This window comes from Cellvibrio fibrivorans, from assembly GCF_031457055.1.
In the GTDB taxonomy this organism is placed as follows: Bacteria; Pseudomonadota; Gammaproteobacteria; order Pseudomonadales; family Cellvibrionaceae; genus Cellvibrio; species Cellvibrio fibrivorans.
The window spans coordinates 346,030-461,372 of record NZ_JAVDVX010000005.1 but is presented as its reverse complement, the minus strand read 5'-3'; the positions used below and the strand labels follow the sequence as shown (position 1 = coordinate 461,372).

Sequence of the window (115,343 nt, the reverse complement as noted above, 5' to 3'; positions counted from 1 at the left end):
GTAGGAGCCGCATCGACCAAACCATTCAGCGCCACTGAGCTTGCTGCCGAGGAGGATGCCAGACTGCTGACAGCAGCTGTATCAGTTGGCATTTCATCCGCCAAGGGATCAACCAGCACCGCTGGGGGAATTGGCCCCAGACTATAGGGGGTGTAGCGGCCAATCAAAATCGCATCCGCTTTATAGCGCAGTGAGGCAGTCTTGATTTTTTCGATATCGAGCGCCCAGAGATCATCGGCCGTAATCGAGAGGCTATCTTCTAAATCCAGCTTGGGAAAACTGAGCGGTAAACCGCGATACTGCGCTTGCAATTGCATCGCCTGCAGATCAGTTACTTCGGGCACCAAGCGCAGACCGGTTGGATCTTTCACGACCAACCAGACCAATACTTTCGGGCGGGTTGCGGGCCAGAGCGGCAACTGCGAATCGCGCAACAGCTTTTCAATCGCCTGGGGTTCGTAGTTCAACTGCAATCCTACGGCCGGGAATGTTTTGCCATCGACAGTGATTTTTTCCGATGAAGATTTATAAGTGAAGCCGAACAGGTAATTCTGTGCACCGGGTTGGGCGGCTTTTATGGCGGGGTGATCCAGTGCGCTGCGCTGGCCGGATACACGCACAACAACTTCACCGAAAGTCGCACGGGCGGCAGCATTTCGCTCGTTCTCAGACTGGGTTTTGACCAGCGTATCGGCGCGATAAATATCGACTTTTTGTCCAGCGGATGCTGCGCTTGCAAGCGCAACAATCAAGGAAGAAACCAGCAGACGTAGATGCAGGAAACGCAACAGGAATTACCTCTAAATGCAGTCAGCAACAAGCAGGGAGGCTGCATTGTAACAGGCTTAAACAAGCATGCGGCAGACCCAATTGAGGAAGCATTCACCAAAAATGTCTGATTCCAATAGCCACCGGCCCAGTGAGATTAGAATAACTTGCTCAGCCGCAGTGCTTTGGCCTGCAAGCGCCGCCATAAGCTGTTAGAATGGCGGCCTTTTTTTGAACCAGTCCAACTGCCAGAGCTGTGAGCCCTTTCCTATGAGCCAAAACCAAACCCCTACCACATCCCTTAGCTACAAAGATGCAGGCGTTGATATTGAAGCTGGCGATGCGCTGGTCGAGCGTATCAAAAGCGTCGCCAAACGCACCCGTCGCCCCGAGGTAATGGCCGGTTTGGGCGGTTTTGCAGCACTTTGTGAAATCCCCGAAGGCTATCGCCAACCGGTATTGGTATCTGGCACCGACGGTGTAGGAACCAAACTGCGTCTGGCAATGAATCTGCAAAAGCACGACACCATAGGTATCGATCTGGTGGCAATGTGCGTTAACGATTTGGTGGTCACCGGCGCTGAGCCGCTGTTCTTCCTCGATTACTACGCCACTGGAAAACTCAATGTGGATGTCGCTGCCGCCGTAGTATCCGGCATCGGCGATGGCTGCGAATTGTCCGGCTGTTCATTGGTTGGCGGCGAAACCGCAGAAATGCCCGGCATGTACGAAGGCGAAGACTACGACCTCGCCGGTTTCTGTGTTGGTGTCGTTGAGAAATCCGAAATTATCGATGGCAGCAAAGTGCAGGCAGGCGACGCTTTGATCGCCCTCACCTCCAGCGGCCCTCACTCCAATGGCTATTCGTTGATCCGCAAAATTATCGATGTCACCAAGGCCGACCTGAATCAGGATTGCGGCGGCAAACCACTAGCCAATGCGCTGATGGAGCCAACTCGTATCTACGTTAAATCGGTGCTAAAGCTGATCAAAGAATCGCAAGTCAACGCCATGGCACACATCACCGGCGGCGGCCTGACCGAAAATATCCCACGCGTATTGCCGGACGATTGCAAAGCAGTCATCGACACCAAAAGCTGGGCATTTCCGCCCGTATTCCAATGGTTGCAACGCGGCGGCAATGTGGATATCCGCGAAATGTACCGCACCTTTAACTGCGGTGTAGGCATGGTGATTGCGGTTCCGGCGAGTGAGAAAGATAACGCACTGAACATTCTGCGCGCTGCGGGTGAAAACGCCTTTGTGATTGGTTCAATTGCCAAAGCCACTGGCGACGAACACCAAGTTGAACTGCAAGGCCTCTGATACGCATGTCATCTACTGAAGTAAAAACCTTGCGGGTTGTTGTCCTTATCTCCGGTAGCGGTAGCAACCTGCAAGCCTTGATCGATGGTGTCGCCAATGGCGACCTCCCCATCGAAATAGCCGCCGTAATCAGCAATCGCCCTGACGTTTTGGGGTTGACCCGCGCGACCAACGCGGGCATACCAACAGCAGTACTGGATCATAAAGGTTTTGCCAGCCGCGAGGCTTTTGATCAGGAATTGATGCGCACCATTGATGCTTACAACCCTGGCTTAGTCGTACTCGCTGGGTTCATGCGCATCCTAACAGCCGAATTTACCCAGCATTATCTGGGCAGAATGATCAACATTCACCCCTCGCTGCTACCCAAGTTTCAGGGGCTACACACACATCAGCGCGCTATTGATGCCGGTGAAAGCCACCACGGTGTTACCGTACATTTTGTCACTGCAGAATTGGATGGCGGCCCGGCAATTGTGCAAGCGTTGGTGCCTGTATTGGCTAGCGATGATGCCAGCCTGCTTGCCAAACGTGTGCAACGCCAGGAACATGTGATTTATCCATTGGCAGTAAAATGGTTCGCGCAAGGCGATTTGAAAATGCAGGACGGCAAAGCTGAATTAAAAGGTGAACTTTTGCCTGCTTGCGGTTATCAAATTGAGGCCAATGAGCCCTAAAAGGAACGTCCATGTTAAGCCTTCGCGTCAGCGTCTTTTTTATCCTTGCCTTGTTTACATCTTTAGCAAGCGCAGCAAATGCCCCCAAGACATTTGACAATCAGTACAAAGCCAAACTCTACGGATTTAATATCACCGTCAATAACCGCTTAACCAAAACCGCAGAAAACCAATACGATCTATTATTCAAAGCCGAGTCATTTATCGGCAGCATAACTGAACAGAGCAAGATGCAATGGAACCCGGCGCAGCAAACCGTCAGCCCGCTCCACTATAGTTATGCGAGGCGCGGCTTAAGCAAAGACCGCACGGCCGAATTATCGTTTGATTGGAAAAACAAAAGCGTCACTAACAACGTGCAGAAAACAAGTTGGCAAATGGATATCGCACAAAAAGTGCAAGACAAATTGAGTTACCAAATCCAAATGCAGCAGGATTTACTCAATGGCCAGAAAAACTTTACTTACCAAATTGCCGATGGCGGCCGCCTGAAAGAATATAAATTCATGACCGTTGGTGAAGAAATGTTGGACACGCCTTTAGGGAAAGTGAACACCATTAAAGTAAAACGCAGTCGCGAAAATGACGAGCGTGTGACTTACGCCTGGCTTGCAAAAGATTGGAATTATCTGCTGGTACGATTACAGCAAGAAGAAAAAGGAGAAGCCTATACAATTTATATTCATAAGGCGACCCTGGATGGCAAGGCCATCGAAAAATTTTAATCTCGTAACAGTTAGACTGTATTAATTTGATTTATTTAATTCTATTCAACTAAACCTATTCACTCAAATCAAAAGGCTCTTTATGAACATCTCTGAAAATTGCGTTGCCAGCTTTCACTACACACTGACTGATGGCACTGGCAAAGTGCTCGATTCTTCCGAGGGCCACGAGCCACTGTCATACCTTCACGGTGCTGGCAATATTATTCCCGGCCTGGAAGATGCGTTGGTAGGCAAAGTAGTCGGCGACAAACTAAATGTATCTGTAAATGCTGCAGAAGCTTACGGCTTGCGCGATGACAGCCTGGTGCAAGAATTGCCATCAAACATGTTCTCCGGTATCGATAACATCGAAGTCGGTATGGAATTCCACGCTGAAACTGAACAAGGTTTGCAGGTTGTTACTGTCACCAAAGTAGAAGGCGACCAAGTCACTATCGACGGCAACCACCCGTTGGCCGGTGTTGACCTGACCTTTGATGTGGAAATTACCGAAGTACGCGCAGCGACCGAAGAAGAATTGAATCACGGTCACGCTCACGGTGCCGGTGGCCATCACCACCACTAAGCCTAGTGATGAAATAAAAAAGGCTCCCCCTGTGTTTCACTTCAGAGGGAGCCTTTTTTATAGCTATAGCAACAACACTTTTGTTACGAATTATTTTAATTCCACTTTTTGCTCACCGCAGCGACTGCATTTATAGATAGTCACCAGCTTGCCCTGTTTTACATCAAACTGTTTTTCCTTTACCACTTCCCACTTATGAAAACCGCTGCGGCATAAGGTTTTGCCTTTGTGTTTGTCAAAAGGGCTTGGCTTTTTAAATTTGATTACATCACCCATAACCTAGCGCACTCGCTTATTAAACATACGCAGCCGCCGCCGCACCAGACGCCCAAGCCCACTGAAAATTAAAACCGCCCAAATGGCCTGTCACATCAACAACTTCACCGATAAAAAATAACCCCGGCTGCGTTTTTGCCTCCATGGTTTTGGAGGAAAGATGATGGGTATCCACTCCGCCCAAGGTAACCTCAGCCGTGCGATAACCTTCCGTTCCGGCAGGCATGATTTTCCATTCGTGGAATTGTGCTGCAATGAGCTGCAACTCCGCATGCGTATATTGATTGATCGGGCGATTGCCATTCCACTGCGCACCCCAGTAATCACATAAGCACTGAGCAATATTTTTGGTGAGCAACTCACCCACCATAGTCGTAAGCAAAACCTTGGGGCGCACTTTTTGCTGTTCAGTTAAAAAATCAAATAAATGCAAATGAGGTAACAAATTTATTTCCAACTCTTTACCCGGCTGCCAATAGGACGATATCTGCAACATGGCGGGACCACTAAACCCGCGATGGGTAAAGAGCATAGCTTCCGAAAAACTCACCTGCCCGCTTGCGGTTTCGCAACTCACACTGACATCGAGCGCATTACCAACGCAGGGCGAAAATACTGCGAGCTGCGCAGGTGAAAGCGTAAAAGGAACCAAACCTGCAGTGCGCGGCTTTAACGGCAAACCAAATTGTTCCGCCAATTCATAACCCGCACCCGTCGCCCCCATAGTGGGAATCGAAAGACCACCCGTCGCCACCACCAGAGATTCGCAATAAATCGTACCCTGCGAGGTTTTGACTTTATAGCGCATCGGCAAATCGCTTTCGGGCAATGACGCAACCTGCTCAATATCGCAAAGCGTGTAGATATCAGCACCCGCTTGTGCGCACTCATCAAGCAGCATCGACAAAATATCTTGCGCTTTATTATCGCAAAATAATTGCCCGAGCTTTTTTTCGTGATAGGGAATGTGATGTTTTTGCACCAGCGCGATGAAATCCCACTGGGTGTAACGCGCGAGCGCTGATTTGCAAAAGTGGGCATTGTCCGAGAGATAGTTTTTCGGCAGCACTTCCATATTGGTGAAGTTGCAGCGGCCGCCACCGGACATCAGAATTTTTTTGCCGACTTTATTGGCATGGTCGATAACGACCACCGCGCGGCCACGTGCACCCGCCATAGCAGCACACATTAAACCAGCCGCACCGGCACCAACAATTAATACCTGTGTTTGGGAAGGGAGAGCCATAACTATGGACACTGCAGAGCTGGTGCGCGGCACCAGCAGAAAATTACGTGTACGGCATTAGGTGCGCGGCAAAGTCACGCCGCGCTGCCCTTGATATTTTCCACCGCGATCTTTGTACGATGTTTCGCAAATCTCATCGGATTCAAAAAACAACATTTGCGCAACACCTTCATTGGCATAAATTTTTGCAGGCAGTGGTGTAGTGTTGGAGAACTCCAGTGTCACATGCCCCTCCCACTCCGGCTCCAGCGGCGTTACGTTAACGATAATCCCGCAGCGCGCGTAAGTGGATTTCCCCAAACATACAGTCAAAATACTGCGCGGGATACGGAAGTATTCAACTGTACGGGCAAGTGCAAAAGAGTTGGGCGGAATAATGCAGACATCGCTTTTGATATCGACAAAACTTTTTTCATCAAAGTTTTTAGGATCGACAACGGTGGAGTGAACATTAGTAAAAATTTTAAATTCATCCGCGCAGCGAACATCGTAACCGTAGCTGGATGTACCGTAAGACACTATGCGCTGACCGGCAGCATCATAACGAACCTGACCGGGCTCAAAAGGTTCGATCATGCCGTGCTCTTCAGCCATTCGGCGCATCCATTTATCGGATTTGATGCTCATAGTTGCTCCACTGCTAAATAGTTAAACGGCGCGCATCATAGCCTTTTTCAGGGTAGAAAAACACCGGCCTACCGGTTAGGAAATATCACCGGATAACCTATTGGCTGGCACATCCACCAAGGTAAATGCCATAGAAGAAGGCCGTTTTAACTGCGGTGATTCATCCACCGCCAGCTGATTGATAATTGCACAATCACTGGTGTCATCACCCGCGCATTCATTTGCCATATCAACCAAGGTATCGCGCATGGCGTGGAGCGCAATCAACTGCTGATCGATCTGGATTATTTTCTCATCCACTTGTACTTTTACCTGGCTGCAACGACGCCGTGGGTTCGCGTAAAGCGCCAATAGTTCGCGGCATTCATCCAGACTAAATCCCACCGCGCGCGCGCGCTGCAAAAAGCGCAATTGCTCCACATCTCTCAATGTGTAAATCCGGTAATCATTTCCCTCTTGTCGCATGGGCACCACCAAGCCTATCTCCTCGTAATAACGGATAGTTTTATTGGGTAGGCCGCAAGCTTGGGCCGCTTGGCTGATATTCATTTCATTGCCTCCGCGCAAGTTTTTATCTATTCCAATCACTTTAAACATTTCCCCAACTGTAATGTCAATGAAATCTTGCCACTTCAGCTATAACCACACGTAACCCGTTACACTTTTTTTGCTACTTTTTGACACAAAAATACAAATTTAAACGCCACTTTTATATCAACCTTCTATATAATGGGTGAACTAATACACACTTCTGGTTTAATTATTTTTATATAAATCATTGCCTTAGCAATGCTTCTTGACAAAATAATTTAATAAACCAGAATAACTGAACAAGATTTATCCGGGTCCAACGACGGGTTTTACCTTAAAGGACGATTTATGGAATATCTCGATATCAACCATCCTGAATGGCAAAGAATGTGGGATGAGTTGTCCAGCTACCGCTTAAATGGCGGCGACCCCCTCTGTATCCATGAAGGGCACTGCTGGGAATATATGGGGTCCACCCTCGATCACCATCATTTGCGCCATGCCTGTCACCCGCTGACCAATAAAGTGGAGTACATGTATATAGAACGCGCTGGTGCAGCATTGCGTTGGGCTTAATGCGCACATCGCCACAATAAAAAACCCGGCTGCCTGCCATCATTTTTTGCGTTCCTGCAATAAATTTTATACTAGTGTCACACTCCCCCTTTAAGCTGCATCCTGCTTTGATAATTCCTACCACTTTCGCGTTAAAAGTATGCTAATGTGCTGCGTTTTTACGACGCGCACCGACTAACAATTCATCACAACTCATTACAATAACAACTCAATAGAATAACAATGAAACGCTTCGTCCTGTTTGTAGGTATTGGTGGCATATCCACCCTGATCCAGTTTTTATTGCTGATCTTGTTTGTCGAAAGCCGTTTATTGCCAGAGGTTGTTGCTTCTGCTGCGGGATATGTGCTCTCGTCATTCTTTAACTACTGGGCGAACTACCACTACACGTTCAAGAGCTCTAGCAGTCACGCGCAGACATTTCCCAAGTATGCGCTGGCGGTTGCTATTGGCTTATCAACCAATACCTTGTTGTTTGCAGCGTTTTTATGGTTGTTCAATAACTATCTCGCCCTGCCTTGGGTCGAGCATTATTTGGCTGCGCAATTTCTGGCTACGGGAATCACCGTGGTGTTGAATTTTGCGGTGCATAAATTCTGGATCTACAGGAATCATTAAAATGACAACGTCCATTCCATCGCTTGCGGTTGTTATTCCCTGTTACAACGAAGAAGAGATGTTGCCCAAGACACTGGCGACCATGTTGAACCTACGCGACTCAATGATCGCCAAAGGTAAAATTAACCAGGAATCCAAAATTTATTTGGTTGACGATGGCAGCAAAGATAAAACCTGGAAAATTCTCGCCGAAGAAGCGGCAAAAAATTCTGCGCTAGTTGCGATAAAGCTCTCACGTAATAAAGGCCACCAAAATGCGCTCTATGCGGGCCTGTGCACTACCACTGAAGATATTACGGTCAGTATCGATGCTGACCTGCAAGATGACCCACAAAATATTGAAGCCATGGTGGATGAATATCTAAAAGGTAACGATGTAGTTTACGGCGTGCGCTCAGCACGCCACACAGATACTTTCTTCAAACGCTTTACCGCCGAGGGCTATTATCATTTGATGAAAAAAATGGGCGTTGATCTGGTGTTTAACCACGCCGATTTCCGTCTACTCTCGCGCCGCGCATTGGAATCACTAAAAGAATACGATGAGTCCAATTTGTTTTTGCGCGGCATAGTGCGCGAAGTGGGTTATCCCTCATCAGTAGTTGAGTATGAGCGTCAGGCGCGTGAAGCGGGTGAAAGCAAATATCCGCTGAAAAAAATGCTGTCGTTTGCATGGAAAGGTATTACTGCATTTTCCACTGCACCACTGCGTATGATCACCGTGCTAGGTCTGCTTTCAGGTTTTGCCTCTTTTAGCTTGATTGCCTGGGTTCTGGTAGTGCGGCTATTTACTGACAATGCCGCACCCGGCTGGGCATCAGTACTCTTGCCATTGCTATTCATCGGCAGTGTGCAATTAATTTGCCTTGGAATTATTGGCGAGTACTTATCAAAAATTTATGAGGAAGTAAAAAGAAGGCCTAAATTTCATATTAGCGACATTGTTGGACGAAAGGATCAATAAGCAAACGCCCATTTAGAAAAAACAGGTATGTATATAAAAATGAACGACACGACCACTACTGCTGACGATGAACCAAGGGGATCTACAACAACTAGCGCCAGCGATCAGGAGCATGCACTCACGCAAAGTGCGATAACCTTTGTCGATATGGTGCCGTTGGAGTTATGCGATAGTCGCCGTACTAATTCCCGTTTATTACAGAGCTATTTAATTTTGGCCATAGTCGCCAATTTCACATTGCTCTTTCTCAAGGGCTACAGCCAGGATTTAGGTTATTGGCAAGATTGGGTGCGGCAATTATCAACCACCGGTTACGATGGTTTTAATGGTAACTACCCTCCATTCTATATCCACTGGCTATATCTCGTTGGGCAGATTTACAACTCCACAGGCATACCGCTTGAGCATAATGATTTATTAAAGTTTCTTACCCAGCTACCTGTCGTGGTTTTCCATGGGTTATTGATCATTTTAATTCAGAGCCAATTACGCAGATTCAATGCCACATACCAATTCACTCATATTATTTTGCTACTAACGGCAATCAACCCAGCCATATTAGTAAATGGCCCTATTTGGGGGCAAGTCGATTTAATACCGGCCACGATGGTATTCGGTGCGTTTTTACTGGCCACCTACCGACAATACACCTACCTTTCTATTCCTGTTTTTGTGTTGGCGCTGTTAACAAAGTTCCAAATGATTGCTTTCGCGCCGGTATTTGCATTTCTATTTTTCCGCAACATCGGTAAAAACCTGATAGGCGTTCTTATTGCTATCGCCGTTGGTGCACTGGTATTTATGCCATCGATACTTGCTGGGCATTTTTTACAATCGGTTAACCAAGCGTACATAGATACTCTAGGTCAATATCCAATGACCACATTCAATGCCGCTAATATTTGGATTTTGCTAACAGGTAATGTTGCCCCAGATAACATCATTTTATTTGGTGTCGCAGCTGATTCAGCCTTGGCCAAAGTATTTACTGCCAAGTATTTTGGGATGCTGTTATTTTCCTTGACCGCACTGGGCATTTTCTTCCACGGCATTCACTTTCTCATCAAAAATGAAACCATGATCAACGCGCGCCAACTCCTATCACAAGCACTCTTTTCTGCCACCATTTGTGCATTGGCTTTTTTCGCGTTACTGCCTGCCATGCATGAGCGTTACTTGTTTCCAGCCGTCATTATGGCGATCACTTTCAGCGCTATAGCTCAACAAAAATTGATTTACCCCATAGTAATCAGCCTATTATGCAGCCTGAACATGTTGATCATTTTAGAAATCAACGGTTCAGATATCTGGCATGGGCTTGCTTGGGGTACTATGGTGTTGCTGGTTTTAGCCATTATTGATTTGGCTAGCGCCGGGCGAATCATTAGTTGGCTAACAAACTTACTGAAATTTGCGACCAAAATTCCCGCAATATCCGTGTGGTGTTTTATTGTGGCTACGTCAGGAATGGCAGGCTATTTTTTTGACCGCTACCAAATTCACTCGCTCGCACTCACCGACAAACAAACTTTTCTGACAACTCTCCCCCTTGTCTACGCCAAGCAAGATCACGGCACTATGGCATTAAACCGCAGTTACGATGGCAACTATTTGTCGATAGCTAATCGCCGCTACGCGCAAGGAATAGGCACACACGCGAGTTCTGAGATCCAATACCAGTTGCCACCAGATGCCGTCGAGTTTAGTTTTATAGCCGCTTTGGATGATGAAGTAGGTACAGCTGATGTGCAATTTTCCGTGTGGGGCGATGATAAGTTACTATGGGAATCTGCACCTGTTTTAGGTTATGAGCGCGACATTCCCACTATTAATCTCGACGTGCGTGGTGTTCAAAAATTAACACTGAAAGTGGCTCCAATGAAAGATGACAAATGGGATCATGCCAACTGGGTCAACACAGTTATATCTATTGCCCCAACAGCGGCCCCTGAAGAAAAAACACCAACAATTCACTGACCCAAATCGATACAGGTGCACGCTTATGCGAGAGCGAATCCTAATAATCATCCCAGCCTACAATGAAGAAAAAAATATTCGCAAGGTTGTTCAATCCTTGCAGGATACTAACTCTGGTTATGAGTGCCTGGTAATCAATGACGGTTCAAAAGATAACACCCAGCGTGAGGCTGAGGCCAACGGGCTAGCAACCGTTATCGAATTACCTTCCAATCTTGGAATTGGTGGTGCAGTGCAGACCGGTTTCAAATACGCGCTCTACCAAAACTATGACTACGCCATTCAATTTGATGGCGATGGGCAGCACCTCGCCAGCGAAATACCGAAAATTTTATCGCCACTCCAACACAACGATTATGATGTCTGTATAGGCTCGCGCTTTATTGAAAAGACCTTGGGTTTTCAATCCACTTTCATGCGCCGTATTGGCATTCGTATTTTTGAAATAATGAACATACTACTGATCAAAAAAAGAATTACCGATAGCACTTCCGGTTTTCGTGCTTACAACAAGCAGGCCATTGCATTTCTTGCAAATAATTATCCAACTGATTATCCCGAGCCCGAAACGGTCATCTTATTAGGCAAAAACGATTTCCGTATCCGCGAGGTCTCTGTTGAAATGGTCGAACGCCAAGGCGGCGAATCATCCATTTCCGGCCTGAAATCAGCACACTATATGATCAAAGTAATATTGGCCATGCTGATGACATCACAACGACAAAAAATTCGCAGGATCTCGTTATGATTGAGGATACATTGAAACTTCTGCTTGACAATCGTATTCAGGTTTTTTCCATTATTGGCAGCCTGATGTTATTTCTATTTATTTTGCGCTTGGTCAAACGTAGAAAACTTAAGGAAGAATACTCACTACTGTGGCTGGGTTTTGGGTTTGTTTTTATCGTCTTATCCATTTTTAAACCTATGCTGGAAATAGTTGCCAGCGCGGTTGGTATATTGTATGCCCCCGCCGCGTTGCTATTGATGCTGGTGATTTCAGTCTTTTTTATATTGATCCAGTTTTCAATCGTTATTTCAAAGCTAGCGGAAGGTAACAAAAACTTAATTCAGGAAGTCGGCATACTCAAGGCAGAACTTAAAAAATTAAAGTCATTGATTAAGGATAAAGAATAAAATGAAATCGCTGCTAGTACGAACTCTAAAATCAAAGACGCTTTACATCTTGATTTTAGCTGTTGGCCTATTGATTTTTCTTCTACAAAGCATACAACCCGTCTTCTCAAATTTTATCCTGACGACCCCCTCAGGAAATATACAGACTATAGCAACCCCAGGCTTTATGCAGTCCAATGAAAGTGGGGTATACCGTCTAAGCGGCACACTCACAATGGGCAAATACACCAGCACTTTATTACGCTTTATTCCTGACGATGAGATTTATACATTAACAATCAATCAACACCCGATTGATCTAAGTATGATCCCAGCGCACGAACGCAAAGATTACAGCAAAGGGTTTACCTACGAACTTAAAGACTATTTACATCAGGGCGACAACCAAATTGAAATCCTTTATATGGATCAAGGCGGTCTGATGGGTATAGTTATCAGTGCCGAAAGTAATGGGCATATCAAACGTATTGTCTATTTATTGTTTACCACAGTGGCACTTTTGCTAGCACTCAAAATCACCAACGCTTGCCGCTTATCTACCCCGGTTAAAGTACTTTTTATTGGTGCTTTATTAATTCGCCTGGTTTATTTTTCGGTTACCACCGCTGATATCCGCGAACACGATTTGGGTGATCATATTGGCTACACTGAATACCTATCCCAAAACTGGATGCCTCCACCCGTTGACTATGCAGTTGGCGGTGCATTTTTTCATCCACCTCTGTACTACTACACAGGCGCTATTGTTTATAAAGCAACCCAACTGGTGGAACCCAGCAATAAAGTTATTCTATTTCGCATACAGCAGGTATTAGTACTGATTTACTCGATGGGATTTGTATTGTTTGGTTTGATGATTTTGCAGGAGCTGCTGAACTTATATCGCAAATCACCTGCACAACCGGAATACCCAACACCGGAAATCATATTAGGCCCTCAGAGATCTACGGAATCTACGGAATCTACGGAATCTACGGAATCTACGGAATCTACGGAATCTACGGAATCTACGGAATCTACGGAATCTCAGCCTGGCTTATTCAAGCGCTTGTGCAAGTCATTTAAAGATGAGAGTGTGCTTTGGGTAATTGGGGCACTTTTTGCATTTTGGCCGGTGGCGATTATCCATTCGGTGCGGATCGGCAATGATCCGCTGCTTTATTTCCTTTTCACTGCAAGTCTCTACTACATCATCCGCTGGTACAGACACGATCAAAAACGCGACTTAATGATCGCAAGCCTCGTAGGTGCAGCAGCTATTTTGACCAAAGCCAACGGTGAAATTTTAGTGGCTGTACTCGGTGTTATTGGCCTTTATAAGATGGTATCCACTAAACAGTGGGCGACTTATTTTAAAATGGCGATTGCACCCTGTTTCATCATGTTACTCGCTGTTGCAATCACCGTTGGTCCAGGGTTAATTTTGAAAATGCAGGGAAAGCGCGACAAGTTGTACATCGATAACATCGATGGCCTCTCGCAAGCCAACCTGGTGGGCAATACCGCAGCAAATTATTTCTGGTTTGATGCGAAAATTTTTATTACTGAACCTTTCACTGACCCCTACGATGATCGCATGGGGCGTCAATTTTTCTGGAACTATCTGGGTAAAACCGGATTATTTGGCGAGTTTAAATATCCCGCGCTGTTAAATGTGAATACAGCTGTTATATGCAGTTTTCTGGCGGTTTTGATGTTTCTTTATCTGTTGTTTGGCCTCTATCGTATGACCAGAGAAGACTTCAAGCGGATGGCGCCAGTGCTACTATCCGGATTTTTCCTCTGGGCTGGCGTCACCTATATGCGCATGACATTTCCAGCAAATATCGACTTTAGATACATAGTGCCAATCATCCTCACCTTTTGCGCACTCTATGGCGTCAGTATTTTGCGCTTTCAACAACAGGGAGCCACCCGCTTAGCCAATATAGGGTTGACGATGTCGGCTTTATTTTCACTCTCAGCGCTGATATTTATTTGGGGAATTTACCTTAACAGTTAATATAGGCATCCTTGAAGGGTGCCTTTCTATTACGCTAGGAGCAGTCAGCGTGTTAGCAGTACAATTTGTCAGGTTTTTAGTCGTGGGGTTGGTGAATACCTTATTTGGCTATTCCATATATGCCCTGCTCATCTACTTAGGCCTGAGCTATACCTACGCCTTGTTGTTCGCCACCATCCTGGGAGTGCTGTTTAACTTTCACACGATTGGCAGGTTGGTGTTTCAATCAAGAGATAAACATCTGATTGGCAAATTTTTTGCTGTTTATGCAATAACCTTTTGCCTAAACCTGTTATTGATCAAATTGATGATCAAGTACGGACTCAGTGCTTATCTTTCTGGTGCATTAGCATTGGTTCCCACAACAGTCCTTTCGTTTTTGCTTAATAAATTTTTTGTGTTTAAAGGAAAACAGCATGAAACTCATTAGTGTGGTTACCCCCTGTTACAATGAAGAAGACAATGTGCAGGAGTGCGTGAAGCTTATTCAAAGCGTGTTTTCACACTATGATAATTACACCTACGAACATATTTTTATCGACAATGCCTCGACAGATAAAACACTGGATATTTTGCGAGATATCGCCAGTACCGATAAACATGTCAAAGTCATCGCCAACAGCAGAAATTTTGGTCATATTCGCTCTCCCTATCACGGTCTTCTGCAAGCCCATGGAGATGCAGTGATTTTGTTTGTGGCCGATTTACAAGACCCTGCAAGCTTGATACCCGAGTTTATAAAAAAATGGGAAGAAGGTTTCCAAACCGTTGTCGGCACCAAACGATCAAGCGAAGAATCATCAGTGATGTTTACCATTCGCAAACTCTATTACAAAACAGTAAACCGGCTATCCAATATTGACCTCATCGATAACTTCACCGGATTTGGTCTGTACGATAAAGAAGTGATCGATCACCTGCGTAGTATAAATGACCCCTACCCTTACTTCCGTGGATTGATTGCCGAGATAGGCCTGCGTATTCATCAAATCCCTTACGACCAACCCGTTCGTGTTCGCGGTATTACCAAAAACAATTTTTTCACCTTATACGATATTGGCATGCTGGGAATAATTTCTCATTCACAAGTGCCATTGCGAATTGCGACCATGGCAGGATTTTTACTCTCCTTTATCAGTATTTTTATTGCCGCCATTTATTTCTTATTGAAACTGATTTTTTGGAATTCATTTAGTCTCGGTATGGCACCTGTGGTAATTGGTATTTTCTTTTTTGCTTCGGTTCAATTATTTTTTGTGGGTATTTTGGGTGAATACCTCGGCTCTATTCATATCTACAGCAAAAGAAGACCATTAGTGATCGAAAAAGAGCGAATTAATTTTTAACCCAATACCAACTGACAAACCCATAACCCCAGAGATAAAGCGGATTCCGACGATGGCGGTAGTAACTCTCTCTAACCACAAGCAGTTTGCAGCAACTGCCGAGACCAGTTTGCTCGACGCAGCAAAAGCCCAAGGGTTAGTACTTGAACACAGCTGTCGCAATGGCCGCTGCGGTGCGTGCAAGGCGAAGGTAATTAACGGCGAAACGCAGATTTTAAAAGCCGAGGAAAGCCTGGACGAAAATGAGATGAATGCAGGTTTTATTTTAACCTGCTGTAGAACCGCAGTGAATGATATCGAATTGGATATAGAGGACTTGGGGCTACTAGCCAGTATAAAAATCCAAACGCTGCCCTGCAAAATTGATCAGCTCAATTTGCTCGCACCCGATGTAATGCAAATATTTCTGCGTCTTCCACCAACCAACCAATTCAATTATTTGCCCGGCCAATATATCGATGTGATTGCCAAGAGTGGCGTGCGTCGTAGTTACTCTATTGCCAACGCTTTGCGCGCCGACAGCAAACTGGAATTGCATGTACGTGCCGTAACCCACGGGCAAATGAGTCAATATTGGTTTAATGAAGCTAAAACCAATGATTTATTGCGCTTGGAGGGCCCCCATGGCACATTCTGTTTTCACCCGAAACCAGAAAAAAATATTGTTTTTTTAGCTACTGGAACAGGTATAGCTCCCATAAAAAGCATTTTGGAAGAATTCTCCAATAACGCTGAATTGGTGCAGAAAAAAAATATTTATATTTACTGGGGCGGCAGAATTCTGGCAGATCTGTATTGGCAGCCCGATTTTGCCAACCTAAATATTGCGTTTCGCCCGACACTTAGCCGGGCATCAAACGATTGGGACGGGAGACATGGCTATGTACAAGATGCAGTCATTGCTGATGTTATAGATCTGCATGATTCCGTTGTGTATGCCTGTGGCTCCGATACCATGATTCACACCGCTAAAAAGCTGCTCGTCACTCAAGGGCTGAACCCAAACAATTTTTATTCTGACGCTTTCGTCAGTTCATAAGCACAAATTAAGGAGAGAGGATTAATGAAAGCCGTTATTCTCGCTGGTGGCTTAGGCACCCGTTTAAGTGAAGAGACAGTCACCCGCCCAAAACCTATGGTGGAAATAGGTGGCAAACCTATCCTCTGGCATATTATGAAAATGTACTCGGCCCACGGCATAAATGATTTTATTATTTGCTGTGGCTACAAGGGCTATGTCATTAAAGAATATTTCGCGAATTATTTTCTGCATATGTCAGACATTACGTTTGATATGAGCGAAAACAAAATGCACGTTCATCATCAGCGCGCCGAACCTTGGAAAATCACCTTGATCGATACGGGTGATAACTCCATGACCGGTGGTCGTTTAAAAAGAGTCTATGATCACATCAAAGATGAATCTGCATTTTGTTTTACCTACGGAGATGGTGTTAGCGACATCAATATATCCAAAACCATTGATTTCCATTTAACCCATGGCAAACTCGCCACCCTTTCCGCGACTTTTCCGCCAGGTCGCTTCGGCGCACTGGATATAGAAAATAATTGTGTAAAAAGCTTCAAAGAAAAGCCCAAAGGCGACGGAGCTATGATCAATGGCGGTTTTTTTGTATTGTCGCCCAAAGTGGTTGGTCTGATCGAGAACGACCAGACCATATGGGAGCAACATCCGTTGATGAAATTGGCTGAAGACGGTGAATTGATGGCTTATAAACACGAAGGTTTTTGGCAGCCAATGGATACACTGCGGGATAAAACTTACCTTGAAGAATTGTGGGCAAGTGGTAAAGCGCCCTGGAAAAATTGGGAGTAAATGTGAAAGCTCAGGTTGATGCAGCCTTTTGGCAAGGTAAGCGCGTATTTTTAACAGGCCATACGGGCTTTAAAGGTAGTTGGCTCAGCTTATGGCTTGCGCACATGGGCGCGGTAGTTAAGGGTTATTCTCTCTCGCCACCGACCACACCTGCGCTCTTTGATGTTGCAAAAGTCGATCAGGTGATTGTATCGGAGATAGGTGATATCCGTGACCTCGATCGTCTTACCAAGAGCATGACAGAATTTAATCCAGATATTGTTGTTCACATGGCGGCGCAAGCACTGGTACGTTTGTCTTATAGCGAACCACTGGCCACTTATTCCACCAATGTGATGGGTACCTTGCACGTACTGGAAGCCGCACGCCTGTGTCCATCATTGCGCGCAATTGTGAATGTCACTACGGATAAGTGTTATGAAAATCGCGAGTGGGAATGGGGTTATCGCGAACACGAGCCTATGGGGGGACACGACCCCTACAGCAACAGTAAAGGCTGCGCTGAATTAGTTACCTCTGCTTATCGCAATTCTTTTTTTAACAAACCCGACAGCCCTGCATTGGGCTCAGCGCGTGCAGGCAACGTTATTGGCGGTGGAGATTGGGCTACAGATCGCTTGATTCCCGATATCCTACGCGCATTTGAAAAAGAAGAGCCAGTGGTGATTCGCAATCCACAGGCAACACGCCCTTGGCAACATGTGCTGGAACCTCTGAGTGGGTATCTGGTGTTGGCACAGGCGCTCTATCAACACGGGCAGCAACATGCAGAGGGTTGGAATTTTGGCCCACGCGATGAAGACGTTGAACCGGTTGAGTGGATTCTCGACCAAATGGTAAGCAGCTGGGGCAATGGTGCCAGCTGGCAATTGGATGCGGGCGACCACCCTCATGAAGCAAAATATCTCAAGCTTGATATTTCCAAAGCTCGCACCCATTTGCATTGGTCACCTAGCTGGCGCCTGCACCAAACACTAGACAAAATTATTGCCTGGCAGCGCGCATGGCTTGCTAATCAAGATATGCGTGCCTATAGCATTAACGAGATCAAACAATACATGGCCGCTATGCGTGCCGATTAATTTTTTATCGGTTTAAATATTGAAAAGGCAACACAATGACTCCTGAAATTCTACGTCAAGAAATCGCTAAGTTGGTTCAACAATTTGCAGAACAAACTACTGCCCCGAAAGCGTTTGTACCCGGTGAAAGTGCTATTCCCCCCTCGGGTAAAGTCGTGGGTGCACGTGAAATGCAATTGATGGTTGAGGCTTCACTCGACTGCTGGTTAACCACTGGCAGATTCAATACAGAATTTGAAAAAAAACTGGCTGAATTTTTAGGTGTTAAATATTTACTCTCGGTTAACTCAGGCTCATCCGCCAATCTGGTTGCCTTCAGTACCCTAACCTCTCCCAAGCTTGGCGCACGCGCAATTAAAAAAGGCGATGAAGTGATCGGCGTTGCGGCCGGTTTCCCCACTACCGTAAACCCCATTATTCAATTTGGTGCTATCCCTGTATTTGTCGATGTAGACGCGGCCACACATAATATTAATGCTGATTTAATTGAAGCGGCTATTACGCCAAAAACCAAAGCGATTATGCTAGCCCACACGCTGGGAAATCCGTTTAACCTCACCAAAGTAAAAGCAATTTGCGAAAAATATAACCTGTGGTTGGTAGAAGATTGTTGCGATGCACTGGGTGCAAAATACGATGGAAAACTGGTCGGCACCTTTGGTGATATTGCCACCCTGAGTTTTTATCCCGCACACCATATCACTATGGGTGAAGGCGGCGCCGTATTTACCAACAACCCACAATTGAAAATGATCGCCGAATCTTTCCGCGATTGGGGACGCGATTGCTATTGCGCACCGGGTTGCGACAACACGTGCGGCAATCGTTTTGGTCAACAGTTTGGCAGCCTGCCCGTGGGTTATGACCACAAATACGTTTATGCACACGTCGGATACAACTTAAAAATCACCGATATGCAAGCTGCTTGCGGTTTAGCGCAGTTGGAACGCGCGCAGGAGTTTATTGATGCACGCAAACGCAACTACGACTTATTAAAAGCGCGATTGAGCAACCTTGCTGATTTTATCGATATTGCCCAACCAACGCCCAATAGCGAACCCTCCTGGTTTGGTTTCCCTATAACACTGAAAGAAAGTGCAGGCGTTAATCGTGTTGATTTTGTAAAATTTTTAGATCAAAACAAAATCGGTACACGTTTGTTATTTGCGGGTAATTTAACCCGCCAACCGTATTTTGAAGGGGTTGAGCATCGTGTGGTCGGTGATTTAACGGTTACTGACAACACCATGAATAACACGCTTTGGCTAGGTATTTATCCTGCGTTGGGTACAGAACATTTCGATTATGTCGCCGAAAAAATGGAAGAATTTTTTGGTTTGAATTTTTAACTGCTCATGAATCAGGACTCTACTAATCACACACTCACTAGCTATCAACCCGGTGTAGCACTGGATGATTTGCAGTTGATTGTTACGCAAACGCCAACCGAGGTATGGGCGGCGTTGCGCAATCAACGTATTTTTATTACCGGCGGCACCGGCTTTGTGGGTTGTTGGTTATTGGAGGCGCTGCTATGGGCAAACGCACAACTGGATTTAAATCTCCACCTGAGTGTTCTCAGCAGAGATCCCGCTGCGTTTACTATCAAGGCTCCGCATTTAGCGACGCATAAGATAGTAACTCTGATTCAAGGTGACGTCACCGCGCTAGATAAAATCCATGAACCCTTTGATAGTGTGATTCATGCGGCTACTGATGTAGTAAAAACCGGTGACAATCCTATCGCTACGTTCGACAACATCGTACAAGGCACGCGGGCAACCTTGGCGCTTGCACAGCGCGCAGGCGCAAGACGTTATTTATTGACCAGCTCGGGCGCAGTTTATGGTCGCCAACCGACAGCAATATCTCATATCGCGGAAAATTATTCCGGCGCCCCTGACTCACTCGATATTAATAATGCCTATGGACAGGGTAAGCGTGTCTCCGAATGGCTCGCCCACAATTTTGCTCAGCAGTACAATATCCAGGTAAAAGTTGCGCGCTGCTTTGCGTTGCTAGGCCCTTACCTGCCACTGGATGCACATTTTGCAGCGGGGAATTTTATTCGCGATGGACTCGACAATCGCACAATTGCAATCAATGGTGATGGCACCAGTAGCCGCTCTTATTTATACGCAGCGGATATGACCGTGTGGCTATTAACCATGTTGATCAATGGTCGTTCCCAACAAAATTATAATCTGGGTTCTGCACAGGCTATCTCTATCAAAACCTTGGCTGAAACCATATCCGATATTATTTACGGTGAAAATAGAGTCACCATTGCCCAGCAACCTGTCACCAACGGTCCAATCCAGCAATACGTGCCCGACGTGAGCAAAGCACACCAGGAATTGGAGCTGGCACAATACACCGATTTGCTTTCTGCCATTCACAAAACAATTGCTTGGGAAAAGCGCAGGCGCTTATCAGCCGCGCATAATCACTAGCCCTTTATTCGAGACGGACGTAGCGCATGACTGCATTTGCCCCCCACCAATTACGACAAACCGTATTAAGAATGGCCTATTCCGGCTCGACCGTGCATATCGGCTGCGCATTTTCGATTATCGAAATTATGTCGGTACTCTATCGCAATCATTTACGCTATCCCGGAGATAATCCAGCGGCAGCACTGCGTGATTATTTAGTATTGAGTAAGGGCCACGGCGTTATGGCACAGTACGCCTGCCTTTATGAAAAGAATTGGTTGACGACTACCGACATCGAAAACTATTTTAAAGATGGCTCAAAGCTCAAAGGATTATCCGATGCTCACGTTCTTGGCTGTGAAGTCACTTCAGGCTCCTTGGGACACGGCTTATCCGTAGGTGTCGGGATGGCACTCGCCGCCAAATTAAATAAAAGCGATCAATACTGCTACGCTATTGTTGGCGATGGTGAAATGAATGAAGGCACCATGTGGGAAGCTATTTTATTCGCCAAACAACAAGCACTGGATAATTTAATTGTTATCGTCGATGAAAACGGTTTTCAGGCAATGGGCAAAACCCATGAGGTGTTAGGCTTGGGCAGCCTGAAAGATAAATTTATCGCATTTGGTTTTGATGCAATTGCCGTAGATGGTCATGATGAAACCGCGCTGGACAACGCCTTGATCGAATTAAAAAACAATAAAAATGACAACCCCAAAGCCATCATCGCCCGCACTGTAAAAGGTAAAGGTGTTTCGTTTATGGAAAACGAAAACAGCTGGCATTACACGCGTTTAACCCAAGACACTTTTGATCTGGCCATGGCCGAATTGGAGCCAGCAGTATGAGATCCGTATTTTCCAAAGCTATTCTTGCCGCAGCCCAGGCAGATTCCAAAGTGCTGCTATTAACTGGCGATCACGGGTATGCATTGTTCGATGAATTTCGTAAATGTTTACCGGCGCAATTTATTAATGCCGGCATTGCCGAACAAAATATGGTTGGCGTTGCTGCAGGCCTTGCCAAAGCGGGCTTTAAACCCATTGTGTACGGGTTGAGTGCATTTGTACCCATCCGCGTGCTTGAACAAATTAAAATGGATGTGTGCTACGAAAATTTACCCGTCGTCTTTATGGGTGACGGTGCTGGCCTTGTCTATAGCAGCCTGGGTAGCAGCCATCAATCGACGGAAGATATTGCTGTGTTGCGCTGCATTCCAAATATCAGCATTTTATCGCCTTGCGATGTTTATGAAATGCAATATGCCATGGATCAAGCATTGCGTTTTGAATCGCCATTTTACGTACGTATGGGAAAATCCGATATTGGCCAAGTACATCAAGGACCAGTTTCCGTACCTGTTGGCGATTTGGTACCTGTACGTACAGGCACCCAAAACAATATTGTTTTTTTAGCGACGGGTTCAATGGTAAAGACTGCAGTTGCTCTGGCGGAAACAATAGACGCGGCCGTATGGAGCGCACCTGGACTAAAACCAATTAATAAGAATCAAGTCAATAATATTGCCCTGCACACCAAAACTCTGGTGACAATTGAAGAGCATTCAATTATGGGGGGCTTGGGTAGCCTTGTTGCGGAAATAGTCAGTGAAACAGGTAATACGCGGGTTGTCCGTATGGGAGTGCAAGATCGGTTCTCACAAAAGTGTGGCAGCTACGATTATTTGCTTAAAGAGCATGGCATTGATGTAGCGGCTTTATTACCACAACTCTCATCAATACTAGCCACAGATTAATTAAATTACCTATTTATTACTAAAGATCTGCTGTAAGCACTTACGGTCGAAGACTTATTATCTAAAACTTCTACCTAAGGTACCCAGGGTAATACCAATTCATAGGGGAACGGAGTTTGTATTTTTTTAAACTCAAGGAACAAGGCTTATTAAGCCTATTGCTATTGGCCTATGTTGTCGTGCGCAGTTTTTATTTGGATGCTGTACCACGTTGGGATGCCGCCACCTATTGGGGCGGTATTGCCAGCGCAATTGAAGCCACTAAAACTATTGGTAATATGGCTGAATTACCACGCGTTATCCTCGACACCTATAACGTGTTTGGCCATTCCGCGATGGGCTATGTTGGCTTATTGGTATTAGGACAACTACTTGATTACCCCAATCTGTTTACGCTTAACTTCACCCATCTTTTGTTGGCTACTTTTTCGGTATTCTGCACATTTAAAATTTTTCGCTGGTTTTTACCAAGCGCGCAACATTTACCGGAAGTATTATTGGCCACCGCAATTTTTGCACTGGACCCCCTATTTTTTGCCACATCCATTTTTATCAATACTGATTTTCCAGTATTAGTTTTTTTTACTGCCGCACTGGCTGCATTACTTTATGGTCACTACGGCTGGTTTGCGATTGCCAGTCTGTTTATGATTTTCTCCAAAGCGACAGGAGTACTATTCTGGATTTCATTAGCCGGTGGCATAGGGCTTTATAGCTTGATTGTCCTGTGCCGGGAAAATCGTGCAGGTCGCCTGCCAAGTTTGGGGCATCTACTTCCGCCTACAGGAATTTTAGCGGTAAAACACCACCTCCCTTTATCAACTATTTTTTACCGAATATTTTGTATTTTCCTACCTGGTGTTGGTTTTAAACTCTATTCAATTGCCAAACAGGGAGCCATGTGGTCAGCGAGCAACGGGATTAAATTTGATTCGCAAGGCTGGAATTGTTTTGGTTTCAATACGCGTGTGATGTCCAATCGAGCAGGTGAAATATTTATTCTCAATTTTCACTGGGTATTGGTGCTTGTTGTATTGTTTGCACTTTTGATCGGTTACGGTCGCTATATCGAGCGAGGTCGAAAAAAAACAAGCGCAACAATAGAAACCGCATCGATAGATTCAAATACTGAGTACAGCCAATCGGTTATCACTGAGCCCAATAGTAGTAATGCAGAAGCCACGGCAGCTCCAGCAGAAAATAATCGCTGGTGGGGCATGCTACCCGTGCTTATGTGTTTCCTCATCTTTGTTGTCTTTAACCTCACATACATCACCTACATTATTCCGCGCTACGTAGTGTACGGTGGTTTTTTCCTGATTATTTTTGCGCTCCTATCACTACAATTCGCAGCTAAGTCACGCAAAACACGCTGCATTTTACTCGCCATAGTATTTACTTTATTTACACTCCAAACTTTTCGCACAATTGATCCGCTCTCGAAATGGGTATTTGGATCAACCGCGTTTAGCGAACACCGTATTTTACAAATTGATAGTGCTGGAGAAGCCCAGGGAAATGGTTTTGTTTACAATGCGGAATTTGCACTGGAAGACAAATTGCTCAACCGCATGCAAAAAGCCATTCCCATCAAACCGGATACCACGATCATTACCTGGAATAAAGACAGCGGTTACGCCTGGTTTACCCGTGGTGATACTTTTGTGAATGCGGACTCACTGGAGCGCACCATAGATAAACGCAATAGTTTTGGCTATAACATTATCGAAATTAGCGATCTACACCGCGCAATAGCACCACCCCATGCGATTTATATTTATATGTCCTGGCTTGCGCAATTTTCTAATGAAGAAAAGGAGCTGGCGCATCTACGCCAGTTTTATGAAGTGTCAGCAGCGGAAGATGTAGGTTTCCAAGGTTATAGCCTGCGGCTTTATCGTTTAACACGGCTCAGTCAATAAACTTTTGAGTCCTTCTTTTAGATACATCTCGCTTAACAGAGTGAGATATATTTTTAAACCGTTATTATTTTTTATTCAATCAACCGTGCTTCACGCGCGGCGATACCCGTATGCATCCACTTGCCCTGCTTCCAACGCCAGCGTTTTATAAGCGCACGGATACATTCATCAAGCACAGCCGCAATCAATAACCCATACAAACCCAAGCCGAAAGGTATCGCGAGGATATACGCGAGAGGAACGGAAAATAACCAGATAACACCAATACTGGAAATAGACGTAAATGCAGCGTCTCCTGCGCAACGCAGGGCACTACCGATGGTAATATTGACCGTACGCCATGGTTCAGCGAGAAAACTTAATACAAAAGCCCATAACCCAATTGTGATAACTTCAGGGTCATCACTGAACAATTGCAATATTGGTTTATTAAATAGCAGCCAGGTCAATGCCAGTGCGGTGGTACCAATCAGTGAAAGCTTTAATGTTTGTTTAAGTTGTTTATCCACCAAATCAAATTCTTGTCGGCCTACACGCTGCGCGATAATTGCCTCAGTCGCCATACCCAGGGCGATAGAAATCATCAGGCAAAATAAAAAGGTATTGTATGCATAGACTTTGACTTTTAACGCAAGATCACCTACTTCAGCGGCGATCCAGTTAAGCGCAATCATGTAGGCTTGAAATGACATAGGTTCGAGAATAGAAGGCGCAGCAATCATTACTACCGGTGTAATTAACACACCAAAGTTTTTTATACCTTCGCGCAACGGAATATGAATGCGCAATTTTAAATGAACAACCAATGCAACAAATGTGAGGCTCATACCTGCTGCAATCACGCTCGCAATAGCAACACCTTGCACACCTGTCGGGGGTATTCCCATAAAGCCATAGACTGCAACTGAACAACCAATAATATTGCTGACAAATAAAATTATATTGCTATAGGTATTCCATTGGGGCTCACCGTAAATATTTAAAACAGTTTGGTAAATAACGCGGCAACCCCAGAGCGCCACCATCCAGCCAATGATCGATAAATATGTCCGTGCATGTTGTTCAACGTCTGCACTTAATGACATTGCCGATGCGACCCAAGGGCCACCGTGATTTACAGTCAGCGCAGCAATTAATGCCAATACCATCACAAACACTGCATAAGCGGCGATCGTGGCATTGCCGCGCGCATAATCATTTGCACCTATGCGCTGGCTCGCAATACTCGCGCCGGCAAATGCGCTGACTATTAAAAACGCGTTGGCGACAAATACCAGGGGGGTGATTGCACCTACCGCAGCGGCAGCACTATCGGAAATACGACTGAGGAAATACATATCCACCAGCGGGATGGTATAGGTCACTGCCTGATCGATAAACATCGGACGGCTCATGCCCCAAATACCTTTATCCAGGACCCGGCTTTGGGGTACCTGTCTATGTGCAGATTTCATAATGAGTTTCTATTATGTGACTGTATTGTTAAAAACACAGAGGCAGATTTCCGCCTCCGTAAAACAAGCTGGATGGATGGGAAATCAAGCAGCCTCACGCAATACAACAGCGGGAGGTGTTGTCACTACATGGCGACAGCATATATAGCCTAGCGCAGACACGAACACGGCACCGCTAAGAGGGGATATTAGCCAAAAAATATAGTGTGGCTGTATCGCCGTTTCCAACACAAATTTTTGCAAACTAATCAAAAGTAGTTCGGTTCCAACAATGGCAATCAGCCCCGCCAGAAAACCGAGAATGGCAAACTCGGCGCAGATACTCCCCACAATTAATTGGCGTGGACTGCCCATTGCACGCAACAAACCTGCCTGCTGTTTGCGCGCGGCGATACTGCCCATTACCGCCGCCAGCAATACCAGGCAACCGCCCATCAAGGTCAACCACAGCACTAATAAAACACCATCGCTGACTTGGTCGATGATACTGCGGATCTGCTCGATTATCCGGTCAAGCTCCATCACCAGAATGGTTGGATGATCTAGCAACAGCTGATTGATAAACGATTTTTGTTGTGTCGGCAAATAGATACTGGTGATAAATGTAGGTGAGTATGTGTCCAATGAACCCGGTTCAAAAATAAAAAAGAAATTTGGGCGCATACTACGCCAATCAAGGCTGCGGAAACTCGCGACTTCCGCATCCAGCAATAAACCACCAAATGAAAATTGCAGTTTATCGCCAATTTTTAACCCGATTTCTTTTGCGGTATTCACCTCAACTGACACACCCGGTAAATTCGCAGCACTGCGCTGCCACTTATCCCACCAAAATCCTTCGAGGATTTTATTATCTGCCGCCAGGGTTTCAGCCCAAGTTACATTTAATTCACGGCGCAACGCATTGGCAAGCGAGCGCTGCTCTTCCGTTGTCTCAACACCATTAATGTGCGTTAAGCGCGCACGCATCATCGGGTAAAGCGGTTCTGGCCTAACCTTATTTTTTTCCAGCAATGCTTGCACTTGTGATAATTCAGCAGGCGGAATGTTCACTAAAAAATGGTTGGGTGCATCATCCGGCACCTGTACTTTCCATTCTTCAATCAGCGATGTGCGCACAATGGTCATCGTAAACAACAACATAATTGCAATTGAAAATACCAAAATTTGTATCAGACTTTGGCCGCGTTGGCGCTGCAAATTGGCAAAGGCCAAACGCCAAAAACCACCGAGACGCAATACCATTTTTTTGCTCAAGGCCAGTAAGCCATATGCAGCAATAATGGTAACCATAATAACGGTAAGTAGCGCACCGCTGATACTCAATGCCAATTCAAGATCGCGGCTAAATAAAATCACCAGGGTCAATACCGCAAACAACGCCAAAGCGGCTTGCATCCACACCTGAGGCATATTCACGGCCAATTCACGGCGCAGGATTTTTAGTGGCGGTACAGCTGGCAAATACCAAAGTGCGGGCAAGGCAAAAAATACCAGGCACATCAGGCCGCTAAAAAAACTCATCCCATAGGGATAAAAGCTCGCAGCGCCTAAACGGATTTGATACACCTGCTGCAAACTTGTCGCCACAGTGCGTTGCAATAAGTCACCAAAAACCAACCCAATCAGCGAAGCAATTATTCCCAATAACAATAATTGAGAAAAATACAGCGTGCGAATTTGTACGGCACCTGCACCAAGACTTTTCATCAATGCAACTTGATCAGTATGGCGCGCGGAAAATTGGCGTGCGGTAATCGCAATCGCCACTCCGGCCAACAACACGGCAATTACAGCTGATAACAACAAAAATTGACGGCTGGTCTTTAAGGTGCGCCCCACCCGCTCTTGCGCCGAATCTATATCGATCAAGCGCTGGTGTTTATTAAGCAGCGGTTTAAGTTGATCAACAAATGCTTTCAGTTGGCCAATATTGTCCGATGCAATTAACCATTGATAATCCACACGGCTCCCGGGTTGCACCACCTGGGTTTTTTCCAGATCGGCAATATTCATAATCAGGCGCGCGCCAGTCATGCTAAACGGATTGGCGCTGTCAGGTTCACGAATCAATACCTGTGTGACTTTTAATTCGTATTCACCGACAGCCACTTTGTCGCCCAGTTGAATTTTTAATAGCGGCAACAAACGTGAATCGACCCAGGCTTCGCCGGGTGCAGGAATTGTTTTAGCGATTTCGATATCGGCAAGATTCATCGCGAACGGTACACGGCTGATTTCAAATTGCCCGCGCAAAGGATAACCCGAGTCCACTGCCTTCACTGAAGCAAGGTGCATTTCATCGCCGGCAAATACCATAGAGGAAAACAGCGCAGCCTGCGTTTGTTGAATATTGTCTTTTGCTGCGGCAGCAGGCCAATCGGGATTGTGTGGCTGCGAACCGCGCACAATGTAATCTGCACCGAGCACGCTATTGCTCTCACTGATTAGCGTCGATTCAAGACGATTGGTAAAAATGGAAATTCCGCTCAGCACTGCAACTGCTAATAGCAGTGAAAAACCCAATAGTTTTAATTCGCCACTGCGCCAATTTCGCCTCAATAAGTTAAATGCCAGCATCATCGCAATTACTCCCGACCTGAGACTATAGAGCCCGCTGCCAACTCAATCCGGCGATTGCACAACTGCGCCAGACGCTCTTCGTGCGTGATTAAAATTAGCGTTGTGCCCTGCGCGCGGTTTAATTCAAACAGCAATTCAATGATGCGCGCACCGGTAGTACTATCGAGATTGCCAGTAGGCTCATCGGCAAATAAGACTTTAGGTTCACTGGCAAATGCACGCGCGATCGCAACCCGCTGTTGCTCACCGCCGGACAATTGTTGGGGATAATGATGCAAGCGCTGGGCTAATCCCACGCGCTCTAAAAATTCGCGCGCTTTGCTGCCCGCTGCTTTGTCGCCGCGTAGTTCCAATGGCAACATCACATTCTCGTGAGCGCTGAGACCAGGCAAGAGTTGGAATGATTGAAAAATAAATCCTACATTGCCGGCGCGAACTTTTGCACGCCCCTCCTCGTCTAACTGTGACAGGTTATGCCCATTCAGAATCACCTCTCCATTACTGGGCACATCCAAACCGGCGAGGATACCTAACAGCGTGGATTTACCCGATCCCGATGCGCCTGTAATCGCAAGTGACTCTCCAGCCATCACACTGATGGAAATGGGGTGGAGGATCGTTAAATTTCCCTCTTGCGTACTAACTTGTTTGGTGACTGAATTCGCTTGAACCATAGCAACAGCAGACATAATTGAGTAACCTTTAATGAAGCAAAAAACCTTTATTAAACACGAATACCTCCATTCTATTGGCATAGGATTTTGATAACCATGTACAAACTGAAGATTTACCTGTTTTTACTCCTGACAATTGTCACCAGTCTTGTCTATGCACAAAACCCAACAGCTACCACAAAGATATTGGTGATGGGCGATAGCTTAAGTGCAGGGTATGGCATAGATGTAGAGCAAGGATGGGTAAGTCTGCTTGAGGAAGAACTAACGAAAAATCATGCAGTACAGATCATTAACGCCAGCGTTAGCGGTGAAACCAGTTCCGGTGGCAATACACGCCTGCCAGCATTACTCGCCGAACATAACCCGGATATTGTGATTCTGGAGCTAGGCGGTAACGATGGTCTGCGCGGCCAACCGTTGAAATTACTAGAGAAAAATTTACAATCAATGATTGATGCCAGCAAAAAAAATGAGGCGAAAGTATTACTGGCAGGCATGCAGATTCCACCCAACTATGGCGCGCGCTACAGCAATCAATTTAAAGAGCTTTACCCTAAACTTGCTAAACAAAATCAGCTGGGATTAATTCCTTTTTTACTGGAGGGGATCGGCGGGAATGACACATTAGTGCAGCGCGATGGAATTCATCCTACTGCCGAAGCCCAACCGCTTATCGTAAAAAATGTGTTGCCAGAACTGGAAAAGCTATTGCCCTGAATGCAAGAACCGGCAGCGCTACTGCGCTGCCAACTCCAAATAGTCTACCAGCAATTGCACTGTAGTATTCCCCCGAAATTCGTTGATATCCAACTTATAAGCCACGCGCACTTTTTTCGCTTGTGAATTAGGCCAACACGTTGGATCTATATTAAAGGCAATGGCATCCACTAGTTGCTGCCCATGTGCGTCATGCGCCAGGGTCATTTTTAGATGCTTTTCACCCACCAATTTTTGCTGCACTAAAAAAAATTCGCCATCAAATACCGGCTCGGGGAAATGTTGCCCCCAGGGCCCTGCTTCGCGCAATTGAGTGGCAATATGCAACGAAAAGTCCTGCGCGGCCAACGCACCATCACTCACCACAACCGCTTGTAAATCATCTGTCGTTAGCTGACGGCGAACCTCTTCATCAAACGCCTGCGCAAATGCAGGAAAATTAGCACGCATTAAGCTCATGCCCGCCGCCATGGCGTGACCACCAAATTTTTGCAGCAATTCCGGATGGCGTGCAGCAACCGCATCTAATGCATCGCGAATATGGAAACCCGGAACCGAACGCGCGGAACCTTTGATCTCACCCTCACCTACATCGGCAAACACAATCGTAGGGCGATGATATTTATCTTTAATACGTGAAGCCAAAATACCTATCACGCCCTGATGCCAGGTTTCATCAAATAAACATAAACCCCAAGGCAAACTCTCTGCGTCCGCTTGTAAGGTTTTTTGCAGCATAGTCATGGCTTCTTGTTGCATACCCGTTTCAATGGCTTTGCGATCGCGATTTAATTCATCGAGCTGCGCTGCCATTTCACGCGCGAGATTTTCGCTCTCGCACATTAAACATTGGATACCAAGCGACATATCATCCAACCGCCCCGCTGCATTTAAGCGCGGCCCCAACGCAAAACCAAAATCACTGGCCACTAATTTATTGGCTTGTTTGCCTGATACTTCCAGCATCGCTTTAATTCCCGGACGGCAAACACCTGCGCGAATACGCTGCAAACCCTGCGCAACCAAAATACGGTTGTTGTAATCCAATGGCACTACGTCGGCAACTGTGCCCAGTGCTACCAAATCCAAAAAGCTCGCCATATTAGGTTCGGTTATTCCGCTCTCTGCAAACCAACCCATTTGGCGCAGCTCGGCACGCAGCGCGTTCATCACATAAAAAATAACACCGACGCCGGCAAGATTTTTACTCGGAAATTCACAGCCTGGCTGGTTGGGGTTAACAATGGCGTCCGCTTCCGGCAATTCGCTACCGGGCAAATGGTGATCAGTTACAATCACCGCTATACCTAACTCGCGCGCGGCAAGTACACCGTCAATACTGGAGATTCCGTTATCAACGGTGATGATCACATCCGGTTGCTGCGCAGCTGCCACAGCAACAATTTCCGGTGTTAAACCATAACCGTATTCAAAACGATTGGGCACCAAAAAATCAACATTGTGCAAACCCATTGCGCGCAATGCCAACACTGCAAGCGCACTGCTGGTTGCGCCATCCGCATCAAAATCGCCGACAATAATAATTTTCGCCTGCGCAACCACAGCATCCGCCAATAGGCTTACTGCCTCAGCCAAGCCTTTAAAATTAGGTTTATGGAGATTCGCAAGTTGATATTGCAACTCCCGCTCATGCTGCACGCCGCGCGCACTGTAAATGCGCTGCAGGAGCGGATGAATAGCCGTTTGGAATTCAACAGGCTGGACGGAATCACGACGGCGAATAGTTTTTTGCATAATTTACTTTCGAATGGAATAACAATAACAACAGAAATAAAAACGCCGCAAGGATAAATCCATGCGGCGTTTAATCAACACAAGGTGTATGAGTTACTTGCGCACATTCGCCGCAACGAACTGCTGTACCTTTGCCAGATCTTGTGGCAATACGGTGTAACGCTCTTCGCGCTCAAACAAATCCTGCATATGGTGTGGCAATACCGGATCTGTATCCTGCCCTGCTTTACGCACGGCTTCCGGAAATTTTGCCGGATGCGCAGTGGCGAGAATGACCATTGGAATATCCTGACGGCGGCGAGTTTTACGCGCAGCATCAACACCGATTGCGGTATGCGGATCGAGCAGATATTCCGTGCGGTCAAACACCGAGCGAATCACATCAATCGTGACTTCATCGCTCACACCATGGCTGGTAAACAATTCGCGGGCGCGCGCCAAAGCAGATTCTTTCAGGGTCATGCTGCCGGATTTAAAATCTTCCATCAGCTGGCGAATCGCATTGCCGTCGCGGTCATACAAATCAAACAACATACGCTCAAAATTGCTCGACACCATAATGTCCATACTCGGTGACAAGGTGTGTTGCAACTGGTTTTTGCTGTGATCATTACTGCTGATACAGCGATGCAAAATATCGTTGCTGTTAGTAGCAATCACTAATTGATCAATCGGCAAGCCCATTTGTTTGGCAAGATAACCTGCAAAAATATCACCGAAGTTACCTGTGGGAACAGAGAAAGCAATTGGACGATGCGGTGCACCCAGTGCAAGACCGGCATAAAAGTAATACACGATTTGCGCCATGATACGCGCCCAGTTAATCGAGTTTACTGCAACCAACTGGCGGCCTTCCGGTAAGAAGGATTGATCACCGAAGCTGGCTTTCACCATATTCTGGCAATCATCGAAATTACCTTCCAATGCAATATTAAATACATTCGGTGCAAGCACTGTGGTCATCTGGCGGCGCTGAACATTCGACACACGATTGTTCGGGTGCATAATAAAAATATCGATGTTATCGCAGCGACGGCAACCTTCGATGGCAGCAGAGCCGGTATCACCAGAGGTTGCGCCCATCACAACGACTTTTTGGTTCCGTTTTTTCAACAAGTGATCAAGTAAGTGACCTAAAAATTGCAGTGCGAAATCTTTAAACGCGAGCGTCGGGCCCTGGAATAATTCCAGAATCCATTCGTTGTGGCCGGTTTGCACCAACGGCGCAATCGCATCGTGACGGAAAGTCGCGTAGGCATCCGCAATAATTTTTTTGAAATCTTCATCGCTAATTGCGCCAGCGATAAAAGGTTTCATCACATTAAACGCGAGCTCTTGATAAGACAATCCTGCCCAGGAGGCAATTTCTTCTTTAGTAAATTTCGGCAAGGTTTCGGGCACATACAAACCGCCATCGGGTGCGAGACCGGTGAGTACTACTTCTTCAAAACTGAGTGCAGGCGCTTGGCCGCGGGTGCTGATGTATTTCACGATGCAAACCTTTAAAAAATTATTTCAATGCTTCAACACGGATGCGCTGAACAGAACCGGTGATTGAATCCAGCGCTTCAATACTGCGAATGGCAGCGGTGAGTTTTTTGTCTTGCACTTGATTGGTCAACAAAATCAGCGGTACTGTTGATTCGCCATCTTTGGCTTCTTTTTGAATCATCGCTTCAATACTAATACCGGAATCACTCAGGATAGTGGCGATTTTTGACAGCACACCCGGCTTGTCTTGCGCAGACATCCGTAGATAGTTAGCCGTTTCCACATCTTCAATGGGCAGGATTGGCTGCGCAGAAACAAAATCTGCACCGAAGCCTAAATAAGGAACACGATGCTCAGGTGATGCAGTCAGCGTACGCGCCACGTCAACGATATCGCCCACAATAGATGAACCCGTCGGTTCTGCACCGGCGCCAGCGCCGTAATACATAGTTGCGCCTACAGCATCGCCTTTCACCAACACGGCGTTCATCACACCATCAACATTGGCGATCAAACGCTTCTCAGGGATCAAAGTTGGATGAACGCGCAGTTCGATACCTTTATCGGTGCGACGTGCGATGCCCAGGTTTTTGATGCGATAACCGAGCTCTTCTGCGTAAACCACATCTTCTGCAGCAATTTTGGTGATACCTTCGGTAAAAACTTTATCGAACTCCAGAGGGATGCCAAATGCGAGCGAGGCGAGAATCACCAACTTATGCGCTGCATCTATCCCCTCAACATCAAAAGTAGGATCAGCCTCTGCATAACCCAAGGCTTGGGCTTCAGCTAATACATCGGCAAAGGAGCGGCCCTTATCGCGCATTTCAGTAAGAATAAAATTGCCGGTTCCATTGATAATACCGGCAAGCCATTCAATCTTGTTCGCTGCCAAACCTTCACGGATCGCCTTGATAATCGGGATACCACCAGCGACTGCAGCCTCAAATGCAACAGTGACACCCTTGGCTTTTGCCGCTGCAAAAATTTCATTGCCATGATGCGCAATTAGCGCCTTGTTAGCCGTAATAATGTGTTTGCCATTTTCAATGGCTTTGAGAATAAGGTCTTTCGCAACAGTAGTACCGCCCATCACCTCAACCAGAACATCCACGTTCGGATTGTTAGCAACATCGAACACATCGCGGGTTACGTTGTACCTTGAAGTATCGCAATTGGGGTTGTCACGACGCGCACCAATTTGCACGATGGAAATATTGCAACCGGCGCGGGCATCAATCAGCGCCTTATTGCGCGAAAGGATATTAACTGTACCGCTGCCCACGGTGCCCAGACCGCAGATACCTATTCTTACCGGATTCAAGGTGGATTCCTCGTCAAATTTAAGTGTGTTTTACGCCAATACTAAAAAAGACGGCCACCATACTCATGGTGGCCGTCAGTGTCAATTGTGCTCTGGAATCACCGCTGGATAAGTCAATCCATGTGAGCCGGTGCGCCCGGAAAGCTTATATTCCGAGAGTTTTTGCCAAATCTTCCGGCGGCAAATATCCTGGCATCAATTTGCCATCCGGCAGGAACAATGCCGGAGTGCCATTCACTCCTAATTGACCGCCCAACTGGAATTGGGCAGCAACCGGGTTATCGCAAGTCGCATTAGGCACAGCTTGGTCAGACTTAAGCTTGGTCATGGCATCTTGCTTGTCTTTTGCGCACCAGGTAGAAATCAACTTATCAGCCGATGGACTGGGAATACCGGCGCGGGGATAAGCAAGGTAGCGAATCTCAATACCCAAATCGTTGTAGCCAGGCTTTTGTTGCCCACCTTCGTTATAGGTGTGCATTTGGCTGTGCAATTTACGGCAATAACCGCAATCGATATCGGTGAAGACATAAACAACAGCCTTAGCCTTCCCCTTTGGCTTGAAGTTAATGCTGTTTTTACTGTCGAGGCTAGCCAGCGCCTTTTTGCGCTCCTCAATAACGTAAGGGTCTTCGATCTTGGCGAAGCCAGTGCTATCGATACCAAAAATTTCGCCGGCAATAAATTTATCGCCTTCCGGGGTTACATACAGAACTGGGCCGCCGGGAACCTGAACCTGATAAAGACCTTTGATCATGGAAGGGCGTGGCTGGCCAAAATTAATGTCCGGGCGTGCCTTGTGCAAATTTTCCAAAATCGTTTCTTCTACGGTTTTACGCTTGAGCAATTCACCTTGCGCCGCAGCATAGGGAGCAGCCATGAAGGCAGCCAAAGAGAAGCCCGCTGCAGCCATAAAGCCAAGCGTTTTTAATGTTTTTATCATAGTCATATCTCTTACAGGTTTATAAATTGTTGGTCGTTTTAGTTGGTAACTATTTCGTGGGTTATCACTGCTAGCCGCGCGGATGATGCTGTGCGTGCTGTTGTTTCATCCGCAGCTTGGCCACGTGGGTATAAATTTGCGTCGTCGATAAATCGCTGTGTCCGAGCAGCAACTGTACCACACGTAAATCAGCACCGTGATTCAATAAATGGGTCGCAAACGCGTGGCGCAATGTATGCGGCGACAACTCTTTTTTGATCCCCGCCACCATCGCCCAGTGCTTGATCCGATACCAGAATGTCTGGCGGGTCATAGGTTGGGCACGTGCACTCGGAAATACTACTTCATCCGGCATATTATTCAGCAACACAGGTCGCGCTTCACGCAAATAACGCACTAACCATACTGCAGCCTCTTCCCCCATTGGGATCAAACGCTCCTTACTGCCCTTGCCCATCACCCGTACCACATTCTGACGCAGGTTAATTTGCGGCATAGTCAATTCAACCAATTCAGTGACGCGCAAGCCGCAGGCATAAAGCACTTCCAGCATGGTGCGATCGCGCAAACCTATAGGATCAGACAAATCAGGTGCCGCAAGCAGGGCTTCGACATCAGTTTCGCTTAAAGATTTCGGTAACGGACGAGATAATTTTGGATTATCGACCAGGGCAACCGGATTTTCACTGATACGGTTCTCGCGTAGGAGGTAGCGATAAAATCCCCGCACACACGAGAGAAAGCGTGCCGATGTGCGGCTCGATAGCTTTTTCTGCAGACGCACATTCAAATATTCCTGTATTAGCGCTAAATCAGCACTTATCAACTGCTGCCCCTGTTGATTTAACCAGAGAGCAAACTGTGCGAGATCACGCCTGTAGGACTCCTGGGTATTGTCGCTCAAGCCTTTCTCCATCCAGATGGCATCCAGATATTCAGCAATCAGCTGCATATCTGCAGGGACCGGCGTTAACTCCAACAGCTTGGTAACAACCATAATTCCAACCTGAAATAAAAAAACCGACTGTAGCGACTCCACCCCGGCAAGGCAATCAGAAAGCAGAGGCGTATAAAAGCAAAAAGCCGAAGCGGTTTCCCACTTCGGCTTTTTGTAAATCGATACGGATATCGACTTAATCTTATACCAGCTTCTCTTTAATACGAGCAGCCTTACCAGTAAGGTCACGCAGGTAGTAAAGTTTGGCTTGACGCACATCACCACGACGCTTCAGGGTTACGCTGTCGATCATCGGGCTGTGAGTTTGGAAAGTACGCTCTACGCCTACACCGTGAGAAATTTTACGCACAGTGAATGCAGAGTTAAGACCACGATTACGGATGGCAATTACAACACCTTCGTAAGCCTGTACACGCTCGCGATCACCTTCTTTTACTTTCACGTTTACAACAACAGTGTCGCCTGGTGAAAATTCGGTGAGGTTTGCTTTCAGTTGTTCGTTTTCCAACGCCTGAATAATTGGGTTGCTCATTGATATTCTCCTAAGAGTCTATAGCTTCACAGCTAGAGTTTGTCGTATCAAGGTCACGACGATATTCCGTCAACAGCTTTTGCTGCTCCTCGGTTAAATTTATTGCGTGCAATAAATCAGGCCTTCTCAGCCACGTTCGCCCTAACGCTTGTTTCAAGCGCCAGCGCCGAATCAGTTCGTGATTACCGGATACCAATACCTCCGGCACACGCATTCCTTCAAATTCTTCCGGACGGGTGTAATGAGGACAATCCAATAAACCATCCGTAAATGAATCCTGCTCTGCCGAAAGCGCATGCCCAAGGGCACCCGGAATCAGCCGTGTTACTGCGTCAATCAGCACCATTGCTGGCAACTCACCGCCACTTAACACGTAATCACCGATGGACCATTCCTCATCGATAACAGTTTGTATCAATCGCTCGTCGATACCTTCGTAACGACCCGCCACCAACACCATATTGCTGTAGCTCGCCAACTCAACAACACCAGATTGATCCAGCGTGCGCCCTTGGGGTGAAAGATAGATAACTTTTGCATCATCACCCGCCCAGGTTTTTGCGGCAGCTATAGCATCGCGCAGTGGCTGTACCATCATCACCATTCCGGGACCACCGCCAAATGGCCGGTCATCTACCGTTGAATGACGATCATAGGCAAAATTCCGTGGAGTTACTGTTTTTAACTCCACCAAACCTTGCTTGATCGCGCGGCTGGTTATCCCAAAACCGGCAATCGCGTTAAACATGTCAGGAAAAATGGAAACAACCGCAATTTTAAGCAATTGACGATTACCCCTCTCGCCTCACAGCGTTTACGCCAAAAAATTGAGTTTTAAAAAACTAAAACTCGGGATCCCAATCGACCAGCATTTCGCCAGCATCAAGATCAACAGCCAACACAAACTGCTCGGGCACATAGGGTATCAAGCGTTCACGCTGGTCAATACTCTGTGCATCTGCAGCGACAACCAACACATCATTTGCGCCGGTTTCCATTAATTTGGAAATCACTCCAAGACGCTGACGCCCACCACCAAATTGAGTGAACACCGCCAAGCCCTCAAGCTGGCTCCAGTAGTATTCGCCATCATCCAATTCCGGCAGGAGTTCGCGCTCTACAGCAATATCAGCAGCAGTGTATTGAGCAGCCAAATCGCGGTCATCAACTCCGATGATGTGTGCAACAAAAGCATCGCCGTGGGGACGAGCTTCGTCTATCTCAATTTGCTTGACACCATGTTTAGTTTTTAAAAACCAGGGATGGTACTCAAACAAATTTTCTTGCGGCTCGGTGTAAGAGTGGACTTTCACCCAACCCTTTACACCATAAACAGCGGTAATTCGCCCGACATTAACTAAATTGGATTCCGCAGACATCAGGCGCCTTTACTGTTTTCGCAGACAATTAAGCTGCTTTTTTGCTTTCTTTAACCAGTTGCTCAACGCGCTCAGACAACTGTGCACCTTGGCCAACCCAGTGTTGCAGACGGTCAGCATCAACACGCAGACGCTCTTCTTGACCACGAGCAACTGGATTGAAGAAACCGATACGCTCGATGAAGCGGCCATTACGCGCGCTGCGGCTGTTGGTTACGGTCAGATGATAGAACGGGCGCTTTTTAGAGCCACCACGTGACAGACGAATAGTTACCATTGAGGTCTTCTTCCTGTATTTACTTATGGGGGAAAGACAAGCCTTCCCGGTTAAAATCGACTTTCAAGTTTAAAAAATCGTTAGTCGCACAATAAGCTGTGCGAAAGGCGCGGCATTTTAAGGGAAAGATTGGCCTTTGTATAGGCCAATGACTCATTAAGCGGGATAACCTCACCCCCGTACCTATGGGGTGAGGCATTTTTTACCACAATATCTAGTCACACATGTCCGCAAAACGATTGGTAAAGGTGAGGTCTATCGCCTGCGCAAACCCCGGCAAACTCAGATGCTCCCGATCCACTTTGATCAGGGCCTCATCAATCAAGCCTTCACCAAAATGGTAAATGGTGGCGAAATTACCCTGCAACGCAGCGAGATCATAGGTAGATGCAGCCGTGCGTACTTGTTCACGTTTATCTTTGTATCGAGCAAATATCGCATCACCATAGCGGCGCGCCAACATGGATTCCACCACATGGGGAGCAAAAATACTGGCAGTCGCATTGTTTCCACCAAAGCCTTTGGAATTGAGGAAGGCAACATCCAGCGGTTGCTTGCATAGCTCATCTTTTGTAGATATCTGCAGGCGATCAGCAAACACATCATCTGCAACCTTACTGATGGTTTTAATCCCGGGAATAAGGCCGTATTTAAAAATACCCAGGCTTGCGATTAACTGCTCACCACTTGCGGCCGATAACGAATGCCCTACATAGGCTTTTACCGCCGATACGGGCCAACCACTGATATTAAATACCTGCGCAATCTGGTCAAAAATTTGCGATTCAGTCACCCGGTTTTGCGGGGTGCTGGAACCGTGCGCCTGTATCATTGAGCGCTGCTGAATCGACTCATCACCCAGAATGGCGCGCGCCGATGCAACCGCTTTCGCCATAGTGATGTAATTGCCAGGGCCAGGAGCGGAGATAGACTTTTTAAATCCATCAGCATTGATAAACACATCCCCCACCGCACCGTGCACATCTGCACCCAATTCGATCGCTAAAGCATCATCCATAAGGACAACATACTGACTGGCCTCCGCCATGGTAAAACCAGCATTCTCACCAAAAGGACGGCTGGTACGCCGAGGATCAGCCTCATCCGTGCCATCCAGCTTTTTTAGCTTCTCTTCGCTTGCAAGCGCGCCCATAGTTGCATAGCCATCGATAATTTCCGGCACTATCGGTGCCTCTGCGCAACCGACAACTGCCACACGGCATTTACCGGTGGCGATATCATCTGCCGCCGCCTGCAAGTTATAGAGAAATGACGCACATGCACCGGTAATCGCCCCTGTCTGGCCAACACTTCCGAGTATGTACGCATTAACAAAATCCGCAGGCATAGTATTCAAGCCCAACGGACACTGTTTGGCGCTAACACGACCACCTTTCAAACGCGACTGCAAAAGACCACCAAAGCCATTTTCATCCATCTGGCTCATCACGTTACTAGCATAAACACCGATTTGATCCGGCTTTACTGAGTTCATTACTACCTGCCACTCCAACCCGGTGGACTGAATAGCATCGGAAGCACCAATGACCGCCAACTGCAAAGCACGCGGATGATAGTGAGAGTTGTAAAGTGCGCCTGGATTAAAACCACGCGGCAGCTGTCCGGCCGATTTTACTGGCAAGTCGCGATAGCTATCGAACTTGACCTCAAGACCCGACGAGGCGGTCACGCGGACACGATCATCATCAATAGCCTCCACTTGCCAATTTACAGGGACAGGTTCGGGTAAATCGCGCTTGCGCATTTCCACGACCAAGGGCGATTCACCTGCACCAAGCGTCGCCGATTTCTGCCAGTGGGCAGCATCGACATCGAAAAACGTTTTATCAATACGACGTATCAAAGTGCCATCCAATACTTGCGCGCCAAAACGGTTTTCGATGCCCGCCAGATCAAGGGCCTTACCTTCGGTATCGCGGTAGGCATCGTCCACAAAACTGACCAATCCCATCATGACGGCCAACCCGGCGATAGTCTCCTGGCGATCCTTTGGCTGCAGGCTCTCAATCACCATACGGCGATAGGCATGATGGCCAGAGCTGCGGCCAGCCGCATTAAACCCACCAAAACCCACAATCACGGGTAAACGCGCAAAAGACATACCTCACTCCCACTATCGTAAAGACGACAAAATTTACGGAAGTTTAGGAGCATTCACCCTGCCTGTCGTTGTTGATTTGGTCATTCTTAATGGTAAATTAGCCACAAAACCTCAATCTGGTCAAAGCGATCAACCAATGAGCAAAAACCCTCCAATCCGCATTCACTTCCTGCTCTGTGAACGCATGCTCGCCACCAGTAGCACCCTGCCTATGGAAATGCTGCTTGCCGCCGAAAGCGCAGTGCGCAGCATGCTGCCCAGCGACCAACAGCGCCCCCTGGATATCAAAACCATAAGCCTAAGCAGCACTCCCATCGCTACCCGAACCGGACTGCTGTGGCAGCCAGACCTCACTATTGCCAGCAAACCGGCCAGCGATTTGATTTACATCCCTGGTTTATGGCGCAATCCCCGCCCGGTTGTACAGCAACATCGCACAACACTGGAATGGTTGCGCGAGCAGTATCAAAACGGCGCCATTATCAGTGCCGTTGGAACTGGGGTTTGTTTTCTGGCAGAAGCAGGATTGCTGGATGGCAAAGCGGCAACAACTCACTGGCATTACTTCGACCAGTTTCAAAAAGACTACGCTGCCGTACATCTTAAGCGGCAATATTTCATTACCCAAGCGGGCAACCTGTATTGCGCCGCGAGCGTCAATTCACTCGCCGATTTAACCGTGCACTTTATCCAGCGTTTTTTTGGCAAAACGATTGCAAACCACGTGGAGCGACACTTCTCTCACGAGATTCGCCAGGCATATGAAACAAGTGGATTTTTCGAGGCGCAAGAAAATCGGCATCCAGATGAAGACATAACCCAGATACAAATTTGGCTGCAGGATAATTACCAGCGCGATATTTTGTTCCCTCAAGTTGCTGCTCGATTCAGCATGAGCGTGCGCACACTCAATCGCCGCTTCAAAAATGCATTGGGGCAAACACCACTGGATTACTTACAGGAAATTCGCATCAACATTGCAAAAGATTTATTAAAAACCAGCAACTTATCAATCAGCGAAATCGCCGACAAAGTCGGCTATCAAGACACAGGTTATTTTACTGCACTGTTTAAGAGAACATTAGCCACAACACCGAATGCTTATCGCGATACTGTGCGCGCAAAATTATTCAGTACGTAAATGTTTCAGAAGAAAAATAAAAAATAACCCCGATACGGCTGGTATCGGAGTTATTGTTAGACACTATACCCGTTAGTATTATGCCGCATCGGCACTCGCTGGAACAACTGTCAGTTTTTCTGCAGTTTGCACACCAATAGGAATTGTGCGCGGCTTCATGGATTCAGGAATAACGCGCTGCAAATCGATATGCAGCAATCCATTTTCATAATTCGCCGATTTCACTTGCACATGATCAGCTAATTGAAAACGACGCTCAAAACTGCGCGCAGCTATACCTTGATGCAAGTATGTACGCTGCTGATCATCCGCGGCTTTATCAGCAGATACCGTAAGATTATTCTGATTCACTTCAAGAGTTAATTCAGATTGATCAAACCCGGCAACGGCCATAGTAATTCGGTACTTATCTTCACCCGTCAGTTCGATATTGTAGGGTGGATAACTGGGCTGATTCTGTTCTGCACGAGAGAGGCTATCCAATAGATTAGCCATACGATCGAAACCAATAGCAGAACGATACAGCGGAGTAAAATCAAAATTACGCATATTCAATATCCTCATTTGAGCAATATAAAGTATCGACTTATCCAAGCGATCAAGTCATTAAAGGGTTATGTGATCCTCTACCGAGCCATCACACAAATGAGATAGGGATGTACAAAACTATTTCAAGAGGATATTAAAAAATTATTTGTTAAATATGGCAGTAAATGCCTGTTGTATATGAGGGTATTCAAATTTAAATCCGGCCGATAGTGCTGCTGTAGGCACAACTCTTTGGCTAGATAACAACAATGCATCAGCCATTTCACCGAACAATAGACGCAAGACGAACTCCGGCATCGGCAACAACGCAGGACGATGCAAACATTGGGCAAGCAAAGCAGTGAACTGTCGATTGGTCACTGACTCGGGAGCCACCGCGTTGATTGCACCTGAGACACACTCGTGCTGCAGCAAAAAAATCATCAACCGCAACAAATCATGGCGATGAATCCAGGGCATGTAATGCTCCCCTGCTCCCATTCGCCCACCCAAACCCAAACGAAAAGCAGGCAGCATTTGCTTGAGCGCACCACCGTCACATTCCAGCACTATCCCAATACGAATCCTGCAAACTCGCACACCAAAGGTTTCAAACCGCCGCGCAGCTGCCTCCCAATCGCTACATAGGTGCGCCGCAAAATCATTACCCGCATGCTCCAGCTCATCAACCAACCGATCACCGCAGTTTCCATAAAAACCTACCGCGCTCGCGCTTAGCAAAATCTTGGGGAACCGGCCAATACGGACAAAAAAATCGAACAGGTTATTGGTAAAATCTACGCGGCTCGTCCTGAATTTTTGTTTGGATTTATTGCTCCAACGAGCGGACGCCAAAGACTCACCAGCGAGATTTATCAATGCTGTAAAATCGATTGATGCCAACTCGTCCAGACTTCCGACAATGTTGACTCTCTCACCCAGCAACTTACGCGCAGCTATAGGGTTACGGCTGAGCACCCAAAGCTGGTACCCCTGCCCAAGCAAGTAATCACAAAGATGGCGACCGACAAATCCTGTGCCACCGGTAATCAAAATACTGCCTGACTTGACCGAATCACTTGTCACAATAAATGCTCCACAAAAAAGCCGATACAAATCAATTGGCTACCAGAATCTCATCGATTTAAATCCAGTTAATGCATTTACTCCACACTAGCGTAAACAGATCAAAGGCCAATGATTTTTCACAAAAAATTTAACGCTTATGGCCACTAATGCCATTAACAACTAACAAGAGATCGAAATGTTATTAAGAAATTTTAATAAAAAACTTGCTATTCAGCAGGAGATAATCAATATAGATAAGGAGGGTCGGGATTGTTCGCGGAACTCAGTGCGGAATCCCAGCCCCCCTAACATAAACGTTAAGGAGCTATATGATGAAACCTGCTGTCGACGTTGTATATCGTGATTTTGACTCATCTGCTGCACTAAACGAAATTATCACCAAGAAGCTCGAAAAGCTCAGTCGCTACACTGACCAAATCGTTCATTCCCGAGTTGTTCTTGATACACCCCACCACCACAAACACAAAGGTAAACAATTCCGCGCCTCTATCGAGCTGGATATCGTTGGCCACCCCTTAGCAATCACCCAAAATGATGAATCAATTCATGTCGCCGTTCGCGATGCATTCTCAAGCGCAGAGCGCAAAGTTAAACAGCTGGTAGCTCGTCAACGCAACACGCGTTAAACCTCAGGCTAAAGCGCCTAAAGATTTCATTTCCCACAAATGAAGAAGCCGGGGGTCATTACTGATCCCGGCTCCTGTTTACTTTTTGAATCGAATCGCTTTACTAGCCGGCAACACCCAGCTTGGCTGACTTTTTGCTGATCAAATGATTCAAATTGGCCAGTGATTGCATGTGGCTATAAATCAATTCCAAACCGTCTTTTTTGAATAAATCCAAGGCTTCTGCATCACCCAAGGCTTTCAGTTTTTCGCGTTTGACTACATAAAAGCCCATCAAATTCATATTCGATTCTTCGCGGCCTTTAAAGGTGATATTCGCCTGCATAGGTTCGAGCAAATTTAACTCATGCAAACGCTTGCAGAAAACCTTGGTCATTTCAGCGCGGTATTGGTAATCCTTAAGGAACTCTACCACTTCTTTTAAATGTGGTGACTGCTCGCCATTTTCTTCAAACAAGCGACGACCTTTACTGCCATCTTTCAATACGGTTTTACTATCGGCGTCAATACACAGAGCCATGGTATCCGCATCCTTATCGCCGCCCAATACAAATGGGTAGCGGCGGATAAATGCAGGGATATAACGTGAAGTGAACTGGAAGTTTTCATCCAACGACAGGTTTTCACCCTCTTTCAGCCCCATAATCGCCAAAGGAATATACTCACCTTCGTTCGCTGTTGCTGAAAATACAATCGGAAATTCACTCGCTGCAAATGGGATTTCTGTCGCCAGAAGAGGGGCAGAAATCATATGCGCTACAAATGAGTAATTATCAACCTGCACAGACCAGTTGCGATGAATATCGGATGACAATGGTTGAATATTGTCATAAATCATGAGTTGTTTTGCCACGAGGATACCTCTATTTATTGTCTCGGCTTGGGATGAAAAATCAGGAATGAAAATAAAATAGGGGCGCATGGTAGCACTTTCACAAGCGCCTGCCACTAGCAGGCTATTAATTGCCCTTACGGTGGGCCTAAATGGCAGAAACAAAAAAGCCCGCTGACAAAGCGGGCTTTTAAGCTGTTGAATCTTATGTAAAAATGGTCGGAACGGCGGGATTTGAACCCACGACCCCTACACCCCCAGTATAGTGCGCTACCTGACTGCGCTACGCTCCGACATTTTTCTAACGGATGCAAAATACAAATCCCGCATCGCGAAGGACCGGCATAATACCTTAATTTATTGCCAATGCAATCAGAGAATTAAGAATTAATACCACTGCTCAATAAGCAAACAACCACTTGAAAAAGTGGTTGTTTAGTCAGCAAAACTTATTTAATTTTCAGAAGATCAAGCAGATGCTCCAAGTCATCAATCATGCGCACAACTAATTGATTTAACTGACCCGACTCGGACGGAGTGCTCTCGCTTGACATCTGCAGACGCGCACCACCAATGGTAAAACCTTGATCGTAAAGCAGACTGCGAATTTGACGGATGGTTAATACATCCTGACGCTGATAATAACGGCGATTCCCCCTGCGCTTGACTGGCTTCAACTGGGGGAACTCCTGCTCCCAATAGCGCAGCACATGTGGCTTTACCGCACACAATTCACTGACTTCACCAATTGTGAAATATCGCTTACCGGGGATTACGGGAAGTTCGTCGTTATGACTCGGTTCCAACATAAGCTTCTACTCGTGCCTTAAGTTTTTGTCCTGGGCGGAAAGTGACCACTCGCCGGGCACTGATAGGAATTTCTTCGCCCGTCTTTGGGTTTCTACCCGGACGCTGGCTTTTATCGCGCAACTCAAAATTGCCGAAGCCAGAAAGTTTGACCTGCTCGTTATTTTCCAAAGCATGGCGGATCTCTTCAAAAAAGAGTTCCACCAATTCTTTGGCTTCCCGTTTATTGAGTCCGAGATCTTCATAAAGTTTCTCGGCCAAATCTGCTTTGGTCAGAGCACCGTCCGACATAGTTATTATTCCCTATCTGAGGGTAGCGGAAAAATTCACCCCCAGATACTGAACAATCGAGTCAATGGAGGCGTTGATCTCATCTTCATTAAGAGTGCGTGAAGGATGCTGAAAGGTCAACCCCATTGCAACACTTTTTCTATGTGGATCAATACCTTTGCCCATATATACGTCAAATACCTTTAAGTCGATAAGGTGTTCGCCTGCCTGCCCCTTGACCGCCGTCAAGAGTTTGTCAGCCGCCAAATCGCGATCAACCAAAAGTGCCAAATCACGGCGCACCTCAGGAAATTTGGACAAAGAAATAAACGCAGGAATCTGCGCTTTTAGCAGCGAACTGAGACGTACTTCAAACAAGTAAACGGATTGCGGAATATCCAACTGCTGCTGCAAGCTCGGATGCAATGCACCTATAACGCCCTGCCACTCGCCATCGCGATAAATCTCGGCCGTCTGACCCGGGTGCAACGCGTTATGCGATCCCGCTTTAGCTGTAAATGCTGATTCATCGCCGGTTAACGCCAGCAGAGATTCCAAATCGCCTTTGAGGTCGAAGAAATCCACAACCTCAGCAACATTTGCCCAGGACTCAGGTGCACGACTACCGTAGATAAGTCCAGCTAGCATGGCTTCTTGCTTAAGACCATCAGCCGAAGGGACAAAACGTAAACCCGATTCGAACAAGCGCACGCGGTTCTGCTGGCGATTAAGGTTATTGCGCAACACGCTGACCAAACCGGGCATAAGACTGGTACGCATGGCCGCCATATCGGCACTGATCGGATTGCGCAGCACAACAGGCGACACTTCCGGATCAAACAACGCAGAGAGTTTTGGCTCGATAAAGCTGTAGGTAATCGCTTCCTGGTATCCACGCGCGATCAATTGATTGCGCAATGCAGGCAAACTCATTTTCGCTTCGGGGTGCGGCTCTATATCTAAAGGCGCAGCAAGGCTTCTTGTTGGCAAGCGGTTGTAGCCGTATACGCGCGCCAGCTCTTCTAACAAATCTGCTTCGATGGAAATATCAAAGCGGTAACTTGGGACCGCAAATACCCAACCTTCGGCGTTTTGCGACAACAGGGAAAGACCTAATCGGGCAAGAATATCGACCACTTCGCCATCGGCCATTTCCAAACTCAAGCCGCTAAGAATACGGGCCTTGCGCAAGCTAACCTGGCGCTCTTGTGGCAAATGCTCGTTAGTGACATGCACTACTGGCCCGGCTTCACCGCCAACAATTTCCAGCAGCAATGCGGTTGCGCGCTCGATAGCATCCAGCTGCAAGCTGTAATCCACGCCGCGCTCAAAACGATGCGATGAATCCGTATGCAAACCATAAGAGCGGGCGCGACCGGCAATCGCCAGCGGATTGAAGAATGCACTTTCCAGGAAAATATCGCGCGTAGCTTCACTTACCGCACTTTCCTTACCGCCCATAATGCCCGCAACCGCCAAGACTTTTTGCTGGTCGGCGATCACCATGGTGTCGGCATTGAGTTTGATCTCTTGCCCATCCAGCAACTGGACAGATTCACCCTGCTGCGCCAGACGCACATGAATTGCACTACTGAGTTTGGACAAATCAAACGCATGCATGGGCTGGCCTAATTCGAGCAGCACGTAGTTAGTAACATCTACTACCGCATCAATACTGCGCAAACCTGAACGGACTAATTTATCCTGCAACCATGCGGGACTTGGGCGAGTGATATCTATATTGCGAATCACGCGACCTACGTAGCGGCTACACGCAGCACCAGCTTCCAGACACACAGGGAAACTGTCATCAATACTCGCGGCAACAGGAGCAATAGCTGGCGCCTTGACCGGAGCACGATTCAACACCCCTACTTCGCGCGCAATGCCTTTTACACTCAGGCAGTCGCTGCGATTCGGAGTCAAATCGACTTCGATCAACTTGTCATCAAGATTCAAATACTCACGCAGATTCACACCCACTGGAGCATCGGCAGATAACTCCCACAAACCAGTGTCATCATCACCCGCTTTAAGCTCGGTTTGGCCGCAGAGCATGCCAAAGGATTCAACACCGCGCAGCTTCGCTTTTTTAATCTGCCACTTTTCTTCTGTTTGAGAGGCACCCGGTAATTGCGCACCTATAGTGGCAAAAGGGATTTTGATCCCAACGCGTGCATTAGCTGCACCGCATACGACTTGACTCAGGCCATCGGGCAAACCGGCAACCTGACAAACACGCAGCTTGTCAGCGTCTGGATGCTGTTCGCAGCCAACAATTTCACCCACAATTACGCCGGTAAAATCGCCTGCGACACACTCAACCGCATCCACTTCCAAACCAGCCATGGTCAGCTGGGCAACTAATTCATCGGTACCTATGGCTGGATTAACCCACTCGCGCAGCCAGGATTCACTGATTTTCATATTTCATTCATTCCGTTAAAACTGTTTCAAGAAGCGCAAATCGTTCTCAAAGAACAAACGCAGGTCGTTCACGCCATAACGCAACATCGCCAAACGCTCTACGCCCATGCCGAATGCAAAACCGGTGTAAGTCTCGGGATCAACACCGCTGGACTTGAACACTTCCGGATGCACCATGCCGCACCCACCCACTTCCAACCAACCGGTGTTTTTGCACATACGGCAACCTTTGCCACGGCATTGGGTACATTGGATATCCATCTCGGCCGATGGCTCGGTAAACGGGAAATATGACGGGCGGAAACGCACGGGGACATCGGCCTCGAAGAATGCTTTCAGGAATTGATCCATGGTGCCTTTAAGATCGGCAAAACTGATATTTTTATCGACCACCAACCCCTCGACCTGATGGAACATCGGCGAGTGAGTTACGTCTGAATCGCAGCGATAAACGCGGCCAGGGCAGATAACCCGAATCGGTGGCTGCTTGTTTTCCATAGTGCGCACTTGCACTGGTGATGTGTGGGTGCGCAATACGTGGGTATCATCCACGTAGAAGGTATCGTGCATCGCCCGTGCAGGGTGATGGGAGGGAATATTGAGCGCTTCGAAGTTGTGGTAGTCATCTTCGATTTCAGGACCCACTTCGACGCTATAACCGACCGCCGCAAAGATCTCTTCGATGCGCTGCAATGTACGGGTTACTGGATGCAAACCACCGGTGTGCTGACCGCGACCAGGCAAGGTTACATCAACTACTTCACTGGCGAGCTTGGCATTGATCGCGGCCTGCTCTAACAATTCTTTGCGCGCATTGAGTGAGTCTTGCACGGCATCTTTGGCCTTATTGATTTCAGCACCAGCAGCAGGACGCTCCTCCGCCGATAATTTACCCAGCGTTTTCATCAACGCGGTGATGCTGCCATTTTTGCCTAAATAATTCACACGCACTGCATCGAGCGCAGTCAGATCTTGAGCATCGGCAACGAGTTTGAGCGCTTCTTGGGTAAGCGCAGCGAGATTTTCCATCTGCTTTTCCAGTTTGAATAGGTCAACTATGAGTAGGACTAGATTAGAGTTTTCAAGCGCATAACTTCGCCGGAAAGAGACCGCTCCTGTGCATCCATGCACCCGCGGTATACCGTTCATCCTGAACATAAAAAAAGGGAAGAACCCTAAAGCTCTCCCCTTTCATCGCGTTCACAAAAGCCCTTGCGGGCTTCAGGTTGTTGGACGATTAAGCAGCCAGAGCTGATTTAGCCTTCGCAACAACAGCAGCAAATGCCGCTTTGTCGTACACAGCCAGATCAGCCAGTACACGACGGTCGAGAACGATGCTCGCCTTTTTCAAGCCAGCAATCAATTGGCTGTAAGACAAGCCTTCAGCGCGAGATTGGGCATTGATACGAGTAATCCACAGAGCACGGAAATTACGCTTTTTAACGCGACGATCGCGGTAAGCATATTGACCAGCTTTGATAACCGCTTGCTTGGCAACACGGAATGTACGCGAACGTGCACCGTAGTAACCTTTAGCAGCTTTTAATACTTTCTTGTGACGACGACGCGCCTCTACACCACGCTTAACACGGGCCATATTTCTATCCTCTCAAAATTCGCAATTAGCGCTGATTAATTAGCACGGAACAAACGTTTCACGCGTGGTACGTCAACAGCATCAACGATGCTGGTGCCGCGCAGTTGGCGCTTACGTTTGGTGGTCATTTTGGTCAGGATGTGGCTCTTGTTAGCGTGTTTGAACTTGTAACCTGCGCCAGTCTTTTTGAAGCGCTTTGACGCGCCACTGTGTACTTTAGCTTTAGTTGCCATGTGATAAAACTCCACACATTTAGGTAAATAATATTAATAATCAAGGCAGCTAAAAGCCCGACTATTTTCTCTTTTTGGGGGCGATGACCATAGTGAGCTGCTTACCTTCCATCTTGGCAGCCTGCTCAACGGTACCCATCTCAGCAAGGTCGGTCTCGATGCGCTGCATCATTTCCATCCCCAGCTCCTGGTGGGCGAGCTCGCGGCCACGGAACTTTAACGTTACCTTGGCCTTATCCCCATGCTCCAGGAAGCGCATCAGAGCCTTTAACTTGACCTGATAATCTGCTTCCTCCGTCCCTGGGCGAAACTTCATTTCCTTCACCAGCTGCTGCTTTTGTTTCTTTTTAGCAGCGGCTTTGGTTTTCTTGATTTCAAACAGATGCTTGCCGTAATCCATAATCTTGCAGACTATTGGATCGCTATCAGCAACGATCTCCACCAGGTCAAGAGTAGCGGCTTGCGCCTGAGCCAGTGCATCGCTCAGTGCGACTATGCCGACCTGCTCACCCTCTGCGTTGATTAAACGAACCTGCTTGGCTTCGATCTGATCGTTGATCCGCGCTTTCTTAGAATTGCCTTTGGCCGCGGGAGCGTTATCTCGTTTGATAGTTGTATCTCCAATAAATTAATAAGAACAAATCTTTTTTCGCTTTAGCTGTCATTTAGTCAAAAAACTTTCTTTTAAACAGAAATATTTCGACCTCGACGCGCTATATCGGCGGTCAAGTGCGCGATGAAAGCTTCCAGATTCATTACACCCAAATCTTGTCCGTCCCTTGTGCGAATCGCAAGTGATTGATTTTCAACTTCTTTATCGCCAATGACGAGCAGGTAGGGTACCCGCTGAATTGTGTGCTCGCGGATTTTAAAGCCGATCTTCTCGTTTCTCAAGTCCGGAATTACACGAATGCCTTTTTCGCGCAGGGTTTTTTCCACTAATTTGACGTAATCAGCCTGGTTATCGGTGATATTCATGACCGCAACCTGGGCTGGCGCCAACCACACCGGGAAAGACCCTTCGTAATGTTCGATCAGGATTCCGAGGAACCTTTCGAAGGAGCCGAGGATAGCACGATGCAGCATCACCGGACGCTTGCGCACATTATCTTCAGCGACATATTCCGCATCCAGACGCTCGGGCAGTACATAGTCAAGTTGGATAGTGCCGCACTGCCATGAACGGCCCAGCGCATCCTTAATCTGGTATTCGATCTTCGGACCGTAAAACGCACCCTCACCTGGCAACTCTTCCCATTCCAGACCAGCAGCCCGCAGCGCTGTGCGCAACCCCTCTTCCGCCTTATTCCAGGTTTCCAGGGTGCCGGCGTATTTTTCTGGACGCAAAGAGAGTTTTACCGCGATATCGGTAAAACCGAAGTCGTCATAGATAGACTTGAGCATCTGGTTAAAAGAGGCAACTTCACCGACCACCTGTTCTTCGGTACAAAAGATATGCGCATCATCCTGCACAAAACCGCGCACACGCATAATGCCGTGCAACGCACCTGACGCTTCATTGCGATGGCAGGAACCAAATTCCGCCAAACGCAACGGCAAATCTTTGTGCGAACGCAGGCCGTGGTTGAAAATCTGGATATGGCCGGGACAATTCATCGGCTTGACCGCAAAGTCACGTTTTTCCGACTCAGTTGTAAACATGTTGTCGCGATAGTTTTCCCAGTGGCCGGATTTTTCCCATAGGGTGCGATCCATAATCAGCGGCGTTCTGACTTCCTGATAGCCCCACTCGTTTTGCTTGGCACGCATGTACTGTTCGATCTGTTGCCACAGCGTCCAACCTTTGGGATGCCAGAACACCATGCCCGGTGCTTCATCTTGCAGGTGGAACAAATCAAATTTCTTCGCCAGTTTGCGATGGTCGCGTTTAGCTGCTTCTTCCAGCAGATTCAAATAGGCTTTAAGTTGCTTGGCATCCGCAAACGCGGTGCCGTAGATGCGCTGCAACATTTTATTGTTGGAGTCGCCGCGCCAGTAGGCGCCAGAAGTACGCATCAATTTAAAGTTCAGGCAGAAACGCATGTTGGGCACGTGCGGACCACGACACATGTCAACGTATTCTTCGTGGTGATATAGACCCGGCGTTGCATTTTTAGGCACGTCGCGGTCCAGGATTTCCAGCTTGTAAGTCTCGCCGCGCGCTGTGAAAACGTCATAGGCTTCTTGCCAGCTGACTTTCTTTTTCACTACGTCGTATTCGGTTTTAGCCAATTCCAGCATGCGCGCTTCCAGACGGGCGATGTCCTCGTCGGTCAGCTTCTGCTCAAGGTCGATGTCGTAATAAAAACCGTTATCGATGGTTGGGCCAATAGCCATTTTCACATCGGGAAACAGTTGTTTAATCGCATGGCCGAGCAAGTGCGCACAGGAGTGGCGAATAATTTCCAGACCGTCTTCGTCTTTCGGAGTGAAAATCACCAGATCCGCATCTTCAGTGATCAGGTCATGTGCATCAACACGCTGGCCGTTAACGCGGCCACCAAGGGTAGCTTTAGCCAAACCAGCGCCGATAGACGCAGCAACTTCATAGACGGAAACGGGATTATCGAACGGACGTTTGGAACCGTCGGGGAGAGTAATAACAGGCATGATGTATCCTTTTTCAGTGGTGACCCCTACGAAAGGTCACGTGATTTTAAGAGAGTAAACAAGTATGGAAAAGCCAAATCCCACACCTACGATTGTGCGGGCCGGCGAGTATAGGGGAGCTTGAGGAGCCGAGGCAACCTTAGCGGGATGACAAGATCAGTCTGCGTTTGCGCCATTTAAGTGCCGCAACGAATAGCGTGAACAGCAAACAGGCAGCCAAGGCGATTAATACTTCGCGTAAGTGAGGCGAAAAAATCACCGTATACCCCTGCCCTTTGATAAGCGATGAAAAACTCGATACTGCAAAAGGCATCCAGAATAGCCGGAATGTTTGCCAGGGATTTGCGAAGGGCGATTGGCCATTGCTGACACTCAACATCAAGGCAATACCAATCACCACACTGATTCCCAGCGCATTAATCCAGATTTTGGGATTGGGATCAAAATGGAAATAGACAGTAACGAAATACCAGATCAGGTAATACCAGAGAATCATTTTGCCTGGTTGCAGCCGGGCAAAATAAGAAAGGATAAAAAACATATCAACCAGAACCGTAAAATTATCAAGACATCAGGCATACAGCACAAAAAATGCCATTTCCAGTATTTGACTCGATAATTTTAGATTCGCAAGGCTAAGGTGATAGCTCCAAAATTCTTTCTGGCAGTTTGGCTTTTGTTTGGCTCAGTATCCGACTGGTAGGACAAACCAATGCTTGCACGCTCCCATGCATAGGTAAAACCGGCCATTAACGAATATTGATAATGCTCCAGACCTTTAGATGCCGTTCTACCAAACTCATTACCGTCAACCAGAATTTGGTTGTGCACATAATTGCCTGTTCCTCCCAGATAGGCATACCAACCTTCAGAAGCAGCAATGGGTGTGCTGATGCGGCTGGATAAAAAACCCATCGTTGAATAGCTCCGTGCGAGGTCGCTGCCGACACGCAAGAAAACTCCTGCACCTGCGAGCGATTCCAGATTCCCAACCGCAACATCTGCTAACAACACCGCGTCAACCGGACTTGAATCTTCCGTCGAGAAACGCCACACCGCAGTACGCTGTAACTGCCAGACAAATTCATCATCGAGTTGATAGTCCCAGCCTCTGGGCTTGTCGGCATCTACGACTTTATGGACGAATTTCTGCACCTCCTCAGCACCAGACGACGGCCCCACAATGCCCACCAAGGTCGCAACATGATCGGCAAAATCATCTTTAACCACCACATACGAAGCACGCCAATAGAGTAAGCCCGCGTAGGGTGCATCAGCAGGATCGGGAATCTCTTTCGTAATATCATCAGGAGTCACCATTGCCTGCCCAATGGAATGCACTTTATAAGTGTAGGTAGGATCATCTTCGAGCATCCATGCCAAAGGTAATGTCAGTAGCGGCGGCTTGGTAAAGTCCTCGCCTGTTTCATTGCGCTGGCGCCAGGAAAAATAGATCCCGTTGGTATAGCCTCCTCCATCTTTGCCTGCCATAACATCATTATCCCAACTCGCCGAGATCCAATTAAGTTCGGCGACAACAGGCTGGCTACCAAAAATCATCGCACCGAATAATAGGCTGCGCGCCATGATCGATGATTCACCAAACAATACTGCAACCGTGGTTTTCATTAACGTCTCCCTTCAATAACAACGATTTTTTGAGGTATGGATTTGCAAATATCCGGCAATCCTAGTTGTTTTAAACCTTTCCTTCTGTGGGATAGGGAACGGATAAAAAAAAGCCCTCACGGTAGAGGGCTTTTTTGTCAGCTGCGATTGATACCACTAATCAATAAACGTCGCGGCGATAACGATGGGTTTCGATCAATTGTTGCAGATCATTTTCGCCCAGGATTTCAACTAGCGCATGATGCACACCGGTGCCCATGGCTACACCGCCGCACACATAAATAGCGGCACCGCGATCCAGCCACTCGCACAATTGCTGTTGCTTGGATCTCAACACATTCTGAACATAGCCATCACCATCGCGTGAATAGACTTCATCCAGTTCGGTGAGGAAACCCGATTGCTGCCAAGCATCGAGCTCAGATGCAAAGAGACGGTCCTTACTGCGCTGACGTTCACCAAATATCAACCAGTTTTGTTGCACGTCCTTAATGTAACGCTCATGTAAATGCGCTCGCAAACCAGCAATGCCCGTACCCGCTCCAATCAAAATCATCGGACAATTTGTTAAGGGCGCATGGAAAGAAGGATTGGAGCGAATGCGCGCAAGCACTACACCGTTTTCTTCCGCAGTGGCAGTCAACCAGCCAGAGCCCAAACCAAGCTCGCCATTTTCAGCAAATGTCTGGCGCACTACCAAATCCAATCGACCATCGGTTGCCAAAGACGCAATGGAATATTCGCGATGTGGTAAAGCGGGATTATTCTGCGGTTTAATTTCAAGGATATCGCCTGCTTGCCAATGAGCAGTACCGGGTTTCTGCGGCTGCAAACTCACACAGTAAATTCCCGTACCAAGGCTACCTTCATTAATCAGTTGCCGTTTTTGCAAACGCCATTCTTCGTATTCAGGCGCTGCAAAGGCAGGAACATTTGCTACACCACTGATATCGGCAATGGTTTTTTGCCAGGCGTTTATCGCTTGCTCATTGCCATTATCGACATTGATGCGAGCAAACAAGGGTTTGGCACCACTGGCTTGTAACCAGTTTTCAACTTGCTCCGCAAACGCGCAATAATCGCTGTAACGTTTATCGCCCAGCCCTAGCACAGCGAATTGCAATTGACTTAAACCAAGTGATGACTTCAACAATTTCCGGGCAAATCCGCGTGCAGAATCCGGTGCTTCACCTTCACCAAAGGTCGATACCAGGAACAACATTTTTTTCGCCGATTCGAGTGTACTCTTATCCAAAGCTGCAATATTTTTTACGCTCGCCTTAATACCACCAGATTGCAAAATCGTGGCCGTATTCCATGCAAGTTGCTCTGCAGTACCTGTTTGGCTTGCGTACACAACCCAGTAATCCGCATCAGTATGTGCATTGGAAATTCCGGCCGCAGCAGTCTTACTTTTGCGCTTTTTCTTGCGACGATCGAAATATAAAAGGAAACCGGTGATAGTAAATAATGGCATCAATAGCGATGCAGTCATATTGATAATCAAACCCGGCGTACCAAACCATTCACCGGTATGCAATTCATAAATACCTTGCATGATTCGCTTACCCAGTGGCTCCAGTGGCTTATAAGGTTGATCACTTATCAGTTCGCCAGATGCTGCATTGATGGTCATGGAACTACGTTGACGATCATTAGTCGCATCGGGAGTGACATAGTTAATCATCACCGGATCTTTTTCAGAACGCGGAAAACTGATGCTCGCAAATTTAAAATTATTAGCTGCTTCCGTTGCAAAAGTTGCCCATGCAAGATCAACAGAAATTGGAGCTGAATGTTCTTGCTGCATATTGCCCATACCGCCACGACCTTCGCGCCCACCTGGACCACCTGGACCGCCAGGGCCACCGCGCCGCTCTTGCACTGGCTCACCCGTTAATGCGATTGACGCACCATTTTTAAACCAGCTGTAAGACCAGGTCAGACCGGTTAACGCCATCAGCAAATACATCAGGATCATCCAGGTACCTATCACCGAATGCAATGCCCAGTAAAAATTTCGCCCTTTCAAACTGAAATCAATACGAAACCAGTTACGCCAGTTGAGCGCGCGGCGTGGCCAACGCAAATACAGCCCCGATAGCGCAAAAAACACTAATGCAAACGCACTGAAACCGGTGATTTGGCGGCCGATATTAATACCGCCCTCTTCCGATGGAATTAATAGCCAACGATGCAAAGAACGCACAGTGCGAAAAAATTGCTCGCCGTTTATCTTTCCCAGCAATTCACCGCTGTAAGGATTGATATAAACAGCCTCACCACGACGCTCACCCGGCGGCGGCGCAACACGAATCAATGCACTGCGATCTGCTTCAGGCCAGAGTGTGATTTGCTCAACACGTGCACCATCGCGCTGCGCGCGAAAACGCTCAGCAATGGCATCCGGTGTTAAACGTTCACCACGCACTTCTACACGCACAATGGATGGACTGATAGCATCCATTATCTGCCGCTCAAAACTCATCAAACCACCAGTGAGACCCACAACTGCCAGCACCACGCCGGCAGTAATCCCCAAGAACCAGTGAATCTGGAATAAAACGTTGCGCACTTTATGTCCCCATGCCAGTAAAAAAAGAGTGAATGTTTAACACGGTCTTTAGTTTTTTTTAGATTGTTTAATTTATTTATTCGGTATCTTGCTGTGCCAACTGCCAACCACCGCCGAGCGCTTTATACAAATCTACTGCGGCATTCAAACGCGACAACCGCTGCTGCACCAATGAATCTTGCACCTGAAATAAACTGCGCTGCGCATCCAGCAGCGATAACAAATCGTCGGTGCCCGCCCGGTAACGCGCTTCCGTCAAACGCAAGCTGCGCTCGGCATTGGCAACAATTTCCTGTTGGCTGGTTTCCTGGCGCTGGCTGATATCGGCTGTCACTAGTGCGTTATCCACCTCTTGCAAGGCCGTCAAAATGGCCTTGTGATATTGCAACAACAATTCGCTCTGACGCGCTTCAGTCAAACGTTTTTGATTGACCAGGCGCCCACCGTTAAACAGGGTTTGTGCGAGCGACAATGTCCATCCGGATGTCTGGGTTGCCGGATTCAAACTGAATAACTCACTGGCAGATTTACCCGCATTTGCGCCAAAGCTAATACCCGGCAATAACGCCGCACGTGCAGCATGGATATTGGCATTAGCCGCACGTAAATCCGCCTCACTCGCCGCCAAATCCGGGCGACGCGCCACCAGATCTGCCGGAGTGCCCGCTGCAATTTGCGGCACTTGCATAGCTAACAAGTTTTCTGCTGCAAGTGAAAATTCCTGTGGTGTTTTCCCCAACAAAATTGCCAATGCCGATTGGGTTTGACGCGCTTGCAACTCCAATGGCAACAGCGAAGAGCGCTGGGTCAGTAAATTGGTTTTCTGTTGCGCAACATCCGCTGCAGTTGCGGCACCGTTGTTATAACGTGCATCCACAATTTTTTGCACACGTTCAGCGATGGCAATATTTTTATGCGCCGTTGCAATACGCTCCTGCAACGCGAGCCACTGGAACCAGCCGCTGGCAATAGCCGCTTTGATACTGAGGGTTGCAGCATCCTGATCGTAACGTGTTGCGTCATAACCAGCCTTTGCTGATGCACGTTCAGCCGCGATACCGCCCCATAAATCCACCTCATAACTGATATTGGCACCAACACGGGTAGACTCACTGCGGGTATTGCTACCGCCATCCGAGGTGGAGCGGGATTCACCGCTGGAGGCACTGGCGCTGAGCGAGGGAAACAAACTCGCATTGGCAATACGCATTTGCAATTCAGCTTGCTTTACGCGCTCTGCCGAAATTAATAAATCCGGACTTTGTTGCTGCGCGGCTTGCATCAACTCATTTAACGCCGCTGATTGAAATGACTTCCACCAACGTGAATCTACTGCAATGGTTTCGATATCGGATTGCGTAGAAGCTACAGAATAATTGCCAGCATAATTGACATCCGGTTTTGGCACTGCTGTGGATGTGCAAGCTGCAACGAAGAGTGATGCGATCACCAGCGGCAATTGTTTAAACACGAGTGCTTTTAAGTGGAATTGCATAACCATTACTCCGTCGCCAAGGCTGCAACCGGATCGAGACGAGCCGCTTTGCGCGCAGGCAAATAACCAAATAACAAACCCGTCAAGAATGCACAGCTAAATGCCATAATCACCGGCCCCAATGAATACGCTACCGGCGTACCAAAATTGGCAATTAACATGGCCGTGCCCAAACCTATGGCTACACCAATCACACCGCCAAGCGCAGAAACAACCAAGGCTTCAATTAAAAACTGTTGCATGATGTTGCGTGTGCGTGCACCAGTTGCCATGCGCACACCAATTTCACGAGTGCGCTCCGTAACACTGACCAGCATAATATTCATCACACCTATGCCGCCTACCAACAGCGAAATCGCTGCGATAGAGCCCAGCAAAAAGGTCATGGTATTTTGGGTTTCAGAAACCATATCGATTAACGATGACATGCTGCGAATCTGAAAATCTTCCGTCCCGTGTCGCTCCATCATCAAGGCATGCACACGGGTTTGCACTTCTTCCATATTTTTTTCGTCATCGACCGAAATAGTAATATTGCGCAGGTATCGCTGGCCTATCACCCGCAAGCTACCCGTATTGAAGGGAACAAAGACTTTATCGTCCTGATCTTGCCCGCCAGGGTCAGCGCCGCGCTCGCTCATCACGCCGATTACCTGAAACAGCACATTATTAATGATGATGAATTCACCTAGGGGATTGTTATCAGCAAATAATTTTGTTGCCACGGTTTTACCCAGAACAACAACGGTGGCGTAATTTTTGTTGTCTTCATCGGTAAAAAAAGTGCCTTGCGCCACTTCCCATTTGCGCGCCATAGGAAATTGCGCAGCCGTTGCACTGATTTCAGTTGAGTGATCAATATTGCCGTAACGCAAAGTGAAACTGCCATTCAACTCAGGTAATGCAGCCGCAACATGAGGCAAAGTTGCAATTGCATCCACATCTTCTGGCACCAGCGTTACCGAATCCCAGCGAAAACGCTGCGTTGGCCCACCGGGGCGCACCAACAATAAATTGCTGCCCATAGCGCTGATGCTATCAACGACAGATTTTTTTGCACCATCGCCAATCGCTAGCATACTGATTACCGACGCTACCCCAATCACAATTCCCAGCAGGGTTAACACTGTGCGGAAAATATTGCTGCGCAGGGAGCGGAATGCGGTTTTGGTCGCCTCCAGAATTTCTGTTTTAACTTTTGGTGCGCCGTGCAACGCATGCTCTTCTGCTGGCAATTGCGTTGGAATAGCGGGACCAGGATCAGCAATAATTTTACCGTCGCGAATCTCAATCAACCGCTGGGCATGATGTGCAACTTCTGCATCGTGGGTAATAAGAATAATAGTGTGGCCTTGCGCCGATAATTCTTTTAGCAAACGCATCACTTCTTTACCGCTGTGGCTATCAAGCGCACCTGTCGGTTCGTCTGCGAGAATTATTTGCCCACCGTTCATGAGCGCACGGGCGATAGAGACGCGCTGTTGCTGGCCACCGGATAATTGGTTGGGGCGATGATGCAAGCGTTCCTGCAAACCCAACGAACTTAATAATGCAGTGGAGCGTTCGCGCCGCGCTTCAGGAGTCATGCCTGAATAGGTCGCGGGCATTTCCACATTTTCACAGGCGGTAGCGCCTGCCAATAAGTTATAACTTTGAAATACAAAACCAAAGGCTTCGCGGCGCAATTGCGCCAGGCCATCTGTATCCAACGTAGCCACGCTGGCGCCGTTAAATAAATAATCACCGCTACTTGCGCGGTCGAGGCAACCGAGAATATTCATCAAGGTGGATTTGCCCGAACCCGATTGCCCCATAATGGCAACAAATTCGCCGGGGTAAATCTCAAGATCTATGCCATGCAACACTTGGGTTGCAATTTCACCGTTACGAAACGTTTTGGTAACACCAGATAATTTGATTAGCGGCTTAATAGGTTTAACAGCGTTCATTAACGTCTACCCATGCCCATGCCAGGGCCACCCATTCCCATACCAGCGACCGGCTTTTGTTGGCTTGGGCGCGAACTTCCGCTCACCACTTTTTCACCCTCGTTCAAACCCTCAATGATTTGCGCTTGCACTCGGTTAGTGACACCTACCAATACTTTGCGCTCTTCAATATCGCCATCTTCGCCCATTACTTTAACCATGGCGGGGCGTGGGCGGTGTGCAGATTTATCTACGCTTTCTTTTGTTTCATCGCGACGCTTTTTCCACTCAGCTTTTTGTTCTTCCGTTGGTGGCGGTGCATTTGCTTGATCGCCCTTCGGACTCTCGCCTTGCGGACGATCTCCTCGCGGTGATGCAAAACTCACCGCAGACATAGGCACCAACAACACATCTTTCGCTTGGGATTCGATAAAAAAGACTTGCGTGCTCATCTGCGTCATCAATACACGGCTTTCGTTGGGAACATCAAATAACGCGTTGTACAAAATCACGTTATTGAGAACTTCCGGCGTAGGCTGTATGCGATTAATCTTGCTGTACCAGCGACGCCCCTGACTGCCCAGCGTCGTGAAATACACCGGCATTTCAACACGCAATTTTCCGATATCCGCTTCCGAGACTTGCGTTTGCACCGTCATGGTAGACAAGTCAGCAATACGCATAATGGTCGGCGCCATTTGATTGGTATTGAGTGTTTGCCCTTGGCGCGAAGTGATCGACACCACCGTGCCATCAATAGGGGAATAGATGCGGGCATAATTCAAATTCGCCGCCTCAACACGCAAGGTCGATTCGGTTTGCTGGATTTGCGCCTGCAAGGATTTGAGTTGCGCCTGAGCTGATTTTAAATTGGCATCGGCCGTTTCAACTGCTTCTGTCGTAGTCGCATCTTCGCTCAGCAGATTTTTTTGGCGTTTGAAATTAATCCCTGCCAAGGTTAACTGCGCTTCACGCTCCTGCAATTGCGCTTGCTGGTTGCGCAATTGCGCGCGGGTTGCATCTACTTTGGCGGCATAAACAGTTGCATCAATTTCCGCCAGAAGATCGCCCGCTTTTACTTCCGAACCAACTTCAACATGTAATTTTTTTAACTGGCCAGATACCTGTGCGCCTACATCGACATAATCCTGCGGTTGCAAAGTGCCAGTTGCCGTAACCAGGTTTTCGATGTCTCCACGCGCAACCAATTCGGTTGTATAAACAATTTCGGCTTCTTCATCATAAAACACACTACGCCATAGCAGGCCAGCAAGAATCAGTACAGAAACCAGTAATGCAATTGCACCCATTCGTGAGTGAAAAAAACGGTGTTTGGAAACAGGCAGATTCATAGTGTTATACCGCTAGACCCATCATCAAGAAACGCCAGTTAAACTGGCGCGCTAATTGTGGCGGCGAGTATAACCTGCACATGTGATGGAACTAAAAAAAAGCAGTGGGAATTAACAGTTATTGCACAATTCCGCGCCTCAAACTTGCGCCCACTGCCGCAATAAATTGTGATAGTGGCCAGTGAGGCCAACCAGCTCTTCTGTGTCGCCCACTTTTTGGCGCAGCGATTGAATATTGCAATCCAGTTCATGTAATAGATTGCGCTGCCAATCATCGCGCACCATGCTTTGCGTCCAAAAAAAACTGCATACGCGCTCGCCTTGGGTAACAGGCGCAACCTGATGCAAACTGGTGGAGGGATATAAAATTAAATCGCCGGCGGGCAATTTTACTTCGTGACTGCCGTAAGTATCCTGCACAATTAATTCACCGCCTTCGTACTCTTCCGGCTCGCATAAAAACAACGTGGAAGAAACATCAGTGCGCAAACTTAAATTGCTGCCGGGCACTAAGCGAATTGCACCATCGACATGAAAACCATAATGCTCACCACCGGAATAAGCGTTAAATAATGGTGGGACTACACGCAATGGCAAGGCTGCAGACATAAACAGCGGATTGGCATAAAGTGCCGTTAAAATAATTTCACCTAACTCGCGCGCAATCGGATTATCCACCGCCAGCTGGCGATTACGTTTGACTTGCGCGCCCTGCACGCCCACCGTCGCCTTACCATCAACCCATTGAGCTTGATTCAAACGTGCACGACATTCCGCAACTTGTTGCTTGCTGAGTAATTGTGGGATATGGATTAGCATAATTTTCTCGTAGAGATAAGGTTTATCGCGCCCTGTTTATCACCAAATAAATAAGGGGCGCAATAAATTGCGCCCCTGCATTCGCGGTTATGTCGATTAATTAAAACGCGAAGTTTACGCCCAAGCGCGCAGACAAAGGCGCACCAGGGTAATAACGTGAACCCGCATTGTTCAAGCTGCCGATATATTCTTCGTCAGTCAAGTTAAGCACGTTTAACTGCACGCTGAGGTTTTTGTTGATTGGGTAAGAGGCCATTGCATCAAACACCCAATAATCACCAAATTCCAATACGGAACGCAGCGCTTGCGCTTCAGCTTTGGTCAGGCTGGAGCTAGCCATGGTGTCAACAAAGCGCGCTCCACCGCCAATTACCAAACCATTTTCAAAGGTGTAGGTGTTCCATAAAGTGAAAGTCACTTCAGGAGACCATTGAATTACACCGCCTTCATTATTAGTTGCACCATTATTTGCTGCAGTGCGGTTACCGCGCACAATTTCAGTATCCATAAAAGCGATACCCGCATTCAATTGCCATGCTTTGGTCAAGGCACCTATTAACGCGAATTCAACACCCTCTACCTGCTTTTCACCTACCGCAGTTGATGAACCATCGGCATTGGTAGCGATTTCATTTTCGTTCGTACTTTTAAATGCAGCAGCAGTAAAGAACAAACTGTCATTCAACAAATTCCACTTGGTACCCAACTCCAAATTGGTTCCTTTTTGAGGATCAAGGTTGGGGTTGTTGATATTGCTACCTGCGGCTTGCGTTGCAGGATCAGTATTCAACGCAAAGTTAGAGCCTCCCGGCGGTAACTCAGAGGTCGCGTAGGAAGCATAAATCGAACCAGTATCAGTTGGTTTGTATACTCCACCTAATTTCCAGCTCAGCAACTCATCAGTCACATGGGCATCGCGCGCAAGCAAGGTGCCTACCGGAATAAGTTGTGGTGCAGGTGCAGTGACGGCTGCCTGGCGGGTAGTGGTATCGGTTTTGGTATGGAAACGGTCAGCACGCAGTCCGATGCTAACTTCCCATTGCGGATTCAGGGTGATGGTATCCAAAGCGTAAACGCCATAAGTGGTCGTTTCACCGTCAGTTTTAGCATCGGTGCGAACCAGCGGCTGGAACACATCGGCCGTGCTGGGGTTATAAAGGTTTGCACTTGCTTGCGTCAGCGTGGTTGACGATGTGGGGGATACAAATGGAATCCCCATGGTGTAGTTCAATTGGCTTTCGTAAATAAATTCCACACCGGAAGTGAGATCGTGCTTTACGCCACCCGCATCAAACGATGCCGTCAGATTGGTTTGGTTGGTGAGGATTTGATTGGATTGGTCCTTACCTTGGCGGCTGCGAGCCACTTGCCAGGTATCGCTATTGGTTTTGGTCGCCGCAGGAATCACCAACGCATTTACACCGGTCAATACTTGCTCTTGCTTGGTGTGGCCATAGCGAGAGGTATTGCGCAGAGTTACACCGTCCGCCAAATCGTGCTCGATGCGCACCGTGGTCATGTTGGCATTGACGTCGTTATGGTCACTGGTAGAGCCATAGAAATTTTCAGTATCCACTGGCAACAGATCAGGACCACCACCGGTCGGGAAGCGGCCAGCGTAAACACTGCTGTAGTACCCATCCAAACCAATAGTAGGTACGCCACCATCTGGAACACCTGACTGCTCCATCGACAGGAAATTCACATAGGTGCGGGTTTCAGTTCCCAAGCCCAAACCGAGCGATAATGCCAAGCCTTCAGAATTGTTTTCTACTTCATCGCGACCATCAACACCGGCATCCTGCTTCAACAGGTTTACGCGGATTGCCGATGTCTCGGTGATGCTGCGGTTAACGTCCACTGTTGCGCGCTTGAAATCGGCAGTCCCGCCGGTCAGCTTGCCAGTAATGGCATCTTCCTGGCTGGCCAACTTTGAGCTGAGGTTGACATATCCCGAGGCTGCGCCGCGGCCGTTATCCACACCAGCAGGGCCTTTAGCGATTTCTACTTGTTCGGTATTAAAGGTGTCGCGGCTGATGCTGCCCAGATCGCGGATACCATCTACATAGATACTGCCTTGGGTATCAAAACCGCGCATGAAGATAGAGTCACCAGTGGCCGTATTGCCATTCTCGCCCATCAACATAGTGATGCCGGGGGTATTGCGCAGAGCTTCACTCAGCGTAGTAGCAGCCTGTTGCTGGAATAACTCTTTTTTCACAACCACGATGGTTTGCGGAGTATCCACCAAGGGCTGGGTAAATTTGGGAGAACTGGCCTTTTCAGCTTTGTAGGCTGATTCAATCGCATCCGCCTCAACTTTAACGGTATTGAGTGTTTTGGTTTCTTTCGCTTCTTCAGCCGCCATAGTGCCTGCCGATGCCAACAATATGGCAGATGACAGAGCAGTTGCGGTCAACTGCACAGAGGTAGCGCGTTTTTTGGAAACAATGTGTGAAGAGGTAGATTTGATTATGGTCATGACAAGCCCTTGTAATAGTATCAATACGCAAAGAGGATTTAGGCGCACATAATATAGATAACTATTATCATCTGCAATAATAATAATTCTCATTTGAGAAAATATTTACTCAATGCAAAATCACCCGCAGCTAATAGTGACCGTCACTTGCCTTATTGATCATATAACTAAATGCGATTAGTCTTTCCCACCTATATTGCCAGCCATGCCAAGTTAGGAGTTGTTAACCAATGCGTAAATTCCGGGCGATCGCATGGCTGCTGCTGTGCCTGCTGGCAATTCAGGTACAGGCTGAACCGCCAGCAACTGGGTCAACGGAAGACTTAATTCGTGTGCATCTGGGTGCCGAAGATTCCTGGCCACCCTATTCCAACGCGCAAGGCCAAGGGGTATCTACCAATCTGATCAAGGCCGCTTTTGCCAAAACCAACCTCACACCGACATTCCGGGTATTACCCTACGCACGGGTTTTGCACGACTTACAATCCGGAAAAATCGACGGCGGCTACAACGTCACCCTGCAATCGACCACTAAAGACAAGTATATTTTTGGCAAGGTCCCGCTACTTGCGGTGGAGTCCTACTGGTTTTTTATTCCGGGTACTTATCCAAAAATAAAATCCATTAATGACATACCCGACAAATTCCGCGTCGGCGTAATCCGCGATTACGAATATGGCGATATTTACGAAAACCACCGCCACCGCTTTACGGAAGTGCAAGTATCGCAACAGTCGCAAATTATTCGCATGCTAAAACAGGGACGCATAGACGCCGCCGTGATGTTTGATCGCGAAGCAGAGTACGCTTTGAAAGAAATGAAATTGGATGCCACTATTTTCGATAAACGCTTTTTAAATCATCACGGCGATGTGTATGTCGCTTTCTCACACAAAAGCCCAAGGGCAAGATGGTTGGCGGAGCAACTGGATAAGGGGTTGAACGAACTAAAGCAAACTGGAGAATATGATCGATTAGCAGGAATTAATGTAACCACCCAACAGGAAAATTAATAATTGAAGACAAAAAAATACCGCCCCCAAGTACACAGGGGCGGTATTTTTTTGTGCATCCTATCGAGCTGGATTACATATAGGCGTTTGAACGATCTGTATGGTCGGTCACATCGCGGATGCCTTTTAATTCAGGCAACTTATCCATCAACTGTACTTCAATACCCTGCTTCAAGGTAATCGCCACCGAACCACAACCCTGGCAACCGCCGCCAAATTTCAGGATAGCGATCATATCCTCAGTCACTTCCACCAAACTGACGTTGCCGCCGTGGGAGGCGAGGCTTGGGTTTACATCGTTGTACAACACATAATTGATACGGTCTTCCAGCGGGCTGTCGTCAGTCACGCGCGGCATTTTGGAGTTGGGGGCGCGAATGGTGAGCTGACCACCCATGCGATCTGCCGAATAATCGACTTTTGCATCTTCCAAAAACGGCAGGCTGCGCTCTTCAAAGTAGGCATTAAAACCATTGAGCGGGACAATCACATCACCCTCTTTTTCTTCACCGGGGCGGCAGTAAGCAATGCAGGTTTCTGCGTTGGATGTGCCCGGATTGGCCACGAACATACGGATGCCAATGCCATCGTTGTCTTTCTGCTTATCCAGCAGTTCTTTCAAATATTGTTGGGCGGATTCGGTGATATCGACGTTGACCATAGTAACCTTTCTGTAAATACCTAATACCTGATTAAATTACTCGGGTATTCTACTGCAAAGCCGGTAGCCAAGGCACTAGCAACCCCGTAAAAGAGACAAGTAATTTACAATCGACGCCATAGCGCCAAGGCCTGCAACGATAACCGGCCGAAATCCTGAGCATGTTGAGACTCAATCTTATTTCCACCAACCACCCACCGCTGGCGAGAAACCACTCATCTGGGATTAACAATCCTTTAACAATTAAATGTGATACTTGTCACAATTGTCATTTAAGATTGCATTAAGCAAGCTATGCTTTAATCAGCACCACTTAAAGAATCCGTCTCACCTTGTATAACCGGAGGCTCAACATGAGCGAATCCAATCACTTTTTGCTCAATGCCAAAAACCTGAGAATTACCATCTACATCAGCTTGGCCATCGCCAACATGCTGTTTGGCGCTTTGTATCCTGACTCTATCGTGATGGCCGCATGCGGCTTTGCGTTCTTTGCGGCGCTGGCACTCATTAATCTCCGCCCGGATGACGTAGCGAAGAATGACTCCGACAAAAAGCTGGTTCATATCGAAAAATAGCCGCTAACAGCTGCTACCCCAGCTCGCCCCACGACCAATCCCGACTAAACTCTTAAGCGGATTGGTCTATTCGCCCGACTCCGCTTATAACCGATAAATCCCGATCCGCCGCATCCCCGCAGGCGGGTTTTCTGCTAGAATTCGCGCCAATTTTCTATATCAAACTTTTTTGATATTGCCTCGATAGATTCGAGGCAATTTTTACTCGCCAAAGGTTTTCCATGACTATTCCAGCTGCACTCTCTACCCGTATCACTGCCCTTAATGAGGCGATTCGCCAGCGCATCCTGATCCTGGATGGCGGTATGGGCACAATGATCCAAAGTTACAAGCTGCAAGAGGCGGATTATCGCGGCGAGCGCTTTGCTGATTACCACATGGATATCGCGGGCAATAACGATTTGCTCAGCATCACCAAACCGGACGTCATCCGCGAGATTCAACGCGCTTACCTGGACGCCGGTGCCGATATTCTGGAAACCAACACCTTCAACTCCACGCGCATCTCCATGGCCGATTACGACATGGAAGACCTGAGTCACGAACTCAATTTCGCCTCTGCGCGCCTGGCCAGAGAACTGTGTGATGAAATGACAGCGAAAAATCCGGCCAAACCGCGCTTTGTTGCCGGTGTGCTCGGGCCAACCAGCCGCACCTGTTCTATTTCGCCGGATGTAAATGATCCGGGTGCACGCAATGTAACTTTTGATCAGCTCGTCGAAAATTACCTGGAGTCGATGGATGGTTTGGTCAAAGGCGGCGCCGATATTATTTTGATCGAAACTATTTTCGATACGCTCAATGCCAAAGCCGCGGTGTTCGCGGTAAAACAATATTTTGACAATGTCGGTTTTGAATTGCCGATTATGATATCCGGCACCATTACCGATGCCTCTGGCCGCACCCTGTCCGGCCAAACGACGGAAGCATTTTACAACTCACTCGCACACGCCCGCCCACTCAGCATGGGTTTGAACTGCGCACTGGGCGCGAAAGAATTGCGTCAGTACGTACAAGAATTGTCACGCGTTGCCAATTGCTTTGTGAGCGCGCACCCCAACGCCGGTTTACCGAATGAATTTGGTGAGTATGACCAAACCGCGCAAGAGATGGTGAATATTGTTGAAGAATTTGCCGCAAGCGGATTTTTAAATATTATCGGCGGCTGCTGCGGCACCACACCGGCACACATCAAAGCACTTGCGGATGTGATGGGCAAATATGCCCCACGCAAAATTCCCGATATCGAACCTGCATGTCGCCTCTCCGGTTTAGAGCCGTTCAACATCACCAAAGATTCGTTATTTGTAAACGTCGGCGAACGCTGCAACGTTACCGGTTCTGCACGCTTTAAAAAATTAATTGTGGAAGAAGATTATTCCACCGCACTCGAAGTGGCGCTGGAGCAAGTGGAAAACGGTGCGCAGGTAATCGACATCAACATGGATGAAGGCATGCTCGATGCTGAAAAAGCCATGGTGCGCTTTTTGAATTTAATTGCTGGCGAACCGGATATCGCCCGTGTACCGATTATGGTGGATTCATCTAAATGGGATGTCATCGAAGCCGGATTGAAATGTATTCAAGGCAAACCGATTGTAAACTCCATCAGCCTGAAAGAAGGCGAAGAAGAGTTTTTACAAAAAGCCAAACTCTGCATGCGCTACGGTGCCGCTGTAGTCGTAATGGCATTTGATGAAACCGGCCAAGCCGATACCATGGCGCGCAAAAAAGAAATTTGTGAGCGCTCTTATCGTACATTGGTAGATAAACTGGATTTCCCACCGGAAGATATTATTTTCGATCCAAACATTTTTGCGGTCGCAACCGGTATTGAAGAACACAACAATTACGCAGTCGATTTTATTGAAGCCACACGTTGGATTCGTACCAACCTACCCCACGCGGGCGTAAGCGGCGGCGTATCCAACGTGTCCTTCTCGTTCCGTGGCAACAACCCGGTGCGTGAAGCCATCCACTCGGTATTTTTGTACCACGCGATTAAAGCGGGTATGAATATGGGCATCGTTAATGCCAGCCAATTGGCGGTGTATGACGATTTACCGCAAGAATTAAAAGACAAAGTTGAAGATGTAATCCTCAACCGTCACAGCGGCGGCACCGAAGCACTGCTCGATATCGCTGAAAAATATCGCGGCGATGGCTCTACCGGCGAAGTGAAAGAAGACGCCGAATGGCGCTCACTGCCTATTGCAAAACGCATCGAACACTCACTGGTAAAAGGGATTTCAACCCATATCGTTGAAGATACCGAAGAAGCACGCCAACACTACCCTCGCCCGCTCGATGTGATCGAAGGCCCACTCATGGACGGTATGAATGTGGTGGGTGATTTATTCGGCGCCGGTAAAATGTTTTTACCGCAAGTAGTTAAATCCGCGCGCGTAATGAAACAATCAGTAGCCTATTTGCAACCGTTTATTGAAGCCGAGAAAACCGAAGCCTCCAAACCCAATGGCAAAATTTTGATGGCCACCGTAAAGGGCGATGTGCATGACATCGGCAAAAATATTGTCGGCGTGGTATTGCAGTGCAATAACTTTGAAGTGGTTGACCTGGGGGTAATGGTGCCCTGCGATAAAATTATCGATACCGCCATCGAGCAAAACTGCGACATTATCGGACTCTCGGGTTTGATCACGCCATCGCTGGATGAAATGGTATTTGTCGGCCGCGAAATGGAACGCCGCGGTATTAATAAACCCTTGATGATTGGCGGCGCAACCACCTCCAAAGCACATACCGCGGTAAAAATTGACCCAGTTTTTAAACTCAACCAAGTGGTCTACGTTGCAGATGCCTCGCGCGCCGTAGGTGTCGCCAGCACACTGCTGTCCGACGAATTGCGCCCCAAATTCGTGGAAGACCTCAAGCAAGAATACATAGATGTACGCGAGCGCAACGCCAACCGCAAACCACGCGGCACAGTACGCTCCTATCCCGAGGCTATCGCCAAAGGTTTAAAACTGGATTGGGATAATTACACACCACCAGCACCCGCATTTACCGGCGTAAAAGTATTTGAAGATTACGATTTAAATACGCTAGTTGATTTTATCGACTGGACACCTTTCTTTATCAGCTGGGATCTCGCCGGAAAATATCCAAAAATTCTGGAGGATGAAATCGTCGGCGAAGCTGCACGCAATTTATTTGCCGATGCACAACAGATGCTGCGTAAATTGATCGATGAAAAGCTGATTCGCGCCAACGGCGTAATCGGCTTCTGGCCAGCGAATACGGTCAACAGCGATGACATCGCCGTATATGATGCGGATGGAAAACAAATCAATACTTTGCACCACATCCGCCAGCAGCATTTAAAACAAGGCATGGAATCGCGCCCGCATTATTCACTCGCCGATTTTGTTGCACCGAAAGAAACCGGCAAACAAGATTACATCGGCGGCTTTGCGGTCACTACCGGCATAGGAGCAGAAGAACTCGCCAAGCAATATCAGGATGCAGGCGATGACTACAACAGCATCATGGTAAAAGCCCTCGCCGACCGTTTAGCTGAAGCCTTTGCCGAACACATGCACTTACGTGTGCGCAAAGAATTCTGGGGCTATGATCGCGATGAAAATCTGTCAAACGAAGATTTAATCAAAGAACAATACAAAGGCATCCGCCCTGCTCCCGGTTATCCAGCCTGCCCCGATCACACTGAAAAAACGCAATTGTTTAAATTGTTGGATGGCGAGAAAAATACCGGCATCACCCTGACCGAACATTTCGCGATGTTGCCAACGGCAGCAGTTTCCGGCTGGTATTTTGCACATCCACAAGCTGAGTATTTTAATACCGGCAAGATCGAGAAGGATCAGGTGGAGAGTTTGGCGCAGCGTAAGGGTTGGAGTGTGCAGGAGATAGAAAGGTGGATGAGTCCGGTGTTGGCTTATGAGCCGGGTGTTGTTGCTGAGTAAAGTTGGAGTTTTGTAGGGCGGGTTCGCGAAGCAACCCGCCGTATAGAAAATATCACTACTAAGGAAAAATAAGATGACCGATATCATTCAAGATGTTCGAGACTATTTTGCAGATAGATTTTCCAGCCCGCTCTGGATATCAATTATTGTTTCTTGGCTTTTTATTAATTGGCAACTACCGATAGCGGCTCTATTCGAAACTGAAAAATTCAGTGTTGCCTATATTTTAGAGTATAAAAGCCAAACAACTCATTGGTGCCTAATAACAATACCTGTGATTTTAGGTTTAGCGTATTCAATTCTTTCCAGCTCTGCCAAAGAAACACTTGAACTTTTGTCAAAAACAATACGAAATATTATTGCCAAAGCAGATAGAAATGGCAGATTTTACAAATCCATGAGCATCACTGAACACGAAAATCAAATTTCAAGACTCAAGCGACAACTGCAAAAAATAGAAGGCGAAAAAGAGCAGCTAAACGAACTCTCCCTTGAAAACACAAGATTATTAGAGGAAATCTCCTTATTAAAAACGAAGCAAGCTGAAGCGGAAGAAAAACTATTATCAATTAATGAACTTACCGAAAAAAACAAAACCCTAGAAAAAGAAAACAAAAAATTTACACGTGTAAAAATCAATGACACTGTAAAACAAAAAGTAGCCCCAAGAAAAATAAGTTACGGGACGGATTTAGTTGATATTATCAATGAAGTAGAAAATCAAAATACCAAGATGGTGTTACCTAATAACAACATAGATACATCAAGCTACTACGAGAAAATAATTAACTCTTGTAGCGATAGCACGATAGAGTCATTAAAAGACCCAAGCAGCCGCGCAAGCCTTCTTATGGCACTTGAACTTATAGATAATGCAGGCTCATATTCTATTGAGGAAATTGCTAAAAACTCTGGATTTCCTCAGAAAAATTTGTATAAAAGCATAAATACAGCGCAAGAGGCAGGTCTAGTCGGGAGGTCATCCCACAAGCCACTTTCAATCACAGAAACAGGAAAAAGAAAGCTAACAGAGTTAAGAAGTGATGAATCACTCGCTGACATCGCTCAGGCACTTAGCAAAATAAACTCCTTTACAAAACAAGAAATACTTTCACTTCTTAAAAACAAGTCTATTAACTTTAATGCAATTAAAGAAAAAGTTAATTTCAATAAAAGCTTACTAATTCTATTAGACGAACTAGTCAACGATAAAAAAATTCATAAGGAAGGATCTATCTATTTTTTTGGTGAAAAAACCGCTCCGTAAAAACATAATCTCAATGGAGCATGACCAGCACTTTGAGACTCGCATGCTCACTCATGTTGGGCATGACCGCCCAACCTACCAAACGATAAATAAATTATTATTTGCCACCTGATAAACCGCTGTTGCGGTTCGTTCCTCACCGGCAACCTACAAAGCCCCAAACATGGAGACAGCCATGACCAACTCAACAAATGACGACCTTATTCAAGCGTTAAAAATTGCCTTCTGCTATATGCCCAAAGCTATCGAGGTAAATAAGTACGAATACGGTGATAGATATCAACCCGTGCTTGACCATATTCAAATGGTGCGAGAGGTTTTACTGATTAATGAGATAGACCCGGAAGAAGTCTATGGTGAAATTAATCCCGACAGTACACCGAATTCTTCTTATTAATCATTGCGCAAAACAATCAGCCCGACTAAAACACAATGGTGACAGAAGGTGCGCTACGCTTAGCCATCCCGTGGTAAACCGCTTCGATATTGTTGCCATCGGGATCTAACACAAACGCCGCGTAGTATCCTGGGTGGTATGGGCGTTCACCCGGTTTGCCATTATCTTTTCCGCCATTTGCCAAAGCAGCTTGGTAAAACGCATCGACCATCGTTTCGTCTCGCGCCTGGAATGCCAAGTGATGGCGCCCTGTCAATACGCCTTGTGCAGCGTCACTTTCGGGAGTGGATACAAACAATTCGTCTGCCCAAAAATACCCATCACCTGAACCACCTAATGGGATATCCAGCTCCTTAAAAACAGCGGTGTAAAATTTTTGCGCTGCTGGAAGATCCTTCACCACTAGCTGAATGTGATCAATCAACCGCCCGCGATGTAATTCTTGCGTTTCCATTTTTGACTCCTTTAATAAAAAGTCACAACGCTCATTATCGTTAAATCACCAAAAGCATTATTTTTTGTTGTATGCCTCATGCAAAGCGACAACATCAAACTTCTTCATTTTGAGAAATGCTTCTGTGATCCGTGCAACCCGTTCAGGATCTTCGTCTTGCATCATCTCATCCAATATTGATGGAACAATCTGCCAGGACAAACCGAACTGGTCTTTCAACCAACCACACTGTTCAGCCTCCGGCACTGCAGAAAGTTGCTCCCAGTAATAATTGATTTCTTCCTGAGTGTCGCAATTGACAATAAACGAAATAGATTCATTAAATTTGAACAGAGGCCCCGCACTGATTGCCATAAAAAATTGCCCCGAAAGGGAAAACGAAACCACATCGCACTCTCCTGACGGCGTGTCATGCAGCTTGGTAATACTGAGAATTTTTGAATCAGGGAAAACCGAACAATAAAAACGCGCAGCTTCTTTTGCTTCTGTATCAAACCATAAATGTGGGACGATTTTCTGTTTAATCAAAGCCATTTCATTTCTCCTTATTACCGACAGTGGTTTTGCTGTGGAAACATGCATACAAGATGACACATAGAAGACATTAGATTTAATAATTCACGCGACATCATCGTCACCAACAGGCGCACAAATATCGTTCTTGGTTTTAACCAAGTTTTCGCTTTTAATATTTAGGATTGCATGACTCTCTCTATGTTCCGCAAACCCTTCCAAGCCAATTCAAATAACAGAAAGAGTTTTAATAATTTTAAACATCACCTCAAAAAAACACATGGACAAAGCACTGAATATTTCATTATTTCGCCGGCTTTCAACAAGCCAATCTCATCCTACATCAGTGTTTTCAGTGAATCAGTCACTACAATAAGCTTATAGCTCTTGTTTTGCAGCTCTGTGCCTCCCGCGAGTACTCCCATGTTATGGCGGCTTGGCGGGGCCACCTTGGAGGGGTCACCTTCAGGTGGGCCGGTTGGTTTGGGCCGGTATTGAGACCACACACTGTGGGGTTGTGTTATGGATAATATTAACCGCCTAGCGCCAGCTACATCCCAATGCGTGATCAAGCTCGATCCTTTCCAATACAATTACTACCAACAAAGTTGCATAGAAATCCATTCGCCAGACGGCGAATATCTTGAAAGCATCGGCTACGACATTCAAAAACAAATTCAGGCAGAGCAAACCACTCAACTGCAAGAGCAGATTGTTTTACTGCAATCACTTTGCGAGAAAATTGCTCAAGAGGTGGAATTGCCTGCACAGGCAATTGCGGGACTGGGGGATTTGTTATTTCGGGTTAAGGGGATTGTTGACAGACAGGCAGATAAAAGTGAGGCAGCTTTTTTGGCTGCCTCTTAATTGGTATCTACGTCAACTGACTATTTGCAATAATGCAGTGCACCTATTGAATGCTTGGTAAACACCAACACCTAACCTACTGCCCTTGCTGTATTTTTTTGATACTGCACGAATTGGTTAATATTTTTAGAGAGACTTAGGGTGAGATCCAATATAGAAAACAAAAAACCCGCTTATCTTGCGATAAGCGGGTTTTTAATTTGGTGGAGCTAAGCGGGATCGAACCGCTGACCTCAACACTGCCAGTGTTGCGCTCTCCCAGCTGAGCTATAGCCCCAGAATCTTCGACATCCTGTCTCTGAGTGGCGCGCATTTTATGCAGGTGCCTCCGGAGTGTCAAGCAAAAGTTTTGGGCTTGTACTCCGGTTTTTTATCGATAAATCAAGCGGTTAACTGTTGGCGGCTGGCTCTTCTGCGGCAACACCCAACTTATCAAAGATCTTTTCCAGATCCTTTTGTTTGTTTTTGCCAAAACCACCCAAGGCGTTGATCGCATGGCGGATGCGGGCGCGGCTCAGGTCGGGGCCGATGATTTGCATGGAGTCCACTACCGAGAAGCTGGCGGTGGTGCCAGCAATGGCGACGAAGACCGGAGCGAGGGCGTCTTTGATTTTGATGCCCATTTGGTCTGCGAGCAGTTTGAGCTCGGCAAACAGGTTGTCGCGCTCCCAGGTGCGCAAGGCTTCCAAACGCCAGAGAGCAAATTGCAGGTACTCTTTTTGTTTCTCCACATCCAGCTTGTTACCGGCAAAACTCGCTTCGTTCACTGGCATCATGCCGCTGACGAGGAAGCCGGCCAGTGGAGCGAAATCGCTCAGGGTGGTCATGCGCGATTGGGCGTGTGGCAGTGCTTGCAGCAGCGTTTCTTTGTTGAGTGCCCAACCGTGCAAACGCTCGGCGAGTTGCTCGACGGTGAAGTTCTCGCGAATCCACAGGCTGCTGAGCCAGTTGAGTTTTTCCACGTCGAAAATCGGGCCGCCTAATGACACGCGCAGCAGATCAAAGTGTTCCTGCATTTCGGCGAGGGTGAATTTCTCGCGTTCGTCCGGCATTGACCAGCCCATGCGGCCGAGGTAGTTGAGCATGGCTTCCGGCAAATAACCCATGCGCTTGTAATACAGGATGCTCGTGGGGTTTTTGCGTTTGCTGAGTTTGGATTTATCCGGGTTGCGCAGCAGCGGCAAGTGGCACAGCACGGGCGCTTGCCAGCCGAAGTATTCGTAGAGTTTCAGGTGCTTGGGCGCAGAGTTGATCCACTCTTCGCCGCGAATCACGTGGGTGATTTGCATCAGGTGATCGTCCACCACGTTGGCGAGGTGATAGGTGGGCATGCCGTCGCCTTTGAGCAGCACTTGCATATCCACTTGCGACCATTCGATCTCGATCTTGCCGCGCAGCATATCGTCGATTTCGCACACGCCCTCTTCCGGGATTTTCATGCGGATCACGTAAGGCTCGCCTGCATCCAACTTGGCTTGCACTTCGGCGGGCGATAATTTCAAACCGCGACCGTCGTATTTAGGCGTTTCACCGCGCGCTTGTTGCTCGCGGCGCATTTCGTCCAGCTCTTCAGCGGTGGCGAAGCAATAAAAGGCATGGCCTTTCTCGACCAGTTCAAACGCGTATTTGCCGTAGATATCCATCCGCTCGCTTTGGCGATAAGGGCCGTGCGGGCCGCCCACATCCGGGCCTTCGTCCCACTCCAAACCCAACCAGCGCAGGCTGTCCAGAATCGCTTGCTCGGATTCAGGGGTGCTGCGGGTTTGGTCGGTATCTTCAATGCGCAACAGGAATTTGCCACCGTGCTGACGGGCAAAACACAGGTTGAACAGGGCGATATAGGCGGTGCCTACGTGGGGGTCGCCAGTGGGCGATGGGGCAATGCGGGTGCGAACTTCAGACATGAAACGGCCTTTTGTGCGAATCGATAAGTTGGAAATAGGAAAAGGCGCGCATTATACGCTTGAATCGCCCGGCGGGAGAAACTGGGATTTGGCAATTAGAGGGCGCGCGTACCCAGCAAGGGCAAATGTTTGAGGCGATGGTACTGCAACGCCAAAGCAATGCAGTGTTTTAGTTGCTTAACGGGGATAAGCTCGAGGCGGGTAAAAATGATCGCCCTATTCCCTTCATAGCAAAATAAATTGCCATAAAGTGCTTCAAAGGTTTCGACGAGTGTGGTTTTGCAATTGAAATAAAGTGCGTAGTGTTCGGGCGCGCGCGGTTTCCAATCCATGCGGATGGTGCTGCCCTGTTTGGCAATGTAACTCGGCTCGCCCCACTTCAAACTTTCTTCTATTTCGCCCACATCCAATTCAGCAGCAGTTTCAAAAATTAATGTGCGCAGGAATAATAATTTTTTGCGCATCTCGGGGGGATATTTTTTAAAGACATCAGCAACGGCGGGATTATGGATCGCTTGCATAACAATACGCTCCTGCTGAGCGCAATAAATATCAGCAGGCGACGAATTATATGTGCCGATATATATTGCGGACTGCTAAAAAAACAACCGTGAAAAATTAATGGTCTTGAAGTTTTGCGGCGAGCTCTTCATCCCAAAACGCTGCTTCTATTTTGTGACCATCAAGATCGCGCACAAAGCAGCCGTAATAGGCATCACTATACAATGGACGCGGGCCAGGTGGGCCGTCGCAGATTGCACCAGCGGCGATGGCTGCATCGTAAAACGCGTGCACCTGGTCTTTGGTTAGTGCAATAAAACCCATATGAAATCCATTGCCGAGTGTTGCAGGTTGGCCATCATGTGGTGTGCACACCCAAAATTCGGGGTACATGCGTCCGTACGCAATTGCGCCTGGGTGCTCCATGATGATGTTGATATCCAAAGTTGCGAGCACAACATTATAAAAAGCGCGTGCTTTTTCATAATCATTTGTGCCAATTGATACATGCGAAATAATGCTGGGGTTTTGTGTGCTCATCATTCTCTCCGTGATTCAGTGAAAAACAACTTACCACTATAGAGTAAAGAAGCTGTGCGCCAGAAATCGTCAGGAGAAATTCACACGCGAAAAAAATCCAAAAAAAAGCCCCGGTAATTAACCGGGGCAAGGAGAACGCTAGCTAACTAGTACTACTAGCCGCTAGAGAGAATTAACTATTAGAGCGATTTCTCATTACAGTGACTCAAGGAAACGCAATACATCTTGTTTTTGGCTGGCAGACAAAGCCTGGTAGGCATTTTTAGATGCTTGACCTTCACCGCCGTGCCAGAGGATTGCCTCTTCAATGGTGCGCGCGCGGCCATCGTGCAAGTAGCTATGCACTGGCGTACACACTTGTGCACCCTGACCGGCATTCGTTACACCGCCCGTTACGCAAGCAGACAAACCAATACCCCACAGAGGCGCAGTACGCCATTCAGCACCGCTCGCTTGACCTTCACCCAAATTGTCGGCCAGGTCTGGGCCCATATCGTGCAGCAACATATCGGTGTAAGGCTTGATGGTTTGGCTGCGCAATTCACCCAATGGATGGAATTGACTGGTCACTACGGAGGGCGTATGGCAACCCACACAACCAATTGATGCAAATTGTGTTTCACCACGTTGTACTGCTGCATCGTTCAAGTTGCGTTGCGGGCGCACACCGAGAGTTGAAATATATTTCACCAGATTGTTCAGATGTGTATCCGACAACTCCGAACCACTCGCACCGCAGTCGTTTTGTGCTGAACCGCAATCAGGATTAGGCAGCACACTGGTCATTACACCCATATCGGAATTGAACGCCGCCGCCACTTGATGCTTAACGCTGGTAGTACCGGCTTTGTACCCAAAGCGGCCCAAACGGGTTTGGCCAGATGGATCAACAACACGATTGGCGCGGCCGGAAATGCCATCGCCATTAGCATCGTTGATATCTTCTTTTGCCAAAATCGTTGCTTCCGGAATCGCTTCCAACAAACCCATGCCAACAAGTTGTGGTGCAACACGCGCAGAGAAACGCGCTGGCGTTACGCCGCTGAATTGATAGTTGGGTTTGCGCAGGCCATTCGTTTCCGTCCAGAAAGCGATAGACGCCTGCCCTTCACTCGCAACACCGCCTGCTGATTTAGGTTGCAACGCACGGCCCAGGTTCGGATGCGGATTGCTATTGATATCGGCCACTTTAAATACCCATTTTTCCAGCGGTTGACCAACCGGTGCTGGTGCAGCGCGGCCGTTGCGCACGTGGCATCCGGCGCAGCGATCATGTACATAATGCGGGCCTGCTTTGCCGACGGTATCGGGGAAGATGCCGTTATCTACAACGTGTTCATCGTGTGAACCATCAATAAATGAGGCGTGATGCACGCGGCGTCCCAATACAAACGGCTGGCCATTTTGCGATGCCAGGTTGGTCGCCATTTGGATGAAATGGTTATCCGGCTCATTTGAATGGTTGTATGGAAGTGTTGTTTTGCCACCCAACCAGGCTTTCTCAGGGATTTCTATCGAATCTTTTCTACCACCAAGAGTGCCGAAACTGCCAGTAACATCCCAAGGCACAAGACCTTTACCGACGATATAAAGATAGGTAGTGCCGTAGTAGGCCGAGCGACCGTGTGGAACTGTGTGATCGAGGAATTGGCTCAATTCAAATTCCAGCTTATCGCCGATACGGATATTGCGGCCTTCGCGCGCATTGAAGCTGCGCTCTTTGTAGTAGTTGAGATTGTCGATCACGTTCATGGTGCCGTTATCGTAATACTCAGCCACAGTGCCTACACCGCGATAGAACCAGCGGTTTTCTGCTTCGGTATCGTTCAATTTAAATTGTGTTTTCACGTTCATGCGCACAGTGTTGCCGCCTTTGGCAACGTAATCCACAATTTCAATTTCAGCAGTGCGGTGCTCCCAATAAAAACTCAGGAAGTGATCATAAGCCTGGAATTGATCTTCTTTTGCATGACGGTCACGACCTCGGTCAGCAATGCGTGTTACTAATGCATCACCGCGATCAAATTGAATCGCACCTTCAAGCGCCGTTGATGCGTTATATAAGGGAACAATATTACCGAGGCTCGCCGCAGAAGAACTGGATGGTGCAACTGATGTAGGTGTTGAACTGCGCGATGAACTGGCTGGCACGCTCGATGGCGCCACCGAGCTGCGAGAAGAACTCGACAGCGGTGTGCTTGAACGCGATGAACTCACTGGCGCTACACTGGATGCCGGTGTGCTAACGGAATAGTTTTGCCAGGGTGTATCCTGCCCCAATCCTGAACGGATGATAGTGAAATTAATACTCACCACACTGCTCGAATTTAAATTAGGAATGTCATAAGTCCACACACCACCCGCTACATTCATGCGCACATTTTGTTGCGCGCCGTTGTTGATGCGGTAATGGATATCGGCGATGTCGGCTTGAGTTACAGTCGCGCGCAAGGTCGTGCTGTTGAGCGTGGTAACGCAGCCGAGATTGCAATTACCGGCCGCCACACTGGATGCAGCAACAGATGAGGCCGCGGGCAGAGCGCCGAACACATCCATCTCAAAAATCGAGTAGCCCCAGTTGTTGCCTGCACTGCGCGTCAATGCGTTCATGCGCACATAGCGATAAGTGCCGCTCAAGCCGACCGTATCGGTGCGGTTGCCAAAAGTGCCGCCAGTGCGCAGGCTGAGTTGTGTCCAACTGGAATTATTGTTGGAGCCGAGAATTTCATAACTCGCGGCGTTTGCGGCTTCCCACAAAATCACCACTTGATTGAGCGCATAAGGCTGGCCTAAATCGAGCGTCAGTGAGCTGGGTGAAACACCATGATTGGATTCCCAACGGGTGCTGCCGTTGTTGTCATTCGCCAAATTCGCGGGTTGTAGATTGGTACTGCCGGTGGCAGAAACGGCGTTGATGTTGATAACTTGTGCGCTAGTCGTTTGCACATACAGGCTGCTACTAACGAGCGTGAGTAATGCGCAAACGGCGCGGCGGCCGAATGCACGGCGCCCGAGTACACGGCGTCCGAATTGAATGATTCGCATGTGATCTTGCCTCTGTTGTTGAAATTATTGTTTTTTGAAATAGTGAGTTGTGCGAGAGGTTGATTTACCCAACTAACAACTGCCCTTATAACAACGGCAATGGGAACCAACGGTTGATTAATTGCATCCTTAATCGTTAGATTCAGCTTCACTGCTGCGATGAGTTTCATAAACACAACTGTTCTGGCAACACCACAGACCGGGTTCAGTAGTGCTTATGTAGTAGCTCGAATGCGATTCTAAGTGCCGGAGAAAAATCTGTCGTCCCACTATGGACCCGGCGTTAAGTGAGCATCACAAATGCGAACCCGTGGGTAAATTTGGGTTTATAAGAAACAAATTTAGCAAGCGAAACGCGACTTTATTCACACTCCATTTCAGAATGAAACATGCTGTGAGCCTTGTGCCACTAAATAAAACAGGTAGGTGGGACGTAATTAGCGGAGTTCGGACAAACTGCTAAACAAATACTCATACAAATCCTGCATAAAAAAACGCCAGAGTGTTCGCTCCGGCGTTCTGACAGTAAACAACAGTGAGGAACCCGACCAAATCACACCACTTCCAAAGCAGCCTCTTGATGCTCCTCGCCCGAGGTATAGCGAACGCGCTGTGCTGCGCGAATCAGGTTGCGGCTGTTAGTGCCTGACTTGGGGTATTCACTGAAGCCAAAACTCCATTTACATAACGTGAGTTTGCCACTGATCGCCACCGAGCTTTTAAACGCACTGGCCATTTTTTGCACCAATGCTTGCAACATTACCGGATCATTTGAGGGAATAATCACCATAAAACTGTTGCTGCTGTAACGTGCAATCAACTCGGCAGTCGCCAACCGGGATTGCAACTCAGCCACAAAATAATTGATCAATGCCTGCGCAAACGCTTCGCCGTGACGCTGGCTTAGATCGCGGTAATCGCTCAACTCAAAATAGCCAAGCATAAATGCAGCGGGGATTTTATTGGCATCAGTCACTGTGAGTTTTTCGAGCACCCGCGCCTCCAGCAAGCTGCGATTCGCAAGGCCTGTGAGTGAATCGTAAAACGCCGCCTGCCGGGCCGATTCGTTTTTATTTTTTTCTGCCTGACGCGCGCGCTCCATTGCACGAAAATCGGTATAGGCGGAATACAGGGCGAGCAGCAATAAAATGCTGGCAGCAATCGCTGTAGGAATACCCATCCAATCACCGCGCAATAAATTTTCAGGGTGGCTCTGCGCGCCCATCGGATAACTGGCTGCCGCCATTCCGGTATAGTGCATGCCGCAGATAGCCGCGCCCATCACCAACGCCGCCAATACTTTAAAGGCCAGTGCATATTGGGGCGGGACATCGCGCACCTTGCGGCAAATCACCAGCGCAGCACCGGATGCAACTACCGCTATCACGCCAGAAAGAATCACCAGCAGCGTGTCGTATTCAATACCGGGATGCATTTGCATCGCATACATACCGCCGTAGTGCATCGCGAAAATCCCTGCTCCCATAATGAATGCACTCGACGCGATAGTTTTCACCGACACTTTCGGCAGAGTAATCACGTATAGAGCCAAAGCCGATGCCAACACAGCAGGCACCCACGAGAGCAGAGTCATAGTTGCATTGAAGCTCATGTGCATATGCATGGGCATGGTGTAGGCGCTCATCCCCACAAAGTGCATCGACCAGATTCCGCTGCCAAGGCTGAGCGCTCCGGCTGCCAGCCAGAATCGGCGCGACCGGCCGCTTAAATCGAATACCCGGGTACCAAAATAAATTGCCGTGTAAGATGCGATCACCGCCACGCAATAAGATGCAAAAACCAGCATCCAGTTGTAAGAACCTTCCATTAGAGCCACCTTTCGAGAAATTGACAGTTGCTTTACGCGCCATACCAATTCCCGGATCAAGACTCTTTTTCGGCTTTACTCTTCCTTACCTCAAGCTACCTGGCTTAAAGCCGTAACTCACACCGAACATCGGCACCATTGTGACGTTTTGCAATAAAATCTTGCGCGACAAAATGCTGCGCAAAGTTTTTCACTCAGTGGAAGTGATGCATTTTTTTATCAAGCCGGCGCAGACCAATTGCATCCAACAACCATTTTTCATAAAAGGGCTCGGACACGCCGGTTTTCATTTTGGCGATGAAATATTTCTCGAACGCGATTTTCCCGAGATGAGCCCACTTACCCTGCTTGTACCACATGATATTGCGCGGCGGCATTTGCGGTACGGCGATAAACGCAGCGCCGGTGTCACCCATATCCGCCAGACAAAATGCGCTCCAGCTACCTTCAAAATCAGCAACTTCACCATTAATTTCCGCGGCAATATTGTGTACCAACGCGGTCATCATGGATTCGATCATATAGCCGGTTTTAGGCGCGCCTGTTGGTACAGGTGTTTGTTCAATCGGCGGAATTGCTACACACACACCCGCCGCGAAAATACTGGGATATTTGGTGCTGCGCTGGTGTTTATCGATCAACACAAAACCGCGCGGATTGCACAAACCCTCCACTTTCGCTACCGCATCCACTCCTTTAAATGCGGGCAGCATCATGGAATGCACAAAGGGTAATTCGTGCTGCTTAGTCACCTGCCCTTGAGTATTTATTTCATCGATAAATATTTTCCCTGCTTCGACGCGCGTGGTTTTCGCGTTGGTAATCCAGCTAATCGCGCGTTTGCGCAGCTCCGATTCCATCATGCCTTTTGAGTCGCCCACACCACCCAGACCCAAATGGCCAATGTACGGCTCACTGGTAACAAAAGTAATAGGTACGCGGTGGCGCACGCCTGCCCGACTGAGCGCAGTATCCAAAATAAAGGCGTATTCATAGGCCGGGCCAAAACAACTTGCGCCGGGCATAGCACCAATAACCACAGGGCCGGGATTCTCAACCAGCTTTTTATAATCGTCATAGGAATGTTCGGCGTGGGGCAAGGTGCAGACCGATTGGGTAAAACCGCCATGAGGGCCAGCGCCGGGCACTTCATCAAAGGCTAACTTGGGGCCCGTGGCGATGACGAGATAGTCATAATCCACGCGCTTTCCGTCATTCAAGGTGAGGTATTTATCGACCGGGTTAATTTCATCCACCCGCTGGGCGATAAAAGTGATGTTTTTCTTTTCAAGATAAGAGCGAATCGGGAAGCTGATTTGTTCCGCTTCACGCCATCCCACCGCCAACCAGGGGTTTGACGGGACGAATTGAAAATTTTCCTTTTCGTTAATCACAGTAACTTGGTGATGTTTACCCAGGGCATCGTGCATTTCATAAGCACCCGCCATCCCCCCCAACCCTGCTCCAACAAATACGACATGAGCCATAGCACACCTCCTCAGCATCGTTGATCGTGACAATACTCGCGGCATGGGGCCAATTGCAGGAATCTGCTCCCCAAGTTAAATCATAGACAACTAATTTAGATATTGCTAATTTAAATTTATCTAATATAATGAAATCAAACCCACAACAGGTAGACGCAAAATGAATATGATCGTTAGCGGAGACGCCGGTCTGGATGACATGCAACAACATGCACAGAATGCCGCCGCACTACTCAAGGCACTGGCAAATGAAAACCGTTTGATGATTCTCTGCACCCTGATGGGAGGCGAGATGTCCGTAGGTGAACTAAATGAAAAGGTACCGCTGAGCCAATCTGCATTGTCGCAACATTTGGCCAGCTTGCGCGAGGCAGGCTTAGTGAGCACACGCAAAGAAGCACAGACGGTTTTTTACAGCCTGGAAGGTGATGAAGCCACAAAGGTCATAACCGTACTGCAATCTATTTACTGCCCAGTGGAGTAATTGCTTATCGAGCTAGCAGCATGAGCTGTCAACGAATTCACCTGTTTGATTTAATGGCCAACAAAGCTGATGGACGTAGCCGTGCCAGCAAATCGCGCTTGCGGTAAAGAGTTATGCGAATTTATTAAGGAGCCTTTATGAAAATCACTCTAATGAAACTCGCACGCATAAATTTGACACCCATCATCGCACTCGTTATTTCATTGAGCAGCGCACTCTTCTTATCCGCCTGCAGCAAAGAATCGCCTGCAATTGTAGCGCCGAAAAAAATACCGGAACTCGCCAGCATTCAGTTGCAACCCCAAACTACTGCTCAGGAAATAAAATACGATGGTGTGATTGAAGCGATTAACCAAGCCACTGTGTCGGCACAGACCTCTGGTCGTATTCTGGAGATCCCCGTGGATGTGGGCGATTATGTTGCCAAAGGCGATTTAATTATTCGTTTTACCGACACCGAACAAAAAGCACGTGCGGCAAGCGCCAGAGCGCAATTTATCGAAGCTCAAGCGCAATACACGCGCATGCAAGAAATGCTCGCGAAAAAATTAATCGCGAAAGCAGATTTTGATAAAAGCGAAGCCGCATTTAAATCCGCTGAAGCCAATTCGCGCGAAGCCGAGCAGAACCTCGCTTATACTGCCATTTACGCACCCTATGCTGGCATTGTCGTAAGCCGTGCAGTCAATGTGGGCGAAACTGTGGCTCCTGGCAAAGCACTGATGACCGGTTTATCGCTCGAGCAATTACGTGCGCAGGTGGATATTCCCCAGCAACATATAGGCCCCGTCCGTAAATATAAAAAAGCACGTATTTATTTGACAGATGACAAAATCCTGGACAGCGGAGATTTGCGCATCCCTCCGAGTGCTGATCCACAAACCCACTCATTTAAAGTGTTGGTGAATTTACCTGAAGGCGATCATCAACTATTCCCCGGTACCTTTGTGAAAATTGGATTTGTCACTGGCGAGCAGGAACAATTGTTAGTTCCGGCGAGCGCCATTAGCAAACGCGGAGAAGTGAGCGGAGCTTATGTGATCAAAGAAGATGCGCTGGAATTTCGTCAACTCAACCTGGGATCGCTTACCAGTAATAAAAACTATCCTGTCCTCGCCGGTGCATTTGCTGGAGAAAAAATTGCCGCTGATCCTATCGCCGCTGCAAATGCTTATAAAAATCTGCACACAGCGGGGCAATAAGCTATGGACCCGCACAGCACTCAGCAATCACTCGGTGTTTCCGGACGTATCGCACGGGCATTTTTAACCACGGAAATTACTCCGCTATTGGCACTCACCGGTTTATTGCTCGGCATCTTTGCCGTGCTGGTAACACCGCGCGAAGAAGAGCCACAAATCAATGTAACTTTTGCCAATGTGTTTATTCCCTTCCCCGGTGCCACTCCGGAAGAAGTGGAAGCACTGGTAACCAATCCCGCCGAACAAATCGTTTCAGAGATTGAAGGCGTCGAACATATTTATTCCTCCTCATCACTCGGCATGGCCACACTCACCGTGCGCTTTGAAGCGGGCGAACCGCGCACCGATGCAATAGTGCGTTTGTACAATGCGTTTTATGCCAACAGCGATTGGCTGCCGCGCAATCTGGGTGCAGGCCAACCACTGATTAAACCCAAAGGCATTGATGATGTACCCGTAGTCGCACTAACGTTGTGGAGCAAAGATGTTGCAACGACTAATAACGATTTATTGAGTGTTGCGCGCGAATTACAAACCCAATTGCAGCGTGTGCCTGGCACGCGCGATATCGATATTCTCGGCGGTTCCGATAAAGTCGTGCAGGTATTATTTGATCCGGAACGCATGGCCGCATTTGGTTTGGCACTGGATGATTTACGCCACGCACTCGGCGCCGCCAACACCTCCCAAGCCGCAGGTTCATTGGTAAGCGATAACCGCGAAATGCTGGTGCAAGCCGGGGATTTTTTATTAACTCCAGAAGAAGTAGCAGATCTTGTTGTGGGTGTTTACCAAGGCGCGCCCGTATTTTTGCGCGACGTTGCACAAGTGAGTTTAGGTGCTGATCAACCCACACAATATGTCACTCATGGCTTTGGTTCTGCATCGCCCAACACAGATGGAAAAACCAACGGTCGTTATTCCGCCATTACCTTATCCATCGCCAAAAAGCCGGGCGAAAATGCCGTGGATGTAGCCGAGCAAGTGATTAAACGTGTCGAACAATTACGCGGTGTGAGTGTGCCGGATGCAATCAATGTGAATGTAACGCGCAACTATGGCGCTACGGCGGAAGACAAAGCGCAAACGCTGATAAAAAAATTAATTTTTGCAACGCTCTCTGTCATTATTCTTGTGCTCATTACCTTGGGCAAACGCGAAGCTGCTGTTGTAGGTGCAGCAGTCATAGTTACACTCGCGATCACACTATTTGCCTCATGGGCCTGGGGCTTTACGCTCAACCGTGTTTCGCTTTTTGCATTAATTTTTTCCATCGGCATTTTAGTGGATGACGCGATTGTGGTCGTGGAAAATATTCATCGCCACATGAGTCAGGGAAAATTATCGCTGAATGAAGCAATACCACGTGCAGTTGATGAAGTAGGTGGCCCGACTATTTTGGCAACCTTCACCGTTATAGCCGCACTGCTGCCTATGGCATTTGTGACGGGATTGATGGGTCCTTATATGTTGCCCATTCCGATTAATGCGTCCACCGGCATGCTAATTTCCCTTGCTGTCGCCTTTATGTTTACGCCTTGGTTATATCGCCGTTTATTTGCGCATGTTGATCACGGCAGTGTTAACTCCGGTGCGAATGCACACACATCCCACGGCAATAAATTCCTGCCATTTTTTACGCGCATTATGACGCCGCTGTTAAATCGCGAAGCCGGAAAAAAAACACGGCTTTGGTTACTTGGTGGCATTCTCGGTTTAATCGCCGCATCGATCGGTTTAGTAGTCGTGCAAGCCGTGATGCTAAAAATGTTGCCCTTTGACAACAAAAGCGAATTCCAGCTTGTGGTGGATATGCCCGAAGGCACGCCGCTGGAAAATACCCAAAAGGTATTGCAAGCGCTCGCGGATAAACTGGAAACCATTCCTGAAGTCACTGACTACCAATTGTATGCAGGCACCTCAGCGCCAATTAATTTTAATGGTTTGGTGCGGCAAAATTATTTGCGCCGCGCGCCGCACATGGGTGAGATTCAAGTCAACCTGGTGGACAAACATTTACGCCAACGCAAAAGCCACGAGATCGCACTCGCCGCGCGTGAATTAATTGCGGATATCGGCAAGACAATGAACGCGAATGTCAAAATCGTGGAAGTTCCACCGGGCCCGCCGGTTTTGTCCCCACTGGTGGCGGAAGTGTACGGGATGAATTATCAACGCCAGCTCGATGTCGCCAAACAGGTACGCGCCGCCTTTGAAGCAACGCCCGATGTTGTCGATGTGGACGATACGATTGAAGCATCACAAACCCGTTGGTTAATCGCGGTGGATCGCGCCCGCGCCGCGCGTTTGGGTGTGGATCAAACCAGCGTCGCCAACGCGATCAGCACCGCACTCGCGGGAGAAGATGCCTCTTATCTGCATACTACCAATGCAAAAGTTGCCCTGCCCGTTCGGCTCGAATTACCCGCAGGAGAGAAGGACAGCCTCGAGCGCGTGTTGGCAGTAAAAATCCGCGCGCGCGATGGCAATTTAATCGCGCTTAGCGAAGTCACTCGGGTTATCGAAAGCCAACGCCAACAAACCATTCACCACAAAGATTTGTTGCCAGTGGTTTATGTACTGGGTGATGTGGCAGGTGAAACCGACAGCCCGCTCTATGGATTGGCGGCAATATATGAACGCGTCGAAGAGATGCCAATTGATGGGCAAGTTATCGACCAATTTTTAAATTCACAGCCAGAAAACCCGGTCAACTGGAGCCTGAAATGGGACGGCGAGCTGCAAGTGACACTGGATACCTTTCGCGATATGGGTATCGCCTACTCCGTCGGATTGATCATGATTTATTTATTGGTGGTGGGTATGTTCAAGAGTTACTCAGTGCCGCTGATCATCATGGCGCCGATTCCGCTGACGATTATCGGCATCATGCCCGGTCACGCTTTGCTCGGCCAACAATTCACCGCGCCCAGCATGATCGGCATGATTGCGCTGGCCGGGATTATCGTGCGCAACTCCATTTTATTGGTGGATTTTATCCAACAGGAAATACGCAGCGGTAAATCATTAGAGGACGCGACCATCAGCGCTGCCGCTGTACGCGCCCTGCCGATTAGCCTTACCGCACTGGCAGCCATGATGGGCGGTTTCTTTATTGTAGATGACCCGATTTTTGGCGGTTTGGCTGTGTCGCTGATCTTCGGTCTTCTAGTATCAACCGTGCTGACATTGGTGGTGATCCCGGTGGTTTACTACGCTTACCACTATCGCCAGCACCCCTCCACCCACACCAGCGTTGCACGTGACCACACTTAACAACACTGACAATACGAGGAATTCATCATGTCTACCGAACGCGCACTCACCGCATTTGCCGGTCTAATGGTTCTGCTAAGCGTTGCCCTCACCCAATGGGTTCATCCGGGTTTTATATGGTTCACGGTGTTCATCGGCGCCAATCTGTTTCAACAATCCTTCACCGGTTTTTGCCCGGCCACACTGGTAATGCGCAAAGTATTCAACCTCAAATCTGAAAAAGAGCTCGCACTGAACATCAAATAACTGGCGCCATCACTCAAATAGCTCCTCCTCCCGAAAGGGGGGCTGGAGATGGGGGGCGGCCATTCGCCATGGGCGCCTCTATTTGTTAGAATCCCCGCCACAAAAATCCCCCCGAGAACCTAACCATGCTTATCCAAGCCCCTATTTCCCTTGGTGAATTAATCGACAAGATCACCATTTTGGAAATCAAAGCCGTCAATATCGGCGATGCAACCAAACTGAAAAATGTTACCCACGAACTGAATATTCTCAATGATAAAGTCAGCAGCCTGTTAGATTCCGCCGGCCAAACCAAACTGGCACCACTCAAACAAGCATTGAAAGATATCAACCAGGAACTCTGGATTATTGAAGACGATATCCGCGATTGCGAACGCGACAAAAACTTCAGTGATAAATTTATCCAGCTCGCGCGCGCCGTGTATTTCACCAACGACAAACGCGCCGCCGTGAAAAAAGATATCAACCTCGCCTTCGGTTCAGAGTTGATCGAAGAAAAGTCGTACAAAAACTATCAATAATCCGCGTTACTGCTTACCTAATTGAAGAGTTCGTCCATGCGCATACTGCTCATCAAAATGTCCTCCATGGGCGACATCTTCCACACGTTTCCTGCAATCAGCGATATAAAACAGCACTATCCGGATGCAGAAATTGATTGGGTGGTGGAAGACAGTTTCAGCGAAATTGTAGATTGGCACCCTGGTGTGCACAAAGTCATCCCAATTAATCTGCGCCGCTGGGTTAAAACGCGCAGTAAAAAACACTGGCAAGAATTTAAAGACTGGCGCAATTCAGTACGCAACACCACCTACGATTACATCATTGATGTACAGGGCCTGTTAAAAAGTGCGATAGTCGCCAAGTGCGCCAAAGGACACGGCATTGATGGCTACGCAAAAACCTCCGCGCGCGAGCCTGTCACTCACTGGTTTTACAAGCGCCAGCACATTGTTGATAAAGACCAGCATGCGGTGGAGCGCACTCGCCAATTAGTGGGCAAGGCATTGGGTTATACTCCGACGCCAAAATTGAATTTTGGCATCAACCAAAACTTTGTTCAGGTGGCAAAAAACCCGCGTAAATTAATTTTTATTATTGGCACCAGTTGGGTCACTAAACTTTGGGCGACCGGTGAGTGGCAAGCCTTAACAAAAATCGCCATCGATGCCGGTTTTAGTGTAGAAATTATTTGGGGCAGCCCGGAAGAACAAGCCATCGCTGACCAGATTATTGAATTCTGCCCGCAGGCAACAAGGCCAGAGCATCGGTTATCCATCACTACCATTGCTGAAAAATTAGTAGAGGCTGCAGGCGTTATAGGTTTGGATACCGGCTTTTCCCATCTTGCTGGCGCACTGGAAACACCGACTATTGCACTCTATGGTGCAACCTCGCCAGTAAAAGTAGGGCTTATTGGCGAGCACACGCAGAATTTACAGATAACAGAAAAATTGGAGTGCATGCCCTGCCATAAACGCCACTGCAAATGGCTGCCGGAAAATAGCACCGATACACCAGCCTGCATGAGCGGCATTAAAGCCGAAGCCGTATGGCACGCACTGCAACAAAAACTACTTGCACACCCATACAACAATTAGCCAGTAATTAAACTCAGGAATTATGTTATGACACCGCAAAAAATAGGCGTAGTCATTACCACTTACAACCAACCCAAGTGGCTCAAAAACGTGTTATTTGGTTATGAGGCACAACGCCATAATAATTTTACCGTGATTATTGCCGACGATGGGTCTGGCCAGCCTACACGCGACGTTATTGAATTTTTTCAGGCGCGCGGGAAATTAACTATCCAACATGTGTGGCATGAAGATAAAGGCTTTCAAAAATGCCAGATACTCAATAAAGCCATCGCACAAACTGATTGCGATTATTTAATTTTCACCGACGGCGATTGTGTGCCTGAACCTGATTTTATTAGTATTCATCAATCCCTGGCGCAACCCGGTTATTTTTTATCGGGTGGTTATGTGAAATTAACTACACCCGTATCTGAGGCAATTACCGAAGCCGACATCGCCAGCGGTGTTATTTTTAATATCGATTGGCTCAAAAAAGCCGGCCAACCATCCAACCATAAATTGTGGAAGCTAATTAAAAATAAAACCATCAAAGCGGTACTGAATGCAGTCACACCGACCAAAGCCACCTGGAATGGCATGAACAGTTCCACATGGACATCTGATATCAAAGCTTGCAACGGCTTTAATGAAGATATGCAATACGGCGGTTTGGATCGCGAATTGGGCGAGCGATTGTACAACCACGGATTGAAAGGGAAACAAGTGCGCTACAGCGTCAACTGTTTACACCTGGATCACCCGCGCGCTTATGACAATCCGGAAACCTGGAAAAAAAATTACGCGATCCGAAATGAAGTAAAACGCACGGGAAGATTTTGGGCGGAGAATGGGATTGTGAAGAAAAGCACTTGACCACTCTTACCCGTAATACAAACAACGATTATTTTTTCTGGTGCGCTAGCAGCCAATCATAAAGATCTTTGCTCGCATAGATTCGTTTCCATGCATCATGCCCCAAATCCTCATGAACGGTGAAAAGGACTTCTGAATCGCCCAACTCCTCCAGTTTATTTATTCCGGCATAAAAGAATTTTTTTGGTACAGCGGTATCGCGCCCGCCTGCAAACGTCCATACAGGCAAGTTTGCTTTGGCGATAGGTGCCATTAAATCCGGATGCCCCCAACCGACCACAGGCACCGCCGCCGCAAATAAATCGGGATGTTTGCTCGCCATATACCAAGTACCAAAGCCGCCATAACTTAACCCCGTCAGATACAGCCGTTGGGTGTCAGTGCGATAACTTTTGTGTACATGGCTAATCAATCGCAGCAAATCCTGCTCTACTTGTTCCCACCCCATAGGTAATAACGGCGCTACTGCTGACATATTTTTTATATCTTCACCGGTTTCCATCAATTGAGGGGTCGCAAAAAAAGGTTCATAGGCGGGAACACCCTCAGCTAAACGCAGCGGAATTTTTGCACGGGTACGGTTAGCGATGTAGGGCACTTTGCCCATGGTAAACATATGGAGCTGTGGCGAAATGATGATAAAAGGTAAATCTTTCTTTTGTATCCAAGCCTCGTAGAGTGGGCCGTGGCTAATGACGTAATCCAACTCGTCCAAACCATTACCGCGCTCGCCGTTACCGTGTAAAAATAAAATTACCGGCCATTTTTTTTCGGTTTGCGTTTCATAACCACGCGGTAGATACACAAAATAATCGCGTTTTAGTTGATCTACACTACTGACATAGGGCACCCGTAAAAGCTGCTCAGCGGATGGAGTGTTTGCACCGGGAAAATGGCTGCATCCGGTCAACCAAACGATAATTAATATCGCAAAAAAAACAGATTGCTTCATGATCGATCCTATTGTTATCACTATGAGAAACCGCTGAACAGAATGGATTACAAAATCTAAACAACAAGGGTTTTTGCGTTTCTTAACCCCCTCACCCACACCGGATTGAGATGTAATGGCTCTTAATTGTGGCCCCCCGGTTCACTGACATTTGTCACAAGACACTGGTGACTTTCGCGGCTGGTGCAAGAAGCCCCGAAGAACCAGACTGGTTGCTAATTGAACCAGCCTGGATTCACCTGTAGCTACAACAGGTACATAATAGGCCTGTATCACAACCACCACGCAGACATACCGCCATGAATCATCACCCCGAACAATGCGCAGGCTCTATTTATTCTGCCAAATCATGGATTTGGCTGGTTTTCAGCCTTTATTACTTTGTGCCTGTGTACTACATGCCCTTCAGCGCACTTGCCCAGGTTTTGCTAGTGGGCATTTATTGTATTTTTGTATCACTGTATTTATGGGCGATTACACTCAAAGCTCAACACGTATGGAAACCGGTACTTGCGATTGTTCTACTAGCTGTTGTTATTACTCCATACTCGCCCGGTTCCAGCACATTTTTTTCGTATATAGGTTTTTTGGTTGGCTTTACTTATCGCACCAAAATCTGGCTATCGATAACCGGAGCTTTAGTGGCGATTATTATTGCCATGCACTACCAATTTAATTATCCATTCCCCTACTTTGCATTTCCGGCGCTCTCGGGATTGGCCACTATTGGCATTATTGGATATGTCGAAAAGCTTCGTATGGAAGCGCGCATTAGCCAGCAAAAAAGCCATCAGGAAATTGAACAATTAGCAGTTATCGCCGAACGCGAACGCATTGCAAGAGACCTGCACGATATCCTTGGGCATACATTATCGAGCATTGCACTTAAGGCAGAATTAGCAGAAAAGTTATTGGAGCAGGAGAAGCATGAACAAGTGCAACAACATTTGTCCGAGTTGCACCAAATTGCGCGCAATAGTTTAAGTTTGGTTAGGCAGACGGTATCCGGTTATAAACATCGTGGTCTTTCCGGTGAAGTGATGGAGTTGTGCGATAAGTTGCGGCAAAAAGGTTTTGTCGTGGAGCTGGATGGCGATATTCCCCAACTGAGTCCGCGCGCTGAAACCGCGATTATTTTGGCCTTAACGGAGTTAACCACAAATGTTTTACGCCACAGCAAGGGCAATCACTGCAAGATAGAATTCCAACAAAATTGCGACAAAATTTTAGTGCGTATGCATGACAACGGTGAAGTGAAATCACTAGTGCCTGGCAATGGTCTGCAAGGAATACAAGAGCGTCTGAACGCACTAATGGGAGATTTGCAATCTTCCATTAATAAAGGTTGTGAATTTATTATTTCATTGCCGCGCAATGAACTTAACCAGTTGGAATCCTGATAATCCATGAAAATTTTATTAGCCGAAGATCAATCAATGGTACGCGGTGCGTTAGCCGCATTGCTCAGCATGGAAAACGGTTTTGAAATCACCCAGGCAGAAGATGGCGACCGCGCCTGGCTGCTAATGAAACAAAACAGCTACGATATTTTACTCACCGACATTGAAATGCCGGGGCGCTCCGGCCTTGAATTAGCGCAGTGGGTGCTGCAACAAAAACTGTCCACCAAAACCATTATCATCACCACCTTTGGCCGCTCGGGTTATATCCGCCGCGCAATTGATATGGGTGTTTCGGGATTTTTATTAAAAGATGCACCTTCGGAACAATTGATCCAGGCCATTTATAAAGTCATGGATGGCAAGCGTGTGATAGACGGTGAACTGGCGATGATGGCACTGGGTGAAAGCGATCCACTCAATGATAAAGAACGCCGTGCCCTGCGTTTGGCAGCAGAAGGCAAAACCACCGCTGAAATTGCAACAGTGTTGTGCTTATCGGAGGGCACAGTGCGCAATTACCTCTCAGAGGCCATCGCCAAACTGCACGCTGCCAACCGTGTTGACGCCGCGCGCATCGCCCGCCAAAAAGGATGGATCTGATCAATCCCCTGCCTTGTATGCAAGTTTGTGAATTTTATCCCCGCTAGTATTCCTGTAGCGCCAAGATGGCTGCTAGAATCCGCCTGCGCTGCCAGCTCTGGCAGCAATCCATAACAGTGATAACAATCAATACATAACAGCGATAACACAATCAGTAACACCGGGTGGAAAATCTGGCAACCGTCATAGACCGGCGCACCACTCATTGCTCCAAGTCCACCCCATAATCTACAAAAAACAGGGAAACCTAGCATGCATACTGAAACTATCCGGCAGTTGCCGGAGTACGCGGCCCTGACCCGCGCACGTAAAAAAATTATGTGGCCGTTATCGCTCGCCACTATCGTTGCCTACTTCGCCTTGATTCTTACTATCGCATTCAATCCTACCGCACTGGGTAATCCAATCGGCGACGGCGTCACTTCAATCGGTATGGTGCTCGGCTTAGGTGTCATCCTTTTTTGTATGGTGATAACCGGGATTTACGTTTATTACGCCAACCGCGTACTGGAACCCTTAACGCGCGCTATTGTGCAAAAAGCGGGAGAACAATCATGAAACTCCATGCTCCCCTTGCCGTTTTACTTTCAGCAATGGCGACCTGTGCCTGGGCGCAAGCCACTAGCAGCTCGGCTATAAATGTTACCGCCGTCGCGATGTTTTTAGCCTTTGTCGTCGTCACCCTCGGGATTACTTACTGGGCGGCTGGCCGTACCAAAACCACGAGCGATTTTTACGCTGCTGGCGGCGGTATTACCGGCTTTCAAAATGGATTGGCTATTGCGGGCGATTATATGTCTGCCGCATCCTTTTTAGGGATTGCCGGATTGGTATACACATCCGGTTTCGACGGTTTAATTTATGCCATCGGATTTTTAGTCGGCTGGCCCATCGTGTTGGTATTAATCGCCGAGCCGTTGCGCAATCTTGGCAAATACACCTTTGCCGATGTGGCCTCGTTTCGTTTACAACAAAAACCGATTCGTATCCTCGCTGCCAGCGGCTCACTGGTTACCGTCATATTTTATTTAATCGCACAGATGGTTGGCGCGGGAAAATTAATTGAATTGCTATTCGGTTTACCCTACGAATTTGCCGTGATCATTGTCGGTGTATTGATGACACTCTACGTAACGTTTGGCGGCATGATTGCTACCACTTGGGTGCAATTAATCAAGGCGATTTTATTACTGTCAGGTGCGTCACTCATGGCGTTTCTGGTGATGATGCAATTTGGTTTCAGCTTTGAAAATTTATTTGCGGAAGCCGTGAAAGTGCATGCAAAAGCCAATGCCATCATGGCGCCCGGCACACTGGTAAGTGACCCAATTTCAGCTATCTCGCTCGGCATCGCACTCATGTTTGGCACCGCCGGCCTACCGCATATTTTGATGCGTTTTTTCACCGTGAAAGACGCGGTACAAGCGCGCCGCTCCGTTTTCTATGCAACCGGGTTTATCGGCTACTTCTACATCCTCACGTTTATCATCGGTTTTGGCGCGATCATTTTGCTGCTGAAAAATCCTGCATATTTTACTGATGGTGTATTGATTGGTGGCGCCAATATGGCAGCGATTCATTTATCGCAGGCATTAGGTGGCGATATTTTATTAGGCTTTATATCGGCAGTTGCCTTCGCCACCATTCTCGCTGTGGTATCCGGTTTAACACTGGCCGGTTCAAGTGCGATCTCGCACGACCTTTACGCAACACTGGTGTTAAAAGGTGAGCGCGACGAGAAAAAAGAAATTCGCGCATCGCGTATCGCCACTGTGTGTTTGGGAGTAATCGCCGTATTGCTCGGGATTGTGTTTGAAAAACAAAACGTCGCGTTTATGGTTGGTCTTGCATTCTGTGTCGCCGCCAGCGCCAACTTCCCGATTCTGCTGTTGAGCATGTACTGGCGTAAACTCACCACACGCGGTGCCGTTATAGGAGGCGGACTGGGCTTATTTACTGCGGTAATACTCGTCGTGATAGGACCAACCGTGTGGGTCGATGCCTTTGGTTTCAAGCAGGCAATTTTCCCCTACAAGTATCCCGCCATTTTCTCGGTGAGCGCTGCGTTTATCGGTATTTGGTTTTTTTCAATCACCGACAAATCAGCCTCTGCAGCAAAAGAACAGGCTGCATTTGATGCACAATTTGTGCGTTCGCAAACGGGGATTGGTGCTGCTGAAGCAGCCCAACATTAAGGAGTAGTTGTGAATACTTCCTGTAGGAAGTATTCACAATCCTGCATAACAGTATCAGTCACAAGCTATTTGATCGCGACCATTTAATTTTGCTTGATAGAGGGCTTTATCAGCCCGTGCAATTAAACTCTCGAGTGAATCATTATCCCTGCGCGATGCTGCACCACCCGATGCCGTCAACTTACCGATCGGCGGAAACAAATCACTATTAATCGCAATACGCAATCGCTCAGCGACGGTGTATGCATCGCGCTCCGCTATCCCGCGAATCAATACCAAAAACTCTTCACCGCCCCAGCGAATCAAGTGGCCATCACTGCGTAGCGCTCCACTTACACGCATTGCAAATTGCTGCAATACACGGTCACCAACTAGATGACCATAGGTATCATTAATCAGTTTGAAATGATCTATGTCCAACATAATGATGCTGCCAGCAGTTCCGCTGCGCATAAATTCATCGAGCAATTGCTGGCCACCCCAACGATTATATTGTTGCGTCAATGCATCGCGTTCGGCCAAATTATGCATATGGGAATTATCATGTTGTAAGCGCTCCAGTTGCCGGCGTGCCCGGTGCTGAAACGGTAACAGCACCAATAACAGCAAAATCGCCAAGCCATAACTCATAAATATTTCCTGTCCGCGCGGTGTCCACAATTCCTCTTTGTGAATCAACAAATAGCTCAGGATCGGCACTGCATTTAGCAGCCATGCGACAATCATGATCGGAAATGCGCGCCGCGGCGGCAGCATAACCATCACCACTACAATAAAAATAATGAGGAAGGATGAGATGGGCGGGAAAATATCAATCAGAAGAATATCGGGAGCCTGATGCGCGCGCAGACTGTAATACCATGCAGGTAACGAGAGTGCCGCAACACCCACTCCAAATGCGGAATAGACAATACGCAAAATATTTTTGGGTCGGCAGATCAACCAGATCGCCAGGACCAGATTTGTTACGGCTACCGAAGGTGGGATAACTAAATCCATCAGCTCTGGGGCAGGTTCCAGATAGTGCAGCACGCTGGCAGCAGTGCCCACAAATCCGGTGAGCGCAAGCAACACTAGCACTCCGCGATAAAAAGTACGCTCATCAATGGCCTGGATCTGCATTCTTTACCTGTTAAACCATCGCTGCAGGTTGAGAATAACTGCACAGCGCCGGACGCTTATCGTTTGAAGCTGAGCATCTTAATGCCTAACGGTAAAATGACAAGTGATCGAACAAGAATAATCAGACAACTCCCTGTCCGATGCAAAACCTATTCGTTGCAGTCAACACATAACTGCTAGCAGGAAAGCCATGAGAAGCGATAACTAAAGGCCGCAGGGCGATGGCAGAACAGGATTTTGCTCTTTCACATTATCGACATAAGCCACTTTTTTACCGCGCAATTCTGCAATCTGTGCTTCCACTTTGGCGGTGCTGATCGCCACACCTTCCTGGAAAAATACCCAATCAATATCTTCCTGATATTCGCGCATTTCAGGCGAATCTACCGGACCTAAAGAACCATCCGCACCCTTGGGCATAAACCATAAATTAAAATTGATCGACATAAAATCCTCGGGATACACAGCACTGGTGTGTTCAGAGAATAATTTTCCATCGACGTAATAAGTAACTTTATTATCAGCAACTGTCAGTACCAGGGTCCGCCAACCGGCGTAGCTGCCCTCTTGCCGTGTAAACTCATTCACCTTTGTCCATGGCTCCAATTGGAAAGTATCCCAACTGGTTGTCCACATTGCGGGCTTGGCATTTTCGCCCCAGCCACCGTTGGGTAAATATTCAAAATCAGTTTCGCTGTAATTTTTATCCATAGGCGCTTTGAGCGGGCTAATGGCATACATGGTTTGGATGACTTCATCACCATCTGGCCCGTAACTCGGTTCATCGCGGAAAAATACGCGCGCAGCATAAGTACCTTCGCGATATTTACGTGCATGACAAAATTGCGTGTGCCGGGTTTTTTCGCCGGTACCATTGGTAACTGAACTCATGCGCACTGCGCCTGCTTCTGTTTCGGGGATATCTGTATGGAAAGATAATCCCTCTGCCGACCAGGTTGCCCCCTTGATCCCCGGATGGCCGGTTTCTGTTCTGACTTTCCAGCCATTGCTATGAAATGCGGCAAGATCCGGATAATTAAAATCATCAAAAAATACCGCAGCCGTTGCAGGAGCAGCTGCTAGCGATGATTGCGCTATTGATGACGCTTGCGCTGCCGAAGAAGTTTGTTGCACTGACGAATCCGTTTTGGAACCACAGCCTACAATTGCAATTGAGACGGAGAGAATACTGGTGAGAAAAAGTCGTTGATGGCCCATGTTGTTATCCTTTGTGGTTGATTGACGCTGTCAATTTCCCGCACATAGGACAACGTTGTCAAACAATTTGATATTTGCACTCGATAACTTAACGAGGTTTTACATAAATTGATGCAAAGTGAAAATGTCGTTAGTACTTTAAGAAAGAACAATCAGGAAATTAAGCCGCCTAAAAATCAGGAACTGACTCAATAAAAACGTCCTCACCTGTTACAGGATGTAAAAACCGCAAATCTGTCGCGTGGAGTAATAACCGATCAGCTGCAGTAGCAAATTCCCCACCATAGAATTCACAGCCCAAAATCGGGTGCCCTATCGCCTGTAAGTGCAAGCGCAGTTGATGGGAGCGGCCGGTGATGGGATGCAGGAATACACGTGTCGTTCGGGCTTGCTCGTCGCGCCCAAGCACTGTGAATTCTGTGACTGACGGTTTGCCGGTCGCTTGGCAGATTTTGTATTTAGGGCCTTCCCCGGACGCGATAGGCAAATCAATAGTACCTTCATCTTGCGCCATTAACCCGGCAACTACCGCCGTGTAATGCTTGCTGACAGTACGCGCCTGGAATTGTTTGCTGATATCGGAAAGAGCAGGCTTATTGAGGGGGATTACCATGACCCCGGACGTATCAAAATCCAGCCGATGGACAATGGCGGCACCGGGATAACCGGACAGTAATCGGCTGATTACCGAATCGCGATTTCGCGGATGGCGTCCCGGCACGCTGAGCAGGCGTGTAGGCTTGTTGATCAGGAGGAAATCCTGTTCTTTTTGCAATATTTCTACCTCCCCGTCACAGGGCGGAAGGATAAATAATTGGTCAATATCTGCTTGCATAAGTGAAATCGATAATAGATAGGCAAAAAATCAATAACGCCATGATACCAGCACCAGCCCAATGAACTTGCGTGTCATAACTTACAGGAACAAACTTAGTAGCAAAGGTTTGTTCACATAGGTGCAACCTGCTGTTATGGTGCCGCCGCAATACTCGCTGGAACACGGCTTTTCCTGTATCCTGCGCGCCTTAATTTTCAGCCTACAGCGCCATTCCGTGATGGCCTTTACATTTGCCATCCCCGATGGCTTTTATTTGATAGGTATCTAGCTCCATGTATATCTACGACGAGTACGACCATAGCATTCTGCGCCAGCGTATCGCCCAGTTCCGCGGCCAGACTGAACGCTTCCTTGCAGGGGAGCTTCCGCCCGAGCAATTCTTGCCACTGCGCTTGCAAAACGGCCTCTATGTACAGCGTTTGGCGCCCATGCTGCGCATTAATGTGCCCTACGGCATGGTCAACTCTGCCCAGCTGCGCAAGCTCGCCCATATTGCCCGCCATTACGACAAAGGCTACTGCCACGTCAGCACCCGTCAGAACATCCAATACAACTGGCCAGACCTGACCGAAGTACCGGATATCCTTGCCGAATTGGCTGAAGTCGGTATGCACGGTACCCAGTCGAGCGGTAACTGTATTCGTAACACCACTTCTGATCAGTTTGCTGGTGTCGCACCGGACGAAGTTATCGACCCACGCCCCTACTGCGAAATCATTCGCCAGTGGTCCAGCTTCCACCCCGAATTCGCTTTCTTGCCGCGCAAATTCAAAATCTCCGTCACCGGTTCGACGCAAGATCGCGCCGCCGTGCAAGTGCACGACATCGGCTTGGAAGTTGTGTTTAACGATAAAGGCGAAGTGGGCTTTAAAGTCTATGTGGGCGGCGGTTTGGGTCGCACCCCGGTTATCGGCGTGGCGATTCGTGAATTCCTGCCGGAAGAAGATTTACTTTCTTACCTCGAAGCGATTTTGCGTGTGTACAACCTGTTCGGTCGTCGCGACAACAAATACAAAGCCCGTATCAAAATTTTGGTGCGCGCATTGACACCAGAAGTCTTCGCACAAAAAGTGGAAGATGAATGGCAGCATTTGAAAGATGGTTACAACAAGCTCACGCAAGCAGAAATTCAACGCGCAAAAGGTTTTTTCACTGCACCGGCTTACGAGCAAATCGATAACACTGCGGCGCAAGCAACTGTGGATGCACAAGCTGCTGACAGCGTCGCCTTTGGCAAATGGCTGCAACGCAATGTGCGTGCGCACAAAATCCCTGGTTATGCGTCAGTCACACTCTCGCTGAAACCGACAGGTGTTGCACCTGGTGATATCACCGATTCACAGCTGGAAGTTATCGCCAACCTCGCAGACAAATTTAGCTTTGGCGAAGCGCGTACCACGCACGAACAAAATATCGTATTGGCCGATGTGAAAAAGACTGATTTGTTTGCGCTCTGGCAAGAATGTAAAGCTGCCGGTTTTGCAACGCCGAACATTGGCACCATCACCGATATTATCTGCTGCCCAGGCGGCGATTTCTGTTCACTTGCCAACGCTAAATCCATTCCGATTGCCGAAGCTATACAGCGTCAATTTGAAGATCTGGATTATGTATATGACCTCGGCGATATCGACCTGAACATTTCCGGTTGTATGAACGCCTGTGGCCATCACCATGTAGGCCACATCGGTATTCTCGGCGTTGATAAATCCGGCAAAGAATTTTACCAAGTGCAATTGGGTGGCAATGCCAGCAACGACGCCTCGCTCGGCGATGTACTTGGCCCATCCTTCGGCGCGGATGATATGCCCGCAGTAATCCAAAAAATTGTGGATGTGTATGTTGCCAACCGCAACGCAGAAGAATTATTTATTGATACCTATCGCCGTATAGGTGCCGCTCCATTCAAGGAGAAAGTCTATGCAAAAGCTAATTAAAGACGGCGCTATCATCGAAAACACCTGGACGTTGCTCGCCAAGGCTGAAGGCGATGCTGCAGCAGTTGAAGTACCTGCGGGTCAGGTACTAATTCCTGTTGCAGTATGGCTTGCGCAAAAAGATCAATTGCAAAATCGCACAGATATAGGTGTATGGTTTGATAGCGATGAATCGGCAGAGTTGATTGGTAATGATGCTAACCGTTTTGCAGTGATTGGGGTTAACTTCCCCCTGTTTATGGATGGCCGCTCCTTTTCTACCGCACGCTTGCTGCGCGAGCGTTACGGCTTTAAAGGTGAATTGCGCGCGGTGGGTAATTTTATCCGCGACCAACTCTGCTACCTGCGCCGCTGCGGTGTGAATGCTTTTGCATTTGCCAACCCGGAAATCAATCTGGAAGAAGCGGTGAAATCACTCACTGATCTCCAGGAGTACTATCAGGCATCAGTTGATCAACCGTTACCTCTATTCCGTCGTCGCGCTTAATACTTTTTTGCAACTACGCACAATAAAAAACGCCGCTTGATAGCGGCGTTTTTTATTGTGCAAAATATATTGCTTATTTGGCGAAAAATGCACGGATATTATCCGCTTCCGCCAAAGTATCCTCACGTCCCAACGCCATCAACTCAGTGATAAATTCATTGGAAAATAATAAATAACTCGCTGCAGTTGCACCACCGCCCTTTGCTGTCGCACCTATGGCGCGCAGGAAAAAGCGCAAGCTTTTTGGCAAATAACGTACATTGCGACCAGCGATACCATCAATAGGATAACTGGGCGAGATAACCATATTATCAACCGGGCGCAATAGGATTCCTTCTCTCATACGCACATCCTCAGGAATCAACTTCAACAATTCATTCATGCGTTGCATATGTTCCAAATCACCTTCAAGTGCATCAACAAACGCACTGTTAAACAAGTGACCGATGATTTGCCCCATCGACGGCGAATGCCGGTGTGGTACACGGCGATTTGCTTTAGGCGCACTGCGATTGCCGCTCACACCCACCACAAATAATGCATCAGCACCCAAATGTAACGCCGGGCTGATCGGTGCTAATTGGCGCAGTGCACCATCGCCAAAATATTCGCGATTAATACGCACTGCTGGAAAAATGGTGGGAATCGCCGATGACGCCAGCAAATGTTCCAAACGCAATTGTGTCGCCACGCCACTGCGACGATAACGCGACCACCCCTGCAACATCGGATCGCCTTGAAAAAAACTAACTGAGTGACCTGATGTGTACCCCATCGCCGAAACACTGACGGCGAGCAGCTTTCCGCTGTCGATAGAATGGTTAATATTTTCAAAATTAATTTTGGAACCCAATAAATTCCACAACGGAGCATTATCGAGTAAGGATAACGGACGACGACGCCCCATACCTTCATTAAACAAGGAAAGACCAAGATAACCGAGCCCCTTGAAAATATCGCTCCAACCATGTAAATAAACCTGGCCGATATCAAGGTTCTGCCACATGTAGGCAAGTGCATTGACCGCTGATTTGAAATTACCTTTATGCGCAGCAATGGCCAACGCATTAATAGCACCTGCTGACGTACCGCAAATAATCGGAAAAGGATTCTCACAACTGTCAGGTAATACATCCGCAAGCGCTTGCAGTACGCCCACTTGATAAGCAGCACGAGCACCGCCACCGGATAAGATCAATGCTGTTTTCATAAGCTATTCAATCGATTGATACTTTTGACTGACCAACAAGTTATCTGATCACTATTGTTTGTCGCCCAGTATTATTGTTCATTGTTGCTGCTTTTAGAGTAGCAGTTATAGCGCGATATGGCGCAGATAATTCTTTTTTGAAATTGCAGAAATAAAAAAGCACCTGCATTAGAGGTGCTTTTTGCTAGCGCACAAACACGATTATTCAGGCTTCACAAGCAACAATGCGCCCTCAACTGCAACAACATGGGCGCGACTACCGACAGCCACAGGTTCTGTGTACGCAGCATCGAGGCGCGCTTGCCAATCTATTCCAGAATATGCCACTTTACCTTGATCGCGAGTAATGCGTTGGGTAACAGGCAACACTTTACCAATCATATCGCTGCTGGTATCACGACCACCACCGGAATTCTGGAATTTTCTCAGTGGCTTCCACAATAATGCAGCACTGAGTGCAGCTAATACACCAACACTTAATACTTCCAGCTCCCAACCACTAATAACACCGAGCGTTACCATAAGCCCGGTCAACATGCAGCTCAATGCTAAAAATAATAAGGGGCCACTCATACCCAACACACTGAGCTCCAATACCAAACAAATACCGGCAATGGTATAGAGAAGATGATCTTGGTGCTGCGCAAAATATTCAAACAAACCACTCATAAATTTCTCTCACTATTATCTATGTGAAGCCTGCGATAAATTAATCGACGAAGAAACTGCCATCGCCTGCGCAACAGTGTTGGCGATGTTGTCACTGGTCTTGCCATCTGTCAGCACCACCGTGCTCTCATGTGCGATAGCTTTGTGCGCAGCAATTGCCCCCTGTGCCAGATTCAATGTAATCGCTTTTTGTCCTTCGTCAGTTGCAGCTGATTTACCAATTGTTGTGAGCGCTTCCGCTTCTGCAATCGCCACTAAACGAATAGCTTCTGCTTTACCGGTCGCCTCCAGAATCTGCGCCTCTTTACTTGCTTCTGCTGCTAACACTTGTTCAGCTTTGGCTGCTTCTGCATCTAATACACGCGCTTGCTTTTGGCCTTCTGCAGTAGTAATGGCCGCAATTTTAACGCCCTCAGCGGTCAGAATTGCCGAACGTTTTTGCCGCTCCGCCGTCATTTGTTTTTCCATGTCTTCTTTGATCGATGGCGGAATTGAAATTTCAAGCAGCTCGAAACGCAATACAATTAATCCCCATGGCTCAGTAGCCGACTGCATTGCTTCCTGGATTTTCGCGTTAATTGCCGAGCGGTTTTGAAAACAGTCATCCAATTCCATAGAGCCAATAGCGTTACGCATCGATGTCATTGCCAATTGGGTACATGCCAGTTTGTAATCAGTAATATTGTTTGTTGCTGCTGCTGCATCAATTACCTTAATAAACAAGACACCATCAATCATCAGCGCAATATTGTCTTTGGTAATGGCGGATTGCTGCGGGATTACTAATGTTTGTTCTTTTAAATTACGATCAGCCTCAACCGACTCCACAAATGGCACAATAAAATTTAATCCAGAGCTAAGTGTTTTGGTGTACTTTCCAAAACGATAAATAACGTAACCACGATTTTGTGGCACAAAATGAATGCCCTTTTTCAGTGTGTAGAGTAATACCAATGCAATCCAAAAAGCCGGGCTGGTAAGAAGTCCAAACAGCGATTCCATAATAAATTTCCTAATTAAGATAAAGGGTCAAACAATCCTATTGCGTTATGCTTGTTTTGCTTTTGCCAGTTCCTGATCACGCAATTCACGCCGCAAAATTTTGCCCACATTGGTTTTGGGCAAGTCCTTGCGGAATTCAATCAGATGTGGAACCTTGTAAGCTGTGAGCGTCTCTTTGGCAAATTTACGCACTTGCTCAATCGTCAGTTGCTCATTTGCGGTAACAATAAAGGCTTTTACTGTTTCACTGCCTTCGCCATCGGGTACACCAATAACTGCAACTTCCACAATATCGGGGTGACCGCTTAACGCATCCTCTACCTCATTGGGAAATACTTTAAAGCCACTGACATTAATCATGTCTTTTTTACGATCAACAATTTTGATATAGCCATCAGCTTGAATGATGGCAATGTCGCCAGTTTTAAACCAACCATCGGCATCCATCACTTCTGCTGTGGCATCAGGGCGCTGCCAATAACCTTTCATCACTTGTGGCCCTTGCACACACAGCTCCCCTGCTTCACCGGTTGGTAATGTATTGCCTGCATCATCAATAACTTTGCAGTTGGTATCAATCAATGGCAGCCCCACGGTGCCATACTGAACGCTTTCGAGCGGATTATTGGAAACTACTGGCGAAGTTTCCGTCAAACCATACCCCTCACTGATAGGTGCTTTAGTTACCCCCAGCCAGTGTTTTGTTGTTTCCGCCGTGAGCGCCATACCGCCAGAGCATGTAAGACGCATGTTGCTGAAATCCAATTTAAGAAACTCGGGGTTACGCATTAAGGCATTGAATAACGTATTGAGGCCAACAAAAAATGTGAAGGGTTTGCCCTGCAAGGTTTTGATAAATGCGGGAATGTCGCGCGGATTAGGAATTAATAAGCTGTGATTTCCCAATGCAACTGCTGAAGTGCAGTGAATCGTAAATGAATAAATATGGTAGAGCGGTAATGGTGCAACATATAACTCTTGGGTCGGACGAAAAACGTTTTTCATCCGTTCATTGAGCTGCGCCATGTTAGCAACCAAATTTCGATGGGTCAGCATTGCCCCTTTGGCAACGCCGGTAGTGCCACCAGTGTATTGCAGAACCGCAACATCATCCGGTGTTTGCACTACCGGCTGCCAAGGTTTATTGGTTAACGCGAGCGCTTTATTGAATTCAATTTGCTGTGGGAATTCGTAGGGCGGAATCATTTTTTTAAGATGCTTCACTGCAAAATTTAGCAGTATCCGTTTGAGCGGTGAATGCAAGTCTGCGAGCTCGGTTACGATCACCTGCTCCACGCTGGTTTCTTTGATAATCGCTGCTGCATTTTTTGCGATATTTGCCAAAACAACCAAGGCTTTTGCACCCGAATCATTAAGCTGATGTTTTATTTCGTGCGGTGTATACAGCGGATTCGTATTGACCACAACCATACCCGCACGCAGCGCACCAAAAATCACAACTGGATATTGCAAAATATTCGGCAATTGCACCGCAATTCTATCGCCCGGTTTTAATGCCGTATGCTGCTGCAAATAAGCGGCAAACTGGCCGGACAATCGATCAAGATCTGCATAGGTAAGCGTACGATCCATACATGTGAACGCATTTTTGTCAGCATATGATTTACAGGACTCAGAAAAAACCTCAGCAAGGGTTCTGTTGTAATTCAGCGACATTCGACATTCTCCACTTTTGTTATTTTTTCAAGATTAAAAATCAGCGCTGGACAAATTCATCAAATTGTCTGCACCAGACTCCATCGCCTTAACCAAACTCATAGTGCGCGGCAATATGCGCGCAAAATAAAATTCTGCAGCCGCCAGCTTGGCACGATAAAAACCGGAATCAGTTACCGGGCGAGCAAGCTGTTGCAGCGCTGTTTGTTGCGCTCTGAGCCATAAAAAAGCCAACACAAGATAGCCCGAATACATTAGATAATCTACCGCAGCTGCACCAATTTCATCTGGGTTATGCTGCGCCTGACGGGCGATATTCATACTTAACTGCTGCCACTCCTGACTGAGTCTAGTCAATTGTGCAGCATGCGCTGCCAACAGCTCATTACCATTACAACTGCGACATAAATAAGTTATTTCGTCCAATAATGGTGCTAGTGTTTTACCGCCCGAACCCAGTACTTTGCGTCCTAATAAGTCCAGCGACTGGATACCGGTCGTTCCCTCATACAAGGTGGCGATGCGGCAGTCGCGCAGATTTTGCTCCAGCCCCCAATCGCGGATATAACCATGCCCGCCAAGGCACTGAAGAGCGAGATTCGCCGATTCAAAACCCGCCTCGGTACTAAATGCTTTAACAATTGGCGTTAATAAGCTGAGCAAGTCGGTTGCCTGCTGGCGTTCGCCGGCGCTTATTGCGTGTTGGCTAGCATCCATTTTTATAGTGGTGTAGTAACTCAACATCCGAATCCCCTCTACCAGGGATTTTTGAGTGAGCAACATGCGACGGATATCGGGATGGACAATGATAGGATCAGCGGGGCCTGAAGCATTCTTTACCCCGGTCAGGGAGCGCATCTGCAATCGTTCTTGGGCGTACAATCGCGACTTTTGATATCCCAACTCTGCGTGAGCAAGCCCCTGCAGCCCTGAACCTATGCGCGCAAGATTCATAAAGGTGAACATGTGGTTCAACCCTTTATTCACCTCACCCAAAAGCCAGCCTTTTGCACCATCAAACTGCAAGACACAGGTCGCATTACCATGGATACCCATCTTGGACTCAAGTGAACTACAGCTAACACCATTGGTAGCAGCGAGAGAGCCGTCTTCATTTATTAATACTTTAGGTACGACAAACAGGGAGATACCTTTGGTTCCGACAGGTGCATTGGGCAAGCGCGCGAGTACTATGTGGACAATATTTTCAGCGAGGTCGTGATCACCAGAGGAGATAAAAATCTTGGTGCCGCTAATCTGGTAACTGCCATCGGCTTGCGGATCAGCGCGGGTGCGCAACAACCCCAGGTCACTCCCCGCCTGCGCTTCAGTAAGGCACATAGTACCCGTCCAGCGGCCGGAAATTAATGCAGGTAGATACTGCTGCTTTTGCTGCTCGGTGCCGTGGGTCTCGATGGTGTGCATAGCCCCTTGGGATAACCCGGCGTACATTCCCCATGCCCAATTGGGCGTGCCCAAAATCTCACTCAGGATAACACCGAGCGATTGCGGCAAACCTTGCCCTCCATAGGCAACTGAACGCGATAAGGTTGGCCACCCCGCATCGCAGTAATGTTCGTAGGCCTCCTTAAACCCTTCTGGTGTAATCACCTTGCCATCTACCAGTTTGCATCCCTGTTGATCACCAACCGGACCAAGCGGCGCCAACACATCTTCCGCAAAACGGGCTGCCTCGCCAAAAAAAGCGCCAGTCAATTCGCGATCCAAAGAGGCATGGCCTATCGCACGGCAGTGGCTCGCATAATCCAATAACTCGAAGAGGGTGAAATCGATATCGCGCAAGGGCGTTTGGTAATTGTTCATCCTTAAGCACCCAGGCAAAAGCCCGCTGAAAAATGGGAGGTAGCATCTGCTAAGAGTTAGCTACCAGTGGTTGATAATCTAATTATGATTTTACATATTGGCAGATATGACTTTTATGTCAAATGGCTGCTAATTTTTATCATTTCGAGAACAGAAAGTTATGATGCAAATACGGTCAGGATGCGATTCGCGTCAACAAGCGCAGTAATTGTGCCGTTACCGCAGCAGTAAAACCCCATATCTCATAACCCTCATAATGATAGACAGGGACGCGAAATACTCGGCCGTTCCGCTCAAATTGGTCTTCACGCACCTGAATGCCCTCTTTAAAAGCCGCTAAGGGAACACAAAACACGCTATCGAGTTCGTGGGGAGACGGGAGTAGAGAAACACTGGGATTAAAGCTGGCAACGAACGGGGTGACAGGTGTTCCCGCACGAGTGTGAGATAAAGGCAAACGCCCCAACAGGTGCATTTCTGCAGCAGGCAAACCTATTTCTTCGTGGGTTTCGCGTAGGGCAGTAGTGAATAAATCGGCATCTCCAGATTCCCACATACCACCCGGAAAACACACCTCGCCCGGATGTTGGCGCAAATGTGCGGCACGTTTGGTAAAAAGAATTGCAGGGTTATCGCCACGACTAATTAACACCAGAACGGCAGCTTGTGGTTGCACAACGAGATTCAGAGGGTCGTGAATGAGTTGTTGCGAGAGCGCATTAAACAGCGAATGACTCAAACTATCTCACCTCCACATCAACCAAACGCAAAACATCAAACGCTGGCTCCTCATACGGATGAGCACTGCGCAATGCAGACACCGCAGCACTAATCAACTCATCAGCACAGACCATTTCAACACGGTATTCCGGTAAAACTTCCAGCTGATCCTGCGTACCAATGAAAGGGGTTGCACCAGCGAGCGGACGAAACTGCCCTCGTCCCAGCACCTGCCAACAACATTGTTCGTAGTTACCGATCCGGCCAGCACCAACTTTAAAAACAGCGGCTTTTACTACATTAAGATGAGACTCGGGGACAAAGAAGACCAATTTATACATCTGCCCTGCCCCCGTCATTTAATCAGATGAGTTAAATCACGCGTACCGCAATTACATGTTCAACTTTGGTAAGTGCATCCACAACAGCAGCAGATGGCACCTGCTCAACATCGATGATGTTATAGGCCACATCGCCACGGCTTTTGTTGACCATATCGACTACGTTGACTTTGTGATCTGCTAATACCGACAACACATGGCCTAATACACCAGACACATTTTCGTTAGAAAAGGTGATGCGTGCCCCAATCGCAGGAGAACGATCCATAGATACTGCAGGAAAATTAACGGAATTTTTGATATTACCGTTTTCCAAATAATCCACCAATTGGTCTGCCGCCATAATCGCGCAATTTTCTTCCGCTTCTTCAGTGCTAGCACCGATGTGCGGCATCGCGTAAACGTCTTTGCGATTGAGCAAGATTGGTTCAGGGAAATCGCAAATATATTTACCCAGATGACCGGCATCCAAACTTTCCACTACAGCATGTGCATCAACAATCGCTTCCCGTGCAAAGTTCAACAAGGTCGCCCCTTTTTTGGTGACTTTGAGCGTGTCGGCATTGATCAGGTTTTTTGTAGCCGGAATTGCGGGCACATGCAGAGTGATATAATCCGAACGCGCCAACAAAGATTGCAAGTTCTCCATGCGGCCAACCTGGCTCGGCAAACGCCATGCAGCTTCAACGGATAACGCTGGATCAAAACCCACCACATTCATTCCCAGTGCCAAGGCGGCATCGGCAATCAGTGAACCAATTGCACCCAAGCCAACAATACCCAAGGTTTTACCTTGCAATTCAAAACCGGCGAAGTTGGATTTTTCTTTCTCCAACAATTTTGACATTTCTTCGGCATCGGTCATATGCGTCAAAGTACTTACATATTCCATGCCCGGCAAAATGCCGCGCGAGCCTAGCAACATACCGGCAAGAACCAACTCTTTTACTGCATTCGCATTTGCGCCCGGCGAGTTAAATACTACAACACCTTTTTTGGTGTATTCATCGACCGGGACATTGTTAGTACCCGCACCAGCGCGCGCTACCGCTTTAACACTTTCCGGTAATGCTTCACCGTGCAATTTATGGCTGCGTAGGATGTAAGCGTCAGGCTGGCCAATATCGCTGGCGACTTCATAGTTTTCGCGCGGAAAACGGTTCAAACCTTTAACAGAAATGGCGTTGTAAGTTTTTATTTTGAACATGCTATTTAATCCTCTGAGCACTAACAAAAAGGCCGTGTATAAACACGGCCTCGCAAAAAATATCTATTTCATTATGCTGCTGTGGCTTGTTCGTAAGCCCAAGTCAACCAGGGCAACAAGGCCTCAAGATCAACGGCATCAACAGTTGCACCACACCAAATACGCAAACCAGGTGGTGCATCGCGGTAGGCGCCAATATCATAGGCCACTGCTTCTTTATCCAATAGTTTGATCATGGCCTTCACTTGATCAGGTGTTGCTTTCAAAGTGAAACATACGCTGGTATTGGAAAGTGTTTCCGGCGTTTGTGCGAGGAAATCGATCCAATCATTAGCTGCAACAAATTTTTTCAATACTGCCAGATTGGCATTGGAGCGCGCGATAGTTTCTTTCACACCCCCAATTGCGCGCACCCAATCCAATGCATCCAAATAATCTGCAACCGCTAGCATAGATGGCGTATTTATAGTATCGCCTTTAAAGATACCCTCAACGACTTTACCGCCGCTGGTCATACGGAACAGTTTTGGCATAGGCCAGGAAGGCTTGTAGGTTTCCAAACGCTCAACCGCGCGCGGGCTGAGGATCAGCATGCCGTGCGCACCTTCGCCACCCAACACTTTCTGCCAGCTGTAAGTAATCACATCTAACTTTTCCCAAGGCATCTCCATCGCGAATACAGCCGAGGTTGCATCGCAAATAGTAAGTCCCTTGCGATCAGCAGGAATCCAGTCACCATTCGGCACTTTCACACCAGAGGTAGTGCCGTTCCAGGTGAAGATCACATCGTTATCGAAATTGACTTTTGATAAATCAGGTAATAGACCGTAATCCGCTTCGTGTGCATTGACACTCAACTTCAACTCTTTGGTAGCGTCGCTCAACCAACCTTTACCAAAGGACTCCCACTGCAGGATATCCACACCGCGCTCGCCCAACAGCGACCACATCGCCATTTCCACGGCCCCAGTATCAGAACCTGGCACGACACCGACACGGTAGCCTTCCGGCAAACCGAGCAGCTCAGCGGTATCTTCGCAGGCACGTTGCAATGCCGCTTTACCAATAGTGGAGCGATGTGAACGGCCCAAAGTAGAAACATCTAACTGATCCAAGCTATAGCCCGGGCGCTTGCTGCAAGGGCCAGACGAGAAATTGGGATTGCGGGGTTTTACTTCTGGCTTCATGGTAATCCTCTAGCTGACAGGAACAGCACATCCGACAAACAGGGCTAATCAGGCGTGCCAAACGGGGTTTATCCTCCACGGAGCAGAGGTCAAACCCGGAAAATTCGGGGCGTCGATTATGCCAGCAACGCACTAAATAACCTAGCCAGCCAAAGCGGATTTGCCCGTAAAAACATCGAATCGACAGGCAAAAAAAAGCCCTCTGAAATTCAGAGGGCAGAGGGAGACGTCGATGCATCAACCAGACATCGACGGTGAGAGACCATTAACCATTCAAAACCAGACTCATTGCTGCAACCGAGTCCAGTCACTTCAATCAACTGGAGCTAATGTAAAACTTAATGACAGCGCTGTCAAACGAATCTGCAAAATAATCTGAAAAAAGCACGCACCCCGAAGAAACACAGATTAGAAACATACAGAAGATAACGACAAAGCGTAAGATTTTGTATCACCAATCCTCCTTCTGATCGGTGATTGCCCGGCAATTAACGAACTGCGTGGCTTGCGGACGAATGCGCTGTACATAAAATATGTAACACACCAGTATCACGCGTATTTCCGCTCGGCCAACAAAGCAACGTCATGCAGACGTGTTGCCTCGCGATGAAAACAAGCATCGATGGATTGCAACAGGCGCTCACTAAGTGATTCACCAATCAAGCTGACAAGCAACTTGTTAAATGATCGATGTAAAGCAAGGTTCGCCGCCATGATGACTGCGCTGGTTTGTTGCGCCAACGCTGCCTGCAAAGAGGCAAAGTTATCGAAAGAAGTATCATCCTCCGATACGGTTGCCAACCAGGGAAAGTCGGCGTGGGTTAGGTTGAGCGCTTTTTTATAGATCGCCACAATACCGCGCCGACCAATGATGGGGGTTAAAGCAACATCAATTTGACGCCATCGTGCTATTGATTCAGCGGCAAGCTCGGTGGCACTTGTGTCTATTTCTGCGGTTGGTACGAAAGAATTTTTGGTGCGCATAATTGATACCGCTATTGTTAGCGTAACGCTAAGGTTGTTGACCGATCCTCACCTTAATGCTCCCAGATACCGTACTTTTTTTGCTTGTTTTGGCATTTATCGGTGATGTTTATTTTTTGCCAAGCTTAAGATTAGGCCTAAAAACAATAAAATGCTTGTCTCATATCAAGCTCTGTCACTTCTTAATTTATCTTTTTTTCGCATAAAAAATATTCTTTTAAGTAAAATTCAAAAATAGGTAAATTAATACCCAAAAAATTCTTTTTAGAAATTTAAAGGTAATAAATTACCCACATATTTACAGCTTTAAATAAAAGGTATAAATTAACCTTTAGTACGATATTATTTAAATATAAGATAGAAAAATACCCATTATGAACTTTTATACCATGACTAATGCATCTGTAGCTGCAGAACTGGGTAACCGCCTGGAAAAGCTGCGGCTGGAGCAGAATATGACCCAACAGGCTCTCGCCGATGAAATTGGTATAACGGCCAAGAGCTACCGCCAACTGGTAGCAGGCAGTGGCAAACTGGAAAACATGGTTGCCGCATTGCGCGCCCTGAACGCGCTGGAACAGCTTGAAAACTTTTTACCCGCCACACCGCCAAGCCCACTGGAACAGTTGAAACTACGCGGCAAACAACGTCAACGTGCACGCACTACCCCCGGCTATAAAAAAACAATCACCACACACACGGCTGAAGACTTAGAAAAGCCGGGGCTGGATTGGTAATGCAAAAACTCGCCGAAGTCTGGCTGTGGGACAAACTGGTTGGCGCTCTCGCTTGGGCAACAAACACTGCCAGCGCAACCTTTGAATACACACCTGAATGGGTGCGTACCGGTGTGCAAATCGCCCCACTGCATATGCCCAGCCAGGTGGACGGCACGCGTATTTTTCATTTCCCCCAGCTCAACCGCGATACTTACAAAGGCCTGCCGGCCTGCTTTGCCGATACCCTGCCCGATGATTTTGGCAATGCGGTGATCAACGCCTGGCTGGCACGCAATGGACGCGACCCGCAGAGTTTTAATCCACTGGAGCGCCTGCTCTATAGTGGCAAACGCGGGATGGGGGCATTGGAATATGCCCCTGCACTTCGGCAAGCACAAAATAGCAATAATAAATTTGAACTGGATTCGCTGATCGGCATGGCGCAACAGGTGTTAGACCAACGTGCGGGCGTGAGCAGCCAGTTACACAACGCAGGCAACGATGACTTAACAGCCATCTTGCAAGTGGGTACATCTGCAGGCGGCGCGCGCGCCAAAGCCTTGGTGGCAATCAATAAAGACCGCACCGAAATTCGCTCCGGTCAAGTGGATGCACCGGAAGGTTTTGAACACTATTTATTAAAATTCGATGGGATTGTGGAGCACGGGAACAACCGCGAAACCTTTGGCGATCCACAGGGTTTCGGGCGTATGGAATACGCTTATTATTTGATGGCAAAAGCGGCAGGTATCGCGATGACACCCTGCGAATTATTAATGGATGGCGAGCGCGCCCATTTTTTAACGCAGCGCTTTGATCGTATTGGCAACCATAAATTGCATTATCAATCGCTCTGTGCAATGGACCATGCCGATTTTAAAATGCCCGGCCATTACAGCTATGAACAATTATTTGCGGTCGCGCGGCAACTGCGTTTGACACGTGCCGAAGCGGTGGAAATTTATCGCCGCATGGTGTTTAACATTATTGCGCGCAACCACGATGACCACAGCAAAAACTTCGGTTTTATCCTACCGGGCCCGCATGCGCCATGGCAGCTCGCCCCGGCGTTTGATATCGCCTACAGTTACAAGCCTGGCTCACCCTGGGTGAACTCGCATCAATTAAGCGTGAATGGCAAACGCGATAATTTTGTTCGTGACGATTTGTTGGTCATGGCAAAATTGATTAGCAATTTCACCAAAGAAGCAAAATTGATTATTCAACAAACCCTGGACGTCGTCAGCCAATGGGAAAGCTATTCGCGCACCGCTGAAGTACCCGCAAACCTTACCCACGAGATCCAGAAAAACTTACGCTTGAATTTATAACAT

General features: G+C 47.6%; 105 protein-coding genes and 2 tRNA genes (1 of these 107 running past the window's edge). 45 read left to right on the top strand and 62 right to left on the bottom strand.

Annotation, left to right across the window (positions count from 1 at the left end; genetic code table 11):
- Window positions 1-788, bottom strand: partial view of a DUF2066 domain-containing protein gene (locus J2X05_RS15305; RefSeq protein ID WP_310073970.1) — the 5' portion only. Its footprint begins 613 nt before the window's first position; 788 of the gene's 1,401 nt are visible here — the first part of the coding sequence; it begins with the start codon at window positions 786-788; the stop codon falls past the left edge of the window.
- A gap of 250 nt (window positions 789-1,038) precedes the next feature.
- Here J2X05_RS15305 and purM point away from each other — a divergent pair, with 250 nt between their 5' ends.
- From purM to J2X05_RS15285, 4 genes are all read left to right on the top strand, one after another.
- Window positions 1,039-2,094 carry a phosphoribosylformylglycinamidine cyclo-ligase gene (gene purM, locus J2X05_RS15300; protein WP_310073968.1) on the top strand — a complete coding sequence of 352 codons (1,056 nt, stop codon included), beginning with the start codon at window positions 1,039-1,041 and terminating at the stop codon, window positions 2,092-2,094.
- Window positions 2,095-2,099: 5 nt separating this feature from the next.
- A complete protein-coding gene (gene purN / locus J2X05_RS15295; RefSeq protein WP_310073966.1) occupies window positions 2,100-2,771 on the top strand; it encodes a phosphoribosylglycinamide formyltransferase in 672 nt (223 codons plus the stop codon).
- An 11-nt stretch (window positions 2,772-2,782) separates the two neighbouring features.
- The gene (locus tag J2X05_RS15290; RefSeq protein ID WP_310073964.1) at window positions 2,783-3,496 is read left to right on the top strand and encodes a DUF3108 domain-containing protein; all 714 of its coding nucleotides are present in this window, start codon (window positions 2,783-2,785) and stop codon (window positions 3,494-3,496) included.
- An 82-nt stretch (window positions 3,497-3,578) separates the two neighbouring features.
- Window positions 3,579-4,064 (top strand): FKBP-type peptidyl-prolyl cis-trans isomerase, encoded by a 486-nt coding sequence (locus tag J2X05_RS15285; protein WP_310073961.1) that lies wholly within the window; start codon window positions 3,579-3,581, stop codon window positions 4,062-4,064.
- Between the two features lie 90 nt (window positions 4,065-4,154).
- Here the strand turns inward: J2X05_RS15285 and J2X05_RS15280 are convergent, their stop codons facing one another.
- From J2X05_RS15280 to J2X05_RS15265, 4 genes are all read right to left on the bottom strand, one after another.
- The gene (locus tag J2X05_RS15280; RefSeq protein WP_310073959.1) at window positions 4,155-4,340 is read right to left on the bottom strand and encodes a hypothetical protein; all 186 of its coding nucleotides are present in this window, start codon (window positions 4,338-4,340) and stop codon (window positions 4,155-4,157) included.
- A gap of 19 nt (window positions 4,341-4,359) precedes the next feature.
- A complete protein-coding gene (locus J2X05_RS15275; RefSeq protein WP_310073957.1) occupies window positions 4,360-5,586 on the bottom strand; it encodes a BaiN/RdsA family NAD(P)/FAD-dependent oxidoreductase in 1,227 nt (408 codons plus the stop codon).
- 57 nt (window positions 5,587-5,643) lie between these two features.
- Window positions 5,644-6,213 (bottom strand): dCTP deaminase, encoded by a 570-nt coding sequence (gene dcd / locus J2X05_RS15270; RefSeq protein WP_310073955.1) that lies wholly within the window; start codon window positions 6,211-6,213, stop codon window positions 5,644-5,646.
- Between the two features lie 75 nt (window positions 6,214-6,288).
- Entirely contained in the window at window positions 6,289-6,810 is a 522-nt protein-coding gene (locus J2X05_RS15265; protein WP_310073952.1) for a MerR family DNA-binding protein, read from the bottom strand.
- 282 nt (window positions 6,811-7,092) lie between these two features.
- On the opposite strand from J2X05_RS15265, the gene J2X05_RS15260 reads away from it, so the two are divergent.
- The 17 genes from J2X05_RS15260 to J2X05_RS15180 all read left to right on the top strand — a co-directional run bounded on the left by J2X05_RS15260 (window position 7,093) and on the right by J2X05_RS15180 (window position 24,399).
- Window positions 7,093-7,320 carry a 4-diphosphocytidyl-2C-methyl-D-erythritol kinase gene (locus tag J2X05_RS15260; protein WP_310073950.1) on the top strand — a complete coding sequence of 76 codons (228 nt, stop codon included), beginning with the start codon at window positions 7,093-7,095 and terminating at the stop codon, window positions 7,318-7,320.
- 222 nt (window positions 7,321-7,542) lie between these two features.
- Window positions 7,543-7,938, top strand: a complete 396-nt coding sequence (locus J2X05_RS15255; RefSeq protein ID WP_310073948.1) for a GtrA family protein — start codon at window positions 7,543-7,545, stop codon at window positions 7,936-7,938.
- A 1-nt stretch (window position 7,939) separates the two neighbouring features.
- A complete protein-coding gene (locus J2X05_RS15250; protein ID WP_310073946.1) occupies window positions 7,940-8,902 on the top strand; it encodes a glycosyltransferase family 2 protein in 963 nt (320 codons plus the stop codon).
- A 39-nt stretch (window positions 8,903-8,941) separates the two neighbouring features.
- The gene (locus J2X05_RS15245) at window positions 8,942-10,879 is read left to right on the top strand and encodes an NPCBM/NEW2 domain-containing protein (protein ID WP_310073944.1); all 1,938 of its coding nucleotides are present in this window, start codon (window positions 8,942-8,944) and stop codon (window positions 10,877-10,879) included.
- 25 nt (window positions 10,880-10,904) lie between these two features.
- The gene (locus J2X05_RS15240; protein WP_310073942.1) at window positions 10,905-11,627 is read left to right on the top strand and encodes a glycosyltransferase family 2 protein; all 723 of its coding nucleotides are present in this window, start codon (window positions 10,905-10,907) and stop codon (window positions 11,625-11,627) included.
- A complete protein-coding gene (locus tag J2X05_RS15235; RefSeq protein WP_310073939.1) occupies window positions 11,624-12,016 on the top strand; it encodes a DUF2304 domain-containing protein in 393 nt (130 codons plus the stop codon). Before J2X05_RS15240 ends, J2X05_RS15235 begins: the two co-directional genes overlap by 4 nt.
- A gap of 166 nt (window positions 12,017-12,182) precedes the next feature.
- Window positions 12,183-14,018 carry a glycosyltransferase family protein gene (locus J2X05_RS15230; protein WP_310073937.1) on the top strand — a complete coding sequence of 612 codons (1,836 nt, stop codon included), beginning with the start codon at window positions 12,183-12,185 and terminating at the stop codon, window positions 14,016-14,018.
- 49 nt (window positions 14,019-14,067) lie between these two features.
- On the top strand, window positions 14,068-14,448 hold the full coding sequence (locus J2X05_RS15225; protein WP_310073935.1) for a GtrA family protein: 381 nt from the start codon (window positions 14,068-14,070) through the stop codon (window positions 14,446-14,448).
- Entirely contained in the window at window positions 14,435-15,364 is a 930-nt protein-coding gene (locus J2X05_RS15220; RefSeq protein ID WP_310073933.1) for a glycosyltransferase family 2 protein, read from the top strand. Before J2X05_RS15225 ends, J2X05_RS15220 begins: the two co-directional genes overlap by 14 nt.
- Before the next feature lie 52 nt (window positions 15,365-15,416).
- The gene (locus J2X05_RS15215) at window positions 15,417-16,403 is read left to right on the top strand and encodes an FAD-binding oxidoreductase (protein ID WP_310073931.1); all 987 of its coding nucleotides are present in this window, start codon (window positions 15,417-15,419) and stop codon (window positions 16,401-16,403) included.
- A gap of 24 nt (window positions 16,404-16,427) precedes the next feature.
- Window positions 16,428-17,201 (top strand): glucose-1-phosphate cytidylyltransferase, encoded by a 774-nt coding sequence (rfbF, locus tag J2X05_RS15210; protein WP_310073929.1) that lies wholly within the window; start codon window positions 16,428-16,430, stop codon window positions 17,199-17,201.
- A gap of 2 nt (window positions 17,202-17,203) precedes the next feature.
- Window positions 17,204-18,283 carry a CDP-glucose 4,6-dehydratase gene (gene rfbG, locus J2X05_RS15205; protein WP_310073927.1) on the top strand — a complete coding sequence of 360 codons (1,080 nt, stop codon included), beginning with the start codon at window positions 17,204-17,206 and terminating at the stop codon, window positions 18,281-18,283.
- 35 nt (window positions 18,284-18,318) lie between these two features.
- Window positions 18,319-19,632, top strand: a complete 1,314-nt coding sequence (gene rfbH, locus J2X05_RS15200) for a lipopolysaccharide biosynthesis protein RfbH (protein WP_310073925.1) — start codon at window positions 18,319-18,321, stop codon at window positions 19,630-19,632.
- 6 nt (window positions 19,633-19,638) lie between these two features.
- Entirely contained in the window at window positions 19,639-20,736 is a 1,098-nt protein-coding gene (locus J2X05_RS15195; RefSeq protein WP_310073923.1) for an NAD-dependent epimerase/dehydratase family protein, read from the top strand.
- 26 nt (window positions 20,737-20,762) lie between these two features.
- Window positions 20,763-21,569, top strand: a complete 807-nt coding sequence (locus J2X05_RS15190; RefSeq protein ID WP_310073921.1) for a transketolase — start codon at window positions 20,763-20,765, stop codon at window positions 21,567-21,569.
- Entirely contained in the window at window positions 21,566-22,477 is a 912-nt protein-coding gene (locus tag J2X05_RS15185) for a transketolase family protein (protein WP_310073919.1), read from the top strand. Before J2X05_RS15190 ends, J2X05_RS15185 begins: the two co-directional genes overlap by 4 nt.
- A 116-nt stretch (window positions 22,478-22,593) precedes the next feature.
- Window positions 22,594-24,399: a hypothetical protein gene (locus tag J2X05_RS15180; RefSeq protein WP_310073917.1), complete on the top strand. Its 1,806-nt coding sequence runs from the start codon at window positions 22,594-22,596 to the stop codon at window positions 24,397-24,399.
- Between the two features lie 71 nt (window positions 24,400-24,470).
- Here J2X05_RS15180 and J2X05_RS15175 read toward each other — a convergent pair whose 3' ends face one another.
- The 3 genes from J2X05_RS15175 to J2X05_RS15165 form a co-directional block, all read right to left on the bottom strand.
- On the bottom strand, window positions 24,471-25,853 hold the full coding sequence (locus tag J2X05_RS15175; protein WP_310073915.1) for an MATE family efflux transporter: 1,383 nt from the start codon (window positions 25,851-25,853) through the stop codon (window positions 24,471-24,473).
- 84 nt (window positions 25,854-25,937) lie between these two features.
- Window positions 25,938-28,436, bottom strand: a complete 2,499-nt coding sequence (locus J2X05_RS15170) for an ABC transporter permease (RefSeq protein ID WP_310073914.1) — start codon at window positions 28,434-28,436, stop codon at window positions 25,938-25,940.
- A gap of 5 nt (window positions 28,437-28,441) precedes the next feature.
- The gene (locus tag J2X05_RS15165) at window positions 28,442-29,125 is read right to left on the bottom strand and encodes an ABC transporter ATP-binding protein (RefSeq protein WP_310073913.1); all 684 of its coding nucleotides are present in this window, start codon (window positions 29,123-29,125) and stop codon (window positions 28,442-28,444) included.
- Between the two features lie 81 nt (window positions 29,126-29,206).
- On the opposite strand from J2X05_RS15165, the gene J2X05_RS15160 reads away from it, so the two are divergent.
- Window positions 29,207-29,830 (top strand): arylesterase, encoded by a 624-nt coding sequence (locus J2X05_RS15160; RefSeq protein ID WP_310073912.1) that lies wholly within the window; start codon window positions 29,207-29,209, stop codon window positions 29,828-29,830.
- Window positions 29,831-29,848: 18 nt separating this feature from the next.
- On the opposite strand, the gene recJ is transcribed toward J2X05_RS15160, so the two are convergent.
- The 10 genes from recJ to J2X05_RS15110 all read right to left on the bottom strand — a co-directional run bounded on the left by recJ (window position 29,849) and on the right by J2X05_RS15110 (window position 40,611).
- Window positions 29,849-31,585: a single-stranded-DNA-specific exonuclease RecJ gene (gene recJ / locus J2X05_RS15155; RefSeq protein ID WP_310073911.1), complete on the bottom strand. Its 1,737-nt coding sequence runs from the start codon at window positions 31,583-31,585 to the stop codon at window positions 29,849-29,851.
- Between the two features lie 93 nt (window positions 31,586-31,678).
- The gene (thrC, locus tag J2X05_RS15150; protein WP_310073910.1) at window positions 31,679-33,076 is read right to left on the bottom strand and encodes a threonine synthase; all 1,398 of its coding nucleotides are present in this window, start codon (window positions 33,074-33,076) and stop codon (window positions 31,679-31,681) included.
- A gap of 19 nt (window positions 33,077-33,095) precedes the next feature.
- Window positions 33,096-34,400, bottom strand: coding sequence for a homoserine dehydrogenase (locus tag J2X05_RS15145; RefSeq protein WP_310073908.1), 1,305 nt, complete (start codon window positions 34,398-34,400; stop codon window positions 33,096-33,098).
- Between the two features lie 145 nt (window positions 34,401-34,545).
- Entirely contained in the window at window positions 34,546-35,343 is a 798-nt protein-coding gene (locus tag J2X05_RS15140) for a DsbC family protein (protein ID WP_310073907.1), read from the bottom strand.
- A 70-nt stretch (window positions 35,344-35,413) separates the two neighbouring features.
- Window positions 35,414-36,340, bottom strand: coding sequence for a site-specific tyrosine recombinase XerD (gene xerD, locus J2X05_RS15135; protein WP_310073905.1), 927 nt, complete (start codon window positions 36,338-36,340; stop codon window positions 35,414-35,416).
- 142 nt (window positions 36,341-36,482) lie between these two features.
- Window positions 36,483-36,839, bottom strand: a complete 357-nt coding sequence (gene rplS, locus J2X05_RS15130) for a 50S ribosomal protein L19 (protein WP_255321701.1) — start codon at window positions 36,837-36,839, stop codon at window positions 36,483-36,485.
- Window positions 36,840-36,843: 4 nt separating this feature from the next.
- Window positions 36,844-37,617: a tRNA (guanosine(37)-N1)-methyltransferase TrmD gene (gene trmD, locus J2X05_RS15125; RefSeq protein WP_310073902.1), complete on the bottom strand. Its 774-nt coding sequence runs from the start codon at window positions 37,615-37,617 to the stop codon at window positions 36,844-36,846.
- A gap of 58 nt (window positions 37,618-37,675) precedes the next feature.
- Window positions 37,676-38,212, bottom strand: coding sequence for a ribosome maturation factor RimM (gene rimM / locus J2X05_RS15120; protein WP_310073899.1), 537 nt, complete (start codon window positions 38,210-38,212; stop codon window positions 37,676-37,678).
- A gap of 28 nt (window positions 38,213-38,240) precedes the next feature.
- Window positions 38,241-38,489, bottom strand: a complete 249-nt coding sequence (gene rpsP / locus J2X05_RS15115; protein WP_133685243.1) for a 30S ribosomal protein S16 — start codon at window positions 38,487-38,489, stop codon at window positions 38,241-38,243.
- Window positions 38,490-38,703: 214 nt separating this feature from the next.
- Complete coding sequence (locus J2X05_RS15110) at window positions 38,704-40,611, bottom strand: beta-ketoacyl synthase (protein WP_310073892.1); 1,908 nt, start codon at window positions 40,609-40,611, stop codon at window positions 38,704-38,706.
- Between the two features lie 136 nt (window positions 40,612-40,747).
- Here J2X05_RS15110 and J2X05_RS15105 point away from each other — a divergent pair, with 136 nt between their 5' ends.
- Entirely contained in the window at window positions 40,748-41,752 is a 1,005-nt protein-coding gene (locus J2X05_RS15105) for a GlxA family transcriptional regulator (protein ID WP_310073887.1), read from the top strand.
- 78 nt (window positions 41,753-41,830) lie between these two features.
- Here J2X05_RS15105 and J2X05_RS15100 read toward each other — a convergent pair whose 3' ends face one another.
- Both J2X05_RS15100 and J2X05_RS15095 read right to left on the bottom strand, forming a co-directional pair.
- On the bottom strand, window positions 41,831-42,301 hold the full coding sequence (locus J2X05_RS15100) for an Hsp20 family protein (protein ID WP_310073884.1): 471 nt from the start codon (window positions 42,299-42,301) through the stop codon (window positions 41,831-41,833).
- A gap of 141 nt (window positions 42,302-42,442) precedes the next feature.
- Entirely contained in the window at window positions 42,443-43,366 is a 924-nt protein-coding gene (locus J2X05_RS15095) for a TIGR01777 family oxidoreductase (protein WP_310073881.1), read from the bottom strand.
- 311 nt (window positions 43,367-43,677) lie between these two features.
- Between J2X05_RS15095 and J2X05_RS15090 the strand changes: the two genes are divergently transcribed.
- Window positions 43,678-43,995: an HPF/RaiA family ribosome-associated protein gene (locus tag J2X05_RS15090; protein WP_374725280.1), complete on the top strand. Its 318-nt coding sequence runs from the start codon at window positions 43,678-43,680 to the stop codon at window positions 43,993-43,995.
- Between the two features lie 103 nt (window positions 43,996-44,098).
- Here J2X05_RS15090 and J2X05_RS15085 read toward each other — a convergent pair whose 3' ends face one another.
- The 18 genes from J2X05_RS15085 to J2X05_RS15000 form a co-directional block, all read right to left on the bottom strand.
- The gene (locus J2X05_RS15085) at window positions 44,099-44,848 is read right to left on the bottom strand and encodes a SapC family protein (protein WP_310073878.1); all 750 of its coding nucleotides are present in this window, start codon (window positions 44,846-44,848) and stop codon (window positions 44,099-44,101) included.
- Between the two features lie 195 nt (window positions 44,849-45,043).
- Window positions 45,044-45,120, bottom strand: a tRNA-Pro gene (locus J2X05_RS15080).
- 156 nt (window positions 45,121-45,276) lie between these two features.
- Window positions 45,277-45,636 carry a MerR family transcriptional regulator gene (locus tag J2X05_RS15075; protein ID WP_310073876.1) on the bottom strand — a complete coding sequence of 120 codons (360 nt, stop codon included), beginning with the start codon at window positions 45,634-45,636 and terminating at the stop codon, window positions 45,277-45,279.
- The gene (gene ihfA / locus J2X05_RS15070) at window positions 45,617-45,925 is read right to left on the bottom strand and encodes an integration host factor subunit alpha (protein ID WP_007642205.1); all 309 of its coding nucleotides are present in this window, start codon (window positions 45,923-45,925) and stop codon (window positions 45,617-45,619) included. The genes J2X05_RS15075 and ihfA overlap by 20 nt, the downstream gene beginning before the upstream one ends.
- A 12-nt stretch (window positions 45,926-45,937) precedes the next feature.
- Window positions 45,938-48,331 carry a phenylalanine--tRNA ligase subunit beta gene (pheT, locus tag J2X05_RS15065; RefSeq protein ID WP_310073865.1) on the bottom strand — a complete coding sequence of 798 codons (2,394 nt, stop codon included), beginning with the start codon at window positions 48,329-48,331 and terminating at the stop codon, window positions 45,938-45,940.
- A 15-nt stretch (window positions 48,332-48,346) separates the two neighbouring features.
- Window positions 48,347-49,360: a phenylalanine--tRNA ligase subunit alpha gene (gene pheS, locus J2X05_RS15060; RefSeq protein ID WP_310073862.1), complete on the bottom strand. Its 1,014-nt coding sequence runs from the start codon at window positions 49,358-49,360 to the stop codon at window positions 48,347-48,349.
- 208 nt (window positions 49,361-49,568) lie between these two features.
- Window positions 49,569-49,928: a 50S ribosomal protein L20 gene (gene rplT, locus J2X05_RS15055; RefSeq protein WP_133685253.1), complete on the bottom strand. Its 360-nt coding sequence runs from the start codon at window positions 49,926-49,928 to the stop codon at window positions 49,569-49,571.
- 35 nt (window positions 49,929-49,963) lie between these two features.
- Window positions 49,964-50,161: a 50S ribosomal protein L35 gene (rpmI, locus tag J2X05_RS15050; protein WP_310073855.1), complete on the bottom strand. Its 198-nt coding sequence runs from the start codon at window positions 50,159-50,161 to the stop codon at window positions 49,964-49,966.
- Window positions 50,162-50,222: 61 nt separating this feature from the next.
- Window positions 50,223-50,771, bottom strand: coding sequence for a translation initiation factor IF-3 (infC, locus tag J2X05_RS15045; RefSeq protein WP_081489679.1), 549 nt, complete (start codon window positions 50,769-50,771; stop codon window positions 50,223-50,225).
- Window positions 50,772-50,845: 74 nt separating this feature from the next.
- Entirely contained in the window at window positions 50,846-52,771 is a 1,926-nt protein-coding gene (gene thrS, locus J2X05_RS15040) for a threonine--tRNA ligase (RefSeq protein WP_310073852.1), read from the bottom strand.
- A gap of 139 nt (window positions 52,772-52,910) precedes the next feature.
- The gene (locus J2X05_RS15035; RefSeq protein ID WP_310073849.1) at window positions 52,911-53,312 is read right to left on the bottom strand and encodes a hypothetical protein; all 402 of its coding nucleotides are present in this window, start codon (window positions 53,310-53,312) and stop codon (window positions 52,911-52,913) included.
- Window positions 53,313-53,392: 80 nt separating this feature from the next.
- A complete protein-coding gene (locus J2X05_RS15030; protein WP_310073847.1) occupies window positions 53,393-54,400 on the bottom strand; it encodes a lipid A deacylase LpxR family protein in 1,008 nt (335 codons plus the stop codon).
- Between the two features lie 160 nt (window positions 54,401-54,560).
- Window positions 54,561-56,975, bottom strand: a complete 2,415-nt coding sequence (locus J2X05_RS15025; protein WP_310073844.1) for a PepSY domain-containing protein — start codon at window positions 56,973-56,975, stop codon at window positions 54,561-54,563.
- Window positions 56,976-57,051: 76 nt separating this feature from the next.
- The gene (locus J2X05_RS15020; RefSeq protein WP_310073842.1) at window positions 57,052-58,470 is read right to left on the bottom strand and encodes an efflux transporter outer membrane subunit; all 1,419 of its coding nucleotides are present in this window, start codon (window positions 58,468-58,470) and stop codon (window positions 57,052-57,054) included.
- Between the two features lie 5 nt (window positions 58,471-58,475).
- The gene (locus tag J2X05_RS15015) at window positions 58,476-60,419 is read right to left on the bottom strand and encodes a MacB family efflux pump subunit (RefSeq protein WP_310073840.1); all 1,944 of its coding nucleotides are present in this window, start codon (window positions 60,417-60,419) and stop codon (window positions 58,476-58,478) included.
- The gene (locus J2X05_RS15010) at window positions 60,419-61,750 is read right to left on the bottom strand and encodes an efflux RND transporter periplasmic adaptor subunit (RefSeq protein ID WP_310073837.1); all 1,332 of its coding nucleotides are present in this window, start codon (window positions 61,748-61,750) and stop codon (window positions 60,419-60,421) included. The genes J2X05_RS15015 and J2X05_RS15010 overlap by 1 nt, the downstream gene beginning before the upstream one ends.
- 138 nt (window positions 61,751-61,888) lie before the next feature.
- Window positions 61,889-62,569, bottom strand: coding sequence for a Fe2+-dependent dioxygenase (locus J2X05_RS15005; RefSeq protein WP_310073834.1), 681 nt, complete (start codon window positions 62,567-62,569; stop codon window positions 61,889-61,891).
- Window positions 62,570-62,669: 100 nt separating this feature from the next.
- Complete coding sequence (locus tag J2X05_RS15000; RefSeq protein WP_310073831.1) at window positions 62,670-65,051, bottom strand: catecholate siderophore receptor Fiu; 2,382 nt, start codon at window positions 65,049-65,051, stop codon at window positions 62,670-62,672.
- A 230-nt stretch (window positions 65,052-65,281) separates the two neighbouring features.
- Between J2X05_RS15000 and J2X05_RS14995 the strand changes: the two genes are divergently transcribed.
- Window positions 65,282-66,064 (top strand): substrate-binding periplasmic protein, encoded by a 783-nt coding sequence (locus J2X05_RS14995; protein ID WP_310073828.1) that lies wholly within the window; start codon window positions 65,282-65,284, stop codon window positions 66,062-66,064.
- Between the two features lie 73 nt (window positions 66,065-66,137).
- Here the strand turns inward: J2X05_RS14995 and nfuA are convergent, their stop codons facing one another.
- On the bottom strand, window positions 66,138-66,725 hold the full coding sequence (gene nfuA, locus J2X05_RS14990) for a Fe-S biogenesis protein NfuA (RefSeq protein WP_310073826.1): 588 nt from the start codon (window positions 66,723-66,725) through the stop codon (window positions 66,138-66,140).
- Window positions 66,726-67,078: 353 nt separating this feature from the next.
- Between nfuA and J2X05_RS14985 the strand changes: the two genes are divergently transcribed.
- The 4 genes from J2X05_RS14985 to J2X05_RS14970 all read left to right on the top strand — a co-directional run bounded on the left by J2X05_RS14985 (window position 67,079) and on the right by J2X05_RS14970 (window position 72,914).
- Window positions 67,079-67,303: a hypothetical protein gene (locus J2X05_RS14985; RefSeq protein ID WP_310073824.1), complete on the top strand. Its 225-nt coding sequence runs from the start codon at window positions 67,079-67,081 to the stop codon at window positions 67,301-67,303.
- A 221-nt stretch (window positions 67,304-67,524) separates the two neighbouring features.
- Complete coding sequence (gene metH, locus J2X05_RS14980) at window positions 67,525-71,250, top strand: methionine synthase (RefSeq protein WP_310073821.1); 3,726 nt, start codon at window positions 67,525-67,527, stop codon at window positions 71,248-71,250.
- 73 nt (window positions 71,251-71,323) lie between these two features.
- Window positions 71,324-72,517 (top strand): hypothetical protein, encoded by a 1,194-nt coding sequence (locus tag J2X05_RS14975; RefSeq protein ID WP_310073819.1) that lies wholly within the window; start codon window positions 71,324-71,326, stop codon window positions 72,515-72,517.
- A 175-nt stretch (window positions 72,518-72,692) separates the two neighbouring features.
- Complete coding sequence (locus tag J2X05_RS14970) at window positions 72,693-72,914, top strand: penicillin-binding protein (RefSeq protein WP_310073817.1); 222 nt, start codon at window positions 72,693-72,695, stop codon at window positions 72,912-72,914.
- 25 nt (window positions 72,915-72,939) lie between these two features.
- Here the strand turns inward: J2X05_RS14970 and J2X05_RS14965 are convergent, their stop codons facing one another.
- Together J2X05_RS14965 and J2X05_RS14960 are read right to left on the bottom strand one after the other, a co-directional pair.
- Entirely contained in the window at window positions 72,940-73,368 is a 429-nt protein-coding gene (locus J2X05_RS14965; RefSeq protein ID WP_310073816.1) for a VOC family protein, read from the bottom strand.
- Window positions 73,369-73,425: 57 nt separating this feature from the next.
- Complete coding sequence (locus J2X05_RS14960) at window positions 73,426-73,950, bottom strand: VOC family protein (RefSeq protein WP_310073814.1); 525 nt, start codon at window positions 73,948-73,950, stop codon at window positions 73,426-73,428.
- Window positions 73,951-74,403: 453 nt separating this feature from the next.
- On the opposite strand from J2X05_RS14960, the gene J2X05_RS14955 reads away from it, so the two are divergent.
- Window positions 74,404-74,748 (top strand): hypothetical protein, encoded by a 345-nt coding sequence (locus J2X05_RS14955; protein ID WP_310073812.1) that lies wholly within the window; start codon window positions 74,404-74,406, stop codon window positions 74,746-74,748.
- Window positions 74,749-74,949: 201 nt separating this feature from the next.
- Here the strand turns inward: J2X05_RS14955 and J2X05_RS14950 are convergent.
- The 7 genes from J2X05_RS14950 to J2X05_RS14920 all read right to left on the bottom strand — a co-directional run bounded on the left by J2X05_RS14950 (window position 74,950) and on the right by J2X05_RS14920 (window position 84,053).
- Window positions 74,950-75,025: transfer RNA gene (locus tag J2X05_RS14950), tRNA-Ala, on the bottom strand.
- 112 nt (window positions 75,026-75,137) lie between these two features.
- Complete coding sequence (gene gltX / locus J2X05_RS14945) at window positions 75,138-76,652, bottom strand: glutamate--tRNA ligase (protein ID WP_310073810.1); 1,515 nt, start codon at window positions 76,650-76,652, stop codon at window positions 75,138-75,140.
- 95 nt (window positions 76,653-76,747) lie between these two features.
- Window positions 76,748-77,173, bottom strand: a complete 426-nt coding sequence (locus tag J2X05_RS14940; protein ID WP_310073807.1) for a DUF1801 domain-containing protein — start codon at window positions 77,171-77,173, stop codon at window positions 76,748-76,750.
- A gap of 97 nt (window positions 77,174-77,270) precedes the next feature.
- Entirely contained in the window at window positions 77,271-77,696 is a 426-nt protein-coding gene (locus tag J2X05_RS14935; protein ID WP_310073805.1) for a VOC family protein, read from the bottom strand.
- Window positions 77,697-77,888: 192 nt separating this feature from the next.
- The gene (locus tag J2X05_RS14930) at window positions 77,889-80,738 is read right to left on the bottom strand and encodes a di-heme oxidoredictase family protein (RefSeq protein WP_310073803.1); all 2,850 of its coding nucleotides are present in this window, start codon (window positions 80,736-80,738) and stop codon (window positions 77,889-77,891) included.
- A gap of 553 nt (window positions 80,739-81,291) precedes the next feature.
- Window positions 81,292-82,566, bottom strand: coding sequence for an MHYT domain-containing protein (locus J2X05_RS14925; RefSeq protein ID WP_310073801.1), 1,275 nt, complete (start codon window positions 82,564-82,566; stop codon window positions 81,292-81,294).
- 194 nt (window positions 82,567-82,760) lie between these two features.
- The gene (locus J2X05_RS14920) at window positions 82,761-84,053 is read right to left on the bottom strand and encodes an NAD(P)/FAD-dependent oxidoreductase (RefSeq protein ID WP_310073799.1); all 1,293 of its coding nucleotides are present in this window, start codon (window positions 84,051-84,053) and stop codon (window positions 82,761-82,763) included.
- A gap of 160 nt (window positions 84,054-84,213) precedes the next feature.
- On the opposite strand from J2X05_RS14920, the gene J2X05_RS14915 reads away from it, so the two are divergent.
- From J2X05_RS14915 to J2X05_RS14885, 7 genes are all read left to right on the top strand, one after another.
- A complete protein-coding gene (locus J2X05_RS14915; protein WP_310073798.1) occupies window positions 84,214-84,537 on the top strand; it encodes an ArsR/SmtB family transcription factor in 324 nt (107 codons plus the stop codon).
- A gap of 137 nt (window positions 84,538-84,674) precedes the next feature.
- Window positions 84,675-85,739, top strand: coding sequence for an efflux RND transporter periplasmic adaptor subunit (locus tag J2X05_RS14910; RefSeq protein ID WP_310073795.1), 1,065 nt, complete (start codon window positions 84,675-84,677; stop codon window positions 85,737-85,739).
- Window positions 85,740-85,742: 3 nt separating this feature from the next.
- Window positions 85,743-89,015 (top strand): efflux RND transporter permease subunit, encoded by a 3,273-nt coding sequence (locus tag J2X05_RS14905; RefSeq protein WP_310073793.1) that lies wholly within the window; start codon window positions 85,743-85,745, stop codon window positions 89,013-89,015.
- 27 nt (window positions 89,016-89,042) lie between these two features.
- Window positions 89,043-89,261: a YgaP family membrane protein gene (locus J2X05_RS14900; protein WP_310073791.1), complete on the top strand. Its 219-nt coding sequence runs from the start codon at window positions 89,043-89,045 to the stop codon at window positions 89,259-89,261.
- 125 nt (window positions 89,262-89,386) lie between these two features.
- A complete protein-coding gene (locus J2X05_RS14895) occupies window positions 89,387-89,782 on the top strand; it encodes a DUF6165 family protein (protein WP_310073788.1) in 396 nt (131 codons plus the stop codon).
- Window positions 89,783-89,818: 36 nt separating this feature from the next.
- Entirely contained in the window at window positions 89,819-90,862 is a 1,044-nt protein-coding gene (gene waaC, locus J2X05_RS14890) for a lipopolysaccharide heptosyltransferase I (RefSeq protein WP_310073786.1), read from the top strand.
- Window positions 90,863-90,889: 27 nt separating this feature from the next.
- Window positions 90,890-91,717, top strand: coding sequence for a glycosyltransferase family 2 protein (locus J2X05_RS14885; RefSeq protein WP_310073785.1), 828 nt, complete (start codon window positions 90,890-90,892; stop codon window positions 91,715-91,717).
- 28 nt (window positions 91,718-91,745) lie between these two features.
- Here J2X05_RS14885 and J2X05_RS14880 read toward each other — a convergent pair whose 3' ends face one another.
- Complete coding sequence (locus J2X05_RS14880; protein WP_310073784.1) at window positions 91,746-92,669, bottom strand: carboxylesterase family protein; 924 nt, start codon at window positions 92,667-92,669, stop codon at window positions 91,746-91,748.
- A gap of 299 nt (window positions 92,670-92,968) precedes the next feature.
- On the opposite strand from J2X05_RS14880, the gene J2X05_RS14875 reads away from it, so the two are divergent.
- From J2X05_RS14875 to J2X05_RS14860, 4 genes are all read left to right on the top strand, one after another.
- Window positions 92,969-94,069 (top strand): histidine kinase, encoded by a 1,101-nt coding sequence (locus J2X05_RS14875; protein ID WP_310073781.1) that lies wholly within the window; start codon window positions 92,969-92,971, stop codon window positions 94,067-94,069.
- A 6-nt stretch (window positions 94,070-94,075) separates the two neighbouring features.
- Window positions 94,076-94,672: a response regulator transcription factor gene (locus J2X05_RS14870; RefSeq protein WP_310073779.1), complete on the top strand. Its 597-nt coding sequence runs from the start codon at window positions 94,076-94,078 to the stop codon at window positions 94,670-94,672.
- A gap of 252 nt (window positions 94,673-94,924) precedes the next feature.
- Window positions 94,925-95,230, top strand: a complete 306-nt coding sequence (locus J2X05_RS14865) for a DUF485 domain-containing protein (protein ID WP_310073777.1) — start codon at window positions 94,925-94,927, stop codon at window positions 95,228-95,230.
- A complete protein-coding gene (locus J2X05_RS14860; RefSeq protein ID WP_310073775.1) occupies window positions 95,227-96,867 on the top strand; it encodes a cation acetate symporter in 1,641 nt (546 codons plus the stop codon). The genes J2X05_RS14865 and J2X05_RS14860 overlap by 4 nt, the downstream gene beginning before the upstream one ends.
- Window positions 96,868-96,921: 54 nt before the next feature.
- Here the strand turns inward: J2X05_RS14860 and J2X05_RS14855 are convergent, their stop codons facing one another.
- The 3 genes from J2X05_RS14855 to J2X05_RS14845 all read right to left on the bottom strand — a co-directional run bounded on the left by J2X05_RS14855 (window position 96,922) and on the right by J2X05_RS14845 (window position 100,042).
- Window positions 96,922-97,989 (bottom strand): GGDEF domain-containing protein, encoded by a 1,068-nt coding sequence (locus J2X05_RS14855; RefSeq protein WP_310073773.1) that lies wholly within the window; start codon window positions 97,987-97,989, stop codon window positions 96,922-96,924.
- 204 nt (window positions 97,990-98,193) lie between these two features.
- Complete coding sequence (locus J2X05_RS14850; protein WP_310073771.1) at window positions 98,194-99,207, bottom strand: glycoside hydrolase family 16 protein; 1,014 nt, start codon at window positions 99,205-99,207, stop codon at window positions 98,194-98,196.
- 169 nt (window positions 99,208-99,376) lie between these two features.
- Window positions 99,377-100,042 carry an RluA family pseudouridine synthase gene (locus J2X05_RS14845; RefSeq protein WP_310073769.1) on the bottom strand — a complete coding sequence of 222 codons (666 nt, stop codon included), beginning with the start codon at window positions 100,040-100,042 and terminating at the stop codon, window positions 99,377-99,379.
- A gap of 275 nt (window positions 100,043-100,317) precedes the next feature.
- Here J2X05_RS14845 and J2X05_RS14840 point away from each other — a divergent pair, with 275 nt between their 5' ends.
- Both J2X05_RS14840 and J2X05_RS14835 read left to right on the top strand, forming a co-directional pair.
- On the top strand, window positions 100,318-101,982 hold the full coding sequence (locus J2X05_RS14840) for a nitrite/sulfite reductase (protein WP_310073767.1): 1,665 nt from the start codon (window positions 100,318-100,320) through the stop codon (window positions 101,980-101,982).
- A complete protein-coding gene (locus tag J2X05_RS14835; RefSeq protein ID WP_310073766.1) occupies window positions 101,966-102,469 on the top strand; it encodes a DUF934 domain-containing protein in 504 nt (167 codons plus the stop codon). The genes J2X05_RS14840 and J2X05_RS14835 overlap by 17 nt, the downstream gene beginning before the upstream one ends.
- A 73-nt stretch (window positions 102,470-102,542) precedes the next feature.
- Here the strand turns inward: J2X05_RS14835 and J2X05_RS14830 are convergent, their stop codons facing one another.
- From J2X05_RS14830 to J2X05_RS14785, 10 genes are all read right to left on the bottom strand, one after another.
- Entirely contained in the window at window positions 102,543-103,679 is a 1,137-nt protein-coding gene (locus J2X05_RS14830; RefSeq protein ID WP_310073765.1) for a patatin-like phospholipase family protein, read from the bottom strand.
- A 201-nt stretch (window positions 103,680-103,880) separates the two neighbouring features.
- Window positions 103,881-104,348 carry an NfeD family protein gene (locus J2X05_RS14825; protein WP_310073763.1) on the bottom strand — a complete coding sequence of 156 codons (468 nt, stop codon included), beginning with the start codon at window positions 104,346-104,348 and terminating at the stop codon, window positions 103,881-103,883.
- A gap of 15 nt (window positions 104,349-104,363) precedes the next feature.
- Window positions 104,364-105,350 (bottom strand): SPFH domain-containing protein, encoded by a 987-nt coding sequence (locus tag J2X05_RS14820; protein WP_310073760.1) that lies wholly within the window; start codon window positions 105,348-105,350, stop codon window positions 104,364-104,366.
- A gap of 45 nt (window positions 105,351-105,395) precedes the next feature.
- Window positions 105,396-107,027, bottom strand: a complete 1,632-nt coding sequence (locus tag J2X05_RS14815) for an AMP-binding protein (RefSeq protein ID WP_310073758.1) — start codon at window positions 107,025-107,027, stop codon at window positions 105,396-105,398.
- Window positions 107,028-107,060: 33 nt separating this feature from the next.
- Window positions 107,061-108,851, bottom strand: a complete 1,791-nt coding sequence (locus J2X05_RS14810; protein WP_310073757.1) for an acyl-CoA dehydrogenase C-terminal domain-containing protein — start codon at window positions 108,849-108,851, stop codon at window positions 107,061-107,063.
- 175 nt (window positions 108,852-109,026) lie between these two features.
- Window positions 109,027-109,590 (bottom strand): NUDIX hydrolase, encoded by a 564-nt coding sequence (locus tag J2X05_RS14805; RefSeq protein WP_310073755.1) that lies wholly within the window; start codon window positions 109,588-109,590, stop codon window positions 109,027-109,029.
- Window position 109,591: 1 nt separating this feature from the next.
- On the bottom strand, window positions 109,592-109,912 hold the full coding sequence (locus J2X05_RS14800) for a YqfO family protein (RefSeq protein ID WP_310073753.1): 321 nt from the start codon (window positions 109,910-109,912) through the stop codon (window positions 109,592-109,594).
- Between the two features lie 31 nt (window positions 109,913-109,943).
- Window positions 109,944-111,119 carry a phosphoglycerate dehydrogenase gene (locus J2X05_RS14795; protein ID WP_310073749.1) on the bottom strand — a complete coding sequence of 392 codons (1,176 nt, stop codon included), beginning with the start codon at window positions 111,117-111,119 and terminating at the stop codon, window positions 109,944-109,946.
- A 71-nt stretch (window positions 111,120-111,190) separates the two neighbouring features.
- A complete protein-coding gene (locus J2X05_RS14790) occupies window positions 111,191-112,306 on the bottom strand; it encodes a phosphoserine transaminase (protein WP_310073747.1) in 1,116 nt (371 codons plus the stop codon).
- 549 nt (window positions 112,307-112,855) lie between these two features.
- Window positions 112,856-113,290 (bottom strand): hypothetical protein, encoded by a 435-nt coding sequence (locus J2X05_RS14785; RefSeq protein ID WP_310073746.1) that lies wholly within the window; start codon window positions 113,288-113,290, stop codon window positions 112,856-112,858.
- 374 nt (window positions 113,291-113,664) lie between these two features.
- Here J2X05_RS14785 and J2X05_RS14780 point away from each other — a divergent pair, with 374 nt between their 5' ends.
- On the top strand, window positions 113,665-114,027 hold the full coding sequence (locus tag J2X05_RS14780; RefSeq protein ID WP_310073744.1) for a helix-turn-helix transcriptional regulator: 363 nt from the start codon (window positions 113,665-113,667) through the stop codon (window positions 114,025-114,027).
- Window positions 114,027-115,340: a type II toxin-antitoxin system HipA family toxin gene (locus tag J2X05_RS14775; RefSeq protein ID WP_310073742.1), complete on the top strand. Its 1,314-nt coding sequence runs from the start codon at window positions 114,027-114,029 to the stop codon at window positions 115,338-115,340. The genes J2X05_RS14780 and J2X05_RS14775 overlap by 1 nt, the downstream gene beginning before the upstream one ends.
- Window positions 115,341-115,343 lie beyond the last annotated feature (3 nt).

Excerpts from the sequence above, each read along its gene's own strand:
- J2X05_RS14795 (WP_310073749.1), bottom strand. The coding sequence starts at position 111,119 with ATGTTCAAAATAAAAACTTACAACGCCATTTCTGTTAAAGGTTTGAAC.
- J2X05_RS14775 (WP_310073742.1), top strand. The coding sequence starts at position 114,027 with ATGCAAAAACTCGCCGAAGTCTGGCTGTGGGACAAACTGGTTGGCGCT.
- J2X05_RS14850 (WP_310073771.1), bottom strand. The coding sequence starts at position 99,207 with ATGGGCCATCAACGACTTTTTCTCACCAGTATTCTCTCCGTCTCAATT.
- purN (WP_310073966.1), top strand. The coding sequence starts at position 2,100 with ATGTCATCTACTGAAGTAAAAACCTTGCGGGTTGTTGTCCTTATCTCC.
- J2X05_RS15035 (WP_310073849.1), bottom strand. The coding sequence starts at position 53,312 with ATGTTTTTTATCCTTTCTTATTTTGCCCGGCTGCAACCAGGCAAAATG.
- J2X05_RS15105 (WP_310073887.1), top strand. The coding sequence starts at position 40,748 with ATGAGCAAAAACCCTCCAATCCGCATTCACTTCCTGCTCTGTGAACGC.
- J2X05_RS15260 (WP_310073950.1), top strand. The coding sequence starts at position 7,093 with ATGGAATATCTCGATATCAACCATCCTGAATGGCAAAGAATGTGGGAT.
- J2X05_RS14780 (WP_310073744.1), top strand. The coding sequence starts at position 113,665 with ATGAACTTTTATACCATGACTAATGCATCTGTAGCTGCAGAACTGGGT.
- J2X05_RS14895 (WP_310073788.1), top strand. The coding sequence starts at position 89,387 with ATGCTTATCCAAGCCCCTATTTCCCTTGGTGAATTAATCGACAAGATC.
- J2X05_RS14830 (WP_310073765.1), bottom strand. The coding sequence starts at position 103,679 with ATGAAAACAGCATTGATCTTATCCGGTGGCGGTGCTCGTGCTGCTTAT.
- J2X05_RS14905 (WP_310073793.1), top strand. The coding sequence starts at position 85,743 with ATGGACCCGCACAGCACTCAGCAATCACTCGGTGTTTCCGGACGTATC.
- J2X05_RS14785 (WP_310073746.1), bottom strand. The coding sequence starts at position 113,290 with ATGCGCACCAAAAATTCTTTCGTACCAACCGCAGAAATAGACACAAGT.
- J2X05_RS15190 (WP_310073921.1), top strand. The coding sequence starts at position 20,763 with ATGACTGCATTTGCCCCCCACCAATTACGACAAACCGTATTAAGAATG.
- J2X05_RS14815 (WP_310073758.1), bottom strand. The coding sequence starts at position 107,027 with ATGTCGCTGAATTACAACAGAACCCTTGCTGAGGTTTTTTCTGAGTCC.
- J2X05_RS15280 (WP_310073959.1), bottom strand. The coding sequence starts at position 4,340 with ATGGGTGATGTAATCAAATTTAAAAAGCCAAGCCCTTTTGACAAACAC.
- J2X05_RS14960 (WP_310073814.1), bottom strand. The coding sequence starts at position 73,950 with ATGCATGTTTCCACAGCAAAACCACTGTCGGTAATAAGGAGAAATGAA.
- J2X05_RS15245 (WP_310073944.1), top strand. The coding sequence starts at position 8,942 with ATGAACGACACGACCACTACTGCTGACGATGAACCAAGGGGATCTACA.
- rpmI (WP_310073855.1), bottom strand. The coding sequence starts at position 50,161 with ATGGCAACTAAAGCTAAAGTACACAGTGGCGCGTCAAAGCGCTTCAAA.
- J2X05_RS14940 (WP_310073807.1), bottom strand. The coding sequence starts at position 77,173 with ATGCAAGCGATCCATAATCCCGCCGTTGCTGATGTCTTTAAAAAATAT.
- J2X05_RS14915 (WP_310073798.1), top strand. The coding sequence starts at position 84,214 with ATGAATATGATCGTTAGCGGAGACGCCGGTCTGGATGACATGCAACAA.
- J2X05_RS15220 (WP_310073933.1), top strand. The coding sequence starts at position 14,435 with ATGAAACTCATTAGTGTGGTTACCCCCTGTTACAATGAAGAAGACAAT.
- J2X05_RS15265 (WP_310073952.1), bottom strand. The coding sequence starts at position 6,810 with ATGTTTAAAGTGATTGGAATAGATAAAAACTTGCGCGGAGGCAATGAA.
- metH (WP_310073821.1), top strand. The coding sequence starts at position 67,525 with ATGACTATTCCAGCTGCACTCTCTACCCGTATCACTGCCCTTAATGAG.
- J2X05_RS14845 (WP_310073769.1), bottom strand. The coding sequence starts at position 100,042 with ATGCAAGCAGATATTGACCAATTATTTATCCTTCCGCCCTGTGACGGG.
- J2X05_RS15275 (WP_310073957.1), bottom strand. The coding sequence starts at position 5,586 with ATGGCTCTCCCTTCCCAAACACAGGTATTAATTGTTGGTGCCGGTGCG.
- J2X05_RS15010 (WP_310073837.1), bottom strand. The coding sequence starts at position 61,750 with ATGAATCTGCCTGTTTCCAAACACCGTTTTTTTCACTCACGAATGGGT.
- nfuA (WP_310073826.1), bottom strand. The coding sequence starts at position 66,725 with ATGGTCAACGTCGATATCACCGAATCCGCCCAACAATATTTGAAAGAA.
- J2X05_RS14985 (WP_310073824.1), top strand. The coding sequence starts at position 67,079 with ATGAGCGAATCCAATCACTTTTTGCTCAATGCCAAAAACCTGAGAATT.
- J2X05_RS15020 (WP_310073842.1), bottom strand. The coding sequence starts at position 58,470 with ATGCAATTCCACTTAAAAGCACTCGTGTTTAAACAATTGCCGCTGGTG.
- gltX (WP_310073810.1), bottom strand. The coding sequence starts at position 76,652 with ATGTCTGAAGTTCGCACCCGCATTGCCCCATCGCCCACTGGCGACCCC.
- xerD (WP_310073905.1), bottom strand. The coding sequence starts at position 36,340 with ATGGTTGTTACCAAGCTGTTGGAGTTAACGCCGGTCCCTGCAGATATG.
- J2X05_RS15240 (WP_310073942.1), top strand. The coding sequence starts at position 10,905 with ATGCGAGAGCGAATCCTAATAATCATCCCAGCCTACAATGAAGAAAAA.
- J2X05_RS15015 (WP_310073840.1), bottom strand. The coding sequence starts at position 60,419 with ATGAACGCTGTTAAACCTATTAAGCCGCTAATCAAATTATCTGGTGTT.
- thrS (WP_310073852.1), bottom strand. The coding sequence starts at position 52,771 with ATGCCTGTTATTACTCTCCCCGACGGTTCCAAACGTCCGTTCGATAAT.
- J2X05_RS14835 (WP_310073766.1), top strand. The coding sequence starts at position 101,966 with ATGCAAAAGCTAATTAAAGACGGCGCTATCATCGAAAACACCTGGACG.
- J2X05_RS15140 (WP_310073907.1), bottom strand. The coding sequence starts at position 35,343 with ATGATAAAAACATTAAAAACGCTTGGCTTTATGGCTGCAGCGGGCTTC.
- J2X05_RS15160 (WP_310073912.1), top strand. The coding sequence starts at position 29,207 with ATGTACAAACTGAAGATTTACCTGTTTTTACTCCTGACAATTGTCACC.
- J2X05_RS15230 (WP_310073937.1), top strand. The coding sequence starts at position 12,183 with ATGCAGTCCAATGAAAGTGGGGTATACCGTCTAAGCGGCACACTCACA.
- J2X05_RS14810 (WP_310073757.1), bottom strand. The coding sequence starts at position 108,851 with ATGAACAATTACCAAACGCCCTTGCGCGATATCGATTTCACCCTCTTC.
- J2X05_RS14975 (WP_310073819.1), top strand. The coding sequence starts at position 71,324 with ATGACCGATATCATTCAAGATGTTCGAGACTATTTTGCAGATAGATTT.
- J2X05_RS15100 (WP_310073884.1), bottom strand. The coding sequence starts at position 42,301 with ATGCGTAATTTTGATTTTACTCCGCTGTATCGTTCTGCTATTGGTTTC.
- J2X05_RS14920 (WP_310073799.1), bottom strand. The coding sequence starts at position 84,053 with ATGGCTCATGTCGTATTTGTTGGAGCAGGGTTGGGGGGGATGGCGGGT.
- J2X05_RS15235 (WP_310073939.1), top strand. The coding sequence starts at position 11,624 with ATGATTGAGGATACATTGAAACTTCTGCTTGACAATCGTATTCAGGTT.
- J2X05_RS14855 (WP_310073773.1), bottom strand. The coding sequence starts at position 97,989 with ATGCAGATCCAGGCCATTGATGAGCGTACTTTTTATCGCGGAGTGCTA.
- J2X05_RS14820 (WP_310073760.1), bottom strand. The coding sequence starts at position 105,350 with ATGGAATCGCTGTTTGGACTTCTTACCAGCCCGGCTTTTTGGATTGCA.
- J2X05_RS14840 (WP_310073767.1), top strand. The coding sequence starts at position 100,318 with ATGTATATCTACGACGAGTACGACCATAGCATTCTGCGCCAGCGTATC.
- J2X05_RS15215 (WP_310073931.1), top strand. The coding sequence starts at position 15,417 with ATGGCGGTAGTAACTCTCTCTAACCACAAGCAGTTTGCAGCAACTGCC.
- J2X05_RS14865 (WP_310073777.1), top strand. The coding sequence starts at position 94,925 with ATGCATACTGAAACTATCCGGCAGTTGCCGGAGTACGCGGCCCTGACC.
- rplT (WP_133685253.1), bottom strand. The coding sequence starts at position 49,928 with ATGGCCCGTGTTAAGCGTGGTGTAGAGGCGCGTCGTCGTCACAAGAAA.
- J2X05_RS14875 (WP_310073781.1), top strand. The coding sequence starts at position 92,969 with ATGAATCATCACCCCGAACAATGCGCAGGCTCTATTTATTCTGCCAAA.
- waaC (WP_310073786.1), top strand. The coding sequence starts at position 89,819 with ATGCGCATACTGCTCATCAAAATGTCCTCCATGGGCGACATCTTCCAC.
- J2X05_RS14955 (WP_310073812.1), top strand. The coding sequence starts at position 74,404 with ATGGATAATATTAACCGCCTAGCGCCAGCTACATCCCAATGCGTGATC.
- J2X05_RS15000 (WP_310073831.1), bottom strand. The coding sequence starts at position 65,051 with ATGACCATAATCAAATCTACCTCTTCACACATTGTTTCCAAAAAACGC.
- pheS (WP_310073862.1), bottom strand. The coding sequence starts at position 49,360 with ATGGAAAATCTCGCTGCGCTTACCCAAGAAGCGCTCAAACTCGTTGCC.
- rimM (WP_310073899.1), bottom strand. The coding sequence starts at position 38,212 with ATGTCTGCGGAATCCAATTTAGTTAATGTCGGGCGAATTACCGCTGTT.
- J2X05_RS15255 (WP_310073948.1), top strand. The coding sequence starts at position 7,543 with ATGAAACGCTTCGTCCTGTTTGTAGGTATTGGTGGCATATCCACCCTG.
- J2X05_RS15170 (WP_310073914.1), bottom strand. The coding sequence starts at position 28,436 with ATGATGCTGGCATTTAACTTATTGAGGCGAAATTGGCGCAGTGGCGAA.
- J2X05_RS15110 (WP_310073892.1), bottom strand. The coding sequence starts at position 40,611 with ATGTCTTTTGCGCGTTTACCCGTGATTGTGGGTTTTGGTGGGTTTAAT.
- J2X05_RS14870 (WP_310073779.1), top strand. The coding sequence starts at position 94,076 with ATGAAAATTTTATTAGCCGAAGATCAATCAATGGTACGCGGTGCGTTA.
- J2X05_RS14910 (WP_310073795.1), top strand. The coding sequence starts at position 84,675 with ATGAAAATCACTCTAATGAAACTCGCACGCATAAATTTGACACCCATC.
- purM (WP_310073968.1), top strand. The coding sequence starts at position 1,039 with ATGAGCCAAAACCAAACCCCTACCACATCCCTTAGCTACAAAGATGCA.
- J2X05_RS14825 (WP_310073763.1), bottom strand. The coding sequence starts at position 104,348 with ATGAGTGGTTTGTTTGAATATTTTGCGCAGCACCAAGATCATCTTCTC.
- J2X05_RS15195 (WP_310073923.1), top strand. The coding sequence starts at position 19,639 with ATGAATCAGGACTCTACTAATCACACACTCACTAGCTATCAACCCGGT.
- pheT (WP_310073865.1), bottom strand. The coding sequence starts at position 48,331 with ATGAAAATCAGTGAATCCTGGCTGCGCGAGTGGGTTAATCCAGCCATA.
- J2X05_RS15185 (WP_310073919.1), top strand. The coding sequence starts at position 21,566 with ATGAGATCCGTATTTTCCAAAGCTATTCTTGCCGCAGCCCAGGCAGAT.
- J2X05_RS15030 (WP_310073847.1), bottom strand. The coding sequence starts at position 54,400 with ATGAAAACCACGGTTGCAGTATTGTTTGGTGAATCATCGATCATGGCG.
- J2X05_RS14995 (WP_310073828.1), top strand. The coding sequence starts at position 65,282 with ATGCGTAAATTCCGGGCGATCGCATGGCTGCTGCTGTGCCTGCTGGCA.
- J2X05_RS14900 (WP_310073791.1), top strand. The coding sequence starts at position 89,043 with ATGTCTACCGAACGCGCACTCACCGCATTTGCCGGTCTAATGGTTCTG.
- dcd (WP_310073955.1), bottom strand. The coding sequence starts at position 6,213 with ATGAGCATCAAATCCGATAAATGGATGCGCCGAATGGCTGAAGAGCAC.
- J2X05_RS15090 (WP_374725280.1), top strand. The coding sequence starts at position 43,678 with ATGATGAAACCTGCTGTCGACGTTGTATATCGTGATTTTGACTCATCT.
- J2X05_RS14860 (WP_310073775.1), top strand. The coding sequence starts at position 95,227 with ATGAAACTCCATGCTCCCCTTGCCGTTTTACTTTCAGCAATGGCGACC.
- ihfA (WP_007642205.1), bottom strand. The coding sequence starts at position 45,925 with ATGTCGGACGGTGCTCTGACCAAAGCAGATTTGGCCGAGAAACTTTAT.
- recJ (WP_310073911.1), bottom strand. The coding sequence starts at position 31,585 with ATGCAAAAAACTATTCGCCGTCGTGATTCCGTCCAGCCTGTTGAATTC.
- J2X05_RS15165 (WP_310073913.1), bottom strand. The coding sequence starts at position 29,125 with ATGTCTGCTGTTGCTATGGTTCAAGCGAATTCAGTCACCAAACAAGTT.
- J2X05_RS14925 (WP_310073801.1), bottom strand. The coding sequence starts at position 82,566 with ATGGAAGGTTCTTACAACTGGATGCTGGTTTTTGCATCTTATTGCGTG.
- J2X05_RS15075 (WP_310073876.1), bottom strand. The coding sequence starts at position 45,636 with ATGTTGGAACCGAGTCATAACGACGAACTTCCCGTAATCCCCGGTAAG.
- J2X05_RS15175 (WP_310073915.1), bottom strand. The coding sequence starts at position 25,853 with ATGAAATCTGCACATAGACAGGTACCCCAAAGCCGGGTCCTGGATAAA.
- J2X05_RS14880 (WP_310073784.1), bottom strand. The coding sequence starts at position 92,669 with ATGAAGCAATCTGTTTTTTTTGCGATATTAATTATCGTTTGGTTGACC.
- rpsP (WP_133685243.1), bottom strand. The coding sequence starts at position 38,489 with ATGGTAACTATTCGTCTGTCACGTGGTGGCTCTAAAAAGCGCCCGTTC.
- J2X05_RS14970 (WP_310073817.1), top strand. The coding sequence starts at position 72,693 with ATGACCAACTCAACAAATGACGACCTTATTCAAGCGTTAAAAATTGCC.
- rfbH (WP_310073925.1), top strand. The coding sequence starts at position 18,319 with ATGACTCCTGAAATTCTACGTCAAGAAATCGCTAAGTTGGTTCAACAA.
- J2X05_RS14930 (WP_310073803.1), bottom strand. The coding sequence starts at position 80,738 with ATGCGAATCATTCAATTCGGACGCCGTGTACTCGGGCGCCGTGCATTC.
- J2X05_RS15005 (WP_310073834.1), bottom strand. The coding sequence starts at position 62,569 with ATGCTAATCCATATCCCACAATTACTCAGCAAGCAACAAGTTGCGGAA.
- J2X05_RS14935 (WP_310073805.1), bottom strand. The coding sequence starts at position 77,696 with ATGATGAGCACACAAAACCCCAGCATTATTTCGCATGTATCAATTGGC.
- J2X05_RS14965 (WP_310073816.1), bottom strand. The coding sequence starts at position 73,368 with ATGGAAACGCAAGAATTACATCGCGGGCGGTTGATTGATCACATTCAG.
- J2X05_RS14800 (WP_310073753.1), bottom strand. The coding sequence starts at position 109,912 with ATGTATAAATTGGTCTTCTTTGTCCCCGAGTCTCATCTTAATGTAGTA.
- J2X05_RS14790 (WP_310073747.1), bottom strand. The coding sequence starts at position 112,306 with ATGAAGCCAGAAGTAAAACCCCGCAATCCCAATTTCTCGTCTGGCCCT.
- rfbF (WP_310073929.1), top strand. The coding sequence starts at position 16,428 with ATGAAAGCCGTTATTCTCGCTGGTGGCTTAGGCACCCGTTTAAGTGAA.
- J2X05_RS15285 (WP_310073961.1), top strand. The coding sequence starts at position 3,579 with ATGAACATCTCTGAAAATTGCGTTGCCAGCTTTCACTACACACTGACT.
- J2X05_RS15290 (WP_310073964.1), top strand. The coding sequence starts at position 2,783 with ATGTTAAGCCTTCGCGTCAGCGTCTTTTTTATCCTTGCCTTGTTTACA.
- J2X05_RS14885 (WP_310073785.1), top strand. The coding sequence starts at position 90,890 with ATGACACCGCAAAAAATAGGCGTAGTCATTACCACTTACAACCAACCC.
- J2X05_RS15250 (WP_310073946.1), top strand. The coding sequence starts at position 7,940 with ATGACAACGTCCATTCCATCGCTTGCGGTTGTTATTCCCTGTTACAAC.